Annotated in this window: 90 protein-coding genes and 1 pseudogene; 45 read left to right on the forward strand and 46 right to left on the reverse strand. The window is 67.6% G+C overall.

Annotated features, from left to right (window positions below; all coding sequences use genetic code 11):
* The 3 genes from PMI02_RS10775 to PMI02_RS10785 form a co-directional block, all read right to left on the reverse strand.
* Positions 1 to 504 (reverse strand): histidine phosphatase family protein (locus tag PMI02_RS10775; RefSeq protein WP_007682472.1); only part of this gene is annotated, 504 nt, incomplete at its 3' end.
* 8 nt (positions 505 to 512) lie between these two features.
* Positions 513 to 1,325: a 3-deoxy-manno-octulosonate cytidylyltransferase gene (locus tag PMI02_RS10780; protein WP_238539051.1), complete on the reverse strand. Its 813-nt coding sequence runs from the start codon at positions 1,323 to 1,325 to the stop codon at positions 513 to 515.
* 34 nt (positions 1,326 to 1,359) lie between these two features.
* The gene (locus tag PMI02_RS10785; RefSeq protein ID WP_007682475.1) at positions 1,360 to 2,346 is read right to left on the reverse strand and encodes an SIS domain-containing protein; all 987 of its coding nucleotides are present in this window, start codon (positions 2,344 to 2,346) and stop codon (positions 1,360 to 1,362) included.
* A 214-nt stretch (positions 2,347 to 2,560) separates the two neighbouring features.
* On the opposite strand from PMI02_RS10785, the gene kdsA reads away from it, so the two are divergent.
* Positions 2,561 to 3,391 carry a 3-deoxy-8-phosphooctulonate synthase gene (gene kdsA, locus PMI02_RS10790; protein WP_007682476.1) on the forward strand — a complete coding sequence of 277 codons (831 nt, stop codon included), beginning with the start codon at positions 2,561 to 2,563 and terminating at the stop codon, positions 3,389 to 3,391.
* Here kdsA and PMI02_RS27510 read toward each other — a convergent pair.
* Positions 3,378 to 3,533: a hypothetical protein gene (locus PMI02_RS27510; protein ID WP_162130156.1), complete on the reverse strand. Its 156-nt coding sequence runs from the start codon at positions 3,531 to 3,533 to the stop codon at positions 3,378 to 3,380. The genes kdsA and PMI02_RS27510 overlap by 14 nt on opposite strands.
* Here PMI02_RS27510 and PMI02_RS10795 point away from each other — a divergent pair.
* Positions 3,532 to 4,581 carry a phytanoyl-CoA dioxygenase family protein gene (locus tag PMI02_RS10795; protein ID WP_007682477.1) on the forward strand — a complete coding sequence of 350 codons (1,050 nt, stop codon included), beginning with the start codon at positions 3,532 to 3,534 and terminating at the stop codon, positions 4,579 to 4,581. The genes PMI02_RS27510 and PMI02_RS10795 overlap by 2 nt on opposite strands.
* On the opposite strand, the pseudogene PMI02_RS10800 reads toward PMI02_RS10795, so the two are convergent.
* Positions 4,539 to 5,250: pseudogene (locus PMI02_RS10800) on the reverse strand (sugar phosphate nucleotidyltransferase); the annotation flags it as partial. The gene PMI02_RS10795 and the pseudogene PMI02_RS10800 sit on opposite strands and share 43 nt — an antisense overlap.
* Positions 5,251 to 5,367: 117 nt before the next feature.
* Here PMI02_RS10800 and PMI02_RS27955 point away from each other — a divergent pair.
* Positions 5,368 to 5,538, forward strand: coding sequence for a hypothetical protein (locus PMI02_RS27955; protein ID WP_238539052.1), 171 nt, complete (start codon positions 5,368 to 5,370; stop codon positions 5,536 to 5,538).
* 34 nt (positions 5,539 to 5,572) lie between these two features.
* Here the strand turns inward: PMI02_RS27955 and PMI02_RS10810 are convergent, their stop codons facing one another.
* Positions 5,573 to 5,896, reverse strand: coding sequence for a hypothetical protein (locus PMI02_RS10810; protein WP_007682481.1), 324 nt, complete (start codon positions 5,894 to 5,896; stop codon positions 5,573 to 5,575).
* Positions 5,897 to 5,945: 49 nt separating this feature from the next.
* On the reverse strand, positions 5,946 to 7,439 hold the full coding sequence (gene glpK / locus PMI02_RS10815; RefSeq protein WP_007682482.1) for a glycerol kinase GlpK: 1,494 nt from the start codon (positions 7,437 to 7,439) through the stop codon (positions 5,946 to 5,948).
* 162 nt (positions 7,440 to 7,601) lie between these two features.
* Here glpK and PMI02_RS10820 point away from each other — a divergent pair, with 162 nt between their 5' ends.
* The 6 genes from PMI02_RS10820 (at position 7,602) to PMI02_RS10845 (ending at position 16,129) form a co-directional block, all read left to right on the forward strand.
* A complete protein-coding gene (locus tag PMI02_RS10820) occupies positions 7,602 to 9,140 on the forward strand; it encodes a glycerol-3-phosphate dehydrogenase (RefSeq protein WP_007682483.1) in 1,539 nt (512 codons plus the stop codon).
* Positions 9,141 to 9,198: 58 nt separating this feature from the next.
* Positions 9,199 to 9,960: a FadR/GntR family transcriptional regulator gene (locus PMI02_RS10825; RefSeq protein ID WP_007682484.1), complete on the forward strand. Its 762-nt coding sequence runs from the start codon at positions 9,199 to 9,201 to the stop codon at positions 9,958 to 9,960.
* A 125-nt stretch (positions 9,961 to 10,085) separates the two neighbouring features.
* A complete protein-coding gene (locus PMI02_RS10830; RefSeq protein WP_007682485.1) occupies positions 10,086 to 13,499 on the forward strand; it encodes a response regulator in 3,414 nt (1,137 codons plus the stop codon).
* A 49-nt stretch (positions 13,500 to 13,548) separates the two neighbouring features.
* Positions 13,549 to 14,391: a protein-glutamate O-methyltransferase CheR gene (locus tag PMI02_RS10835; protein ID WP_007682486.1), complete on the forward strand. Its 843-nt coding sequence runs from the start codon at positions 13,549 to 13,551 to the stop codon at positions 14,389 to 14,391.
* A complete protein-coding gene (locus PMI02_RS10840; protein ID WP_007682487.1) occupies positions 14,388 to 14,963 on the forward strand; it encodes a chemotaxis protein CheB in 576 nt (191 codons plus the stop codon). The genes PMI02_RS10835 and PMI02_RS10840 overlap by 4 nt, the downstream gene beginning before the upstream one ends.
* 11 nt (positions 14,964 to 14,974) lie before the next feature.
* Positions 14,975 to 16,129, forward strand: coding sequence for a hybrid sensor histidine kinase/response regulator (locus tag PMI02_RS10845; protein WP_036503428.1), 1,155 nt, complete (start codon positions 14,975 to 14,977; stop codon positions 16,127 to 16,129).
* Positions 16,130 to 16,139: 10 nt separating this feature from the next.
* Here the strand turns inward: PMI02_RS10845 and PMI02_RS10850 are convergent, their stop codons facing one another.
* The 3 genes from PMI02_RS10850 to PMI02_RS10860 are packed head-to-tail and all read right to left on the reverse strand — an operon-like array spanning position 16,140 to position 18,273.
* On the reverse strand, positions 16,140 to 16,430 hold the full coding sequence (locus tag PMI02_RS10850; RefSeq protein WP_157222474.1) for a hypothetical protein: 291 nt from the start codon (positions 16,428 to 16,430) through the stop codon (positions 16,140 to 16,142).
* Positions 16,427 to 16,720: a DUF3325 domain-containing protein gene (locus tag PMI02_RS10855; RefSeq protein WP_007682493.1), complete on the reverse strand. Its 294-nt coding sequence runs from the start codon at positions 16,718 to 16,720 to the stop codon at positions 16,427 to 16,429. The genes PMI02_RS10850 and PMI02_RS10855 overlap by 4 nt, the downstream gene beginning before the upstream one ends.
* On the reverse strand, positions 16,717 to 18,273 hold the full coding sequence (locus PMI02_RS10860; protein ID WP_007682495.1) for a PepSY domain-containing protein: 1,557 nt from the start codon (positions 18,271 to 18,273) through the stop codon (positions 16,717 to 16,719). Before PMI02_RS10860 ends, PMI02_RS10855 begins: the two co-directional genes overlap by 4 nt.
* A gap of 402 nt (positions 18,274 to 18,675) precedes the next feature.
* Between PMI02_RS10860 and PMI02_RS10865 the strand changes: the two genes are divergently transcribed.
* Positions 18,676 to 19,908 carry a hypothetical protein gene (locus tag PMI02_RS10865; protein WP_007682497.1) on the forward strand — a complete coding sequence of 411 codons (1,233 nt, stop codon included), beginning with the start codon at positions 18,676 to 18,678 and terminating at the stop codon, positions 19,906 to 19,908.
* A gap of 18 nt (positions 19,909 to 19,926) precedes the next feature.
* Positions 19,927 to 21,063, forward strand: coding sequence for a glycosyltransferase family 4 protein (locus tag PMI02_RS10870; RefSeq protein ID WP_007682498.1), 1,137 nt, complete (start codon positions 19,927 to 19,929; stop codon positions 21,061 to 21,063).
* A 10-nt stretch (positions 21,064 to 21,073) separates the two neighbouring features.
* Here PMI02_RS10870 and PMI02_RS10875 read toward each other — a convergent pair whose 3' ends face one another.
* Positions 21,074 to 21,472, reverse strand: a complete 399-nt coding sequence (locus PMI02_RS10875) for a hypothetical protein (RefSeq protein ID WP_007682499.1) — start codon at positions 21,470 to 21,472, stop codon at positions 21,074 to 21,076.
* 252 nt (positions 21,473 to 21,724) lie between these two features.
* Here PMI02_RS10875 and PMI02_RS10880 point away from each other — a divergent pair, with 252 nt between their 5' ends.
* The 3 genes from PMI02_RS10880 to PMI02_RS10890 all read left to right on the forward strand — a co-directional run bounded on the left by PMI02_RS10880 (position 21,725) and on the right by PMI02_RS10890 (position 25,898).
* Positions 21,725 to 22,501 (forward strand): histidine phosphatase family protein, encoded by a 777-nt coding sequence (locus PMI02_RS10880; protein WP_007682500.1) that lies wholly within the window; start codon positions 21,725 to 21,727, stop codon positions 22,499 to 22,501.
* The gene (locus PMI02_RS10885) at positions 22,494 to 23,402 is read left to right on the forward strand and encodes an NAD(P)H-hydrate dehydratase (RefSeq protein WP_007682501.1); all 909 of its coding nucleotides are present in this window, start codon (positions 22,494 to 22,496) and stop codon (positions 23,400 to 23,402) included. Before PMI02_RS10880 ends, PMI02_RS10885 begins: the two co-directional genes overlap by 8 nt.
* A 99-nt stretch (positions 23,403 to 23,501) precedes the next feature.
* On the forward strand, positions 23,502 to 25,898 hold the full coding sequence (locus tag PMI02_RS10890; RefSeq protein ID WP_007682502.1) for a hypothetical protein: 2,397 nt from the start codon (positions 23,502 to 23,504) through the stop codon (positions 25,896 to 25,898).
* 2 nt (positions 25,899 to 25,900) lie between these two features.
* On the opposite strand, the gene PMI02_RS27060 is transcribed toward PMI02_RS10890, so the two are convergent.
* Positions 25,901 to 26,026, reverse strand: coding sequence for a DUF3175 domain-containing protein (locus PMI02_RS27060; protein ID WP_157222475.1), 126 nt, complete (start codon positions 26,024 to 26,026; stop codon positions 25,901 to 25,903).
* A 225-nt stretch (positions 26,027 to 26,251) separates the two neighbouring features.
* Between PMI02_RS27060 and PMI02_RS10895 the strand changes: the two genes are divergently transcribed.
* On the forward strand, positions 26,252 to 28,645 hold the full coding sequence (locus PMI02_RS10895) for a membrane-bound PQQ-dependent dehydrogenase, glucose/quinate/shikimate family (protein ID WP_007682503.1): 2,394 nt from the start codon (positions 26,252 to 26,254) through the stop codon (positions 28,643 to 28,645).
* An 89-nt stretch (positions 28,646 to 28,734) separates the two neighbouring features.
* Here the strand turns inward: PMI02_RS10895 and PMI02_RS10900 are convergent, their stop codons facing one another.
* The 7 genes from PMI02_RS10900 to PMI02_RS10930 all read right to left on the reverse strand — a co-directional run bounded on the left by PMI02_RS10900 (position 28,735) and on the right by PMI02_RS10930 (position 36,368).
* Positions 28,735 to 29,847 carry an alpha-hydroxy acid oxidase gene (locus PMI02_RS10900; protein ID WP_193372884.1) on the reverse strand — a complete coding sequence of 371 codons (1,113 nt, stop codon included), beginning with the start codon at positions 29,845 to 29,847 and terminating at the stop codon, positions 28,735 to 28,737.
* Positions 29,844 to 30,524, reverse strand: a complete 681-nt coding sequence (locus PMI02_RS10905; RefSeq protein ID WP_007682505.1) for a Fe2+-dependent dioxygenase — start codon at positions 30,522 to 30,524, stop codon at positions 29,844 to 29,846. Before PMI02_RS10905 ends, PMI02_RS10900 begins: the two co-directional genes overlap by 4 nt.
* Before the next feature lie 100 nt (positions 30,525 to 30,624).
* The gene (locus PMI02_RS10910; RefSeq protein ID WP_007682506.1) at positions 30,625 to 33,042 is read right to left on the reverse strand and encodes a TonB-dependent siderophore receptor; all 2,418 of its coding nucleotides are present in this window, start codon (positions 33,040 to 33,042) and stop codon (positions 30,625 to 30,627) included.
* A gap of 137 nt (positions 33,043 to 33,179) precedes the next feature.
* A complete protein-coding gene (locus PMI02_RS10915) occupies positions 33,180 to 34,175 on the reverse strand; it encodes an FAD:protein FMN transferase (protein WP_007682507.1) in 996 nt (331 codons plus the stop codon).
* 28 nt (positions 34,176 to 34,203) lie between these two features.
* Complete coding sequence (locus PMI02_RS10920; RefSeq protein ID WP_007682509.1) at positions 34,204 to 35,139, reverse strand: DUF4198 domain-containing protein; 936 nt, start codon at positions 35,137 to 35,139, stop codon at positions 34,204 to 34,206.
* Positions 35,140 to 35,187: 48 nt separating this feature from the next.
* A complete protein-coding gene (locus tag PMI02_RS10925; protein WP_007682511.1) occupies positions 35,188 to 35,676 on the reverse strand; it encodes a DUF2271 domain-containing protein in 489 nt (162 codons plus the stop codon).
* Between the two features lie 14 nt (positions 35,677 to 35,690).
* Positions 35,691 to 36,368: a PepSY-associated TM helix domain-containing protein gene (locus PMI02_RS10930; RefSeq protein ID WP_369751223.1), complete on the reverse strand. Its 678-nt coding sequence runs from the start codon at positions 36,366 to 36,368 to the stop codon at positions 35,691 to 35,693.
* 244 nt (positions 36,369 to 36,612) lie between these two features.
* Between PMI02_RS10930 and PMI02_RS10935 the strand changes: the two genes are divergently transcribed.
* Positions 36,613 to 37,368, forward strand: coding sequence for an energy transducer TonB (locus PMI02_RS10935; protein WP_238539054.1), 756 nt, complete (start codon positions 36,613 to 36,615; stop codon positions 37,366 to 37,368).
* Between the two features lie 99 nt (positions 37,369 to 37,467).
* Here PMI02_RS10935 and PMI02_RS10940 read toward each other — a convergent pair whose 3' ends face one another.
* Both PMI02_RS10940 and PMI02_RS10945 read right to left on the reverse strand, forming a co-directional pair.
* On the reverse strand, positions 37,468 to 37,851 hold the full coding sequence (locus PMI02_RS10940; RefSeq protein ID WP_007682514.1) for a response regulator: 384 nt from the start codon (positions 37,849 to 37,851) through the stop codon (positions 37,468 to 37,470).
* Between the two features lie 80 nt (positions 37,852 to 37,931).
* Positions 37,932 to 41,576: a PAS domain S-box protein gene (locus PMI02_RS10945; RefSeq protein WP_007682515.1), complete on the reverse strand. Its 3,645-nt coding sequence runs from the start codon at positions 41,574 to 41,576 to the stop codon at positions 37,932 to 37,934.
* Between the two features lie 239 nt (positions 41,577 to 41,815).
* On the opposite strand from PMI02_RS10945, the gene PMI02_RS10950 reads away from it, so the two are divergent.
* On the forward strand, positions 41,816 to 42,067 hold the full coding sequence (locus PMI02_RS10950) for a hypothetical protein (RefSeq protein WP_007682516.1): 252 nt from the start codon (positions 41,816 to 41,818) through the stop codon (positions 42,065 to 42,067).
* Positions 42,068 to 42,070: 3 nt separating this feature from the next.
* On the opposite strand, the gene PMI02_RS10955 is transcribed toward PMI02_RS10950, so the two are convergent.
* Entirely contained in the window at positions 42,071 to 43,267 is a 1,197-nt protein-coding gene (locus PMI02_RS10955; protein ID WP_007682517.1) for a GGDEF domain-containing protein, read from the reverse strand.
* 246 nt (positions 43,268 to 43,513) lie between these two features.
* On the opposite strand from PMI02_RS10955, the gene PMI02_RS10960 reads away from it, so the two are divergent.
* Complete coding sequence (locus PMI02_RS10960) at positions 43,514 to 44,578, forward strand: BON domain-containing protein (protein WP_007682518.1); 1,065 nt, start codon at positions 43,514 to 43,516, stop codon at positions 44,576 to 44,578.
* A gap of 89 nt (positions 44,579 to 44,667) precedes the next feature.
* On the opposite strand, the gene PMI02_RS10965 is transcribed toward PMI02_RS10960, so the two are convergent.
* Positions 44,668 to 45,591, reverse strand: coding sequence for a formylglycine-generating enzyme family protein (locus PMI02_RS10965; protein ID WP_036503441.1), 924 nt, complete (start codon positions 45,589 to 45,591; stop codon positions 44,668 to 44,670).
* Positions 45,592 to 45,799: 208 nt separating this feature from the next.
* On the opposite strand from PMI02_RS10965, the gene PMI02_RS10970 reads away from it, so the two are divergent.
* Together PMI02_RS10970 and PMI02_RS10975 are read left to right on the forward strand one after the other, a co-directional pair.
* The gene (locus PMI02_RS10970; protein ID WP_007682520.1) at positions 45,800 to 47,200 is read left to right on the forward strand and encodes a RimK family alpha-L-glutamate ligase; all 1,401 of its coding nucleotides are present in this window, start codon (positions 45,800 to 45,802) and stop codon (positions 47,198 to 47,200) included.
* Positions 47,197 to 47,985, forward strand: a complete 789-nt coding sequence (locus PMI02_RS10975) for a sulfite exporter TauE/SafE family protein (RefSeq protein ID WP_007682521.1) — start codon at positions 47,197 to 47,199, stop codon at positions 47,983 to 47,985. The genes PMI02_RS10970 and PMI02_RS10975 overlap by 4 nt, the downstream gene beginning before the upstream one ends.
* Before the next feature lies 1 nt (position 47,986).
* On the opposite strand, the gene PMI02_RS10980 is transcribed toward PMI02_RS10975, so the two are convergent.
* From PMI02_RS10980 to PMI02_RS10990, 3 genes are all read right to left on the reverse strand, one after another.
* Positions 47,987 to 49,099: an acyltransferase gene (locus PMI02_RS10980; protein ID WP_007682522.1), complete on the reverse strand. Its 1,113-nt coding sequence runs from the start codon at positions 49,097 to 49,099 to the stop codon at positions 47,987 to 47,989.
* Positions 49,100 to 49,210: 111 nt separating this feature from the next.
* The gene (locus PMI02_RS10985) at positions 49,211 to 49,951 is read right to left on the reverse strand and encodes an SDR family NAD(P)-dependent oxidoreductase (RefSeq protein ID WP_007682524.1); all 741 of its coding nucleotides are present in this window, start codon (positions 49,949 to 49,951) and stop codon (positions 49,211 to 49,213) included.
* Positions 49,944 to 51,470 carry a replicative DNA helicase gene (locus PMI02_RS10990; protein WP_007682526.1) on the reverse strand — a complete coding sequence of 509 codons (1,527 nt, stop codon included), beginning with the start codon at positions 51,468 to 51,470 and terminating at the stop codon, positions 49,944 to 49,946. The genes PMI02_RS10985 and PMI02_RS10990 overlap by 8 nt, the downstream gene beginning before the upstream one ends.
* Positions 51,471 to 51,653: 183 nt before the next feature.
* On the opposite strand from PMI02_RS10990, the gene PMI02_RS10995 reads away from it, so the two are divergent.
* Genes PMI02_RS10995 through PMI02_RS11005 form a run of 3 tightly spaced genes read left to right on the forward strand, consistent with a single transcriptional unit; the run spans position 51,654 to position 53,282 of the window.
* Positions 51,654 to 52,136, forward strand: coding sequence for a UPF0262 family protein (locus PMI02_RS10995; protein WP_007682528.1), 483 nt, complete (start codon positions 51,654 to 51,656; stop codon positions 52,134 to 52,136).
* 10 nt (positions 52,137 to 52,146) lie between these two features.
* Positions 52,147 to 52,860 carry a glycoside hydrolase family 25 protein gene (locus PMI02_RS11000; RefSeq protein ID WP_007682529.1) on the forward strand — a complete coding sequence of 238 codons (714 nt, stop codon included), beginning with the start codon at positions 52,147 to 52,149 and terminating at the stop codon, positions 52,858 to 52,860.
* A complete protein-coding gene (locus tag PMI02_RS11005) occupies positions 52,857 to 53,282 on the forward strand; it encodes a cytidine deaminase (protein ID WP_036503408.1) in 426 nt (141 codons plus the stop codon). Before PMI02_RS11000 ends, PMI02_RS11005 begins: the two co-directional genes overlap by 4 nt.
* Positions 53,283 to 53,428: 146 nt before the next feature.
* Here the strand turns inward: PMI02_RS11005 and PMI02_RS11010 are convergent, their stop codons facing one another.
* The 3 genes from PMI02_RS11010 to PMI02_RS11020 form a co-directional block, all read right to left on the reverse strand.
* Positions 53,429 to 54,571, reverse strand: a complete 1,143-nt coding sequence (locus PMI02_RS11010) for a M14-type cytosolic carboxypeptidase (RefSeq protein WP_007682531.1) — start codon at positions 54,569 to 54,571, stop codon at positions 53,429 to 53,431.
* Positions 54,568 to 55,197, reverse strand: coding sequence for a hypothetical protein (locus tag PMI02_RS11015; RefSeq protein ID WP_007682532.1), 630 nt, complete (start codon positions 55,195 to 55,197; stop codon positions 54,568 to 54,570). Before PMI02_RS11015 ends, PMI02_RS11010 begins: the two co-directional genes overlap by 4 nt.
* Positions 55,198 to 55,294: 97 nt before the next feature.
* Entirely contained in the window at positions 55,295 to 56,026 is a 732-nt protein-coding gene (locus tag PMI02_RS11020; protein ID WP_007682533.1) for a hypothetical protein, read from the reverse strand.
* Between the two features lie 228 nt (positions 56,027 to 56,254).
* Here PMI02_RS11020 and ykgO point away from each other — a divergent pair, with 228 nt between their 5' ends.
* The 6 genes from ykgO to PMI02_RS11050 all read left to right on the forward strand — a co-directional run bounded on the left by ykgO (position 56,255) and on the right by PMI02_RS11050 (position 61,346).
* Complete coding sequence (ykgO, locus tag PMI02_RS11025; RefSeq protein WP_004210176.1) at positions 56,255 to 56,380, forward strand: type B 50S ribosomal protein L36; 126 nt, start codon at positions 56,255 to 56,257, stop codon at positions 56,378 to 56,380.
* 95 nt (positions 56,381 to 56,475) lie between these two features.
* Positions 56,476 to 57,105, forward strand: a complete 630-nt coding sequence (locus tag PMI02_RS11030) for an HAD-IA family hydrolase (RefSeq protein ID WP_007682551.1) — start codon at positions 56,476 to 56,478, stop codon at positions 57,103 to 57,105.
* A 139-nt stretch (positions 57,106 to 57,244) separates the two neighbouring features.
* Entirely contained in the window at positions 57,245 to 58,687 is a 1,443-nt protein-coding gene (locus PMI02_RS11035; RefSeq protein WP_007682554.1) for a circularly permuted type 2 ATP-grasp protein, read from the forward strand.
* Positions 58,688 to 58,704: 17 nt separating this feature from the next.
* The gene (locus PMI02_RS11040; protein ID WP_007682556.1) at positions 58,705 to 59,652 is read left to right on the forward strand and encodes an alpha-E domain-containing protein; all 948 of its coding nucleotides are present in this window, start codon (positions 58,705 to 58,707) and stop codon (positions 59,650 to 59,652) included.
* Between the two features lie 8 nt (positions 59,653 to 59,660).
* On the forward strand, positions 59,661 to 60,524 hold the full coding sequence (locus PMI02_RS11045) for a transglutaminase family protein (protein ID WP_007682558.1): 864 nt from the start codon (positions 59,661 to 59,663) through the stop codon (positions 60,522 to 60,524).
* A gap of 57 nt (positions 60,525 to 60,581) precedes the next feature.
* Complete coding sequence (locus PMI02_RS11050) at positions 60,582 to 61,346, forward strand: proteasome-type protease (protein ID WP_007682560.1); 765 nt, start codon at positions 60,582 to 60,584, stop codon at positions 61,344 to 61,346.
* A gap of 57 nt (positions 61,347 to 61,403) precedes the next feature.
* Here PMI02_RS11050 and PMI02_RS11055 read toward each other — a convergent pair whose 3' ends face one another.
* The 3 genes from PMI02_RS11055 to PMI02_RS11065 form a co-directional block, all read right to left on the reverse strand.
* A complete protein-coding gene (locus PMI02_RS11055) occupies positions 61,404 to 63,869 on the reverse strand; it encodes a glycoside hydrolase family 3 protein (protein ID WP_007682562.1) in 2,466 nt (821 codons plus the stop codon).
* A 20-nt stretch (positions 63,870 to 63,889) separates the two neighbouring features.
* A complete protein-coding gene (locus PMI02_RS11060; protein ID WP_007682564.1) occupies positions 63,890 to 66,160 on the reverse strand; it encodes a beta-glucosidase in 2,271 nt (756 codons plus the stop codon).
* 132 nt (positions 66,161 to 66,292) lie between these two features.
* Entirely contained in the window at positions 66,293 to 68,764 is a 2,472-nt protein-coding gene (locus PMI02_RS11065) for a TonB-dependent receptor (protein ID WP_007682567.1), read from the reverse strand.
* Between the two features lie 150 nt (positions 68,765 to 68,914).
* Between PMI02_RS11065 and PMI02_RS11070 the strand changes: the two genes are divergently transcribed.
* From PMI02_RS11070 to PMI02_RS11090, 5 genes are all read left to right on the forward strand, one after another.
* A complete protein-coding gene (locus tag PMI02_RS11070; RefSeq protein ID WP_193372885.1) occupies positions 68,915 to 70,177 on the forward strand; it encodes an MFS transporter in 1,263 nt (420 codons plus the stop codon).
* On the forward strand, positions 70,174 to 71,193 hold the full coding sequence (locus PMI02_RS11075) for a LacI family DNA-binding transcriptional regulator (RefSeq protein ID WP_007682570.1): 1,020 nt from the start codon (positions 70,174 to 70,176) through the stop codon (positions 71,191 to 71,193). The genes PMI02_RS11070 and PMI02_RS11075 overlap by 4 nt, the downstream gene beginning before the upstream one ends.
* A gap of 168 nt (positions 71,194 to 71,361) precedes the next feature.
* Positions 71,362 to 71,925: a sigma-70 family RNA polymerase sigma factor gene (locus PMI02_RS11080; RefSeq protein WP_007682572.1), complete on the forward strand. Its 564-nt coding sequence runs from the start codon at positions 71,362 to 71,364 to the stop codon at positions 71,923 to 71,925.
* Positions 71,918 to 72,619, forward strand: coding sequence for an anti-sigma factor domain-containing protein (locus tag PMI02_RS11085; protein ID WP_007682574.1), 702 nt, complete (start codon positions 71,918 to 71,920; stop codon positions 72,617 to 72,619). The genes PMI02_RS11080 and PMI02_RS11085 overlap by 8 nt, the downstream gene beginning before the upstream one ends.
* Positions 72,620 to 72,703: 84 nt before the next feature.
* Complete coding sequence (locus tag PMI02_RS11090; protein WP_007682576.1) at positions 72,704 to 73,264, forward strand: fasciclin domain-containing protein; 561 nt, start codon at positions 72,704 to 72,706, stop codon at positions 73,262 to 73,264.
* A 117-nt stretch (positions 73,265 to 73,381) separates the two neighbouring features.
* On the opposite strand, the gene PMI02_RS11095 is transcribed toward PMI02_RS11090, so the two are convergent.
* The 7 genes from PMI02_RS11095 to PMI02_RS11125 all read right to left on the reverse strand — a co-directional run bounded on the left by PMI02_RS11095 (position 73,382) and on the right by PMI02_RS11125 (position 83,731).
* The gene (locus tag PMI02_RS11095; RefSeq protein ID WP_007682578.1) at positions 73,382 to 74,950 is read right to left on the reverse strand and encodes a serine hydrolase; all 1,569 of its coding nucleotides are present in this window, start codon (positions 74,948 to 74,950) and stop codon (positions 73,382 to 73,384) included.
* Entirely contained in the window at positions 74,950 to 76,047 is a 1,098-nt protein-coding gene (locus PMI02_RS11100; protein WP_007682580.1) for a hypothetical protein, read from the reverse strand. Before PMI02_RS11100 ends, PMI02_RS11095 begins: the two co-directional genes overlap by 1 nt.
* Before the next feature lies 1 nt (position 76,048).
* The gene (locus tag PMI02_RS11105; protein ID WP_007682582.1) at positions 76,049 to 77,101 is read right to left on the reverse strand and encodes a DUF1611 domain-containing protein; all 1,053 of its coding nucleotides are present in this window, start codon (positions 77,099 to 77,101) and stop codon (positions 76,049 to 76,051) included.
* Between the two features lie 3 nt (positions 77,102 to 77,104).
* Positions 77,105 to 79,336: a TonB-dependent receptor gene (locus PMI02_RS11110; RefSeq protein WP_007682584.1), complete on the reverse strand. Its 2,232-nt coding sequence runs from the start codon at positions 79,334 to 79,336 to the stop codon at positions 77,105 to 77,107.
* A 95-nt stretch (positions 79,337 to 79,431) separates the two neighbouring features.
* Complete coding sequence (locus PMI02_RS11115; RefSeq protein ID WP_007682586.1) at positions 79,432 to 80,703, reverse strand: peptide MFS transporter; 1,272 nt, start codon at positions 80,701 to 80,703, stop codon at positions 79,432 to 79,434.
* On the reverse strand, positions 80,700 to 81,692 hold the full coding sequence (locus tag PMI02_RS11120; protein WP_007682588.1) for a dipeptide epimerase: 993 nt from the start codon (positions 81,690 to 81,692) through the stop codon (positions 80,700 to 80,702). The genes PMI02_RS11115 and PMI02_RS11120 overlap by 4 nt, the downstream gene beginning before the upstream one ends.
* Positions 81,692 to 83,731 (reverse strand): serine hydrolase, encoded by a 2,040-nt coding sequence (locus tag PMI02_RS11125; protein ID WP_007682590.1) that lies wholly within the window; start codon positions 83,729 to 83,731, stop codon positions 81,692 to 81,694. Before PMI02_RS11125 ends, PMI02_RS11120 begins: the two co-directional genes overlap by 1 nt.
* Before the next feature lie 129 nt (positions 83,732 to 83,860).
* Here PMI02_RS11125 and PMI02_RS11130 point away from each other — a divergent pair, with 129 nt between their 5' ends.
* Positions 83,861 to 84,553, forward strand: a complete 693-nt coding sequence (locus PMI02_RS11130) for a helix-turn-helix domain-containing protein (RefSeq protein WP_007682592.1) — start codon at positions 83,861 to 83,863, stop codon at positions 84,551 to 84,553.
* Positions 84,550 to 85,785, forward strand: a complete 1,236-nt coding sequence (locus tag PMI02_RS11135) for a dipeptidase (protein WP_007682594.1) — start codon at positions 84,550 to 84,552, stop codon at positions 85,783 to 85,785. The genes PMI02_RS11130 and PMI02_RS11135 overlap by 4 nt, the downstream gene beginning before the upstream one ends.
* Before the next feature lie 26 nt (positions 85,786 to 85,811).
* On the opposite strand, the gene PMI02_RS11140 is transcribed toward PMI02_RS11135, so the two are convergent.
* Both PMI02_RS11140 and PMI02_RS11145 read right to left on the reverse strand, forming a co-directional pair.
* Positions 85,812 to 86,366 (reverse strand): hypothetical protein, encoded by a 555-nt coding sequence (locus tag PMI02_RS11140; protein ID WP_007682596.1) that lies wholly within the window; start codon positions 86,364 to 86,366, stop codon positions 85,812 to 85,814.
* Between the two features lie 192 nt (positions 86,367 to 86,558).
* Positions 86,559 to 86,738 (reverse strand): hypothetical protein, encoded by a 180-nt coding sequence (locus PMI02_RS11145; RefSeq protein WP_007682598.1) that lies wholly within the window; start codon positions 86,736 to 86,738, stop codon positions 86,559 to 86,561.
* Positions 86,739 to 86,909: 171 nt separating this feature from the next.
* On the opposite strand from PMI02_RS11145, the gene PMI02_RS11150 reads away from it, so the two are divergent.
* From PMI02_RS11150 to PMI02_RS11170, 5 genes are all read left to right on the forward strand, one after another.
* Entirely contained in the window at positions 86,910 to 87,419 is a 510-nt protein-coding gene (locus PMI02_RS11150; RefSeq protein ID WP_007682600.1) for a hemerythrin domain-containing protein, read from the forward strand.
* 10 nt (positions 87,420 to 87,429) lie between these two features.
* Positions 87,430 to 87,609, forward strand: a complete 180-nt coding sequence (locus PMI02_RS11155) for a hypothetical protein (RefSeq protein ID WP_007682603.1) — start codon at positions 87,430 to 87,432, stop codon at positions 87,607 to 87,609.
* A gap of 107 nt (positions 87,610 to 87,716) precedes the next feature.
* Positions 87,717 to 87,980, forward strand: a complete 264-nt coding sequence (locus PMI02_RS11160) for a DksA/TraR family C4-type zinc finger protein (RefSeq protein ID WP_007682604.1) — start codon at positions 87,717 to 87,719, stop codon at positions 87,978 to 87,980.
* 34 nt (positions 87,981 to 88,014) lie between these two features.
* A complete protein-coding gene (locus tag PMI02_RS11165; protein ID WP_007682607.1) occupies positions 88,015 to 88,614 on the forward strand; it encodes an alpha-ketoglutarate-dependent dioxygenase AlkB in 600 nt (199 codons plus the stop codon).
* Positions 88,602 to 89,399, forward strand: a complete 798-nt coding sequence (locus tag PMI02_RS11170) for a transporter (protein ID WP_007682609.1) — start codon at positions 88,602 to 88,604, stop codon at positions 89,397 to 89,399. Before PMI02_RS11165 ends, PMI02_RS11170 begins: the two co-directional genes overlap by 13 nt.
* Before the next feature lie 42 nt (positions 89,400 to 89,441).
* Here the strand turns inward: PMI02_RS11170 and PMI02_RS11175 are convergent, their stop codons facing one another.
* Both PMI02_RS11175 and PMI02_RS11180 read right to left on the reverse strand, forming a co-directional pair.
* Positions 89,442 to 91,139 carry a thiamine pyrophosphate-binding protein gene (locus tag PMI02_RS11175; RefSeq protein ID WP_007682611.1) on the reverse strand — a complete coding sequence of 566 codons (1,698 nt, stop codon included), beginning with the start codon at positions 91,137 to 91,139 and terminating at the stop codon, positions 89,442 to 89,444.
* Between the two features lie 60 nt (positions 91,140 to 91,199).
* Complete coding sequence (locus tag PMI02_RS11180) at positions 91,200 to 93,032, reverse strand: glycoside hydrolase family 15 protein (protein ID WP_007682613.1); 1,833 nt, start codon at positions 93,030 to 93,032, stop codon at positions 91,200 to 91,202.
* Positions 93,033 to 93,313: 281 nt separating this feature from the next.
* Between PMI02_RS11180 and PMI02_RS11185 the strand changes: the two genes are divergently transcribed.
* Positions 93,314 to 94,444 (forward strand): Gfo/Idh/MocA family protein, encoded by a 1,131-nt coding sequence (locus tag PMI02_RS11185; protein ID WP_007682614.1) that lies wholly within the window; start codon positions 93,314 to 93,316, stop codon positions 94,442 to 94,444.
* 140 nt (positions 94,445 to 94,584) lie between these two features.
* Here the strand turns inward: PMI02_RS11185 and PMI02_RS11190 are convergent, their stop codons facing one another.
* Both PMI02_RS11190 and PMI02_RS11195 read right to left on the reverse strand, forming a co-directional pair.
* Positions 94,585 to 96,030 carry a L,D-transpeptidase family protein gene (locus PMI02_RS11190; protein ID WP_007682616.1) on the reverse strand — a complete coding sequence of 482 codons (1,446 nt, stop codon included), beginning with the start codon at positions 96,028 to 96,030 and terminating at the stop codon, positions 94,585 to 94,587.
* 61 nt (positions 96,031 to 96,091) lie between these two features.
* Positions 96,092 to 96,757, reverse strand: a complete 666-nt coding sequence (locus tag PMI02_RS11195; RefSeq protein WP_007682618.1) for a murein L,D-transpeptidase catalytic domain family protein — start codon at positions 96,755 to 96,757, stop codon at positions 96,092 to 96,094.
* A 467-nt stretch (positions 96,758 to 97,224) separates the two neighbouring features.
* On the opposite strand from PMI02_RS11195, the gene PMI02_RS11200 reads away from it, so the two are divergent.
* From PMI02_RS11200 to PMI02_RS11210, 3 genes are read left to right on the forward strand one after another with little or no spacing between them, the layout of a single operon-like run.
* Complete coding sequence (locus tag PMI02_RS11200) at positions 97,225 to 98,115, forward strand: hypothetical protein (protein ID WP_007682620.1); 891 nt, start codon at positions 97,225 to 97,227, stop codon at positions 98,113 to 98,115.
* A gap of 2 nt (positions 98,116 to 98,117) precedes the next feature.
* On the forward strand, positions 98,118 to 98,555 hold the full coding sequence (locus tag PMI02_RS11205; RefSeq protein ID WP_007682622.1) for a DoxX family protein: 438 nt from the start codon (positions 98,118 to 98,120) through the stop codon (positions 98,553 to 98,555).
* Complete coding sequence (locus PMI02_RS11210; protein WP_007682623.1) at positions 98,548 to 99,909, forward strand: alginate export family protein; 1,362 nt, start codon at positions 98,548 to 98,550, stop codon at positions 99,907 to 99,909. Before PMI02_RS11205 ends, PMI02_RS11210 begins: the two co-directional genes overlap by 8 nt.
* A gap of 269 nt (positions 99,910 to 100,178) precedes the next feature.
* Here PMI02_RS11210 and PMI02_RS11215 read toward each other — a convergent pair.
* Positions 100,179 to 101,303, reverse strand: a 1,125-nt coding sequence (locus PMI02_RS11215) for an efflux transporter outer membrane subunit (RefSeq protein ID WP_007682624.1), incomplete at its 5' end; no start/stop codon positions are given.

Consider the following 101,303-nt stretch of genomic DNA (forward strand, 5'->3'; position numbering starts at 1 on the left):
GGCGCCTGCCGTGAGCGCGGGCTCGCACACTAGCGCGAATCGCGCTGCGCCGTTGCTGGTGACGACCAGAGTCGGCCCTGCCTCTTCCGCTTCGAACAGGTCGCGCCAGGCCGCCTTGCGCGCGTCGGCCTCGACGGTCCAGCCGGGCGGCGGCTCGGCGCGCGTATCCCATGCCGCGAGCGCCTCCGTACCGATCCGGGCAAGCACGGCGTCTTCGGCCTGGTCCTCGTCAGGGCCATGGTCGATCTCGCGCAGCCAGTCGCAGGATTGCGGGGCGGGAGCATCGGACTGCCGGTCGAGGACCGCTTGCGCCGTCGCCCGGGTGCGTGCCAGCGGCGACACGAGGACACGCGAGAAGTGCAGGCGCTCGGCCGCGAAATGGGCGCCAAGCGCGCGGCCCTGCGCCACGCCCGCTGCCGTCAGCGGCAGGTCGGTGCGGGCACCGATGCGACGCGGCGGCTCTCCGGGCTCGAAGGTGTTGCCATGGCGGACAATGACGAACATGCGCTCGCTCAAGCCGGGAAGGGGTCGCCGAGGCGCGCGATGGCCGCCTCGGCGAGGGCGATGTCAGCCGGCGTGTCGATGCCCGAAAGGGCATGTTCGGGCGCTTCGACTTCGACCGTGGCGATGGTCCGGCCGTTCTCCAGGAAGCGCAGTTGCTCGAGCCCCTCCAGCCGCTCACATGGCGTCGGCGGGGCCGATGCGAACCATTCCAGCGCCGCCATCCGGTAGCCGTAAAGGCCAAGGTGCTGCCAGACAGGAGAAGTAGGGCCAGCAGCGCGCAGTGCCGCCTCGTCGCGCATCGCGGGCAGGATAGTCTTTGAAAACCAAAGCGCGCGTCCCTGCCCGTCGCGCACGCAGGTGGTGCCGCTGAACGGCACCGACTGCTTGTGCTCCCGCAGCCGGTCGAGGCGCTGCCAGTCAAGCCGGTATACGGGCGTTGCCACGTCGGCCGTCCCGCCGCGCAGGGTGGCTATCAGGTCGGCGACCACGGTCGGCGCGATGAACGGTGCATCACCCTGCAGATTGATCACGAGCGCGGGGGGGCGGGGCCGCTGCAGGGCCGCGGCGCAGGCGCGTGCCGAGCCGGAATCGATTTCCGCCGCCGTCTCCGCGACATCGACACCGAGGTCGCGGGCATGTGCGGCGATACGCGGATCGTCTGTCGCCACCACGACGGCGCACCCGCCCGCCAGCCGCGCCGCCCCGCGCCCCACCGCGACTACACGCTCGAGCAGCGTGCGGCCAGCGATCGACAACAGCGGCTTGCCCGGCAACCGGGTCGAGCCGAACCGCGCCGGGATGACGATCAGGTCCGTCGGCAAGTTTGGACTGGAAGTCGCCACGAGCGTAGGAATATCAGGCAACGCCCGCCTTGACGATGTCGTGCATGTGCACGATCCCCGAAAGCCTGTCTCCGTCCACGACGAACAGCACCGAAACGGCGTTCTCGTTCATGACTCGCAGTGCATCAGTGGCAAGCGTATCGCCGGTGACCGTGACCGGGCTTGGCGACATGTGCAGGCCGATGTTGTCCTTGAGGTCGTGGACCGCGATGCAGCGCCTCAGGTCGCCGTCGGTGAAGGCCCCTACCAGACGGTCGTCCTCGTCGACCACCGCCGTACAGCCATAGCGCTTGCGGCTCATCTCGATCGTCGCGCTGGTCAGCGAGGCGTCGCGCCCCACTCGGGGAACGGATTCGCCCGTGCCCATGAGGTCCTGGATCGTGCAGAGCCGCGCACCCAGGTTTCCACCCGGATGGAAGGCGTGGAAATCGGACGATGTGAAGCCGCGCGCCTCGATCAGAGCGACTGCCAGCGCATCGCCCAACACGAGTTGTAGCGTCGTCGACGAGGTCGGCGCCAGCTCGTTGGGGCAAGCCTCGCGGACCGAGGGCATAGTCAGGCAGATGTCGGCGGCGCGCCCGGCGGTGCTGTCCGCGCGCGCCGTGGCGACGATCAGCTTCACACCGAAGTTGCGGCAATAATGAAGGATATCACCCAGTTCGGTGGTCTCGCCCGACCAGGTGATCGCCAGGACCACGTCGTCCTGCGTGATCACGCCCATGTCGCCATGGCTGGCCTCGCCCGGGTGCAGATAAAGCGCCGAGGTGCCGGTGGAACGCATGGTCGCCGCGATCTTGCGGGCAATATGGCCGCTCTTGCCCATGCCAGTGACAATCACGCGGCCCGGCGTAGCGGAAAGGATCTGGATCGCCTGCTCGACCGCACGCGCTAGGTCCGGCATCTGCAAAGCCGCCCGCAGCGCTTCAAGCGCCCTCAGTTCGATATCCAGCGTCTTCAACGCAGAAGAGGCATGCTGCGGCTGGAAAGCTTCAATCTTCATCGTACCCTGAACTTTATATGTATATTCAAGTAATTGTCGACTGCAGCAAGCCCAGAGCGTATTTGAATTCGCATGGGATTGCCAGCCGTTCGATTCCCCGCCAAAGGAGCCCTGCCGCAAAAACAGGGCTGTCCGCCGTACTCAAGTGACAGCGGTTGATCCAGTGGTTTCAAAATTTTAAGGCGCGTCTCTGGCGCGGCGAGGCAGGCATACCATGATATTTTGCGAACGGGAAATCGGTGCGGGCTCCCCGCTATTCATGATCGCCGGCCCCTGCGTCATCGAAAGCGAGCAGATGACCCTGACCGTGGCGAACACGCTTGCCGGGGTGGCGGAGCGACTTGGCCTGCTGCTGATCTTCAAGAGCTCGTTCGACAAGGCCAATCGCAGCTCGGACCGCTCGTTCCGTGGCCCCGGCATGGACGAAGGGCTGCGCATCCTCGAAAAGGTGCGCGCCGAGACCGGCCTGCCCGTCCTGACCGACGTGCATGAAGCCGGCCAGGTCGCTGCCGTGGCGCAGGCAGTGGACGTGCTGCAGACCCCCGCCTTCCTCGCACGGCAGACCGACTTCATCGCGGCGGTGGCTGCTTCGGGCAAGCCGGTCAACATCAAGAAGGCCCAGTTCATGGCGCCGGCCGACATGGCGCAGGTCGTCGCCAAGGCGCGCAACGCCGCCGAGGCTGCCGGACATAATCCGGATGCGTTTCTACTGAGCGACCGGGGAACGTCGTTCGGCTACAACAACCTGGTGTCCGACATGCGCGGCCTGGCGATCATGGCCCGGACCGGCTGCCCCGTGGTGTTCGATGCCACCCATTCGGTGCAGCTGCCCGGCGGCCTGGGAGAAAGCTCGGGCGGACAGCGCGAATTCGTGCCGTTGCTGGCGCGCGCGGCGGTGGCGGCGGGCGTCTCCGGCCTGTTCATGGAAACGCACCCGGATCCGGACACGGCCCTGTCGGATGGCCCCAACGCGCTGCCGCTGGATCAGTTCGAGCCGCTCCTTGCCCGGCTGCAGGCCATAGACGCGGTGGTCAAAACGCCCTGACATCGTCGCGCCGCCGCGTCGGACTGGCGAAAAACCCTGCATTGCCAGTTGCATCCGGTGTCAACTTGTCAGAAATGCCGGCGATGGCCTCCCCTGGGAAAACAACTACGAACCCGCGAATCCGGATCGCGAAAGTGTTCATGGCTCCTCTCTGGGCTCTGCAACTGGCCACTTCGGCCAAGAGCTTCCTCGACAATCCGATCCTGGGGTCGCCGCGTTTCAACGCGGCCGGCCTGCATGTCGGCCGTGTGAAGCTTGCCGCTGCGCTGTGTAGCTGGCGTCGGCGCCGGCTTGCGGGCAAGGTCCGGCCCGACTGGCGCGAGGCGTTCGACCGCGACGGCTTCGTCGCTATCCGCGACGTCGTTTCGCCTGCCGAATTTCCCGCCCTGCGCGCGGCCATCCTGGCCTACCAGGGGCCGGCGCGAGAGATGCGGCAAGGCGATGCGATAACCCGCAGGCTTGCCATCGACCCTGGGATGCTCGGCGCGATCGAACCCTTACGCGCGCTGCTTGCGCGCGAGGACTTGGCCGCCCTGTTCCACTACGTCGCCAGCTTCCGCACGACCCCGCTGCACTACATCCAGACCATCGTTAGCCACGATGGCGGCGAACACGGCGCCGATCCGCAGGAGACGCTTCATGCCGACAGCTTCCATTCCTCGCTGAAGGCATGGCTTTTCCTCAATCCCGTGGGCGCGGAGGAGGGGCCGTTCACCTACGTACCCGGCTCGCACCGCTTCACGCCCGAGCGGCTGGAATGGGAACGCCGACGTAGCCTGTCCGACCCGCATGCGATCGACCGCCTTTCGGCCCGCGGTTCTCCGCGCGTATCTACGCAGGACCTCGCCGCCATGAAGCTGGCCCCGCCCGAGGCCCTGGCGGTGCCAGGCAACACTCTGGTGGTGGCGGACACGCTCGGCTTCCACGCACGCGGCGCCTCGCTGCGGCCTGGCGAACGCGTGGAGATATGGTCCTACGCGCGCCGCAACCCGTTCCTTCCATGGCTAGGCGGCGACCTGTTCAGCCTGCCGGGCATCGCCGAGCGACGCGTCAACTGGCTGTGGGCAGTTCGCGACCGCCTCGAGGCGCGGATCGGTCAGCCTTGGCGTCCGGCGGGGACGCGCACGGCCTCAGCAGACGGCGAAACTCACTCGCCTTCCGCTAGGATGCCTCGAAGGTTGCGCCCGTAATCCGACTTGCCGAGCCCGGCGATCGCGCATTCCATTCCGGCGGCATCGATGAAGCCCTGACGCAAGGCGATTTCCTCGGGACTGGCGATTTTGAAGCCTTGACGCTTTTCCAGGATGCGCACGTATTCTCCGGCATCGAGAAGGCTGTCTGGCGTGCCGGTGTCCAGCCAGGCATAGCCGCGGCCCATGATCTCGACCGACAGTTCGCCGCACTCGAGGTAGACGCGGTTGACGTCGGTGATCTCAAGGTCGCCGCGCGGTGACGGCTTGAGGTTGGCAGCGATGTCCACCACCTGCTCGTCGTAGAAGTACAGGGGCGGTGACCGCCCAGTTGGACTGGGGTTTCTCCGGTTTTTCCTCGATCGACACGGCTTTCATGGTCTTGTCGAAGGCGACCACGCCGTAACGCTCCGGATCGGTGACGTGGTGGGCGAAGACGCTCGCACCGGTGCTCCGCGAAGCGGCGTTGGACAGCAATTCGGGCAGCCCGTGGCCATAATAGATGTTGTCACCCAGGATCAGCGCCGAGCTTTCTCCGGCGACGAAGTCCGCGCCGATCACGTAGGCCTGAGCAAGGCCGTCCGGGCTGGGCTGTACGGCATATTCAAAGCTCATTCCCCACTGCGAGCCGTCGCCGAGCAGTGCCTGGAGCGACGGTGTGTCGCGCGGGCGCGCCGCCGTGCGCGCCGGTTTCCTGGTCAGCCCGCAAATGCTGGTTTTGGCTAGGCGGGTTACGTCAACGACGAGCAGCGTCGCCGCATCGAGGGCCCGACGGGCGCCACCTTGGTGTATGACCACTACCGTGCCGACGGCTATCAGGTCGGTGGCGGTGTCGAGAACATGCTCTTTCAGGGCCGCGCGCCGGTCTACCTGAACGCCCAGTACGTCTATTCCAACTACCACGGCGGCTCCAACCGCCAGCGCGTGATGGGCGACGTCGGCATTCGCTTCAAGTAAGCCGGAGCAGGCAGCGTTTACGCTCCTGCGATGTTCAGGCCCGCGCCTTATCAGCGCGGGCCTGATCGCGTCGGCGCGAGGCGATCCACGCTGTCGTGCACGTCGCTCCCACTGGGCCCAGCCAATCGATCCATTGGTCCAGCTTCGTCCAGACCCTCAGGTCCAGCGGGCCCCACCAGGGCATGTTAGCGCGCAGGCCGGCGCCGTAGAGTTCGATCCAGCGGTATTCCGCCTGCGCCACCTCGCGGCCGATGAAATAGGCGGACGCCAGCGCCGCGCCCGCCCACCAGTTACGCGTGGCCAAACCCACTGCCGCCTGCAGGAGCAAGGCGACGACGATGTGTTCTATGTAGATCATGGGCGTGCAACGTATCACGGATGCGCCGGATGCGCCGGTGATGCGGTTCTCAGTCGTGCCTGAGCGCGGCCTTCAATGCGCGCCGCCACCCTTCGAGCAATCCCTCGCGCACCTCGGCGTCCATCGCTGGCAGGTAGCGCCGGCTGTGCGAGCGCGTCGCCGCGATGGCCTCGAAGTCCGGCCAGATGCCGACCGCGAGCCCCGCGAGGAAGGCCGCGCCCAGCGCCGTCGTCTCAAGGTGCTCGGGCCGCTCGACCGGCAGCTGCAGGATGTCGGCGAGAAACTGGCAGAGCCACTCGTTCGCTGCCATGCCGCCGTCGATACAGACCGCGGACGGGGTGCTGCCGCCGTCGGCGACCATCGCCTCGATCAGGTCGAGCGTCTGGTAGGCGACTGCCTCCAGCGCCGCGCGGGCGAGGTGGGCGGGCTCGGTGTCAAAGGTGAGGCCGGTGATCGTGCCGCGCGCCTCGGGGTCCCAGTGCGGCGCGCCGAGGCCCACGAAGGCCGGGACCATGTAGACGCCGTGGTTGCCATCGATCCGCGTCGCCATGTCGTTGGTCTGGCTGGCGTGGGTGATGATGCCGATGCCGTCGCGCAGCCACTTGATCGCGGCGCCCGCGGCGAAGATCGAGCCCTCCAGCGCATAGGTCATGCGCCCGTCGATGCGGTAGGCGGGTGTCGTGAGCAATCCGTTTTCGGAGGCGACCGCCTCTTCGCCGGTGTTGAGCAGGATGAAGCAGCCGGTGCCGTAAGTGGACTTGACCGTGCCCGGCGCGAAGCAGGCCTGCCCGAACAGCGCGGCCTGCTGGTCGCCGGCGATCCCCGCGACGGTGATCTCCGCGCCAAACAGGTCGGGGGTGGTGGCGCCGAAGACGTGGCTGCTGTCGTGGACCTCAGGCAACATCGCCATCGGCACGCGCAGGAGATCGCACAGTTCCCGGTCCCACTGCTGCGCGTGGATGTCGTAAAGCAGGGTGCGGCCCGCGTTGGTGACGTCGGTGGCATGGACCCTGCCACCGGTCAGCCGCCAGAGCAGGAAGCTGTCGATGGTGCCGAATGCCAGTTCGCCGCGTATCGCCCGCTCGCGGGCGCCGTCCACCTCGTCGAGGATCCAGGCGAGCTTGGTGCCCGAGAAATAGGGATCGAGCAGCAGGCCGGTTCGCGCCCGTACCAGCGGCTCGTGCCCAGCCTCGCGCAGCGCGGCGCAGGTCTTCGCGGTGCGGCGGTCCTGCCAGACGATCGCGCGGTGGATCGGCTCGCCAGTGGCCCTGTCCCACACGACCACGGTTTCGCGCTGGTTGGTGATGCCGATCGCGGCCAGGTCGGACGCGCCGAGGCCAGCTTTTTCGACAGCGTGCTTCACCGTGGCGACGACGTCGCGCCAGATGTCCTCGGGGTCGTGCTCCACCCACCCGTCGCGAGGGTAATGCTGCGTGAACTCGCGCTGGGCAGTGGCGACCGGCGCGCCCTTGGCATCGAAGACGATGCTGCGGGTGGAGGTCGTGCCCTGGTCTATGGCGAGGACATGCAAAGCTGCTGGCACTCTCGTCTCTCCCGTCCGTTCGACCTTGCGTTCCGGGTCGATGGCCTTTGGTGGTCAGTTGACTCGGACATCGTGATTGATGCTGGTAAGGCCAATCTCCTAGCCATATAGAGCGGCAGGTCAATCAGTGGCCGATCCGCAGTTAAAGCAAAAGGATGATCGATGTCCGATCCCGCGACCTCCGCATCCGCCGATCCCTCGGACGGCAGCGTCTATGATCTCCTCGTCGTCGGCGGCGGGATCAACGGCGCGGGCATCGCGCGCGATGCTGCGGGACGCGGGCTGTCGGTCCTGCTGGTCGAGAAGGAGGATCTTGCCTCGCACACCTCGTCGGCCAGCACCAAGCTGATCCACGGGGGCCTGCGCTATCTCGAATACGGCGAGTTCCGCCTGGTGCGCGAAGCGCTGATCGAGCGCGAGCGCCTGCTCGGCATGGCGCCGCACATCATCTGGCCGCTGTCGTTCGTGTTGCCACAGGTCAACAGCCCGCGCCCCGCCTGGCTCGTGCGCCTCGGCCTGTTCCTCTACGACCATCTCGGCGGCCGCAAGATCCTGCCCGCCACGCGCACGATCGCGCGGCTGGACAAGGACCTCAAGGGCAACGGGCTCAAGTCGGGCGCGATGAAGGCGTTCGTCTATTCAGACTGCTGGGTCGAGGACAGCCGCCTCGTCGCGCTCAACGCCATGGACGCCGCCGCGCGCGGCGCGCAGGTCCGCACCCGCACCCGCCTCGTCTCGGCCGAGCGCGCAGGCGGCGAGTGGACCGCGACGATTGCCGACGAGAACGGCAGCCGCGAGGTGCGCGCGCGCATCCTCGTCAACGCGGCGGGGCCGTGGGTGGCCGACGTCATCGGCCGCGTGCCCGACGCGCGCAGCGACCGGGGCGTGCGGCTCATCAAGGGCAGCCACATCGTCCTGCCCCGTCTCTATGAGGGCGACCACGCCTTCCTGCTCCAGAACCCCGACAAGCGCGTGGTCTTCGCGATCCCCTACCAGGGCGAATATACGCTGGTGGGCACCACCGACGAGGCTTGGGACGAGGCGCCCGGCGCCGCCGCCATCTCGCCAGAGGAAACGCGCTACCTGCTGGAAACCGTGGGCCGCTACTTCACGAAGCCGGTGGGCGAGGGTGATCTCGTGTGGAGCTATGCCGGCATCCGCCCCCTTTACGACGACCGCGCCAGCAGCGCCTCGGCGGTGACGCGCGACTATGTGCTCGACCTCGACGCCGAGGACGGTGCCGCGCCGATGCTCAACATCTTCGGCGGCAAGATCACCACCTACCGCAAGCTCGCCGAGCACGCGCTGGAGAAGCTGGCGCCGTTCACGCCCTCCGCAACCGGGGCGTGGACCTCAGGCGCGGTTCTGCCGGGGGGTGACATACCCGACGCCGACTTCGAGCGCTTCGTCGCAAAGCTGATCACCACCCACCCGGCGATGCCTGCAAAGTATCTGCGCCGCCTTGCCCGGGCTTACGGCACGCGGACCTCGTTCATCCTTGGTAGGGCGACCGACCCCGCCGGCCTCGGCCGCCATTTCGGCGGCGACCTTTTCCAGGCCGAGGTCGACTACCTTGCCGCCAGCGAATGGGCCCGCAGCGGGCGCGACGTGCTGTTCCGCCGCTCGAAGCTGGGCCTTCACCTCGGCGCCGACGTCGAGGCCGCGCTGGACGCCTATCTGGCCGGCAGAGCCTCGCGCTGATATGGGTAAACTGGTAAGATGACTTGTCGTCCACATCCATGGAAGGGATGAAACGGGCATGGCGGACCGCCTGAGGCTTTACCAGCGCGTAGCGCAGGACATCGGGGCCGGCATCCGGAACGGGAACTACCCCGCAGGCAGCCGCCTGCCGGCGGAACGCGACCTGGCCGAGCGGTTCAAGGTCAGCCGGCCGACCATACGGGAGGCGATGATCGCGCTGGAAATCCGCTGTCTCGTCGAAGTGCGGCACGGCTCGGGCGTCTACGTCGCAGCGAACCAGCCGCCGGATCGGCCGCCCACGGAACTCAACGTCGGCGCCTTCGAACTGGTCGAGGCGCGGCTGATGTTCGAGGGTGAGGCCGCCGCGCTCGCCGCCACCGTGATGAGCGACGAGGGCGTCGCGCATCTCGGCGGTATCTTACAACGCATGGAGGGGTGCGACCCCGACTCCCCCGAGAAGCTTGCGCTGGACCGGCAGTTCCACATGGCGATCGCCGAGGGCACGCAGAGCACGCTCGTCGCGCAGGCGATCGAGCATCTGTGGGATCTGCGCGAGCAGTCGCCGCTGTGCCGCCACATGTTCGAGCAGGCCCGCCGCCTTGGCATCAATCCGCGCCCGGACGAGCATCGGCAGGTCTACGAGGCGCTCAAGGCGCGCGATCCCGAACAGGCGCGCTTGGCCATGCGCGCACACCTTATGCGGGTGTCGGAAGACCTGCTGGCCGTCACCGAGCTCGAACTCATCGAAAAGGCGAGGCGCGAGATCGGCGAGAAGCGCCGCCGTATCGGCTCTGCGCCGGCGGCGAAGCCCTCCGCCTGACCGCCGAGCTTCGCTGAAGGACATCGTTCGACCGGACATGGTGGCAACCTCTCCGGAATGCCTTGATCTCCGCTCGAATCCACCGCAAGCGGTGCCTTCCCACGTGCTCCCATCCTGGCAGGCCAATGCAAGTCAATTCCAGTCGCGCCGCTCCCCATTCCCAGCGGAGCTTTGACCTACGTCCGCTGTTCGGCCTTCTCGTGGCGGTGCTGTTCTTCATCGCCAGCGGCACGGTCGCCTACCTGAACGTGCGGACCCTGCGCGACGATTCGGCGAGGATCTTCCACTCGCACGAGGTCATCGTGGCGATGGACGAGTTGCTTTCGGCCGTACAGGATGCCGAGACCGGCCAGCGCGGCTTTCTGCTGACGGGCAAGGATAAGTACCTCGAGCCCTACAGCGCCGCGATCGCCGCCGTCGATGCGCGCTTCGACGCGATCGCGACGCTGACGCGCGACAATTCCGCGCAGCAGGGCCGACTCGCACCGCTGCGCCACCACATCGACGCCAAGCTGGCCGAACTGCGTGAGACCATCGACACCCGCCGCAATACCGGCGCCGCCGCCGCGCTCGCCATCGTCGACACCGATCGTGGCAAGATCGAGATGGACGAACTGCGCTCGCAGCTGAGCGTGATGAAACAGGAGGAAGCGCGGCTGCGGGTCGAGCGGCAGGTCGAGATGGAGGCCGCCTATCAGTCCGCCTGGGTCAGCGGCGTGCTTTCGTGCTTCCTCGGCATCGTTCTGACGCTGGTGATCGGCCTGTTGGTCCGCCGCTCGGCCAAGGCTACCGAGGAGCGGCAGTGGCTGCAGTCCGGGCAAGTCGACCTCGGCGCGGCGATGCTGGGTGACCAGCCGCTCGATCCGCTGGGCGAGAGCGTGCTGGCCTTCCTGGTGCGCTTCGTGGGGGCGCAGGCCGGTGCGATCTTCGCGTCCGACGGCGGCCATTACCGCCGCATCGCCTCCTATGGCGTGCCTGCCGACGCCGAGATCGTCGAGCGCTTCTCGCTGCGCCAGGGGCTGCTCGGCCAGGTCGCGGCAGACGGCAATCCGGTGCTGCTCGCGGACATTCCCGACGGCTACCTCAAGATCGGCTCGACTTTCGGCAGCGACAAGCCGCGTCACCTTATCATCGCCCCCGTCTTCGCGGACCAGACCGTGCAGGGCGTGATCGAGCTGGGCTTCCTTCAGCCGGTGAACCCGCAGACGCTGACGTTCCTTTCCGAGATTTCAGCCTCGGTCGGCGTCGCCCTGCGCTCGGCGCGTTACCGTGCGCAGTTGCAGCACCACGCCGAGGAACTGCAGGTCCAGAGCGAGGAACTGCGCGTCTCCAACGAGGAACTCGAGGAGCAGGGCCGCGCGCTCAAGGAATCGCAGGCCAATCTCGAACAGCAGCAGGTGGAGCTGGAACAGACGAACTCGCAGCTCGAGGAACAGGCGCAGCTGCTGGAAAACCAGCGCGACGACCTCTCCCGCTCGAACGCGGCGGTGGAACTGAAGGCGCGCGAGCTGGAGCAGTCCAGCCGCTACAAGTCCGACTTCCTCGCCAACATGAGCCACGAGCTGCGCACCCCGCTCAACTCGCTGCTGATCCTTTCCAAGCTGCTGGGAGACAACCGGGGCGAGAACCTGACCGGCGAGCAGATCCAGTACGCGCGCACCATCGAGTCCGCCGGCAACGACCTGCTGGCACTCATCAACGACATCCTCGACCTCTCGAAGATCGAGGCCGGGCACCTTCAGGTTCGGCCTGAGTCCTTCCTCGTCGAGCGCATGGCGAGCGACCTGCGGCAAGTGTTCCAGCCCATCGCCACCAGCCGCAACCTCGAATTCGCCATAGCCATCGACCCGGATTGCGCAGGGTCGATCGAGACCGACCGCCAGCGGCTCGAGCAGATCCTAAAGAACCTGCTGTCGAACGCCTTCAAGTTCACCGAGACCGGCACCGTCAGCCTCGCCATTGAGCCGGACGGGGCGGACCGCCTGCTGATCTCGGTCACCGACACCGGCATCGGCATTCCGGAAGAGCAGCAGGCGGCGATCTTCGAAGCCTTCCGCCAGGCCGACGGCACTGTCAGCCGCAAGTACGGCGGCACCGGCCTCGGCCTCTCGATCTCGCGCGAACTGGCGCGGCTGCTGGGCGGCTCGATCAGCCTGACGAGTGTTGCGGGGCAAGGCAGCCGCTTCACCATGTCGCTGCCGGTGACCTACCATCCCGGCGACGTCGCCGAGCGTCCGGAACCGGCACCAATGGCCGCCATGCCGGCCCCCGCCCCGGCTGCTGTTTCCGCCCGTCCTGCGGCGCCAGTGCTCCGTCAGGTCGAGGACGACCGCGACGCACTCAGCTCGGCCCAGCGGGTGCTGCTGGTGGTGGAGGACGACGCCGTCTTTGCCGGCATCGTACGAGACATCTCTCGCGAGATGGGCTTCCAGTGCCTCGTCACCGGCACCGCGGAGGAGGCGCTGCAGTTGGCGCGCACCTACAAGCCGCACGCGGTGGTGCTCGACGTCGGCCTGCCCGACCAGTCCGGCCTCGCCCTGCTCGACCGCCTCAAGCGCGACGTCGGGACGCGGCACATCCCGGTCCACGTCGTCTCGGGCAGCGACCATACGCAGACCGCGCTGGCGCTGGGCGCCATCGGCTACCTCATCAAGCCGGTGAAGCGCGATGAACTGGCGGGCGTGCTCGAGGCGCTGGCTTCCAAGCTGGCATCCTCCAGCCGCCGCGTCCTCATCGTCGAGGACGACGACGTGCAGCGCGACGCGGTGGGCCGCCTGCTCGCCTCAGGCGACGTCGAGACGGTGGGCGTGGCGAATGCCGCAGAGTGCCTGGAAGCGCTCAAGACGCAGACCTTCGACTGCATGGTGCTCGATCTCAACCTGCCCGACGCCAGCGGGTTCAGCCTGCTGGAGATGCTGTCCAAGGAGAACGCCTATTCGTTCCCGCCGGTCATCGTCTACACCGGCCACGACCTCACGCCCGAGGACGAGCAGCGCCTCCGCCGCTATTCGGATTCCATCATCATCAAGGGCGCCCGCTCGCCAGAACGCCTGCTCGACGAGGTGTCGCTGTTCCTGCACCAGGTGGTGACCGAGCTTCCGGCCGAGCAGCAGACGATGATCCGTGCCGCTCGCAACCGCGACGCCATCCTCGAAGGCCGCCGCATTCTCGTGGTGGAGGACGACGTACGCAACGTCTTCTCGCTCACCAACATCCTCGAGCCGCAGGGCGCGCTGGTGGAGATCGCCCGCAACGGCCAGGAAGCGCTCGACGCGCTTGAGACCGCAGCCGGAGACGAGGGCAAGCGGATCGACCTCGTGCTGATGGACGTGATGATGCCGGTGATGGACGGCCTCACCGCCACGCGCATCATCCGGCAGGACCCGCGCTGGGCCAAGCTGCCGGTCATCACTCTCACCGCAAAGGCCATGCCCGACGACCAGGAGCGCTGCATCGAGGCGGGCGCCAACGACTACATGGCCAAGCCGCTGGACGTGGACAAGCTGCTCAGCCTCGTCCGCGTCTGGATGCCGCGCTGAGGTCTCCGTGGTCCTGGGAACAAACTTCTTGGGCGGGGGCTCCTGACGCATGAACGACGGCGGCATGGACAGCGAGAAGATCGAGGACATCGAAATCCGGCTCCTGCTGGAGGCGCTCTACCGGCGGTATCACTACGATTTCCGCAACTACGCGCAGGCCTCGATCAAGCGCCGGCTCCGGCAGGCGCGCGAGCGGCAGGGGATCAAGACCTTCTCCGCCCTGCAGGACCGGATTCTCCACGATCCCGCCGTGGCCGCGCGAGTGGTGCGCTTCCTGACCGTGCAGGTCAGCGATTTCTTCCGCGATCCCAGCTACTTCAAGGCGATCCGCGAGAAGGTGGTGCCTCACCTCAAGACCTATCCCTCGCTCAAGATCTGGATTGCCGGGTGCAGCGCGGGGGAGGAACTGCACTCCTTTGCGATTCTGTTCCGCGAGGAAGGGCTGGAAGACCGCACGCTGTTCTACGCCACCGACATCAACCAGGAGGCGCTCGACGCGGCGGCGCGCGGCATCTACCCGCTCGACCGGATCGCCGCCTTCACCGAGAACTACCGGTTGGCGGGCGGCAAGGCCTCGCTCTCGGACTACTACACGACCGGCTACGGCGGCGCAGTGTTCGACAAGACCCTGCGCGAGCGGGTGGTGTTCTCGGACCACAGCCTCGTCACCGACGCGGTGTTCTCCGAGATGCAGCTGATCTCGTGCCGCAACGTCATGATCTACTTCGACAAGCCGCTGCAGGACCGCGCGGTCGGCCTGTTCCGGGATTCGTTGGCGCGCGGCGGGTTCCTCGGCCTCGGCTCGAAGGAGAGCCTGCGCTTTTCCGAGCATGCGGAGGCCTTCTCGGAATTCGTGCGCGAGGAGAAGATCTACCAGAGGCGCAAGGTTTGAGCGCGGCCGAGCACCGGGCCGTGGCGATCGGCGCGTCGGCCGGCGCGATCCAGGCGCTGCTGCAGATCCTGCCTGCGCTGCCGGAGGATTACGCCCTGCCGGTGCTGGTGGTCGTCCATGTTCCGCCCGGGCGGCGCAGCGAACTGACCACGCTGTTCGCGGCCAAATGCCGGGTGCACGTGTGCGAAGGCGAGGACAAGCAGCCGATCGAGCCCGGCACCGTCACGTTCGCGCCGCCCGACTATCACATGCTGGTCGAGCCGGGTGGGACGATCTCGCTCTCGGCGGACGAGCCGGTGTACTTTTCCCGGCCCTCGATTGACGTGCTGTTCGAAAGCGCCGCGGACGCCTATGGTCCCGGCCTCGTCGGCGTGGTGCTGACGGGAGCCAACGAAGACGGGGCGCGGGGCCTGCGGGCCGTGGCGGAGGCGGGAGGCGTAACACTCGTGCAGGATCCGGCGACCGCATATGCGCGCGCCATGCCGCAGGCGGCGGTTGCGGCGTGCCGCAAGGCGACTGTGCTTGCGCTGGGCGGCATCGTCGAGGCCTTGCTCGCGGCGGGCACGCGGTGATGGTTCCGGCAATGGCGATCCCCGAAACTGCGGCGGATGGCCCGGTCCATGTCCTGCTGGTCGACGACCTGCCCGCGAACCTGCTTGCGCTGGAAGCACTGTTGCGGCGCGACGATCTTGTCGTGCTCAAGGCCGCCTCGGGCGAGGAGGCGCTGGAGATGCTGCTGCGCCACGACGTCGCGTTGGCGCTGCTCGACGTGCAGATGCCAGGCATGGACGGTTTCGAACTGGCCGAACTGATGCGCGGGAACGAGCGCACACGCCATGTCCCGATCATCTTCGTCACCGCCGGCAGCTCCGACAGCCAGCGCCGGTTCCGCGGCTACGAGGCGGGCGCGGTGGACTTCATCAACAAGCCTATCGAGCCGCACGTCCTGCGCAGCAAGGCCGACGTCTTCTTCGACCTCTACCGCCAGCGCCGCCAGATCGCCGCCCAGCGCGACGAGCTTGCCGCCGCGACGAAGATTCTGCGCGACGCGGACCGCGCCAAGGACCAGTTCCTTGCCGTGCTGGCCCACGAACTGCGCAATCCAGTTGCCGCGCTGATGAGCGGGCTCGACCTGCTGGGCCGCCCGCGCGCGCCCGAACAGGCCGACGAAATCCGCGCGCAGATGGAGCGCATGCTGTTCCACCTCGCCCGGCTGGTCGAGGACCTGCTCGACGTGTCACGGATCAGTGAGGGCAAGGTCTCGCTCAAGACCGGCAAGGTCGCGCTCAAGGATATCCTGCTCTCCGCGATCGAGGGTAGCCGGCACAACATGGACGCCGCCGGACACACGCTATCCGTAGACATGCCAGAGGATGCGGTGTGGCTGGAGGCGGACTATACGCGGCTGGCGCAGGTCGTCGCAAACCTGCTCAACAACGCCGCCAAGTACACGCCGGCGGGCGGCAGGATCGAACTGGCCGCGCACCGCGACGGGGCCATGGTCGAGATCCGCGTCGCGGACAACGGCGTCGGCATCCCGCCGCCGATGCAGGCGCAGATCTTCGAGATATTCACCCAGGTCGAGGATCACCGCTCCCGCGCGCAGGGAGGGCTAGGCATCGGCCTCGCGCTCGTGCGGCGCCTTGTGGCGCTTCACGGCGGCTCCATCGCGGTCGCGAGCGAGGGAGCAGGTAAGGGCAGCACTTTCACGGTGCGCCTGCCGCTCCTGGCGTTCTAGCGGGAGCCGGTCACTGTGCTCCGAGGAGCAGGACGACCATGCCGCAGGCCGCTCCGATCAGGGCCAGCCATACCCATGCCTTCATCACGCTGCGGGCGTGGAAGACCGCCATCGCCGCGACCGTGAACACGGCGAAGCTCGAGATAGTCGCTCCGGTCGCGGCCTCGACGGGGTCGACGCCGAACTGGATCAGGAGGACAGACAGCGCGGCCGTGAGCAGCGCGGTCAGCGCATAGGCGCCTAGGGTTCCCGCGAGCACGCGTGAGGCGAGCGACCAGCGTTCCATGGCGGGCGCTCTCATGGCTTTGCTTTCAGGCGCTGGATGCGCTCGCGGTTGGTGTTGGCCGTGACGGCGGCGAGGGCGGAGACCGTCAGCCAGCCGCACCAGGCCAGCGTCCCGTAGGCCCAGCCGAGCCCGCTCCCGCACGCGAAGAAGGCGAGAGCCAGCAGCGCAAACCCGCCTCGCCGCATCTTGCGCGTCGTTGCGGCAGGCAGCTTGCGACGCAGCCAGTCCTGCTGGTGTCGGCCCATGGCCATCAACAGCAGGCCGAAGCCCGCCAGGCACAGCGCCAGTGTGAAGACGTGGATCATGCGAAGGCCTCGCTGGATTCCCGCGATTTGCGGCGAGGGGCCGGCTGTGCGCGCCGGGTGAGGACGCGCCAGGAGGCGAAGGCGAAGACGGCAGCGAGTGCCAGCATGGTAAGGTCGAAGACGACGAACAGGGTGTCGCCATTCACCAGGCTCGCGATCAGGCCGCGCGATGTCGTCAGCGCGTTGACCACGGGCACCAGCGCGAACAGAACGGCGCAGGAGGCCAGTCCTTCGATCCAGGCCCTGCGCGCCGGGCGCGCCATGCCCCAGGCGAGCAGGCCGCCCCAGACGATGAACAGCCAGTTGATCTCCCAGTCGGCACGGTGCTCCAGTTGAAGCGGTAGCAGCCGGTTGGCGAGGAAGTAGGCGGCGATGCCCGCCGGCGTGCCGGCGATCACGCCGACGTTGAGGCGTTCGGCGAGCCAGAAGCCGAAGTGCGGGCGTGCAGGGTCCGGCAGGCGCGCCCGGCGCTTGACCGTCCACAGCACGAGGCCGGTCGCCACCATCACCGTCCCGAACACGCCCGACATGAAGTAGAGCGCCCGCAGCTCCCAGCCGGAGAAGCGCCCGGCGTGGAGGTCGATCATCGTGCTCTGGGTGAGCGTGGCGGCACCGGGTATGGGCGGGACCGCCAGTAATTGTCCGGTCACCGGGCTGATATTGACCGGGCCGCGCGGTCCGCCGAAGGCATCGACCTGCGGGTAGATCGCGAGCGTGGCGCCCGCGTCGCCGGGGTTGTTCACAGTGACGAAGCTGGCGCGGAATCCCGGCCGGGCTTCGGCGGCGCGGGCGAAAAGGTCTTTCAGCGGCATCATCGGCGCGGGATCGCCGGTCACGCTGGCCTCGGGCCCGGTGGGGAAGGCGGCGGCATAGTACGCCTCCTGCGAGGGGAAGCTCGCGCTGATCGCCCATGGCATCAGCGTGAACAGCAACGTGACGAGTCCGGTGTATGTGATCATCGTCAGGAACGGCAGCGCCAGCACGGCAGTGACGTTATGCGCGTCGAGCCAGGAGCGCTGGCCCTTGCCGAAACGCAGCATGAAGAAGTCGGCGAAAATCTTCTTGTGCGTCACCACGCCCGAGACGATCGCCACCAGCATCGCGAGCGCGGCGATACTGACGAGGTAGCGAGCCCACATCACCGGCATGTAATGCAGGTCGAAGTGCATGCGGTAGAGGAAGAAGCCGCCCCTGGTGTCGCGCGGCTCCACCTGGGCACCGGTGCGCGAATCGAGCAGCACCTCCGCCCCGTCGCCGCGCCGGTCGCCGGGCTTGGCCCACGAAACCGTGAACGCATCTCCGCCGCGGCCGTCCGGTAACGACAGCGTCCAGGAGCCGGCACCCGCACCTCTTTCCCGCAACACGGCATCGGCCGCGTCCAGCGCCCGCGGAGTGACGGCTCCCGTAGCGATCTCGGGCCGCATCCAGCGCGAAATTTCCTGCTGGTAGTATGCGCTCGTCCCGAACAGGAAGATCACGAACAGCACCCAGCCCGGCAGCAGCCCGGTCCAGGTATGCAACCAGGCCATGGATTGGCGGAACGTCGATTTCATGCGCCGCCTCCAGGGCACACGCATGCCGTGCGCCCAGCTGCGATGGTGCGCGAATCCTCTTGCGCGCATATGCATAGCGATCTCATTCCTCGCTAATGACAATCATCCGCATCAGTTGCCAGAGTTTTGATGCGTTCCGGCAGGCAGTTTTTTCATTCCGCTGCACAGCCTCATCCTGCAGGCCGAGCGGGCCGGGCGGCGAGGCATCGCCCCCGGATCGGGGCTGGTTGAATTAGGAACGGATCGGCGTGCCGGGCATTCTTCCCTGGTCGCGATACCGTCAGGCGCGTGGTGGAGGCGGACCGGCGCGCTATTGTTGCAGGGTTGGCCAAGGGATGAAATGCGCCGGCAATCCGATGGCACTAGCCGTCGCAGGGCCGGGGGTTTTGAAGGGAGTAGGCCGTGTTTCAGCAATCGTTCGAACCGCGCTTCGATCCGGGAGCGCCGCAGAAGGTCTGCTTTTTCTTCAACGCGCAACTGCATCATGTCTTCCACGCCATGCCGCTTGCGGTGGAAATGTCCCACGACCTCCGTTTCGCGATCGACGTGGTCGCCATGACCGAGGACCATATAGCGCTCGCGCAGGATATTGCCCGGCGGCATAACGCCGGGCCCATGAACTTCGTGCGCGTTAGCGGTCCGTTATTGTCCGGGATCACGCGGCTGACCGGCGGAGCGACCCCGCCCAAACTTCCCGCGCTCGCCGCCGCGCGCCGCCTGCTGGCGGGCTACGACGCGATCGTCGTGCCCGAGCGGACCTCGCTGCTGCTGCGTTTCGCGGGGCTGCACGCCTCGACCTTCATCCATACCTGTCACGGAGCCGGCGACCGCGCGGTGGGATACGACCGGCGCATCCGCCAGTTCGACTTCGTCCTGCTCGCCGGTGAAAAGCAGCGCCGCCGCATGCTGGACAAGCGCCTGATCCGTGAAGGTCACTATGCGGTTGTCGGCTATGGCAAGTTCGACCTCACCGAAAATCGCCTGCCGGACCGCCTGTTCGCGCAGGAGCGGCCCACCGTCCTCTACAATCCGCACTTCTCGAAACGGCTGTCCTCGTGGCACGGCATGGGTCTCGACGTGATCCGGCAGTTCGCGGCGGACGACCGCTTCAACCTGATCGTGGCCCCGCACATCCGCCTCTACGACAACCGCCGTCGCCGCGCCGCGATGGAGCGCGACCTGGCCGAGTTCGCGGGGCTGGGGCACATCCACATCGACCTCGGCAGCCCGGCGAGCGTCGACATGCGCTATCCCAAGGCGGCATCGATCTATCTCGGCGACGTCAGTAGCCAGGTCTACGAGTTCGTGGTCCGGCCGCGCCCGTGCCTCTTTCTCGACAGCCACGATGCCGACTGGCGCGGCGATCCCGACTATCGCCACTGGACCTACGGTCCGGTCTACCGCAGCAGCGAGGGGATCGTCGACAAGGTCGCCGATGCCATGACGACGCACGGCAGCTACCTGCCGGCGCAACGCGAGGGCATAACCGAGACGTTCGATTGCGAGACGAGCCGCTCGTCCGAACGGGCGGCGCGGGCGGTGGCCGATTTTCTCGCGCATCGCCGGACCTCGCTCCCCGCGAGCACTCGGACGAGAGCCCGCAACCCGCGCCGGCATGTCCTGGCGCATGAGTGATGAGGCGAGACGCCGGGCATGAGTGAAAATGTTGCGCGCATCTGGGTGGTCGCGCGTGTCCATGGGCCGGACGAAGGCGGTGTGCAGACCTATGTCGCGCAAGTAGCGCAGGCCTATGCGCGCATTGGGCTGCTGGTTACCGTCTTCGCCAAGTCCTCGGCCGGCCCGCGCCGGGAGGCGGAGGGGAACGTCACACTGGTCGATGTCGGGCCGACGTCGCAGCTGCGGGTCTACATGCGGCTTGCGCGCGCCATGGCGCGCGCCTGGTTGGCGGGAGAGCGGCCCGAGGCGATCCACGCCTGCACGTGGCGCGCGGCGATCCCGGCGCTGCCTTTTCCTCGCCCGCTGATCGTGACCGTTCACGGCCGCGAAGTCGGCCGGCCCTCGGGACGCGCCTTCAGGCTAATGCGCGCCGTTCTTTCGCGCGCGGCGCGCGTGGTCGCGGTAAGCGATGCGACGCGCACGCTGATGCTCGAACGTGTACCGGCGCTGGCCGGTCGCTGCGTCGCCGCATGGAACGGCGTCATCGTTCCGCCTGGGCGGCTGGTCGAGACCGGCAATCCCATCCCGCGCGTCATCACCGTCTGCCGGCTGGTCCCGCGCAAGAATGTGCCGGCGGCGGTGCGCGCGGTGTCCCAGTGCCTCGCGCAGGGTGCCGTGCTCGACTACGCCGTGATCGGGCGCGGCAACGATGAACCGGCGGTGCGCAGCGCGGTAGAAGCCCACGCGGGCCCCGGCATCACGATGACGGGCTACGTGAGCGACGAGGAACTCGCCGATCGGTATCGCACCGCCGACTTGTTCCTCCACCCCCAGATCGCGCTGGAGGATGGGGCTGAGATGGAAGGCTTCGGGCTCAGCGTGGCGGATGCGATGGCGCAGGGCATCCCCTGCATCGTCGGGCGCGATGGCGGGCCGGGCGAACTGGTGCGCGACGGTATCGACGGGCTGGTCGTGGACGGCCATTCCCCTGCGGCGATCGCGGAAGCGGTCCACCTGCTCGTTGCCGATACATCCTATCGCCGCCGCCTGGGCGAAAGCGCGCGGTGCTTCGCGCTTGAGAATTTCTCGTGGGACAGGCATTGCCGTCTGGCGCTGGAAGGGCTGACGGATCGGGCCGAACCGACGATGGAGCAGGCGTCCGCCAAGGCCTGAGCAAGCCAGGCTACGCTTGCGTCCCCACCGGCGCGCTCATCACCATAGCCATCATGATCCGTGTCGAGCGGATCGCGCTGTCAAGGACGCTGGCCGGCCCGGCGCCGCAATCGATGCAGTCGCGGCGCGGCATCGAACCGTCGATGAGGCCGATCAGCATCGCCTCGTCGCGGGTGAGGTTGCGCCCGGTGCCGGTGGCGATCGGGCGGCGCAGCGCGCTTTCGCACAGGGCCATGAAGCTGTCGAAAGTGGGCACGAGCATTTCCCAGTGCCGGGTCGAGAGCAGCCGGAAAAGCCGCGCCTGCGACGGCAGGCCCCGGTCGCGCGCGGCTCGCCAGCGGCGCGCCGCGGCAGTGACGACGGCGTCGGCGCGCGGTCGCAGGGCTGCGGGGGCTATCGGGCTGTGCATCATCGCGGCGTCCTCTTTGGAAGCGGGGAGATCACCGCCGACGGGATCGCGAGGGACCCGGACTGCCGCTGCGCCATCTGGCGTAATCTCCTTCCATCATCCCCCGGGAAAGGTCGATACCGTAACTGCGAACGATTCTCAACAACGGAAATTGGACTGGGCCGTTAAATTTATGCAACAGCTTGCGGCATTGTCCCCACGTCCCGGCCGCCGGTGCAGGAACTTCCGGCGTGATCGCCGGATTACCAAGGCATGGAACACTCTGAACCAAAGCCTCACTCGCGCTGGCCCAGCGTTATCTGGCTGATCCGCCACGGCCAGAGCGCTGGTAACGTCGCGCGGGATGAAGCGCACGAAGGCGGCCTCCACCGCATCGCGCTCGACCACCGCGACGTCGACGTGCAGCTCTCGGCGCTCGGGATGGATCAGGCGCGCGCGCTTGGCCACTGGTTCGCGAGGGGGGAGGAGGGGCATCGGCCCGAGGTCATCCTATCCAGCCCCTACGTCCGCGCGGTGCAGACCACCGAGCTGTTCCGCGAGGCGGGCGGCTGCCCGGCGGACCTCGGCATCTGCATCGACGAGCGTTTGCGCGAGAAGGAGTTCGGCATCCTCGATGGGTTGACCACGCTCGGCATCCGCGACCTCCAGCCCGATCAGGCGGAGTTCCGCCGGCTGCTGGGCAAGTTCTACCACCGCCCGCCCGGCGGGGAGAGCTGGGTCGACGTGATCTTCCGCCTGCGCGCGCTGCTTGACACGGTGTCGCTCCACTATGCCGGCAAACGGGTCATGATCGTGGCGCACCAGGTCGTCGTGCTCTGCATGCGCTACGTGCTGGAGCAGATGACCGAAGCGCAGATCCTCGGCATCGACGCGGAGGGTGACGTCGCCAACTGCGCAGTCACGCAGTACCGCTTCGACCCCGAGGCCGGCCGCATGGCGCTGGAGCGCTACAACGTCGTCGCACCGATGGAGCGCGACGGCACTCCCTCCACGCAGGAGCCGGACCAGATGGTCGCGGCGCGTGGCTGACGGCGACGCCTTGCCGGATGCAACGCTGCTCGATGCGGCATGGGTCCGGGCGAATCCGCTGCCGCAGCCGCAGGGGGAGGTCGACAAGAATGCGCGGGGGCGCGTGCTCGTGGTAGGCGGCTGCCTCGACGTGCCGGGCGGCGTGCGGCTGACCGCCGAGGCCGCGCTGCGGGCGGGTGCCGGCAAGGTACGCATCGCCACCGTCGCGCCCGCTGCCGTCGCCATCGGCGTACTGATCCCGGAAGCGGCCGTCCTCGCGCTGCCAGTGAACGAGGAAGGCGAGATCGATGCGGCTCAGGCCCTGCTCGCCGCACATATCTCCCACTGCGATGCGGTGGTGGTCGGCCCGGCGATGTCGTGCCGGGACCAGGCATCGCTGCTGGTGGGCGCTCTGCTCGCACAGGCGGACTGGACCGGCGGGCTGATCATTGATGCTGCGGCGCTGATGGCGCTTGCGCCCCACGCCGAGGCCCTTTGCGCGCGCGCCGCGCCTGCAGTGCTGACGCCGCACATCGGGGAAATGGCCGCGATGCTCGGACGCGACGCCGAGGTCATCGCCCGCGACCGTCCCGGCGCGGTCCGCGAGGCGGCGCGGCGCTACGGCGCGGTGGTCGTGCTCAAAGGAGGAGCGAGCCTCATCGCCGACACCTCCGGCGCGCTGTTCGCCTACGGAGAGGGCAACGTCGGGCTCGCCACCGGTGGCTCGGGCGACGTTCTCGCCGGGATCGCGGCAGCCTTGCTGGCGCGCGGATGTGCGCCGCTGGAGGCGACGCTCTGGGCGGTGTGGCTCCACGGCGAGGCCGGGCGGCGCTGTGCCGAGACGATCGGGCCGCTGGGCTTCCTCGCCAGCGAACTGCTCGGCCTGATCCCCCAGGCGATGCGCTCGGCCGGAGGCGAATGAGCGCAAGGTTGTGCGCGGGCCCCCGATGCCGCTAAGAGAGCGGCGGGGGCGCAGTGTCAGGACAAACGACGGGAATTCAGCTTCTTGCCGACCCAATCGATGAAAAACCGCGCTTTTCCGGCCCTCTCGCTCGCGCTGTTGGCAGGGGCGACCTGCGCCGCCCCCAATGCATTGGCCGATCCTCCGCCGTTCGAGCTGACCGGCCCGGACCTCAGGATCGAGGTTACGCGCGGCGACAAGACGTTGCCGATTGCCAAGGTGCCGAGCCTCGCGGCGGGAGATAAGGTCGTCGTCCACGGCGCCTTCGCCGAGGACCAGGGCGCGAAGTTCGTGCTGGTCTCGGCCTTCCTGCGCGGCGCGACGAACCCGCCGCCGAAGGACTGGCTCGCCACGGCGGAAACGTGGAAGTCCAAGGAGAAGGACAAGGCGCTCACCCTGACCGTGCCCAAGGGCGCGCGGCAATTGGTGCTGCTGCTGGTGCCCGACACCGGCGGCGCCGAGGGCGTGCTGGTCGATGCGGTGCGGGGCAAGCCGGGCGAATTCGTGCGCGCCAGCCAGGACCTCAACCAGGCCTCGCTCGACCATTCGCGCCTCGTCGCCTTCATGGCCGCGATCCGGGCGCAGGGTGACGCCGGACCCGAATACCTGCGCACCGTCGCGCCCGTGCTGGCACGCAGCCTTTCAGTGAAACTGCAGGAGGATTGCCTGACCAAGGTGATCGACCAGCAGGCTTCGTGCCTCGTCCAGAACCGCGAGGCGCTGGTGCTGAACGACGTCCATTCCAGCTCGATCGCCGATACCTTGACCGGTACGCCCACGGACCTTGCCCTGCAGTTGAGCGCCACGCGCGAGGGCGGGGCGGGCTACTACAGCGCCTATATCGGCGTGGCGCGGGATATCGCGCGCATCTTCGGGGCGTTCAACAACCCCTCTTTCAACTATCTGCCGACGCTGACCGTCCGCAACGACGAGACGATGTCGTTGCTGCTCAATGCAGCGCCCTCGTTCCAGAAGCCCAAATCGGTGATGGTCGCCGCGCTGCCGGCGGTCGAGGCGGACATTCCGCCGCAGTTGCGCAGCCTGGCGAAGGGGCCGATCTGCGCTGCGGTGCCGGGCGCGGTGCTGCCGGTGGAAGGCGCGCCGCTGGTGTTCTCAACCCAGTTCGCGCACGCGGTGCAGGTCAGGCTCACTGCCGCTTCGGGCGAGGTGCTGGAAATCGCCGCCATGCCGCGCGCCGACAAGGGCGGCTATGTCCTCGGCGCCGAGAACCTGCCCGCCGCGTTCACCGGCACGGTCCGCGCGCATCTGCACGGCCAATGGGGCTTCGCGCCGTTCGAGGGGCCGGACTTCACGCTTCAGCGCCCCGGCGGCGACGGTTGGAAAGCGGCGGAGGGACCGGACGGCCTGATCGTCGGTCGCGAGAACGAGGTCATGCTCGAAGGCTCGGCCCCGGCCTGCGTCGAGGACGTGACCCTGCGGCAGGGCGGCGCCGCCACCCCGCTCAAGTGGACGGTACGAGAGGGCAACCGCATCGCCGTCACCGTGCCGCTGGAACGCGCGCGGCCGGGCGAGATGCGCCTCGAGGTGCGCTACCAGGGCGTCAAGGACCCCGCCGCCGTGACGCTGACCGCCCGGGCCGAGGCGAGCCGGCTCGATGGGCTGGAACTCCACGCCGGCGATACGCAGGGCGTTCTGTCGGGGCAGCGGCTCGATCAGGTGCGCGCGGTCATGGTCGGCGACGTCGAGTTCCAGCCGGACGGCCTCACCCGCGAAGGCGCGGCGGATCGGCTGCGGCTGGTCGCGCAAGGGACGGGCCGCGCGCCCGCCGAGGGGGCCCCGGCCAAGGCCACCGTCAGGCTCGAGGACGGGCGCAGCCTGCCGCTCCAGGCCCGCATCGCCTCGCCGCGCCCGCAGGTTTCGCTGCTCAACCGCACTGTCAACCCGGCGCCTGTCGCCAAGGGTGCAAGGACTCTGGATCTCGGCGATGCCGGCGATCTGCTACCCGACACCGGCGAGATGGTGTTCTCGGTGAAGGCGGGCCCCGGCACCCGCTTCGCTGCCTCCGACGTGATCGAGATCGCGCCTGCCGAGGGCGATGCGGTGGCAAAGCTGAGCGCGGGCAAGGGCCTCACGCTGGAGAGCGCGGAGGTTCTCGTGGCCCGGCTCAAGGGCGCGGATATTCCGCCCGGAACCTTTGGGCCCCTGCGTTTCCGGCTGGTCCACGGCGACACGCCAGGCAATTGGCAGCCGCTCGCCACTTTGGCCCGGCTGCCCGGCGTCGAGGACGTGGCCTGCGCCGAGGCGGAATGCACGGTGACGGCGCGCAGCCTATTCCTCGTCGATGCCATCGGTGCCGATGCCGGCTTCACCAAGGCCGCTACCGTGCCGCCGGGTTATACCGGGGGGGCATTCAAGGCTCCGCGGCCCCCGGACGGGGTGCTTCACTTGCGCCTGCGCGATGCGCCCAAGGCCCCGGTGACACTGCCGGTCGGATAGGTTCAGCCCTTAACCGGCTTGCCGAACGCATTGCGCAACTCGTCCTTCGCGTCCTTGATCACCTTGCGCTGGCGCTTGTCCAGATCGTCGCCCGCGCGATCCTCGTCGGGTCTTGTCCTCGAAGACATGCGGCTCGAGGTCGAGGGGGATCACTATGCTCGCCCCCGCCTTGAGACCATTTTGTTTGGGCGGTCATGGCATGAGCCTCCTGCAGTTCGGGTTTCCCGCCAGCTCCGATCACGGAACGGCGTTCCCATTGATCCTCCAGCATAATTACACCGGACTGCAGGAACTTTGGCCGATTTCGGCACTTACACGAGGCGCAAGCCCCCGATTATTGCCGGAGTGTAAAAATGGATCGTCCCTTCCCGGACCGCAGATCGCGCCCACTATCGCCGTTGATATTGGGAGTGGTCATCGGGATCATCGGGTTGGTGCTGACGATCGGCGGGGCGTGGCTCGCGCTGCTGGGAGGCTCGGCCTACTACGTGCTGGCGGGGCTGGCGATGGTCGCCTCGGGCGCGCTTCTTTTCCGCCGCCGCATGCTGGGCGGCTGGATCTATATCGGCGTCTTCGTCCTCACCGTGCTCTGGGCGCTGGCCGAGGCCGGCACGAACAACTGGGCGCTGGTGCCGCGCGTGATCGCGCCGCTGGTCCTGCTGGTGGCGGTGCTGCTGGTCATGCCGACGCTGTCCGTCCATCCCCATCGCTGGAGGCTGGGCCTCGGCGCGAGCGGGGGAGCGCTGGCGCTCACCGTGGTCGCCGCGCTGGTCTTCGCGCAGATGGCGGAGACGAAGCCCGCCTTCGACCTTCCCGCGCTTGGCGCCGAGATGGGCGATCCTTCGCTCGCCGCCGCCGGAGACGACTGGCCCGCATACGGCGGCAGCGACAGCGCACGGCGCTTCTCTCCGCTCGGCCAGATCACGCCGGAGAACGTCAAGAACCTCAAGCGCGCCTGGCTCATCCACACCGGCGACATGCCCTCCGACCCCAAGATCGCCAAGACCTACGGCGGCGAAAACACGCCGCTCAAGGTCGGTGACATGCTCTACGTCTGCTCGCCCAAGAACATCGTGCTGGCCCTCGATCCGGCGACCGGCAAGCAGCGCTGGAAGTTCGACCCCAAGGTCTCGGACGAGGCGATCCCCTATACCGCCGCCTGCCGCGGGGTAAGCTACTATGCCGTCCCGGACGCACCGGCCGACCAGCCCTGCGCCAGGCGCCTGATCTACGGCACGCTCGACGCGCGCCTCTTCGCGCTCGACGCCCGCACCGGGCAGCGCTGCACGAGCTTCGGCGCCAACGGCGAGGTCGACACCAAGATCGGCATGGGCAACACCCCCGCCGGCTACGTTTCGATCAATTCGCCGCCGACGATCGTGAAGGGCGTGGTCGTGACCGGGCACCAGGTGCTCGACGGGCAGGACCGCTGGGCGCCCTCGGGCGTGATCCGCGGCTACGATGCCGTCACCGGCAAGCTGCGCTGGGCCTGGGACATGATGCACCCGGACTGGAACGGCTATCCGCCGACCGGCCAGACCTGGGCGCGCGGCACCCCCAACATGTGGACCATCGCCAGCGGCGACGAGCAGCTCGGCCTCGTCTACCTGCCGATGGGCAACGCGGCGGCGGACTACTATTCCAGCCTGCGCCGCCCCGAGGAGAAGAACTTCGCCACCTCGCTGGTCGCGCTCGACGTGACCACCGGCAAGCCGCGCTGGAAGTTCCAGGCCGTGCGCAACGACGTGTGGGACTACGACTTCGGCGCGCAGGCCAGCCTTGTCGACTATCGCGGCACCCCGGCGCTGGTGCTGCCTTCCAAGCAGGGCGACATCTATGTGCTCGACCGCAGGACCGGCCGTCCGCTGACCCCGGTGGGCGAGATCAAGGCCCCCGGCGGCGGCGTCGAGCCCGAGCAGCGCGCGCAGACCCAGCGCGTGTCGCTGTGGCACACGCTGCGCAAGCCCACGCTCACCGAGCGTGACATGTGGGGCATGTCGCCGATCGACCAGATGGTCTGCCGCATCCAGTTCAGGAAGGCGAGCTACAAGGGCTTCTTCACCCCGCCCGAGAGCGACCGCCGCTCGATCGAGTACCCCGGCTACAACGGCGGCACCGATTGGGGCGGCGTGGCGATCGACCCGCGCCGCGGGGTGATCGTCGCCAACTACAACGACATGCCCAACTACGTCCGCCTGGTCCCCCGCGCCGAGGCCAACAAGAAGGGCTGGGCCCCGCGCGACCAGGCCCGCGGCAATATCGGCGGCGCCGAGGGCGCGGGCGATCCTCAGGCCCACACGCCCTATGCCATCGACGTCAACGCCGGCTGGCGCCTGCCGCTCACGGGAATGCTGTGCAAGCAGCCCCCCTACGGCGGCATCCGCGCCATCGACATGGCGAGCGGCAAGACGATCTGGGACCGCCCGCTCGGCTCGGCCCGCACGAACGGACCCTTCGGCATCCCCTCGATGCTGCCGTTCGAGATCGGCACGCCCAACAATGGCGGCTCGGTGGTGACGGCGGGCGGGGTGATCTTCGTTGCCGCGACGACCGACAACCTGATCCGCGCCATCGACCTCAAGACCGGCAAGATGCTGTGGAGCGACGTGCTCCCGGCGGGCGGGCAGGCGACGCCGATGGTCTATGCGGTGAACGGGAAGCAGTACCTGGTGATCGCGCCGGGCGGGCACCACTTCATGGAGACGCCGATCGGCGACGAGGTGATCGCCTACGCTCTGCCCGGCTGACGAGTTCCGGCAAACGGCAAACGGGGGGCCTTGCATCCGCAAGGCCCCCCTCTTTCGTTTTAGCGGGAAGGCTTCCGCGGCCGCTCGCGTCAGCCGCCCAGCGCGACGAGCCTATCCGGGGTGAGCATGGCCACCGAGGGGCAGCCCAGCTGGGCCATCGCGGCTTCCAGTTCGGTGCGCATCAGGTGGATCATGTGCGCCACCCCTGGCATCCCGGCGACCGCGAGCGCATGGAGCTGCGGGCGGCCGACGAGCACCGCCGCCGCGCCGAGCGCCAGCGCCTTTACCACGTCGGTGCCCTGCCTGACGCCGCCGTCGAGCAGCAGCGGCACACGCCCTTGCGTTGCTTCGGCTACCGACTGGATCAGTTCAATCGCGCTGGGCAGGCCGTCGAGGACCCGGCCGCCGTGGTTGGAGACGATGAGGCCGTCCGCGCCCTCGTCCACTGTGCGGCGGGCGTCTTCTCCCAGGACCAGCCCCTTGACGAGGATCGGCAGCGTGGTGACGCCGCGCAGCCAGGCGAGGTCGGCCCATTTGGGTGCGGCGTCGGTCAGGGGAGTGCCGAGCAGGATGCGCCCGCCCGGAACAGAAACTTGGCGCGGGCGGGGCATTCCGGCGAGGTTCACCGCGTCCACGCCCGGAGGCAGCGTCATGCCCGCAGGCTTGAGCGCGGCGTCGATTGTCAGGACGATCGCCTCGTAGCCCGCCGCCTCGGCGCGGCGGACGAGTTGCAGGCTGTGTTCGCGCTCGGGCTGCAGGTAGAGCTGGAACCACAGCGGCGCGGCCGGGCGCTCCAGTTCGCGGCCTAGGGAATGCGCGGCGGCGGCGATATCCTCGATCGTGACGCTGGCGAGCGTGCTGACGACCATGCCGGTGTCCAACGCCGTGGCAGCGCGCACTGCCGCCAGTTCGCCGTCGGGATGCGCGAGGCGCTGGTAGGCGATCGGCGCGAGCAGGATCGGCGAGGCGTGGCTGCGGCCCAGCAGCTCGATCCGGGTGCCGCCATCGAGGTCCGCCATTGCGCGGGGCAGCAGGCCGATGCGGTCGAAGGCGGCCCGGTTCTCGTAGAGCGTGATCTCGCGGCCGGCGCCTTCCTGGATGTGGCGCCACGCCTCGGGGGTGAGGTGCTGCGCCGCCCGCAGCTCGTAGTCGGCAAGGCTGCGCAGGTCCTCCGGAATGGCGGAGAGGGGCGGATGGCTCACGTCGCCGACCACTGTCGCAGGAGGTTGTGGTAGACCTGCGTCAGCGAGTCCACCGAGGCATGGTCGGGGTGGTCGGTGGCGACCGCCTGAATGGCGCCGTCCAGTTCGAACATCAGCCGCCGCTTCTCGGGCGACGCGACGAAGCTCTGGGTCCAGAAGAACGAGACGAAGCGCGTTCCTTTCGTCACCGGCATGACGCGGTGAAGGCTGGAGCCGGGATAGACGATCAGGTGACCCGCGGGCAGCTTGATCGAATGGGCGCCGAACATGTCCTCGATCACCAGTTCGCCGCCCTCGTATTCCTCGGGATCGCTGAGGAACAGGGTGCTCGAGACGTCGGAGCGGAGGTGCTCGCCGGTGCCGGGGATCGGGAAGATCGCGTTGTCGACGTGGTTGCCGTAGTGGCCGCGCCCGTCATAGCGGCTGAAGCGCGGCTGGAGCACCTTTGCGGGCAGGGCGGCGGCGATGAACAGCGGCGTCTTGGCGAGCCGGTCGAGCACGCGGTCTGCAAGTTGCTTCGCCAGCGGGTGATCGAGCGGGAGCTGCTCGTTTTCCTTGACGCGGGCGGCGCGGTGGCCGGCGGTGGCGCGCCCGTCCGTCCAGTCGGCGCCTTCGAGCGCGGCGCGGATCTCGCGCACTTCGGAAGCGTCGAAAAGTTCGGGAATTTCGATGACCATACGGTCTCTCTCGCCCAATATCGGGGCGGTGACAATGATCGGGATCAAAGGAAAACCCGGCGGACGCACTCGGTGAGCGCCCGCCGGGTCCCCTTCAGTATTACATCTTCGCGGTCAGGGTCAGGACCGCCGAGCGGGCATCGCCCGGGGTGGCCCAGCCGTTGTTGCGGATGCGCGTGAAGTACAGCTTGTCGCCGATGTTCTTGACGTTGAGCTGCGCAGAGAGGTTGGGCGAGAACTCATACGCCAGGTAGCCCTGGTGGATGAGGAAGTCGTCCGACTTGACCGCTCCTGCCGTCGGCGTCGCGGCCGACAGCAGGAAGCTGCCCTGATAGGTGAAGCCGTAGCCGACCGTCAGGCCGAACGGCAGGCGGTAGGTGGTGAACAGGCTGCCCGAGTGCTTGGGGGTCTGCGGCAGGTACTGGTCGCCGCCCGGGTTCGGATTGGCGGGGGTGTTGGTGCAGGTGCCGGTACCGGGATTGGCAAGGCAGTTGTCCGAGACCGACTGCAGCAGCTTGGCCTTGAGGTAGGTGTAGTTCGCGGTGATCGTCCATGCCGAAGTGATCGCGCCCGAAGCACCGAGCGCAATGCCGTCCACGCGCGACTTGCCGTCGAGCTGCTGGTTCGGAACGGTGGGATCGCCCGAGACGACCGCGTACTTGTCACGCTCGTTGCGGAAGCCCGATGCCGTCAGCAGGAGGCCGCCGTCGAACAGTTCGCCCTTCACGCCGATCTCGTAGTTCTTCGCCGATTCCGGGCTGATGTTGCAGGTCGTGTTGACGACGCCGGGCGTGTCGGCCGTGCACGAACCGTTGACCGAGTTCTTCGACGGCGTCTTGGAGTTACCGTAGGCGGCGTAGATGCTGACTGCCTCGATCGGCTTGTAGTTCAGGCCGACGCGGTACGAGAACAGCGTGTCCGAGTTCCTGGCTCGGATCCCAGGCGTGACCTGGCCCTGGGTCACCGTGGCGGTGGTGGTGGCAGCGATGGTGTCGGTGCGCGAAGTGCCGCTGTTGCGCTCGAGGCGCGCGCCGCCGCTCAGCTCGAATTTGCCGAGCTTCATCGTATCGAACAGGTAGCCCGCGACGTTGGTCTGCTCACCGATGGTATGGCCGGTGCGGATAAAGTTGACCGGGCCGGTGTAGACATTGCTGCCGTAGGTGAAGGCAGAGGTCGCCGGGCCGACGACCACGTCGTTCGGGTTGTCGATGTTGATGAGCGGCAGGCGGGTGAAGGCAGCAGTGCCGTCGGCGTTGCGCAGCACGTTGCCGTTGTAGAGGTCGTACTTCTCCCAGGTCGCGGCGACGCCGACGTTGACGGTGTGCTCGATCGCGCCGGTGTTGAACACGGCGTTGACGTCGAACTGGTCGAACATCAGCTGGTTGCGAGTATCGCGCGTAGTGCCACGCGGACCGGTCGGATAGTAGTAGCCGGCGGGGACGCGCACGTTGTTGGGCGCGGCGGTGGTGCCGATGTTCACTGTGCAGGCGCCGCCCGTCGGCGTCAGGCCGCTGGCGAGGCAGTAGGTTCCCTGCGGCGGGTTGACCTGCGTGAGCTGGCGCGAATCCTGCCAGCGGGCGAGGTTGCGGACCGAGACGGTGTCGCTGAAGTCATGCTCGAAGATCGCGGTGAGCGCGTCGACGTTGATCTTCTGCTTATCGACGTTGCGATAGCCGAAGTAGTCGCTGCGATCGACACCGGGGACGCGGGCGCCGGCGTAGTACGGCACGCCGTACTGCGGGATGTTATCGTCTTCCTGGTGGTTGTACTGCAGCGTCAGACGGGTCGGGCTGTCGATGCCGATGGTGACCGACGGGGCGACGCCCCAGCGCTTGTAGTCCTCGACATCGCGGCCCGGGACGTCGTTGCGGTGCCACATCGCGTTGAGGCGGAAGGCGACGAGGTCGTTGACGCGCTTGTTGAGGTCGACGGTGGCGCGGTAGTAGTTGTCGGTGCCGATGCCGCCGGTCGCCAGGTAGGCGTCGTCGGCCTTCGGCCGCTTGGTGACGATGTTGATGTTGCCGCCCGTCGACCCGGCGCCCGAGATGACCGAGTTCGCGCCGTTGGTCACTTCGACCTGGTCGAGGTTGTAGGAGTCGGTGCGGGTGATCTGCGCGCTGTCGCGCACACCGTCGATGGTGATGTCGTTGCTGGCGCTGTAGCCGCGGAAGGTGATGTTGTCGCCGGGACCGGTGCCGCCCTCACCGGCGCCGAAGGTGATGCCCGGCACGGTCGAGAGCACGTCGCGCAGGGTGAGCAAATTCTGCTGCTCGATCACTTCATTGGTGAGGACCGTGATCGTCTGCGGCGTATCGCGGACGGTACGCGTGCGCTTGGGCGATTCCAGCTTGCGGCCGGGCTCTTCGGTGATCGCGGTGTCGGACACGGTGACGCCGCCGAGGCTGCGTTCCGCGCCTTCCGCCTGCTGCGCATGGGCGACGGGCGCGAAGGCCGGCGCGATGCAGGACAGCGCAAGGAACGTGCGGCGGGCAGCCGCCTTGGAAGGCTTGAGTGACATGTTTTCCCCCTGATGTGGTCGCACTTGACGAGGGGCTGATATTGAGAGTCACTCTCATTATCAAGGCATGAAATTAAAAAATGTTCGCCTGCTATTTACGTACGGATCGCGACTCGCGGTAAAGTCACACTGACGGCTCAGAGAGCGGCGGCGCCGCCCGTTTCGGCAGGTGCAAGCAGAGCGCCAAGGGCAGGGCTGATCCATTCGGCGAGCGAGTCGCCGGCGCGCGCAAGCATGCGCACCGCGAGCCGTTCGCGGACTGCCAAGGTCTGTGCGGCTGCGGGAGCATGGACACTCAGCGCCGTCGCCCAGGCGTCCGCCAGCATGGCTGAGGCGTGGATCACGCTGACCGAGGCCGCGTGTTCGACGGCCGATCCGCCGCGCGGGTCGATGGTGTGCCGCCCGCGTACGTAGTCGCCCGAGGTGGCGACGGCGAGCTGATGGAGCGCCACGCGCAGGGGCGCAATGCCGGCGGCAGGGGTCTCGAGGTCGACCCACCAGGGATCGCCATCAGGCCTGAGGCCTAAGCCGACCAATTCGCCGCCGATCTCGACCAGCGCATGATGACACCCGCATTCGCGCAGGAGCAGGGCGAGGGCGTCCACCGCAAAGCCTTTGGCGATGCCGGAGAGGTCGAGGTGAAGACCGCCGGGTTGGCGCAGCCGCCGTGCGGCACGGTCGTAAGCGAGCCTTTGGAAACCGGAAACGGCCCGCGCGGCCGAGATCTCGGTGGGCCGAGGTGCGCGCGCGGCCTGCACGGGCCCATGGCCCCAGACGTTGACGAGCGCGCCGATTGCCGGATCGAAGGCGCCCGCGGAGCGTTCCGCCACGTCGAGCGCCGCCGCCATTACCAGTGCGAAGTCGGCGGGCAGGGGCAGCCACTCGCCCGCCAGAGCGCGGTTGAAGCAGCCGAGGAGCGAGCCCTCGCGCCAGTGGCTCATCTGCGCGAGGATCGCCTCGAGTCGCGCCTCGATCGCGGCCACCATGGCGGCGCGGTCGAAGCCGGGGGGCGCGGCGAGCTTGACGCACCAGGTCGTGCCCATGGTCTCGCCGCCCATCTCCGCGATCGGGGCGTCCTGCCGCCAGGTGGCGAAGCAGGACGGATCAATCGCGAGCGGGACGGCGAAACGCATGGGGTCTGTAGTCAGCCGGAGGCGCGGATCAGGGCGCGACGACTTCGAGCGTGCTCGTGAACGTCATGCGGCGGGTGGCCGCGCGCTTGTCGATGGGCTTGGCGTCCTCGGCGCTGGCGCTCATCCAGTACATGCCGGCGACCGGCCACTTGATCTTCAGCACGCCGTCGGCGCCGGTGATCAGTTCCTGCGCGTCCTCGGCCTCGCGGTACTTCTTGCCGCCGGGGATGAGGGTGACCTTGACGCCCGCGGCCGGCTTGCCATCGATGAGGAAGCGGAAGCTGGCTTCTTCGTCGGATACCAGCGCGTCGGGGTGGGTGATCGGATCGAATTCGAGGCCCTTGCCGGTCGTGGCCAGCTTCGTCGGCGCGTCGGCCGAGACGTAGACCGCGTAAGTCGACAGCGTCTCGCTCAGCTTGATGTCGGTCGCATCGGCCGGGATGTCGGCGACGGTCGCGACCATCCGCATGGGCTGGCCACCGGGGCCACCGGGACCACCGGGGCCGCCCATGGGGGCGCCGGCCGGACGAGCACCCGCGCCGGGAGCACCACCAGGAGCGCCGCCGGGCGCGCCCGGAGCGCCGGCCGGGCGGCCGCGTCCGCCGACGCGCCACTGCTCGGCGCCGACCTTGAAGGTGCCGCCGATCGAGGAGCGCTGCATGCCGATCTTCCAGGTGCCCGGCTTGTTGATCGCGACGTCGAAAGTACCGCGGTACTTGCCCTTGGACGGGTTCTCGATCTTGGCTTCGGTGCCGTCGGGTGCCCAGACGCTGACCTGCGCCGGGTCCATGGGCTGGTGGTCGGGGTAGAACAGGTCGTTCGAAACGGCCGCGTCCACGGTGACGTACTCGCTGGTGCCGGCCAGCGTCGTGGTCGAGGGCAGCAGCCACATGCGGTGGGCAAGGGCAGGCGTGGCGAGCGCGGAGGACGCGGCGGCGATCATCATGATAGTGCGAAAGCGCATGGAAATTCCCCTGTTGGTAAGCGGATGGTCAGCCTGTCGGCGACCGGATCAGCGGATGGTGATGGTGCCCAGCTCAGTCTTGCCCGATGCCGAGCCGCCCTTGGCCGGGACCGAGAACGGCACCGAGACCAGCTCGCGTCCCCCCGTCTCGCGCGCGGCCTCGACCTTGAGGACGTACTGGCCGGCGGGAAGGTTGGCGGGGATCGGCACGGTGTAGCTGCCCGGCGCGCGGGTCGCGCCGCTGAGGCCGTCGGCGGGCATCTTCATCGTGTTGCCGCCCTTGCGCCACCAGGAGCGCAGGTCCGCCAGCCACTTGGTGCCGGGCTCGCGGCCGGCCTTCTTGACGTCGTACCACACGAAGATCGTTCGCGGCGCGCCACCGGCGACGGGCTCGATCCAGCCCGCAACGTAGGGCTTGTGGTATTCAGCCACCTTGATCTGCGGGATGGTGATGGTCACCGAGGCGGCAAGCGCAGGGCTGGCGACGACGGCGCCGGCGAGCAGGGGCAGTGCGGGCAGAAGGAGGTTTCGGGTCATCACGGGCTTTCTCGTCAGTGGATGAACAGGAGCGCCAGCAGCAGCGGCGCGATGAGGCTGAGGCCGACCAGCGGCCAGGTCATTGGCCGGTGCCGTGCGTGGAGCTGGAGGAGGAGCAGGCCAGTCAGCGTGAACAGCACGCAGGCGACGGCGAAGAGATCGATGAACCAGAACCAGGCATCGCCGGTGTTGCGGCCCTTGTGGAGGTCGTTCAGGTAGGAAATCCAGCCGCGGTCGGTCACTTCGGCGGCGACGGCGCCGCTCGCGCGGTCGATGCTGACCCAGGCGTCGCGCCCGGGGCCAGGCATGGCGACGTAGACTTCGTCGTCGGCGGACCAGTCTGCGGGGCGGCCCGAGGGATCGAGGGGCACGACGGCGGCAACGGCCTTGGAAACCTCGGCGGGCAGCGGGTCGGCGGCGTCACCCGGTGCATGCAGCTTGCCGAGCAGGGCGGGCGGCAACTGGCCCGCGCTCTTGGTCACCACCGGCTCGGCGCCGATCGAGGTCGCGTGGTTGAGCGTGATGCCGGTCACCGAGAACAGGAACATCGCCGCCAGCGAGATCGCCGCACTCGCCCAGTGCCAGGTGTGCAGCTGCTTCAGCCAGAAGGCGCGGGCCTTCTTGTTCTTCTTCGCCGCGGGTTTGGCCGGCTTGGGCCTGGCCACGGGCGGGCCCGCCGAATTGCCCGTCACCCGCTGGTCACCGGGGCGTTGTTCAAGGGCATCGGCAGCTTCCAACGTGTCGTTTCCTTCGTCATTCAGGGAAGACGGCGCCGGCGAACGCCCGGTCGATTTTGCGCCGCCCGGAAAGGGTGTGCCCTCTGGACGAGCCGGTGCTTAGTGTATATGCAAATCACTCGCAATAGTGGTTGGCAGGAGATTACAATTGGCGACACTCGCGGTTCCCACAGTGGATGAGTTCGCCCATATTCCGGCCTTGGCAACAGGTTTGGACCCGTCATACGAAAGCGCCGGGGGGCCATATGAGGGACTGCGCGAATCGCCCAGGATCGGCGGCGGTTCCTACGAACGCGCGGTGTACCAGCCGTCGAAGAATGCGCGCCCGATGGCGCTGCTGGCGTCGGCGGGGGCGATCCTGGCGATCGTCGCGGCGATGGCTACGCTCAACATCGTGGCGATGCACAAGGAGCGGGCGCGGCTGACGACGGTCGACATCCGCGAACTGGACGTGACGCCGCCGCCCCCGCCCGAGCAGACCAAGCTGGATACGCCCGAAGCGGCGAAGACGCAGACGGTCGCGCCCAAGCCGATGATCGAGCTGCCTTCAGCGGGCCCGGTGCAGGTCATGGTCGACGCGCCGCCGCCGCCGGCCCCGCCGACCGTGACGAGCGAGGGCACCAAGACGGCCGCAGCGCCCGCCGCCGCGCCTGCCTCCACCACGCTCGAAGGCGGCGACCTTTCGAGCAAGGTGCTGTTCGCCAAGCCGCCGACCTACCCGACCGAGGCGCGCCGCGCGCGAGAGCAGGGCACGGTGAAGCTGCTGGTGCTGATCGGGACCGACGGCAAGGTCTCGGACATCAAGGTAGCCGGCAGCAGTGGCAGCGACCGCCTCGACCGCGCCGCGCTGCAGGCGGTGAAGCGCTGGCGCTGGCAGCCGACCATGAGCGGCGGCACCGCCATGGTGGTGCGCGGCTACGTGACGATCCCGTTCGTGCTGATGGCTTCGGCCTGAGAGCACGGGAGGCCGAAGGGCGTCACGCAGCCCTGAACCTCGATCGCCTTGGCGGGATTTGCGCAGTGCGTCGTCGATCCTGATGGATCTGACCGGCGCTCAGGCCCGGTCTTCCAGCGAGGCATGCAGTACCCGCATCGCCTGTTCGAGCTGCGCCGAGCTGTAGGGCTTGTCGAGCAGAACGGTGGGCCGGTGACCGGTGGCCGCGTCGTAGCCGCCGCTGGCGATGGCGTGGGGGATGGCGCGTGCGGAGACTTCGGCGATGATCGGGTCCGCCTTTTCGCCGCCGAGGTTGAGATCGATCACGGCGACGTCGTAAGCCTCGTTCCGGGCACCGTCGAGCGCGGCCGACAGCGTGGCATAAGGGCCGACGACCGTGCAGCCGAGGTCGTCGAGCATTTCTTCCAGAAGCATCGAGACGAGGAATTCATCCTCTGCCACGAGAACCCTTAGCCCCTTGAAGTTGGATATTTGCTCAGACATCGTCGGGCCTTTAATGATGCGCGCGGCATCGAAGTGTGTTTGGGAACTATTGGCAGTCGTCCGCCCCCGCTGCAAGACCCTCAATTGCCGATGATTTCGCGGATCCGCCCGGCGAGCACGTCCATGGCGAACGGCTTGGTAATCATCGCCATGCCGGGCTCGAGGAAGCCCGAGGCCATCGCCGCGTTCTCCGCGTAGCCGGTCATGAACAGCACCTTGAGGTCGGGGCGCGAGGCGCGGCCGCCGTCAGCGACCTGGCGGCCGTTGAGGCCGGGAAGACCGATGTCTGTGACGAGCAGGTCGATGCGCCGGCCGGACTGCAGGACCGCGAGGCCGGAGGGGCCGTCCGAAGCCTCGATCGCGGTGTAGCCCAGTTCGTCGAGCACCTCCAGGATCAGCCCGCGCACGACGGGTTCGTCCTCCACCACCAGCACCACTTCGCCGTCCTGCGCGGACGGCGGCGCGTCGCGGTGCGCGTCCTCGTCGAGCAGCCCCTCGGCGCCATGGTGGCGGGGGAGGTAGAGCTTGATCGTGGTGCCCTTGGCTTCCTCGGAATAGATGCGCGCGTAGCCTTCAGACTGGCGCGCGAAGCCGTAAATCATCGACAGGCCGAGGCCGGTGCCCTGCCCGATCGGCTTGGTCGTGAAGAACGGCTCGAAGGCGCGGGCGGCGGTCTCGCGGCTCATGCCAACGCCGGTGTCGGTGATGGCGATGCACACGTATTGCCCCGGCTTCACGTCGCGCTGGAGCGAGGCGTAGTGGCCGTCGAGGTGGGCGTTGCAGGTCTCGATCGTCAGCTTTCCGCCCCTCGGCATGGCGTCACGGGCGTTGATGACGAGGTTGAGGATCGCGCTTTCGAGCTGGTTGGGATCGCAGCGGGTCTGCCACAACCCGCCCGCCAGCACGAATTCCAGTTCGATATGCTCGCCCAGCGTGCGGCGCAGCATGTCCTCCATCGAGGCGATGAGCGGGTTTGTCCGCACCGGCCGGGGGTCGAGCGGCTGGCGGCGCGAGAAGGCGAGCAGCCGGTGGGTCAGCGCTGCGGCACGCTCGGCCGAGGTGCGCGCGCCGGCCAGCCAGCGGTCGAGGTCCTGGGTCCGGCCCTGCGCAAGCCGGTTGTGCATGACGTCGAGGCTGCCGGTGATGCCCTGCAGCAGGTTGTTGAAATCGTGGGCGATGCCGCCGGTCAGCTGGCCGACCGCCTCCATCTTCTGCGACTGGCGCAGCGCGTCCTCGACCGCGCGCTGGTCGGTAATGTCGCGGCCGACGGCGTGGATACGGCGCTCGTCCGGCACGGCGGTCCAGGCGAGCAGGCGGTAGTCGCCTTCCTTGGTGCGGTAGCGGTTCTCGAAGGCGATCGTGCGCACGCCGGCGGACAGCTTGGCGACTTCGGTGGCGGTCTGCTCGCGGTCGTCGGGGTGGACGAAGGCGGCGATGCGGCGGCCCAGCATCTCGCCCTCGTGCCAGCCGAGCAGGCGTTCGGCGGAGGGATTCACGGCCGTGATCAGCCCGGTGAAGTCGCAGACCAGCATGAGGTCGCGGCTGATCGTCCAGAGGCGGTCGCGGTCCTGCGCATAGGCGGCCTCGGCCTGCTTCTGCGCCTCGATTTCCGTATTGGTGCCGACCCATGCGGTGATGGCGCCGCGCGCGTCGGCCAGCGGCAGCGCGCGCGAGAGGTGCCAGCGGTAGGTGCCCTCGGCGTCGCGGAGGCGGAATTCGGTGTCGAACACCTCTCCGCTGGCGAGCGAGTCCTTCCAGCGGCCGAGCACGGCGGCGCGGTCGTCCGGGTGCAGGAGCCGGGTCCAGCCGGCGCCGTCGAGAGTGCCGCGCGGCTCGCCGGAATAGGCGTAGACACGGTCGTTGAACCAGTCGAGCCCGCCGTCGGCGCGGGCGGTCCAGACCTGCGTCGGCATGTTCTGCGCCAGGGCGCTGAACTGCGCCTCGCTGGTCTCCAGCGCGAGCTGGGTGCGGCGGCGGTCGGTGACGTCCTGCACCACGCCGACCATCCGCACCGGCCGGCGTTCCGCGTCCAGCTCGAAGTCGGCCTTGCGCGAGACGATGCGCTCCTCACCGTTGTCGGCGCGGCGGATGCGGTACTCGACGTCGAGCGGGGTGGCGGCGTCGTGGCGCCGGGCGATGTTGGAGATCGTCGCGCGGTCCTCGGGGACGACGAGGTTCTCGAAGATTTCCGGAGGGACCGGGCCGCGCTGCTCGACGCCGAAGATGCGGCAGAATTCGTCGGTGCCGCTGATTGTGTTGCGGGCGATGTCCACCGAGAACAGGCCGACCCCGCCCGCCACCTGCGCCCGGCGCAGCTGGTCCTCGCTGAGGCGCAGCGCGGTCTGCGCCTCGTGCTCGTGCGTGCGGTCGCGCATGAGCTTGACGAAACCGATGGGCGTGCTGGCGGCACCCCGCAGCGGGGTCATCTCGCTCAGGCCCCAGAACCGCTCGCCCGACTTGCGAAGGTGCCAGCGCGCGTCGTGGGCGCGGCCCGTCTCCATCGCCTCGCGGCGCTTGGCCGCGGGGCGGCCGGCGGCGCGGTCCTCCGGCGTGAAGAACACCGCCATCGGTTGGCCGAGCATTTCCGCCTCGGTCCAGCCCAGCATCGCCGCCGCGCCCGCGTTCCAGAGGGTGACGTGGCCGCCGAGGTCCGTCGCGACGATGCCGTAGTCGACCGCGCCGTCGAGGATCTGGCGGTTGTACTCCTCGCGCTCGCGCAGCAGCACTTCGGCGCTGGCGCGCTGGATGTGCGCCCAGGAGCGCTCGGTCACTTCGCGGATGACGCCAAGTTCGTAGTCGGTCCAGGAGTGCGGCGCCCGGTCGTGGATCGCCATCAGCGCGGTGAGGCGGCCCTGCTTGACCAGCGGCACGCAGATGGTCGCGGCGATGCCGATGTCCTGGAAGGTCTTCGCTTCCTCGGGCGGCAGTTCCGCCGCGTTGTCGTTGACGATGAGCGGGCGCCCGGCGTTCAGTTCGCGCACCGCCAGCGCCCCGAAGTCGGCAAGGCTGTAGTGCCCGACGATCGAGGGCGAGCCGGGCGCGTGCCAGTTGCCGTGGATGGTGAAACCGTCCCCGTCGTCGTCCATGTCGGCATAGGCGCAGTTGCTGAGGCCAAGGTGCTCGGCGGTGAGGCGGGTGGTGATCGCCAGGATCTGGTCCGCGCCCCGGCAGTCGGCGATGGCGCGGCCGAGTTCATCGAGGAACCGCAGGCGGGCCTCGCTTTCCTGCAGGGCTTCGGCGGCAAGCCGGGCCTGGGTGGTCTCGATCACCACGGCGATGACCCCGGCGGGCTTGCCGTCGTCGCCGGGCACGGGTGAATAGTCTAGGTTCATCCAGACCCGTTCGGGCCGGCCGTCGCGGTAGAGGGTGAGGACGTGGTCGCGGTAGCTCAGCGTCTTGCCGGCGAGGCCCACGCGCATGACGTTGTCGTTGAATTCGGCGACTTCGTCCCAGCCATCGCGCACGTTCGAGCCCAGCAGGCGCCCGTCGCGCGCTCCGGCGAATTTCGCATAGGCGTCGTTGTAGAGCATGACGCCCTCGTCGCCCCAGAGCAGCACCAGCGGGACGGGAGAGGGCAGCATCATGCCCACGGTATGGCGCAGGCTGAGAGGCCACTGCCCGATCGGACCGACCGGGGTCGACGCCCAGTCGTACTCGGCGATGCGGCGTGCGAGTTCGCCACCGAGTCCCATGAACCCGTCGCCGATCTCATTCCTGCGCGTCATTGCCCCTCAGCTTCCCTTCGCGCGCGATCGACGGAGCTTCCGTGCATGCGTCACGCGGGAACACATCACGCAGGCATCGGTTCCCGGTCAACACCTTATCGCCCGCTATCCAACCATCGCCGCCCCGCAACGGGACGTCCGATCGCAGGCGGCACGATGCAACCTGATGCCTCCGGCGCGCGTAGGCGGAAGATGGATCATTGCCGTCGCCCCAGGGCGCGGAGGAAAGGACGAGGAACATGTCGGGCGGAGGCGAATACGAACCCCAGGATTCGCGCAAGGTCGTCGGCACCGCTGGCGATCCGGGCAAATCGTGGCGCGAGCAGGAGGATGCCCGTGCCGGGCGCGGCGAATACGAGCCGCGCGACCAGCGCAACGTGACCGGCCAACCCGCCGAAGAGGACGACCGTTGGCGCAAGGACGAAGCCGAGCCGCCCAAGGCAGGCGGCGAGCCGTCGAAGGGATCGCGCGAGGCTGTCGGCCCCACCTGACTGTCAGCCGTTAGCGGCCATCGGGAAGAACGCGAGTTCGCCGGGAGCGGAGGAAGCGACGGGCCGCAGGCTGGCTCGGTTGCGCCCCTCGCTCTTGGCGTCGTAAAGGCTGCGGTCGGCCCGCAGGTGGGCGTCGGGCCATCCTTCAATCCCGCCGCGCAGCGCGGCACAGCCGATGCTGAGGGTGCCCGAGTTCTCTGGCCCCATGCGGTTTGCAAAGCCCGAGCAGAGGCCGTGCGCGAGGTCGAGCGCGCGGGCTTCGTCGAAACGGGGAAGCACGACGGCGAACTCGTCCCCGCCGAACCGGCCGATGATCGCGGCGGCGGGACTGCGCAGCTTCAGGTACTTGGCAAGCGCGACCAGCAGGCGGTCGCCTTCCTGGTGCCCGAAGCGGTCGTTGACGGACTTGAAATGGTCGACGTCGATCAGCAGCAGGGCGCCGCAGTCCTGCGGCTGATCGTCCGCGTACAACGCCTTGAGACGTTCCTCGAAGCCGCGCCGGTTGAGCAGGCCAGTCAGCGGATCGCTCTCGGCAAGGCGGGTGACCCGGTCCTCGCGGCGGCGGCGCAGGGCTCCCGCGATCGACATGGCAAGCGCCACCGCGACGAGCACGCCTTCGAACAGGGAGACCACGATCATCGTCCCGGCATAGCTGGAGAGGCTGACGAACGCGCCGGGCACGAAGGCGCAGAGAGCCTTGAGGGTGTAGAAGCTGCCGTGGAACAGGAAGGTGTACGCCAGCATCCGGGTCTCGGACCCGCCGGACCCGGACGCGGGCGGCAGCACGCTCGCAGCCTTGAGCGAAAGCACGGCGACGAAGCCGGCATTGAACAGCGACATGAGCTGGTCACGGTCGCCCAGCGCGGCGTCCAGCCCGGCGTACCCCATGAGGGCGCAGCACAGCACCGGCGTGAGGAACCAGGCGCGGGAAATCCTGCGGCCGGAAAACGAGGCGGCGCCGTGAAGGAACGCGAGATGGGCAAGGGGCACCATCGAATTGGAGATCCACACGCCGACGAGGAAGGAACCCCCCTGTCGCAGCGGCGCCAATGAGGAGCCGACGACGATCGACAGGAAGCCCAGCGCGAAGCTCAGCAGGAAGCGCTCGCCAAGGGTCCGCCACTCAATGAAAAGGAACGCCGCCGCGACGAATGCGATGGCATTCGTCATCAGCAGCATGGTTTGCGCGTCAGCCGCCATGAAATCCCGGAATCCCGACAATCGATGGGGCTATGTACCGCATTATCCTAAACAAAAGGTGCACCTTGACGCCCGGCCAGCTCAATCCGGAAATCGGCGTTGCGACGGACGCCATTCCCGGTGCGCCGGACAGTGGATCACTTGGGCGCAGTCGGCCGTTTCAGTGGCATCGTGCCGAGGGAGAGGGGTCGCAACCCGTCATGCCCGATCGGCGCGCACATAGAACCTAGACCAAGGAGAGCATCCATGAATCGACGTGACCCCAATGCCGGCAGCCGCCAGGCCGGTGGCTATCGCAGCGACGACAGCTCATGGGATTCGCCCCGTCAGGCCAACCAGTGGCAGGGAGACGTCAACCGCCAGACCGGCTCCGGCTGGGAAAACGACGAGAACGAGCGGACCGACCATTTCGGTCAGGGCCGTCAGTCCGAAGGCCGCTACATCGGTGACCTCCACGGCGAGAATGAAAGCGCCAGGCTGCGCCAGGACGATGCGGCGCGCGATCGTGGTTACCGTGGACGTGATCGCGGCGGCTTCGGTCAGCGCGGCTACAACGAACCCGTCTACGGCGACAGCGGCTATGGCCGCGGCGGCTCTGTAGAGCGGGGCTACCGCTTCTCGGGCTCGCAGGGTTCGCGCGGCGCCGAGTATCCGGCGCGCTCGTTCGACGCCAGCGGCGGCAGCGACTTCGGCAGCTTCACCAGCGAGGACTACGGCGGCCGTGATTCCTCCGCGCGCGAAAGCGCGGGCCTGAGCGGCGGCCTACACCCCAGCAACTCCTACCGCCCGAGCTACGGCCCCGGCAGTTGGTCGCGCGGCCGCGACGCGGACGAGGACCGCAGCTGGCGCGAATACGGCGAGCGCCGCGGCTTCCTGCAGCGCGCGGGGGACGAGGTCGCCAGCTGGTTCGGCGATGACGACGCCGCCCGCCGGCGCGAGGCCGACCACCGCGGACGCGGTCCCTCGGACTACACCCGCTCCGACGAGCGCATCCGCGAGGATATCAACGATGCCCTGACGCACGACTGGCGCGTCGATGCCAGCCATGTCCGGGTGCAGGTCAAGGACGGTGAAGTCACGCTCGAAGGCACGGTCGACAGCCGGCAGGACAAGCGCCGCGCGGAAGACGTGGCCGACGGCGTCAGCGGTGTCCGCCACGTGCAGAACAACCTCCGCCTCGCCAGCACCTCGAGCGACCGCACCACCGGCCGTTCGGGTCTGACGGTAGGGACGAGCACGCCCGGATATTCGCACACCGCGACCAGTGCGTCCTCCGCCGCCGCCAAGGACACCTCCGGCAGGGGTTCATGACCGCTTAGGTGCAGTCTATGTCGGGTTCGGGTTTCAGCCGTGATCCGGCGTGGAAGGGGAGCCTGTGGGCTCCCCTTTTTCGTGCAAAATCAGACGTTTCGTGTCACGCAGCGGAAGCCTATGTGGGTGGTGGAGGTGTCGATCATCTCCGGATGCCGCGCTGCGGGTCGATAGCGCTGGCAGTAGTTCGCCGCACACAGGTGCGACCCTCCCTTGATGACCTTGCGCCCGATCCGCACCCCCGGTTGCGCCGGGTCGAAGCTGTCTTTGAGCTTGGCGCCGCGCGGGTTGCTCAACGCGCAGCAACCGCCGGATGGCTTTGAAATTGCAGGCTTTTCGCTCCACCAGTCGCGCGTCCATTCCCAGGTATTGCCGATCATGTCGACGAGCCCGTAGCCGTTCGCCAGGTACGTCCCGACCGGCGAAGTCCGCTCCCACCCGTCGAGCATCTGGTTGGCGAACGGGAACAATCCCTGCCAGTAGTTCGCCATCATCACCCCACCCGGCGCCAATTCGTCCCCCCAGGCATAATCTCTGCCCTCAAGCCCTCCCCGAGCGGCATATTCGAATTCCGCTTCGGTCGGCAGGTCTTTGCCCGCCCACTTCGCGTAAGCCTCAGCATCGGCGTAGGCGACCTGCACGACAGGGTGCTCCCAGAGCCCCAGGCTTTCGATATCGCTGCCCACGCCCAGGGGCTGGCGCCAATAAGCACCGAACGTGAAATTCCACCAGTTTCCGGGGTTTGTGGTGTCCACCGGTGCCGTAGTCTTGCCGAAAACAAGCGATCCGGCGCGGTCCATGCCGGCCAGCATGCCGGGATAATCCTTGGGATCGGGCGCGACCTCGGCGACGGTGGTGTGGCCGGTAGCCTCGACGAAGGCCGCGAACTGGCGGTTGGTCACCGGGGTCCGGTCCATCCGGAAGGCATCGACCGAGACGCGGCGCAAGGGGGCTTCCTCGGGGTAGAACGTCTCCGAACCCATGGTGAAGGTGCCCGCCGGGATAACGACCATGTCGTCCATTTCGGCCGGTTTGGCGCTATCGCGTCCGATGTCGATGCTCTCCATGCGATAAGGCCTTTCCTGCCTCGGGTTTGGCCTCTACCTAGAGCGCACGGCGGGGCAGGACAACCGCCGCGGACGGCACGCAACCAAGCGTCGCCAGAGAATTTTATCGCCGGGAAAAGTCTACCGCGCCAGCGGAGACCGTACTCTTCGCCAGATGTCAGTGACTTACCGGGGGCTTATCGCGTTGCGCGGCTGGATACTCTTTCAGCATGAACTCGACCCGGCGATCCCGGAAGTGCCCGAGGTGTTCCGCTTCCAGGAGGCGGCCGGTGCGCTCGGGATAGAGCTGCACGTCTTCCAGCCGCACCGCTTCGAGATGGTGGTCGGCACCGGCAGCGACTGGGCGATGAAGTACCAGGGCGTACCCGTGGAGCGCCCGGACTTCGTGATCTGCCGCACTGGCGCGGAGACCGATTACTTCACGCTCGCCCTGCTGCGCCACATCGAGCGGCGCGGTGTCCGGCTCGTCAACGGGCCCGAAACGATCGAGACCGTGTCCGACAAGCTGCACACGCTCCAGACGCTCAACCGCGCGGGTCTGCCGATCCCGCGCACGATCCTGGGCACGTTCCCGATCGACGTCGACCTCGTCGAGCGTGAGCTAGGCTTCCCGGTGATCGTCAAGACGCTGAAAGGCACGCGCGGCGCCGGTGTCCTGAAATGCGAGGACCGCAGCCAGTTCGAGGATCTCGCCGGCCTTCTCGAAAGCGCCGAGGCCAAGGCCGACTTCATTCTCCAGCACTACGTGCGCGCCAGCCACGGCCGCGACGTGCGCGTGCTGGTGGTCGGCGGCCGGGTGGTCGCGGCGATGGAGCGGCGCTCGCTCACCGGCGGGTTCAAGTCCAACGTCTCGCTGGGCGGCGTCGGCGTTGCCTACAACCCGCCGCAGGAGATGGCCGAACTGGCGGTGCAGGCCGCCGACGTGCTCGAACTCGACATCACCGGCATCGACATCCTCTTCGACGAGGATGGTTACCGCATCTGCGAGGCCAATTCCGCGCCCGGCTTCCAGGGGCTAGAGCGTGCGACGGGCATGGACGTGCCGACCTCGATCCTCGAATGGGTGGTCGCCACGCAAGACGCCGTGCGCGAACGCGCGCCGCTCCCGGCCGAAAGCACGGCGCTTGCCGACATGGTGTTCGGCGGCCGTTCGGGCCTGCGCTCGCTGACCGATCGCAACACCGAGTTTCGCCGCTTCGCCAGTGCCGTGGGCCTGCGCATGATCGCCGCAGGCATCGGCGCGCTCGTGCAGGCGAGTTTCCCGCCGGTGCTGGTCGACCGCCGCAGCCCTACCGGCGTGGGCCTGCGCAGCCTGTTCGAAGGACGCATGGCGTCGGAACTCGCCGACCTCGACGACCGCGCGCAGGAGCGCACCCTGCTGGTGGTGCTGACGGTGGCGCTCTGGGCCGCGGTGCTTCCGTGGCTGGCTGGCGCGGAAGCGATCGTGGGCGGCGTGCTCTCCATTCTGGCGCTCAGTTTCCCTGTGCTGTTCCTGCTGACCGCGCCCGCAGGCAGGTTCGGCAAGGTGCGGCGACGCAAGGGAGGCGGCGCATGATCGACTTTTCGGCAATCCCCTGGGCCGAACTGGCGCCGTTCATCGTCGCGGGTTTCCTCGCGCAACTGGTCGACAGTGCGCTTGGCATGGCCTTCGGGGTCATCGCCAATTCGCTGCTCGTGGTGCTGGGGCTCCCGCCCGCGATGGCGTCATCGGTCACGCATGCGGTGGAAAGCTTTACCAGCGGAGTTTCGGGCATCTCCCATGCCCTGCAGCGCAACGTGGACTGGCCGCTGTTCGCGCGGCTGGTGATTCCCGGCATCGCCGGCGGGCTGGCCGGGGTCTGGGCGCTGACGCACCTACACCTGGGGTTCGTGCGGCCGGTAGTGCTGGTCTACCTGGCGGCAGTGGGCATCTACCTGATCTGGAGCGGGGCGCGGCGGGCGCAGGCCTACCGGCGCATGCGCATGGTCGGGCCGCTGGGGCTGGTCGCGGGCTTCCTCGATTCGTTCGGCGGCGCCTGGGGACCGGTCACCACCGGCAGTCTGATCGCGCAGGGGATGACCCCCCGCATGGCAGTCGGCACCGTCAACGCGGCCGAGTTCTTCATCAGCGTCACGGTGCTTTCAGCCTTCATCGGCACCCTGGGGGTCCAGTTCTTCGCTATTGCCGCCAGTGGGCTCCTGGTCGGCGGCGTGATCGCTGCGCCCATCGGCGCGCTGGTGACGCGGCGCGCCAGCCCCCAGAACCTGACGCAATGGATCGGCGGCGTCATGGTCCTGCTCGCACTGTGGGGGCTGGTGTCGCTGACCTTCGCTCCGGTGCCGCTGCTGCCCCGGATGTGACCTAGCGAGCGGCCTCCGGGACCGGTCGCGTCAGCCGCCCGCCGCTCAGCACCTTGGCCGCGCCGGGTGCGACCTTCAGGAGCAGCTGCGCAAGCGCCACCACCGCGCCCAGGATCAGGAACGGCTGCGCGAGCAGATATAGCGGATAGAGCGGCGATCCCAGCTTGCCGGTGAGCTTGCCGATCAGCGGCCCGAACAGCCACAGCAGTATGAGGTGCGCGCAGAAGTAAAAGAACATGTACGGCTCGACCCGCTGGAGGACCGCAGACGCGCGGGTTCCCGCGATGGTCCAAGTCAGGCGCCACACGGCGAGCGAGGCGGCGATGCGCACCGTGAGGTCCAGCGCGGCCTCGCGCAGGGTGTCAAACGGGCGGACGTCACCCACCGTGACGTACAGGTGGATTGGCATCAGCACGAGGAACGGCAGCGCCGCCAGCCACAGGGGTCGCTCCACGGCACGGTCGGCAAGGTTGGTGCGGCGCGCGATGATGCCGATGGTGAAGAACATCAGGATCGAGGCGCGCAGGATCACTGGCGGTCCGATGCCGAAGATGTGGGACAACCCGGAGGCGACCGCGACGGCGGCGAGCGCCCGCGTCGGCAGCCTCACCAGGAGCGGGGCGAGTACCATGCACAGGAACAGGTCGCGCAGGAACGGCATCTGCACGTTGATGTCGGGGGGATGGGTGAGGATCAGCACTTCCTCGAACACCCAGCGCACCGATTGCGGCATGGGCGCCGCGAGGCCAAGTTGCCACGCCGCGCCCGAGACGAGCACGATCGCCAGCAGGTTCCACAGCACCATGGGCAGCAGAATCGTGCGAGCCTTGCGGCCAATGTGGCTGCGCCAGTCGCGCGTGCGGCTCGATCTGGCGACCAGCCAGCCCGAGATCAGCCCCAAGAGCGGCACTGCGCTGCGGCCGAACACTTCCATCAGTATCCAGCGCAGGACTTCCTGCGGCGTGCCCCGCGCCAGTTCGAGGCTGTATCCGTCGAGACCCGTCCATGCGTGGACGTAGACGACCCCGGCGATGCAGACGACACGAGCGATTCTGATGGCATCGGACCGGCGCCTTGCTCGGTCTTCCGGGCTTTCGCTTATCGTTTCAGGCAAGCAGCGTCCTGCTCATCGTGGTCCCTCGTCCGGTATTTATCCTTGGCAGAACCCGTAAGGGCGGCTGCGGTTGCGTCCATCGGTGGGCGACGGAAGGCTTCGCTTCCCCGCTCAGGCGTTGAGGCCGCCGTTGACACTGATGACCTGTCCGGTGATCCGCCGCGCACCCTCGCCGCACAGGAACAGGGCGAGCGGCGCGATGTCCTCCGCGCGCGGCAGGCCGAGCCCGGCGCGGGTCGCCGCCTTGGCCATGCGTTCCGAGCCCATCCGCTTCGCGCTGTCGCTGCCCTCGACGTAGCTGGGCGAGATGACGTGGGTGCGGATGCCGTCGCGCGCGGCCTCCACCGCGAAGTTGCGGATGAAGCCGATCGTCCCCGCCCGCGCCGCGCCGATCAGCGTCTGGCGCGGCGCGGCGTAGATACCTGCGTCCGATACGAAAGCGATCAGCGTGCCGCCGTGCTGGGAGAGGAATGGATAGGCAGCGTGGGCAAGACGCTCGATCCAGCCCACCGATACATTCAGGAAATCGCCGAAGACCTCGGGCGATGTGTCGGGGAGCAGGCCCGTGATGCCATGCGGCCCGGTGGCGGTGCAGTCCACCACCGCATCGATCCGGCCGTACTGCTCGGCGACCTCGGCCACCAGCACCTCGGCCGCGTCGTCTTCCCACAGGTCAGCCACGAAGCCGTCGACCGGGCCGAGGTCCGCCATGTCGGTCACCGCGCGCTGCAGCTTGTCCGGATCGCGGCCGTGGAGGGCGACCGTCCAGCCCTCGGCCAGCGCGCCGCGCGCTATGGCGCTGCCGATCGACCCGGAGCCGCCGGCAATCAGGAGGACTTTCCGCTCAGTCACTCTCGAACGCGGAGCGCATGTCGTCGGGGGCGAGGTCGGAGAACTTGGTGATGCGCGCCTCGAAGCGCAGGCGGACCTTGCCGGTGGCGCCGTGGCGCTGCTTGGCGATGATGAGTTCGGACAGGCCGGTGACCTCCTCCATCTTCTGGCGCCAGGTTTCCCACTTGTCCTTGACGTCGGGGCCGTCCGTATCGCTGGGATATTTCGGCTCGGTCGCCTTCACGTAATAGTCTTCGCGGTAGACGAACCAGACCATGTCCGCGTCCTGCTCGATCGAGCCCGACTCGCGAAGGTCGGAGAGCATCGGGCGCTTGTCCTCGCGCTGCTCCACCGCACGCGAGAGCTGCGAGAGCGCGATCACCGGGACGCTCAGTTCCTTCGCCAAGGTCTTGAGGCCGCGCGAGATTTCCGAAATTTCGTTCACGCGGTTGTCCGTGGCGCGGCCCGAGCCGGTCAGGAGCTGCAAGTAGTCGATCACGACGAGGCCGATGTTGTGACGGCGCTTGAGGCGGCGTGCACGGGTGCGAAGGCCAGCGATCGTCAGGCCCGGCGTGTCGTCGATGTAAAGCGGCAGTTCGGCGAGGCGCTGGCTGGCGAAGGACAGCTGCTGGAAATCCTCGCGGCTGATCTTGCCCATGCGCAGCGCTTCGGAACTGATGTTGGACTGCTCAGCCAGGATACGCGTGGCTAGCTGGTCCGCGCTCATTTCGAGGCTGAAGAAGGCAACCGGGGCCCCTACCGACTTCTCCGGCGCCATGCCGTCGCGCTCGGTGTCGTCGACGTAGCGCTGGGCGGTGTTGAAGGCGATGTTGGTGACGAGCGAGGTCTTGCCCATGCCCGGACGACCCGCAAGGATGATGAGGTCGGAATCGTGCAGGCCGCCGATCTTCTGGTTGACCGAGGTCAGGCCCGTGGTCTTGCCCGAGATGTGGCCGCCCGAATTGAACGCTTTCTCGATTGCCATGATGGCGGTGCGGGTTGCGACGCCGAAGCTCTGCGCTTCGCTCTGCGTCGCCGCGCCTTCGGCCACCTTGTAGAGCGCGGCTTCGGCGCGTTCGATCTGCTCCTGCGGCTCCACCGATTCGGAGGTGTCCATCGCGCTTTCAACGAGGTTGCGGCCCACGGTGATGAGTTCGCGCAGCAGGGCCAGATCGTAGATCTGATCCGCCAGCTCGCGCGGGGCGAGCAGGCCCTGGCCGTCCGCCGTCAGCCGGGCGAGGTACGCGACGCCGCCCAGCGCCTTCAGCGCCTCGTCCGCCTCGAAATAGGGGCGCAGCGTGACAGGGGTGACCACCGCCTTGCGGTCGAGCAGCTGGAGAATGCGCTCGTAGATGCGGGTGTGGACGGGCTCGAAGAAGTGCTGGGGGCCGAGCTGGGTTTGCAGTTCCTCGATCACCCGGTTGTCGATGAGCACGGCGCCGAGGAACGCGGCTTCCGCCTCGACGTTCGCGGGCAGTGTGCGCACGGCAGGGCTTTGGGCGCCGTCATCGGCGCGGACGAGAACATTTTGCTGGGCCATAAGCGCCGCACAATGCTCCGCGGCGGCGAATCGGACAAGCGGGGCAGGACGCGATTTTAATCCACAAGCTGTGGAAGGAGCGGGTGTGAGCGGCGGCGCCAAATCTGCCCATGGCAGATTTTCAACGAGTCTCCGAACCCCACTTGCCCGCTTATGCCGCAACCGCGTAAAGGCTCATCGATCATGCCGGACCCGCGCATCTCCCACATCGAACTCGACGATGCGACCATTCTGTGGCGCAACGCGGATATCGAGCAGGAGCGGCGCATCGCCATCTTCGACCTGATCGAGGATAACGTGTTCCGCCCGGTTCGCACGGCCGATGCCGGGCACGAGGGCCCGTACCGCCTGCGCCTGTCGGTCCGCGACGGCCGCCTTTCGCTGGAAATATCTGGCGAGGACGGCGCCGCGCTGGAGACGCTGGTGCTGGGCCTGGCCCGGTTCCGGCGGCCGATCCGCGAGTACTTCGCGATCTGCGAAAGCTATTACCAGGCGATTCGCAAGGCCACCGCCCAAGAGATCGAGACCATCGACATGGCCCGGCGCGGTGTTCACAACGAGGCGGCCGAGATGCTGCTGGAGCGCCTGGAGGGCAAGATCGAGACCGACCACCCCACCGCGCGCCGGCTGTTCACGCTCATCTGCGTCCTTCACATTCGCGGCTGAGGGCAGGACAATGGCAGCGCGAAAGGGCGGGAAAGCCGCGCGAGCCAACTGGCGCCTGCGCGCGCTCGGCGCATTGCTGCTGGCGGCTATCCTGGGCGGCGCCTGGGGGTGGTGGCACCTGCGTCACTGGCTGCCGGAGCGCGCCACCTATGCCGTCCAGGGCGTCGAGATCGGGGCGGACGACGGCGAGATCAGCTGGAAGTCGCTGAAAGCCGTCGGCGCCGATTTCGCCTATGTCGATGCCAGCGCCAGTGCCTTTGCGCGCGATCCGCGCTTCGTCGAGAATTTCGAAGCCGCGCGGGCCGCCGGAATGGAAGTCGGGGCGCTCCATCGGTACGATCCTTGCCAGCCGGCCGGAACCCAAGCTGCCAATTTCGTGACCACCGTGCCGCGCGACGCGCGCTTGCTGCCCCCGGCGGTCGAGCTCGACATGCTGGCCGACGGCTGCCCCGTGAAAGTGAGCGACGCTCGCGTCGAGAGTGAGCTGATGACGTTCCTCAACCAGGTCGAGACGCACACCGGCAAGGCGGTGATCCTCAAGGTGAGCCCGGCGTTCCAGGCGCGCTACACCATCGCTCACAAGCTCGACCGCAACCTGTGGCTGGTGCGCGACCGCTTCGAGCCTGCCTATGCAGGCCGCCCGTGGACGCTGTGGACCGCCAACGCCGACCTTGCCAACGAGATTGCGCAAGGGGGGCTCCGCTGGGTAGTGATGCAACCATGAGCGATACTCGAGACACCCTCATGGCCGCCGCCCGCGCGGCCGCGGCCACCGCCTACGCCCCCTATTCGCGCTTCCATGTAGGCGCCGCGCTGCTGATGGCGGACGGCTCGGTCGTCACCGGCGCCAACGTCGAAAACGCCAGCTACGGCCTGTCACTTTGCGCCGAGACGGTCGCGGTGGCGAAGATCCTCTCCGGTGACCGGCTTGCGGTGGAGGCCGTTGCGGTCACCGGCGGTGCGCCGGGCGAGCCGGGGCAGGGCGCGCGCGTCACCCCGTGCGGCCGCTGCCGTCAAGTCCTCAACGAGATCGCCCAGGTGGGCGGCACCGACCCGGTGATCTGGTGCGACGGCGCCGAAGGGGTCTTGGAACTGCGCCTGTCGAAGCTGCTGCCGCATGCCTTCGGGCCGGCGAACCTGCTCTGAACGAAACGTCGTCGCAAACTTGATCCGGCACCGCCGGCAAGGCTTAGGCTGGAAGCTCGCTTGCGGGTATGGCTGTCGGCAGCTTTCGCCTCAGGAGTACCCAGCGGTCCCAGCTTTCGCTGGGCCGACGGGCTGCTGCAGTGTCCTTACGCCCTCTCGCGCTCCACCAGCCATTCCAGCAGTGCACCCATGCAGTCGCGGCCGAGCTGTGCGGAGCGTTCCGGGCTCCAGCCCTGGCGCTTGTCGGCGGCGGGGTTGTGGTCCTTGAACGGCATTTCCAGCGTCATCGACACCGCGCCGAAGCGCTCGGCCAATTGGTTCGTCGACATGGTCAGGTTACCCTTGCCCGGGCGGGTGAGAGGGTAGCCGAGCTTGGTCTGGAAATCCGGCGTGCGTCGTTCCAGCAGCGCCGCGAAGCGATTGTAGCCGGCCAGCTGCTCATCCTTGAGCGAGGGGATGCCCTCGAACCCGGCGAGGAAGACTGCAGGGATCGCCTCGTCGCCGTGGACATCCATCGCGAAGTCGACGCCGCTGGCGTCCATGGCGCCGCGCAGCGCGACCACTTCCGGCGATTTCTCCGGCGTCGGCGTGTCCCACTCGCGGTTGAGGTTCACGCCGGCGGCGTTCGTGCGCAGGTGTCCGCGCCGCGAGCCGTCGGGATTGGCGTTGGGCACGACGTGGAAGCGGCAGCGCTTGCGCAGTTCACGGCCCACGGAATCGGCAGGGTCGGCCAGCACGTCGAGCGCGCCTTCCATCCACCATTCGGCCATCGTCTCGCCCGGGTGCTGGCGACCGTAGAGCCACACCTGCACCGCGCCCGCACCCATCTCCAGACAGTCGATCGGCTGCCCGTCCAGGCTGAGTCCGAGCGACCGGTGGGCCACGCCCTCCGCTCCCGCCACATCGGCGACGAGGTCGTGATGACGCTCCATCGAATAAGGAGCGAAGTAGGCGAACCAGGCAAGGTCGCCCGCGGGCTGGTAGCTGATCGTCAGCGTGCCGCCCTCCACGGCCTCATCGTAACGGGTGGCGGCGCGGCCCCAGAACTGCCGGTCCTCCGAAACCACGGCGTCATAATTGGGCCAGCCTCCCGGATAGGCCGAGGCGCCCAGCCCGGTGATACGCAATGTCACCTCGCGCCCGGCGGCGCCGCTGACGCGGAAGTGGAACCATTGGAAGAAGTCCGACTCGTGGTCCTTGCGGATCGCGAGGCTGGCTTCGGCGCCGTTGGTGGAAAGGACTTCGATGTTGCCGGCGTCGAACGCGGCGCTGATCTGGATATCGGTCATTTCACCTGAATAGTTTCGCCCGACTGTCCCGGGAAGCCCTTGAACAGCGCCTCGGCCACTTTTGCCGAACCGAGCGGAGCCTGGGCCAGCGGCGAATCCGCGCGCACCACGAACGCGGCGCGACCTTCCCACAGGGCGGTAGCCGTGGCGGGGGCCGTGCGCTCGCGGATGGCGACGAAGATGCGGGTGGCGACCTGGTCCTTCGGGGCGCCCGAGAGGTCGATGCCCAGCCCTACGCCCACACCACCACCGTAATATCCGCCTGTGGAGCCGCCGACACCCACCGAAACCGGGTTACCCGTTCGGTCGGGTTTGTAAGTCTGCCGTTCGAGGGTGAGAAGCGCGATCTGGGCACTGGGCGCGGCGCCGGGCATCGGCTCGCTGTAGCCGTAGCGCGCCAGTTCCTGCGCCACAGCGCCGGCATAAGTGCGGAATTCCAGCGAATCGGTCTGCCCCGGCGCGGGCTCGACACTGATCGTGCCGCGTCCGAGAGGAGACGTGTCGGGGACGTGGAACCGCGTGACTTCCACCGGGCCGATCGGTGCGACGCAGCCCGACAGCGCCAGCGCGCCGATGACCGCCAGAGCGCCGGCGAGCCGCCGCGCGGGGTTTGTGCGCTCGATCATCGCCATCATTCCTCTGCCGCCTTTATGGATTGATCCTAGTTTTGCTCGCTTTGCCAAGGGTATGCAAGCGATTGGGGCTTTGAGGACCAGTGAACTCTCATCCCGCTCCCACGGGCGCGATCACGTCGGCCTTGGGGAAGTTGTCGAACAGCGCGCCGGCCAGCTTGGTGGCGATCAGTCCGTCGCTCCATTTGTCGTCGCCTTCGCGCGTCGCGATCGTGGCGTAGCCTTCCCAGAGCACCTTGCCACTGTCCTTGTCGAGGATGCGCGCGTCGAGGCGGGTGGAGACGAGCGCCGAGCGAGGCTTGGTCATGTCGATGTTGATGCCAAGGCCATAGGATTGGCCGTAAGTGCCGACTTCCATGGCCGCGGTCCCACTCACGGGGCTGCGTTTTTCCTCTGCCGGCGAGAGCACCTGGCGCGAAATCTTCAGCTTGGTGATTTGGGGCTGCGGCACGTCAGGATGGAGGGTGTCGTATCCCGCGCCGACCAGCGCATCGACGATGGCAGCCTCGAAGGTACGGCGCATGCTGGCCTCGACCCAGGGACCGTCGCCCGATTCGGATTCGACTGAAACGGGGCCCTTTCCGAGTTCGGCGGCAGCGGCGGGGTCGGCGGATACGAAGCGGCTGACCTCAACCCGGCCTTCCCGCGAATCGCCGGAGCGGGAATTCACGCGCGGCGAATCGAGCATCGAGCCTCGGCCCCAGCCTCCGCCGCGTTCCCATCCGGAGCCCCGCTGGGGTCCCCACTGGGCCTGCGCCGCCGGGGCAGCGAACAGCATGGCAGCGATGCCTGCGGCTATCGCCGCGCTCTTGAGCTTTTCCATGTTGGGTATCGTTTTTGTCCGAATTCGGTGGGGTCGCGCCCGTTATGCTGTTATGCGCGCACCAAGTTGCCCGCGGATGAACAAGGTAGATAAGCCTTGTGAAACCAACTGCAACGCCGCCGTAAGGGTGCAGCCCGCTTGACTTTGAGCGCGGCGGCCACTAACGGCGCCACTTCGAATTTCCGGCGGTCGGTAACCGCCACAGACACGACACGGACGAGACAGACCATGAAGATTCGCAACAGCCTCAAGTCGCTCAAGGGCCGTCACCGGGACAACCGCGTGATCCGTCGTCGCGGCCGCACTTACGTGATCAACAAGACCAACCGCCGCTTCAAGGCCCGCCAGGGCTGATTCGGCTCGCCTTGCCGGCCTTACCGGGCTGGCAGACAAGGCGACCGTTTCGCGTCGAAGTGCATGAGGCCCCCGCCAACCGCGGGGGTCTTGTCATGTCCGTCTTTCCCGATTTCGCTCCTGTCGAGGCCGTGGTCTTCGATGTCGGCCGCGTGCTGGTCGAGTGGGACATGCGCGCGCTGTTCGGGTCGCTGATAGCGGATTCCGCGGAACTCGATTGGTTCCTCGCCAACGTCGTCACCGAGGCGTGGCACTTCGAGCACGATGCCGGCCGCGACCTCGACGAGATGGTCGCGGCGCGCAAAGCCGAGTATCCCGGACACGACCGCCTGCTCGACGCCTACGCCATCCGCTTTTGCGAGACGATCCCGGGCAATGTGCCCGGTAGCCACGAGATCGTGCGCGAACTGGCCGAACGCGCCATTCCGCTGTTCGCCATCACCAACTTCGCCAGCGCCTTCTGGCGCGACTACCGCAGCGGTGAGCCGCTGTTCGACCTGTTCGGCGACATCGTCGTCTCGGGGGACGAGAAGATCGTCAAGCCCGACGCGCGCATCTTTGACCTTGCCGCAGCGCGGTTCGGTCATAAACCCGCCGCGATGCTGTTCATCGACGACAACGCCGCGAACATCGCCGCGGCGCGGGCACTGGGCTGGCAGGTGCATCATTTCCGCGATGCCGATGGCCTGCGGGCAGATCTCGCCCGGCGCGGGCTGCTCCCGTAGCGTTTCCACCTCGCAATTGATGATCGAAACGATCCGATTAGCGTGAATTCCAGCGTCGTTAATTTTTCTTCGCAGGTGCAGCGAGAGTCCTTGGCAAGTGCTGTTTCCTGTTGCATCACTTGTGCAACAGGGAGTCACAATGTCGGCTGAAACCGGGACGAATTTCGACGAGATGCTCAATGCGGACGGGTCCGTTCGTCCCGCCTACGCCGAATTTCGCCAGTGGTTCGACAGTCAGGACAAAGGCTGGCTGAGAAGACAGGACGCCGAGGCCGAGCGTTTCTTCCGCCGGATCGGAATTACCTTCAATGTCTACGGCGACGATGCTGCCGAAGAACGCCTGATTCCGTTCGACATGATCCCCCGCATCATCACCGCACGCGAATGGCGCAAGTTGACGCGCGGGATCGAGCAGCGGGTGCGGGCATTGAACGCCTTCCTCCAGGACCTCTACCACCGCCAGGAGATTATCCGCTCCGGCCGCTTGCCGATAGAGGCGCTGCGCAACAACGAGGCGTTCCTCTCGCAGATGATCGGGTTCACGCCGCCGGGCGGGGTCTATACCCATATCGTCGGCATCGACCTCGTGCGCACCGGCCCCGACGACTTCATGGTGCTCGAAGACAACGCCCGCACGCCCTCCGGCGTCTCGTACATGCTCGAGAACCGCGAGACGATGATGGCGATGTTCCCAGAGCTCTTCACCAAAATCCCGGTTCGCCCTGTCTCCGACTATCCGCGCCGCCTTGCCCGAAGCTTGCAGGCCTGCGCGCCGCCGGCCTTCAAGGGCGAGGGTGGCAGTCGTCCTGTCGTGGCGGTGCTGACGCCCGGCATCTTCAACTCCGCCTATTTCGAGCACGCCTTCCTCGCCGACCAGATGGGCGCCGAGCTGGTGGAGGGCAACGATCTGCGCGTGGTGGACGGGCGGGTCTGCATGCGCACCACCACCGGCTACAAGGCGATCGACGTGATCTATCGCCGCGTGGACGACGACTATCTCGATCCGCTCAGCTTCAACCCGAACTCGCAGCTGGGCATCGCCGGCATATTTGACGTCTACCGCTCGGGCGGGATCACCATCGCCAATGCGCCCGGCACCGGCATCGCCGACGACAAGGCGATCTACAGCTACATGCCCGAGATCGTCCAGTTCTACACCGGCGAGAAGCCGATCCTCCAGAACGTGCCGACCTGGCGCTGCTCGGAGGCCGACTCGCTGGGCTACGTGCTCGACAATCTTGCCGATCTGGTGGTCAAGGAAGTCCATGGTTCGGGCGGCTACGGCATGCTGATCGGGCCGACCTCCTCGAAGAAGGAGATCGCCGACTTCGAGGTGAAGCTGCGCGCCAAGCCGTCCAACTACATCGCCCAGCCCACGCTCTCGCTCTCGACCGTGCCGATCTTCCAGAAGGAGGGGCTGGCGCCCCGCCACGTCGACCTCAGGCCCTTCGTGCTGGTTTCGCCCGACGGCATCGACATCACGCCTGGCGGACTCACCCGCGTGGCGCTCAAGAAAGGATCCCTCGTGGTCAACTCGTCGCAGGGCGGAGGCACCAAGGACAGCTGGGTGCTGGACGAGTGATGGGGGGCGCACAGTAAATGCTTGGACGTGCCGCCAATGGCGTATTCTGGATGTCCCGCTATCTCGAGCGGGCCGAGAACACCGCGCGCCTCATCGACGTGGGCTTTCACCTCGCGCTGACGCGGGGCAACCGCCAGTCCCAGGACGAGGAGTGGAAGTCGGTCCTCACCACCACCGGCCTGCTCGACGACTACTGCTCGAAGCATGTCGATTTCCACGGCACGCAGGTGTTCAACTACCTGCTGCGCGATCGCGACAATCCAGGTTCCGTGCTCAACATGGTCGAGAACGCGCGCACCAATGCCCGCGTCGTGCGCACCAGCCTGACCAACGCCGTGTGGGAAACCACCAACGAAGGCTGGATGCACCTGCGCGACCTGCTCGCGCGGCCGGTGCGGGAAACCAGCCTGGGTGAAGTGCTGACGCAGATCCGCCGCACCGGGACGCTGGTACGGGGCGCGATCGAAGGTACCATGCTGCGCAACGAGGTGTTCAACTTCTCGCGCATCGGCACTTTCATCGAGCGGGCGGACAACACCGCGCGTATCCTCGATGTGAAGTATTACGTGCTACTGCCCTCCGCCGCCTGGGTGGGATCCAGCCTCGACAACGTGCAGTGGGACACGCTGCTGCGCTCGGTCGCGGGCAACCGCGCTTATTCTTGGCTCAACGCCGGCTCGATGGACCCGCGCGGCATCGCCCGTTTCCTTATCCTGGACGGACAGTTCCCGCGCAGCCTGATCTTCTCTTACGAGAAGATCCGCAGCAACATGGCCGGCCTCGCCAAGGAATACGGGCACGAAGTTCCCTCGCATGAACTGCTGCGCAATGCGGGCGCCAGGCTGCATCAGATCACCATCGAGGAGATCTTCGAGGGCGGCCTGCACGAATTCCTGCAGGACTTCATCGGCAAGACCATCGAGATCGCCGGCAGCATCGCCGCCGATTACCGTTTCAGCGAGTAGGAGGGCGCGTGCTCCTCACCGTCAAGCATACCACCCGCTACGTCTTCGACGGCAAGGTCACCCACGGCCTTCAGCGCCTGCGCCTCAAGCCCAAGTCGACCCACGGACAGGAAGTGGTCGACTGGCGCATGGAGCTGACCGGCGCCCGGCAGGAAGCGGCCTACGATGACCAGCACTTCAACCATGTCGATCTGGTCTCGATCGTGCCGGGCGTGCCCGAAGTCGTCGTCACCTGCGAGGGGACGGTGCGCACGATCGACAACAATGGCATCACCGGGCCCCACACCGGGCTGATGCCGCTGTGGTGCTTCCTGCGGCCTACTCCGCTGACCCGGCCCGGCGCCAAGGTGCGCCAGATGCTCGCCTCGATCGAGGCCGACCGTTCGGACGTGCTGGGCTTCCTGCATGTCCTGTCCGGCCGGATCGCCGAGCAGGTCGAGTACGTCAGCGGCACCACCGACGCCCACACGACGGCCGAGCAGGCGCTCGCCGCCGGCAAGGGCGTGTGCCAGGACCATGCGCATATCTTCATCGCGGCGGGCCGGCTCATGGACGTGCCGATGCGCTACGTTGGCGGTTACCTGAGGATGGACGGCGGCGACGAGCAGGAGGCCGGGCATGGCTGGGCCGAGGCACACATCCCGGGCCTTGGCTGGGTCGGTTTCGACGTTTCGAATGCCATTTGCCCGGACGAACGGTATATCCGCGTAGCCACCGGTTGTGATTATGGCGAGGCGGCACCGGTTACAGGTATCGCGATCGGGGCTGGGGAAACCCGACTCGACGTTCATTTGTCGGTAGGTGAAAATAAGGTAGGAGCCCAGCAGCAGCAGTCCGCCTCGGGCGGGCAGCAGCAGGTACAAGGCGGCTGAAATGCCGCCGCGCCGTTATAGGCGCGCCACTGACGGGTTTGCTAAAGGCTTTTTTCGATGACGTATTGTGTTGGCATGATGCTGGACCGCGGGCTTGTCCTGATGAGCGACACCCGCACCAACTCGGGCGTCGACAACATCTCCACCTTCCGCAAGATGTATCACTGGGAGATCCCAGGCGAGCGCATCATCACTGTGATGACCGCCGGCAACCTTGCCACCACCCAGGGCGTCATCAGCCAGCTCGAGGAACGCAACAAGGCCCCGTCCGAGCGCCACAACTCGCTGCTCGAAGCGCCGACGATGTTCAAGGTCGCCTCGATCGTTGGCAACCTGCTGCAGGACACCATCCACGAACGCGCGACGGATAACGGCCAGAAGGCCGCCGCAGGCACCTTCAGCGCCTCGATGATAGTCGCCGGCCAGATCAAGGGCATGGAACCGCGCCTGTTCCTGATCTACCCCGAAGGCAACTTCATCGAGGCCAGCTTCGACACCCCGTTCTTCCAGATCGGCGAGACCAAGTACGGCCGCCCGATCCTCATTCGCGGCTACGAACGCGGCATGAGCTTCGAGAGCGCGATCAAGCTGATGACGGTCTCGTTCGACTCCACTCTCAAGGCGAACCTATCGGTCGGCCTGCCGCTCGACCTCCTGGTGATCGAGCGCGACCACTTCACGCCCCGCCACCAACGCCGCATCGATGCTTCCGACCCCTACTTCCGCTCGGTCTCGACTAGCTGGAGCGAGGCCCTGCGCAACGCGCTCGATGGACTGCCCGATTACCGCATGGACCCGGCGGTGAAGCAGGTGGTGGGCTAGGCGGACCCATTGGCCGGCCAAGCGACGTCCATATCGGGTCAAGGTCGCCTCAAGCGCTCATCCCTCATCGCCGCATTTGCTCATTGGGGTGGAGACGTAGTCCAGCTTCACGTCGGAAATGCTGATGTCGGCCGCGCCGGTCGACTGCAGGATGAGCGGTGCGGTGATGGCCTTCATATCCGCGCCGCGGGCGGCGAAGCATTGTAGCGGAATGACGATGCGTCCCCAGGTTCCGGGCTGGGCCGACGCAAGCAGGCCCGAGATGGGGACCGCCGCAACCTTGTCGCCGCTCTGCAGTCCTGCGGTGAACTTGCCGGCGGGCTTCGATTCGGTGCGATACTCCATCACGAGGCTGATCTCGCCATTGGTCTCGCGCGAAAGATCCAGCAGGCGCGGCGCGCTGAACGCGGCCTTGCCTCCCGCAGCGCTCCAGGTGAGGCGGCGTGCATCTTCCTGTGCGCGCCTGTCAACGCCCGCCTGGCGCACGCCCTCGGCGTCGATCGACCAGCCTGGAGGCGTCTGTCCCCGGCCGTAGAATACGCTGGGGTTAGCCTCCGCCATCCCGGCTGGCCGCGTCTCGTCGAGCGCGCCGACCTTGCCGGGGTGAGCATAGCTCAGACCGTAACCAAAAGGAAACAGGGGGTCATAGCCCGGATCGCGGCGGTTCAGCACATACTGGTCGGGGCGTTTGGGCCAGGAGAAACCGAGCTTGCCGCGGAAGTCGTGGCGCGGCTTTCCGTCCGCTCCCGCAAACAGCACGTCGGCGACGCCGCCGCCCTCGCTGCCCGGCAGGAAGGCGGCGACGAAGGCGTCGGAGGCGTTGAGTTCGGCGTTCACCCAGAGCGGGCGGCCCGACAGGAACACCGCGACGACCGGCACGCCCGTAGCCTTGAAGCGCTTCAGCATTTCGAGGTCGTGCTTGTCGCCGGGGCTGTATTCGAGATTGGTGATGTCGCCCTTGAATTCGGCATAGGGCTTCTCGCCGAAGACGACGATCGCAACGTCGGGCTTGGCGCTGAACTGGCCGTCAGGCGCGTACGTGGCCTTGCCGCCGCCGGCCTTGACGGTTTCCTCGATGCCCTTCCAGATCGACTGGGCGTTGGGGAAGGCGGAGTCGGGCACGTCGATGCCCTGCCAGGTGATCGACCAGCCGCCCGCCTGCTGGCTGATGCTGTTCGCTGCCTCGCCCGCGACAAGCACGTTGGCATTGGCCTTCAGCGGCAGCACCCCCTGGTTCTTGAGCAGCACCAGCGATTCCTGCACCGCGCGGCGGGCGATGGCCTTGTGCTCGGCCGATCCGAACACGTCGAACTTGCCGGCGAAGGGGCGCGAGGAGGGGCGGCCGCGATCGAACGTGCCCGTGCGCAGTTTCACGCGCAGGATGCGGCGCACGGCGTCGTCGAGGCGGGCGGCGGGAATGGTGCCCTCCTTCGCCTCGCGCAGGGTGTTGTCGTAGAGCTGCTTCCAATTCGGGCCTGAGTACATGAACATGTCGAGCCCGGCGTTGATCGCCTGCGGGCAGTCCTCGTTCGAGCAGCCCTTGACCTGGCCGTGGCTGTTCCAGTCACCCACCACGAAGCCGTCGAAGCCCATGCGCTCCTTCAGCACGCCGGTCAGGAGCGACTTGTTGCCGCTCATCTTCTCCCCGTTCCAGCTGGAGAAGCTGGCCATGACCGACTGCGTCCCCGCCTCGATCGCGGCCGGGTAGCCGCCGAGATGGACGTCGCGCAGGGTCTCCTCCGAGACGCGGGTGTCGCCCTGGTCGCGGCCGCCGGTGCCGCCGTCGCCGAGGAAGTGTTTGGTCGTCGCGATTAGGTGATCCGGGGCGAGGAAGTTCTTCGTGCCGACCTTGCCCTGGACGCCTTCGATCATCGCGCCGGCATAGTCTGCGGCGATCTGCGGTTCCTCGCCGTAGCTTTCGTAAGTGCGGCCCCATCGGTCGTCCTGCACCACCGCCAGCGTCGGCGCGAAGGTCCAGTCAAGACCCGCTGCGGCGGTCTCGAGCGCGGTGACGCGGCCGATCTCGCGGATGAGGTCGGGGTCGCGCGCGGCGCCGAGGCCGATGTTGTGCGGGAAGAGGGTGGCGCCAACGATGTTGTTGTTGCCGTGGACGGAATCGGTGCCCCAGATGATCGGGATCTTCGGCCCCTTGTCGGTCCGCTCCATCGAGGCATCGTAGAACTCGTCGGCCAGTTTCAGCCATTTTGCGGGCGAGGCATATTCATCGCCGTAGGGGCCGGAGTTGCCGCCGTTGAGGACGGACCCGATCTTCGTCGTGCGCATATCCGCCGGGTTGATCGAGCCGATGTCGACCTGGATGATCTGCCCGACCTTGTCCTCGATGGACATCGCCCGCAGCAGCGCGTCGATCCGCTTCTCCACCTTGGCGTCGCGCTGCGGCATCGCCTGCACCGCCGGCCAGACCGCCGGGTGCGCGGTCGATGCCGACTCTTGGGCGGAGAGGGGGGCGGTGAGCAGGCCGATGCACAGGGCCGAAAGCGAGATGCGGGAGAGGGCGGTCATGGCGCGTCCTTCTGTAGGCGTCAGGGCTTGAGCGTTTGCGGTTGCAGGGTGGCCGTGCCGCGCAGGGCACTATCGCCTGCGAAGTGGCCGACCGTAAGCGCGTATGTGCCGCCGTCGAGATGCCATTTGCGTGCCGCCTCGTCGAAGCGGGCGATGACGCGGGGGTCGACGGTCATCGACACGCGGCGGGTCTCTCCGGGCGAAAGGGTGAGCTTGTCGAACCCGGCGAGGCGATAGGCGGCGACGCCGGCGCTGCTCTTCGCCTCGACGTAGAGCTGCGGCGCGTCGGCGCCGGTGCGGGCGCCGGTGTTGGTCACGTCGAAGCTGACGGTGAGGGCAGGGCCGTCCTGTACCTTGAGATTGGCATAGGCGAACCTGGTGTAGGTGAGGCCATAACCGAACGGGAACAGCGGCTTGCGGCCGGTCTTCGCGTACCAGCGGTAGCCGATCTCCGCGCCTTCCGGGTAGTCGACCGAGAAAGGCGCCACGCCTCCGGTCATGCCGTAGTTGCCGGTGTCCCCGGCCGCGCGGCGGGCGTCGGCGGCGCGCAGTTCGGGCAGCCCGGCGGGCATCGAACGGGGGGCCTGCGAAGCACTGACCGGGAACGTGATCGGCAGCCTACCCGAGGGGTTGACGTCACCCAGCAGGACATTGGCGATCGCTTCGCCGCCCCTCTGTCCCGGATACCATGCCTCGACCAGCGCGGGCACCTTGGCGAGCCACGGCATCTCGACCGGGCCGCCCGTTTCGAGCACGACGATGGTCTTGCGATTGGCCGAGGCGACCGCGTCGATCATCGCGTCCTGGTTGTCGGGAAGGCGGATGGTCTCGGTGTCCTGCGCCTCGGTCTGCCACTGCCAGGCGAAGACGATGGCAATGTCCGCATCCTTCGCCGCCTGCGCGGCGGCCTTGGGATCGCTGCCGTCGACGTAAACGACCTCGGCCTGCGGGGCGAGCGCCTGGATCGCCTTCATCGGCGAGGAAGCGTGCCAGGTCATCCGCGCGAAGGACGCCGCAGCGCCCTTGGTCAGCGGGATTTCCACCGGAGCGCCGCCGACCGAGCGGACCTGTGACGAGCCGCCGCCCGAGAGCACGCCGACGTCGGCATGGGCACCGATCAGCACGATCCGCCGCGCGGTCCTGGCGAGGGGCAGCAGGTCGCCTTCGTTCTTGAGGAGGACGATGCCCTGCTCCGCCGCCTGCTGGGCGACATTAGCGTGGGCGGCATAGTCGATCTGGCGCACGGTATCGGGGACTGGATCGTCCATCAGCCCCGAGGCGATGACGCCGTGGAGAATGCGGGTCACCATGTCGTCGAGGCGCGCCATGGGGATGCGGCCCGCCTTGAATGCCTCTTCGAACGGCTGGGCGAAGTGGATGGCGTCGTCCAGCTCCTGCCCGGACTCCTGGTCGAGCCCGGCGAGCGCCGCTTTCTCCGCCGAGTGGACGGCGCCCCAGTCCGACATGACGAAGCCCTTGTAGCCCCAGTCTCTCTTGAGGACGCCGTTGAGCAGCCAGTCGTTCTCGCAGGCATAGTCGCCGTTGACCTTGTTGTAGGCGCACATGACGGAGGCCGGGTCGCCGATCTCGGTCGCGATCTCGAAGGCGAGGAGGTCGCTTTCGCGCAGCGCCGCCTTGTCGATCCGGGCATCGAGCACGGTGCGCCCGGTTTCCTGCGAATTGAGCGCGAAATGCTTGATGGTCGAGACGATGTGGTTGCTCTGGACGCCGCGGATGTGCTCGCCCGCCATCACGCCCGAGAGCAGCGGGTCTTCGCCCATGTACTCGAAATTGCGGCCGTTCCACGGGTCGCGCGTCAGGTTGACGCCGCCGGCCAGCAGCACGTTGAAGGTCTTGGCGCGCGCTTCCGCGCCGATCATCGCGCCGCCCGCGTAGGCGATGCGCGGGTCGAAGCTGGCGGCGGTCGCGAGGCTGGCGGGGAGTGCGGTGGCGGTGTCGCCCTTGCGCTGCTCGATCTGGTTGGCGACGCCGAGGCTGGCGTCGCTTTCGCGCAGGGTGGGGATGCCGAGGCGCGGGATGCCGGGAATGTGGCCGGCGGAGGGTGTCATCGCGATCGGCGTGACGGGTTTGGCCAGCGGCGGGAAGTAGCCATGGATGATCGCCAGCTTCTCTTCGGTCGTCATGGCCGCGACGAGTGCCCTCGCACGGTCCTGCGGCGAAAGAGCGCGGTTGCTGCCGGCGGTCGCGGCAGGCGGAGCAGGCTGGGCGAAGGCAGGCACGCTCGTCGCGGCGCTGAGCAGAAGGAAGGCGGCGAGGGCTCTGGGGGTCATGGGGATACTCGTCCGGGGCGCTGCGTCAGGCAGCGCGGATGGTGCGGGCGGCGGCGGGCCAGCGCGGCCCGCCGCCGCCCGGTATGACGCCCTGTCGACGGAGGAGCTGTCGGCAGGGCGTCACGGGAGGTATCAGAAGTTGGCCTTGGCGCGCACGCCCCAGGTGCGGGGCGGCTGCAGGTTGGACAGGAACACCGGATCGTAGCGCGGCGTGCCGAAGGCGCTAGCGTTGGTGCGGATCTTGCCGTTCTCGATGTTCTGGATGAACGCTTCGATCGAGTAGTTCTGGTCCGCCGAGGTGAAGCGCAGCGATGCGTCGGAACGGAAATACGCCTTCTGGCGGTCCCAGTCCGTGCCGTTTGTGCCGCGATCGGACATGTTGTCTGCCGGGTCGTTGACGTTCACGAACGGATTGGCATCGCCATTGAAGTAGCTGAGCCAGCTCTTCGTCTCGTAGTGGGTCGAGATGCGCGGCGTGATCGTCGCCCCGCTCGCCAGTTCGAACTCGTGCTCGTAGCTCGCCGTCGCCGAGAAGCGCGGCGCGTGGGCGAGCTCGTTGCCCTGGAGCTGCACGATCGAGGACGCTTTGCCGCCATCGTACAGACGGCCGTCGACGCTTTCGAGGTCGTCCAGCTTGGTCTTCTGGAGCGTGCCCGAGAACTGCAGGCGGTCGTTGTCGGTGAGGTTGGCGGTCAGTTCCGCTTCGAGGCCGTAAGCCTTCGCGCCCTTGGCGTTCTGGGTCACGATCTGGCTGCGGATGACGTTGCCGGCATCGTCGCGGAAGGTGACGGCCTGGTTGACCTGATAGCCCTTGAAGTCGCTGTAGTAGGCGGCGAGGTTCAGGGTCAGGCGGCGGTCGAACATCCGGGTCTTGAGGCCGACTTCGTAGTTGGTCAGCGTTTCCGGGTCGGTCAGGCCGGCATTGTCCTGGATGTTGCCCGACTTGAAGCCGGTGCTGATGCTGGCGTAGCCCAGCGTATCCTCGGCAAGGTCGGCGTCGACGCGGGCAAGGTAGGTGAGCTTGTCCCACTTGCCCTTCACGTCGTTGCTGGAGATCGAGTAGCCGGGCAGCAGGTTGACCAGTTCCTGCGCCGTCGCGTCGGGATAGGCGCCAAATATGCCGGACTGGCAAGCGCCGCCCGGCGCGAGGTCGGCCGGCGAGCAGCCGTCGCCCGAATAGGTCACGTTGCGGCCGCCGATGTCCTCCTTCTTGTCGGAAGTGTAGCGCAGGCCGCCGGTGACGCGCAGGGCGTCGGTCACGTGCCACACGGCCTGACCGAAGACGGCCCGGCTGTCGATCTGGCGATTGGCCTGGATGAAGCTGCCCGCCCAGCTGAAGGTGCCGTCGCGGTAGCCGTTGCGCTGGTCGATGTCGAAGCGGATGCGGTTCTTCTCGTGGCTGTAGTAGGCGCCAAGGATCCAGTCGATCGCCTGCTCGCCGGTCGACTTGAGCTGCAGTTCGTGGCTCTGGAAATCATAGCGCGAGGACAGCGTGCGGTTCTCGCCGAAAGCGCCGAGCGGCAGGTCGTTGCCGTTCGCATCCACTTGGCCGGTCGGCGGCAGGGCACCGGCGTCCGCGTCGGTCTGGGTCGAGCCGCCGATGCGCGACCAGCCGGCGATGTAGCCCAGCTGGATGCCGTCGGTCAGGTCGTAGTTCATCGAACTGCGCACCGCGACCGAGTAGCGGTCGGTGTCCGCTGCGGTGTCGCTCAGCGTGGACCAGCGCTTCGTGCCGGCGCGCGGGGTCTGCAGCAGGCCGATCACCGGCGCGCCGGTGTCCCAGAAGCCTTCGGCCGAGAGGTTCCAGCTGAACTTGTCGCTGGGCTGCCACAGCAGCGAGCCGCGGACCGACTGCTGGTCGGCGGCGTAGTACTTCTTGCCGGTGGTGACGAAGGCGGACTTGTTGATGCCGGCGATGTCGGGGGCGGGCTGGAAGTCGGCATAGCCGTCGTGACGGTCGGTCACGAAGGCGACGCGCGCGGCCAGGGTGTCGGTGATCGGGATGTTGATTGCGCCGCGCACGCCGAGGCGGTCGTAGTTGCCGCCGGTCACTTCGACGGTGCCCTCGAACTCGCCGAGCTTGGGCTTGGCGGAGATCAGGCTGAGCGCGCCGACCGTGGCGTTGCGGCCGAACAGCGTGCCCTGCGGCCCGCGCAGCACCTCAACGCGCTCCATGTCGTACATGAGCACCGAAGCGCCCTGCGAGCGCGGCGAGTAGATGCCATCGACGTAGATCGCGACCTCGGGGTCGGCGACTTCGGTATAGGCGCTGTCGTTGCCGATGCCGCGCAGGGTCAGCAGGACCGCCGACTGGTCACCCTGCTGGTTGAACTGCAGCGAGGGGACGTACTTGGCAAGGTCGGTGACGTCCTTGACCTGCTGCTTGTCAAGCTGGGCCTGGCCGAAGGCGGACACGGCGATCGGGGTCGACTGAAGGGTGGTTTCGCGGCGCGTGGCGGTGACGATGATGTCACCGTCGCTGGCCTGCGAAGGAGCCGTGGGCTGGACCGCGGCCGGAGTGGCAGCATCCTGCGCCAGTGCCGGCGTGATTGCACAGATTGCAGTCGCGAGCGCAGTGCTCGCGACAAGCGCGTACCTCATCATCATCTCTCTCCCTGGAAGCATTGAACCTGCTTTCGCCGCGACATACACCAGAGGTTGACATCGATGTCAATCCGGTTTCTGACATCGATGTCAAACATGACAAAGACACGCTTTCCCGCCATTGAACTGGGCGATAGGATGCCGCGAGACATGACTGCGCTGATGGCCGAAGCCGAGAATCCCCGTCCCGAATCGCATGACGAAAACGCTGCAAGCCGGCTTTTTCGGCTGTCGGTCGGCGTGTTCTTCATCGGGGGTTTCCTGACGTCGTCCGTCAGCCTGCTGGTGCCGCAGCTCAAGCTCATGCTGGCGTTGGACTATACCCAGGCGCTGCTGGTGCAGATGGCCTTTCACGCCAGCTACCTGCTGTTCGCGCTGCCGATAACCGCCTTCATCGTCGCCTCGGGCTACATGCGGGCGATCTCGGCAGGACTGGCGATCATGGCCGCCGGGTGCCTGTCGCTGGCGATAGCGCAGCACGCGTTGTCCTTTGCGCTGGTGCTGGGGGCGCTGCTGTTGCTCTCGGCGGGGCAGACGTTCCTGCAGATGGCGTCGAACACGGTCGTCACCGTCATCGGACCCTCGCGCGGCGCGGCACGGCGGCTGACGTTGCTGCAGGGGTTCAACTCGCTCGGCACGGTCGCCGGACCAATGATCAGCGCGCCGCTGCTGCTGGCGGGAAGGGACTCGCGGACAGCTTGGACTTTCACCGCCACGCTGCCATTTGCCGGGACCGCGGCGGTGACCGCCCTGCTCGCCTTCGCCTACTTCCGCCACCGCTCGCTGCTGGGCCGGGACGAGGACCGGGGGGGTACGCGCTTCGTCTCAACCGGTCAGATGTTCCGCATCTTCGCGCAGGTGAAGCGGCTGCGCTGGGGGACGGCGGCGATCTTTGTCTATGTCGGCGCGGAAGTGACCATCGGCGCGCTGCTGCCCAGCGTGCTGATGCTGCCGGACCGGCTCGGCGCGGGCCCCGTCGCGGCGGGACAGCTGGTGAGCCTTTACTGGGGAGGGGCGATGCTCGGCCGCTTCGCCGGAGCCTGGGCGATGACGCGGGTGAACGAGGCGCGCCTCCTAGCAGGCGCGGCGCTGGGCGCGGTCGCGCTGACGATCGGCGCCATCGTGCTGCCGGGAGGCGTGGCGGCCGGAGCGCTCATCGCGGTGGGCCTGTGCAATTCGATCATGTACCCGACGATCTACGCGCTTGCCTTCCCGGACGATGACCGCCAGGCCCCGATCGCCTCGATGTGGCTCTGCATGGCGGTAGTCGGCGGGGCCATCATACCGCTGGTGACGGGGACCGTCGCCGACGCCACCGCGCTGCTGCCCTCCCTGATGGTGCCGGCTGCGTGTTACCTGTTCATCGCCTGTTTCGCCTCGCTTTGTGCGCGGATCCCGGAGACCCGTTCATGAAGATGGTCACGATCAAGGACGTCGCCGCGCGCGCCGGTGTCTCCCCCAAGACCGTCTCGCGCGTCATCAACGGCGAGGATCACGTTCGCCCGGAAATCCGCGACGCGGTGCAGAAGGTGGTCGCCGAGTTGAACTACCGGCCCAATGCCTTCGCGCGCAGCCTGTCCAGCTCGCGTTCCTATCTGCTCGGCCTGTTCATCGACGACCCCGTCTCGGGCTACGCGGCCGATGTCCAGCACGGCGCCCTGTTGCGCTGCCGGGAGCGTAGCTATCACCTCGTGGTCGAGCCCGTGGAACTCCAGCGGCAGGGCTGGGAGGACCACGTTCGGGGCAGCATATCCAGCCTCCGCCTCGATGGTGCGATCATCGCGCCCCCCATCTGCGACGATGCCAGGTTGCTCGACCTCTTCGTGCAGATCGGCATACCCCACGTCCTGATCGCGCCCTCGACCGAGCCGAAAAACTCGGGCGCAGTGTGGATGGACGACCGCCGCGCGGCGCACGAGATGACCCAGCACCTGATAGCACAGGGCCACCGCAGGATCGGTTTTATCCAGGGACCGCTGAGTCACAGCGCCTCGGGCCGCCGGGAAGAGGGCTTTCGCGCCGCCATGGGCGAAGCTGGCGTCACCGTCGATGAAAGCGCGGTGCTGCGCGGCGACTTCACCTTCCGCTCGGGGCTGGAACTGGGCGAAACACTGCTCGACCTCCCCGATGCGCTGACGGCGATCTTCGCCAGCAACGACGACATGGCACTCGGCGTGCTCATCACCGCCATGAAGCGCGGCATCGCCGTGCCGGAGCAACTGTCGATCTCCGGGTTCGACGATGTCGCGACCTCGCGCGCGGCGTGGCCGCAGATCACCACGATCCGCCAACCCAAGGCTGAGATGGCGGCAGCGGCGGTCGACATATTGACCGATCCCGGGTTCCGTAAGCAGCGGGTGGGCCAGGCCCCTCGCCTGATGCTACCGCATGAACTGATCACGAGAGGCAGCACCGGCAAGGCGCCGTGACAGGTGCGTCGGATAATGAGCCGTCGGGGGGGTAGCCAACGCGAACGTCGCCCCGACGCCGGGGACCGTGAGCAGCGGATCGCTCGGGCGCCCACTCTATCTCCGCTCCGCCGTGTTAGTCGAATGTCTGCTGACATCTCCTGCAACCATCCCTAGGCTGATCCCCCGATGCAGGACACGCGGCCAACACAGCAAAGGGAGCGGCTATCGACCGCGCTGGCGGCGGTTGCAGACGGCGACCAGGCGGCGCTTCGCGAAGTCTACGATTCCACCTCGGCGAAGCTTTTCGGCGTATGCCTCCGTATCTGCCAGGATCGTGAAGCGGCCGAGGATGTGTTGCAACAGGTTTACGTAAAGATTTGGCATCGCGCAGGCCGGTTCGACGCGCAGCGGGCAAGCCCGATCACCTGGCTCTGCGCGATCGCGCGCAACACCGCCATCGACTGGCACCGGGCCAACATGGTGGCCCATCTTCCCGCCAGCGCGGCGGCTGCGGTCGCCGATCCCAGCCCCCTCGCGCCCGAAATGATCGAGGCGCAGCAGCAAAGCGCCCGCATTTTCGACTGCCTCGAAGAACTCGACGACCGCCCCCGCACCGCGATACGCTCCGCCTTCTACGACGGGCTGACCTACGCCCAGCTCGCCGATGCGATGACAGTTCCGCTGGGTACGCTCAAGAGCTGGGTGCGGCGCGGGTTGATCCAGTTGAGGGGGTGCCTGGGCGATGGCTGACCCGATGTCCGCCGAAGAGCGCGACGCCCTGGCAGGCGAACTTGCGCTTGGTGTTCTCGTAGGCGAGGAGCGGGCCGCCGCTATGCGGCTGCGCTTGTCCGATCCGGCCTTCGCAGCCGCGGTGAACGACTGGAACACGCGTTTCGAGCCGCTCTACGCGGGGTTCGCGGAGAGCCCGGCGCCCGCGCTGTGGCCGGCGATCCAGCGCCGTCTCGCGGCGCCCGATCACAGCCGCATCCGGCGGGCACTGAGGCTCTGGCGCATCGGCGCGGTCGCCAGCAGCGCACTGGCCGCTTCGCTGGCCACCGTCATCCTGCTTCGGCCCCCGCCGGCACCGGTTGAGATCGTGCGGCCGCCCGAGCAGGTCGCTGTCGCTCAGCTCGGGACCGAGGAAGCTCCGGCGCTTCTGGCGGTCAACTACGATCCCGCGGGCGGCGTCCTGCGGATCCGCGCAGTACGCCTGCCGGAAAGCCGCTTGGCGCCCGAACTCTGGGTGATCCCCGCGGACGGCGTGCCGCGGTCGCTCGGCCTCGTGGCGAGCGGGGGCAGCAGCACGGTCGCGATCTCCGCCGCCAACCGGGCCCTGCTGCAGGATGGCGTGACGCTGGCGATTACGCTCGAGCCTCGCGACGGCGCCCCTCATGACGCGCCGAGCAGTGCGCCGATCGCGGCAGGAAAAATTTCGGCGATCTGATGCTCCCGGTGCATCCGACGCAGGAAGCGCTTCGTAGCTTCGCTTGAATCCCGCAGTTCGGGATCGTCGGAGAAGGAAGCCCAGATGCGCAACTTCAAGAAGATTGGTATAATCGTCGCTGGCTCGGCACTGCTCGCCACCGGAGCCGTCGCGGCCGTGCAGCACTTGCCGATGGTGGGCGGAGCAGAGATGTATCCGACCAAGACCATCGTCGAAAACGCGATGAATTCGAAGGATCACACCACGCTCGTCGCCGCCGTGAAAGCCGCCGGGCTTGTGGAGACACTATCTGGACCGGGGCCTTTCACAGTCTTCGCGCCGACCAACGCCGCCTTTGCCAAGCTCCCCGCCGGCACTGTCGACACGCTCCTCAAGCCTGAAAACAAGGCGCAGCTGACCTCGATCCTGACGTACCACGTCGTGCCGGGCAAGATGAGCGCCGCGATGCTGGCCAAGAACGCGGGCATGCATAAGGGCAAGGCCATGCTCACAACCGTCCAGGGCGAGCAGTTGACCGTCACCAAGGGCCCCGGCGGTAGCTGGTGGGTCGTCGACGCCAAGGGCGGCAAGGCAAAAATCACCATTGCCGACGTCAATCAGTCGAACGGGGTGATCCATGTCATCGACGGCGTGTTGATGCCCTGACGCTGAATGGCCGGCGCGCTTCCCCCATGGGCGCGCCGAGCCGTGTCTGCCGGCGCCTCCATCCCCACCCTCCGGCGCCGGCAGGCACAACCGCTCCCGTGGCCCGCGGCATCACCCCTACGGTGCCGGGGTGAACAGCAGGTCTTGGTAGTCGAAGCTGAAGTCAGCGATCGGCGAAACCGGCTTGGCGGTGATCCGCGCGACCTTGCCGTCGGCATCGAGGCCGAAGGTGAGGTAGGCCGGCTCGATCCCCGCATCGTCGAACTTGGCGACGAAAGTGTCGTACTGGTAGTGGGTCAGCCGCCCTGTCATGCCCGGCGTCGTGGTGAAGTCCACTGTCAGGCCCTTTGCGTCCGATCCGACCTTCAGAGTGCCATACCACGGGTCGGTGTAGCTGCCCGCATAGCGGGCGCGGGGCAGCGAGGGGCCGATCTTCGCGGGCGCGGCCGCCTGCTGCTTCACCGTCGCTTCGGCCGCCGCAATGCGCGAGCGGCGATATTCGCCGAACTTCGAGGGCCAGTCCTGCCTGGGCAGCCCGAGGTAATGGTCGATCAGCTCGTACATCAGCCCGTAGCGGGGCTCGATCTCCTCGCTGTTGATGGTGATGGCGAAGCCGACGTCGCGCTCGGGGATCATCACGACGACGGTGGTGAAGCCGAACAGCCCGCCCGCGTGCCAGATGATCTTCGAGCCCTTGTAGTCGCGCACTTCCCAGCCCAGCGCATAGGCGTCGAAGCCCGGCGTAGCACCTTCGACCGGGGCGGGCATGGGGCTGATCGGCATTGGGGTGACCGGTGCCCACATCTCCCTGCTCGCGGCCTCGCTGAACAGGCGGCCCTTTCCTTCGGGCAAGGCGCCATGGGCCAGCTGGATCTGCAGCCAGCGCGCGAGGTCGGAGGCGCTGGCGGCGATCAGGCCGGCGGGCGCTCCCGCCTGGCCCAGCCGGTCACGCTCGTCGAGGAGCTTCATCGGCCCTGTCCCGCGCACCGCGCCGCCGTAGCGGGCATGGGGCTGCGCGCGGTCGGGGGTGGTAAGCTGCCGTTCCTTTTCGGCCGTGGCGTTGGGCAGGCCGGCAGGCGCGAAGACATGGTCGCGCATGTAACCCTCCCAGGACTGCCCGCTCACCTGCTCGATCAACGCGCCCGCCACCGTGTAGAGGATGTTGTCGTAGGCATAGCCGCTGCGGAAGCTGGTCGCGGGCTTGATGTAGCGCAGCCGCGCGATCGTCTCGGCGCGCGAAAGCTTGCCGCGCGGGACCATCAGCATGTCGCCCGCGCCGAGCCCCAGCCCGCTGCGGTGGACCAGCAGGTCGCGCACCGTGATCTCGCGCGTGACCCACGGATCGTACATCTGGAAGGTGGGCAAGTGGTCGATCACCTTGTCGTCCCAGCCGATCCTGCCGGCATCGACCAGCGTGGCGAGCGCGGCGGTGGTGAACGCCTTGCCGGTGGAGGCGATCATGAACAGCGTGTCGGCATCGACCTTTTCCGGCGCGCCCAGCTTGCGCACGCCGTAGCCTTTCGCGACCACGATCTTGCCCTGCTCGACGATGGCGACGGCCATGCCCGGGGTGCCCGAGGCCTCGCGCAACTGCTCGATCCGCGCGTCGAGGTCGGCGGGCGGGGCGGCCAGCGCGGGCGCGGCGAGGGCGAGGATGGGCAGGGCGAGCAGCGCGTGCAGTCTCATCAGGGCATCTCCGGAACAGGGAGGGGGCGGCGGCGCAGCAGCACCACCGCCAGCAGCGGTACGACGTAGATGGCGATCAGCGTCCAGGCGAGGACGCGGTAGCCCGAGGCGATCAGGCTCACGAGGCCGATGTGGTCGGCGATCAGCATGCAGGGCGCGAGCAGCAGCAGGGCGGCTCCGGCCCGGCGTGGGCGAGTCAGGGTGATGCCGGTGCGGGCGATACGCTCGTTGATTGCGTGGACCGCGCCGGTGCCGCTCTCCAGCAGGGCGGCGAAGATCATCGCCTGGAACAGGAGGTGGAACGCCGGGTGGCCGAGGCGCGAGAGAATGTAGTCCGAGGGCAGCACGGAGCCGGCGATCTCGGGCAGGAAGGCGGTCATTCCGGCGAAGAACAGCAGCGCAGGCGCCATCGCCAGCGGTCCGGCGAGCAGTCCCGCGGCGACGGCGTCGCGCCCGCTGCGGAAGTGGCGCGTCACGGGCAGGACGATGACGGCGCCGACGATGTTGTACCCGGCGTACGTTATCCCGCCGAGCGCCCAGTCGCCGCTCGGAGCCGGTGCGGCGGCGAAAGCGGCGGAAATGCGCTCTCCCATGGCCGACACCGAGAGGTATAGGAACGCGGCATAAGTGGCGTAGAGCAGCACCGAGACCCACAGGAACACCCGCTCGACCCCGGCATTGCCGAAGGCCACGCAGCCGACGATACCCAGCATCAGCGCGCAGGTTCCGAGCAATGCGGGCACGCCCAGGGTGGCCTCCGCGATCGCTCCCGCCGCCGCGCCGAACACGGCGAGGATGATGATCACGAACAGGCCGTAGGCGACCTCGAACAGGACCCAGCCCCGACCCAGCAGTGCCTTGAAGAAATGCCGGTAGTCGCGCGCGCCGATCGCGTGGGCGAAGCGGAAGGTCGCGGCGGCGACAAGCGACCAGATCGCCGTCGCCAGCACCATCGCCGCGAGCCCGCCCCAGGGTCCGGCGGGCAGGAAGAACTCCGCGATCTCGCGCCCGGTCGCGTAGCCGCCGCCGATGACCACCGCCTTGAACGCGAGGCCCGGCAGCAGCAGGCGGCGGAAGCGGTCGGCGGCGAGCCCCATTTCAGAGGCAGGCGTCGAGGAGTTGTTCGAACGCAGGCCCGCCCCGGATCGGATCGGCGGCAGGCAGGCCGAGGCGGGCGGCGGTCTCGGCGATGAACGCGTCGGCTTCCTCGTCCGTCATGCCGCCGGTGTTGAGGCTGATCCCGGCGCAGCGGATGGCGGGGTTGGTCAGCTTGCCCACCATGACCGTCTGCTCGATCACCGCTTCGATCGAGGGGACCGGATAATGCGCATGGCCCAGGATCGCGGTGCGGCCCGGCTGGTGGCAGACGACGAAGAGGTCCGGCTGGCTGCCGTGAAGCAGCGCCAGCGACACCGGCGCATAGGCGGGGTGGAACAGCGAGCCCTGGCCCTCGATCACGTCGAGATGATCGGGCGCCGCGTCGGGGCTGAGCAGTTCGGCGGCCCCGGCGGCGAAGTCGGCGACGACCGCGTCGATGGCGATGCCGGAACCGGCGATCATGATGCCGGTCTGGCCGCTGGCCCGGAAGGTCGCGTCGATACCGCGCGCGGCAAGGCCTCTCGCGATGGCGAGCGCGGTATACTTCTTGCCGAGCGCGCAGTCGGTGCCGACGGTCAGCAGCCGGCGACCGGAGCGCTTGTGCCCGCTGGCGATGGGCAGGCCAGGAGGCGGCACGCGCAGGTCGATCAGGCTGCGGCCAAGCCGCGTGGCGGTGTCCCGCAGCACCGGAATGTCGGCAAGGCGCGCGTGCATGCCCGCCACGATGTCGAGCCCCGCTTCGAGCGCTTCGACCAGCGCGGGTAGCCACGAGGGCGGGATGACGCCGCCCTGGTTGGCGACGCCGATGACCAGTGCCTTGGCTCCGCGCGCGGCGGCCTCGGCAGGGGTGAGGCGCGGCAGCCCGGTGGAAACCTGCGCGGCGGGCAGGGCATGTTCGCCGATGCAGCGATCGCCCGCCCAGTCCCGCAGGCCGAATGCGGTCTTGGCGAAGCCCGCCTCGACCGTGTCGCCGAGAAACAGCAGGTACGGCGCGGGCAGCGCATGGCCTCCCGCGCGCGGCCCCGTCGTATCCACTTCAGCCGCGAGTGACATGGCTCAGAACCCCGCTCCGAGCGTGACGCCGAAGGTGCGCGGCCGGATCACGCCGACACCCGCCGCCCCGTTCGGGAGGCCGCCGCTGTAGTCCGCGCTGGTGAGGCCCTGCACATCGGCAAGGTTCTTGGCATAGAGTTCGACCGAGAAGCGCCCGAAATCGACACCTGCGCGAAGGTCGATCACTTCGTAGCTCGGTATCGTGATCTGGCGGTCGAAGGTGGCGAGGTAGGCCGGGTTGTAGTTGCCGCTCTGCTTGCCGAGCAGGCGGATCGAGCCGCCCACGAAGGCGGTGGCGTCGCTGCCCACGGACCATTCGTAGTCGCCGTTGAGCGCGACGGTCCACTTGGGCACGAAGGGCAGGGCTTCGCCCTTGCGTCCGCCAACCGTGATCGGATCGGTGTCGTCGGAGAGGTGCGCGTCGGTATAGGCGCCGTTGAGCGAGACGGTAAGGCCTGCATCCGGGCGCATCGTCGCGGTGAATTCCACGCCGTCGCTCTTGGCCGAGCCGCCATTGGTGTTGACGCCGTAGTCGTTGACGACGGCGTAGAGCTGCACGTCCTTCCAGTCGATGTGGAAGGCGGCGACGTCGATCGCGAAGCTGCGGTCGGCGGTCTCGGCCTTCACGCCGATCTCGTAGCTGATGAGCGAGTCCGAATCGTAAGTGGAGGGCGTTCCCGGAGGCGCACCGGGCGGCAGCAGGTTGGGGCCGCCGGGCCGGAAGCCCTTGGCGGCGCGGGCGTAGATCGCGGTATGCTCATTGAGCTTGAACTTGGGCGCGACCGACCAGGTGAACACGTTCTCCGAGGATTTCGCCTCGAGTGCCTCAGGCGCCAGCAGGCCGGTGCCGCCCTGCGACGCGCTCTGCGAGTTGTGGCTGTAGCGGCCGCCGAAGGTCAGGTCGAACTGCTCGCCGAAGTGAAGCGTGCCGTTGGCGAAGCCCGCGAATTCCTCGTACTTCGAGCGCAGGAAGATGTCGGCGAGCAGCGGGAAGCCGGCGATCGGCGTCGTGGTGCCGTGGTCGTAGGCCTCCAGCACCTGCAGGATCGCGCCCTTCTCGTGCGTGTAGTAGCCGCCGACCATCCAGTCGAACATGCTCTCGCCGTTGGAAGAGAGGCGCAGTTCCTGCGTCACGCGCTCGACGTTGGTGTCCTGCGGCAGGCCGATGTCGCCGAACGCGGTGCCGGTCTCGGGATCGTAGAGGCCCAGCAGCGAGCCGTAGAGCACGGTGTTGTCGTCGCGCAGGTGCTGCTTGAGCGTGCTGTAGCTGGTCGACGAGAGCAGCTGCGCAAAGCCCAGGTCGGCGCTGATCGTGCCGTTGTACAGGCGGTAGGCGATGTTCGTGTACTCGGGGACGAACTGCGACTGGCTGAGGGTGCCGTAGAGCGGCTTCAGCGTCTGCGGGTCCGCGTCGACCAGGGTGGAGGCATCGGTGTTCAGGTTCTGGAGCACCGCCGTCAGCCGGACCGAGAACGCCTCGCTCGGCTTGAACTGCGCGGAGATGCGGCCGCCGTAACTCTTGCTGTCGTTGATGTTCTTCTGGACGTCCGAGCCGCCCGTGCCGATCGAATCGATGAAGCCGCCGTAGCTGCGGTAGAAGCCCGAGGCGCGGACGGCCAGGCTGTCCGACAGCGGCACGTTGACCAGCGCGGAGCCCATGTAGGATTCCTTGCCGCCCTTGGCCGTCTCGGCGCTGCCGCGCGCGCGCATCTCGAAACCGTCGGTGCTCGGCTCGTTGGTGACGAACTTGATCACGCCGCCCAGCGAGCTGGCGCCGTAGAGCGTGCCCTGAGGCCCGCGCAGAACCTCCAGGCGGGCGACGTCGAAAGTGTCCAGCTCGCCCGAGAGGATGCCCGAGTTGACGAGGCCGCTGGACGATCCGAACGGCGTCTCGTCGATATAGGTGGCGACCGTGGCGGAGACGCCGCCGGTGTTGATGCCGCGCAGCACCACGCGCGCTTCGCCCGGGTTGCTCTGCGAGACCTGCAGGCCGGGGATCAGCTTCAGGTAGTCCTGGAAGGTGATCGCCTGGTTGCGCTCCAGCGTGTCGCCGCTGACGACCGAGACCGACTGGGGAACGTCGAGCAGCGCCTGTTCGCGCTTCTGCGCCGTGACCACGATCTCCTCGGCGGGACGGGCGCCCTCGGGAGCATCGTCGTCCGCGCGGGCGTTGGTGGCGGCGAGCAGCGCAGCCATGCTGGCCGAGATCGACAAGGCGAGCCGGAATGTTCTCATTGGTGTGTCCCCCCTATGGAACTGTACGATCCTGACCACCCGGACGGCGCTGGATCGATCTTAATGTGAAAATTATTGTCTCAATCAGAAAAATGTCAATCGGATTCGCGCGCGGCGTGTCCGATCGTGCCTGCGTAGATGTCGATCAGCCGCAGTAGCAGCGCTGCGGTACCGGCGATCGCGGCGAGCAGCAGGAAGTAGGCGGAGTGCGTCATGCCGCTCCACAAGGTGCCGACGAGCCCGGCGAATAGGCTCCCGGCGAACGTCGCCAGATACCAGGCCGCGACGGTGGTGGCGCCCAGGCCCTCCGGCGCGAGGCGCGCGAAGAGGCCGAGGCCGGTGGGCAGGATGAACAGTTCGCCGAAGGTCAGGATCGCGAAGAACAGCGCCAGCCACAGCCAATGCGTGGGCGTGCCCGCCGCTTCCAGCGCCGCCAGCAGCAGGTAGGCCCCGGCGACCACCAGCGCGCCGAGCGCCATCTTGCGCGCGGGTCGCTCGATCCGTCCCGCCTCGGCGCGGCGGCGCCACCAGGCGAGCAGCGGCGGCGTCATCAGCATGACCAGCAGCGGGTTGAGCGACTGGAACCATGTCATCGGGATGGTGGCCGCCCCGGCGCGCCGGTCCACCCCCGCGTCCGCCCAAAGCGCGACGGTATTGCCTACCTGCTCGTAGGCGCCGCGAAACACCGTGACCGCCAGCGCCACGGCGACGAGCAGCAGCAGGGTATTGCGCGGGAAGCGGGCGCGCGGGGCGGCATGGCGCTCCACCGGCGGATGGCGCGCCTGATCGGGCAGGTGGCGCTGTCCCCACAGGTAGATCGCGAGGCCCGCGACCATGCCGATGCCCGCCGCGCCGAAACCCCAGTGCCAGCCGTAGACCTCGCCCAGCGTCCCGCAGATCAGCGGCGCTAGGAAGCCGCCGATGTTCACGCCGACGTAATAGACATTGTAGGCCCAGCCCACGCGCGGGTCGCCGGGTTCGTAGAGGTCGTCGATCTGGCTCGGCAGGCTCGGCAGGAACAGTCCGTTGCCCACCGCGATCGTGGCGAGCGCTACGTAGAACAGCGGCTCGAACGTCATCATGAAGTGACCGAGCGCCATGATCGAGCCGCCGATGACGATGGCCCGCCGCTTGCCGAGGAAGCGGTCGGCGATCACCCCGCCCAGGATCGGCGTGAAGTAGGCGCAGGCGGTGTAGGTGCCGTAGACCAGCGAGGCGTGGCCCTGTCCGAGCATGAGCTGCCGGGTCATGTAGTAGACCAGCAGCGCGCGCATTCCGTAGTAGGAGAACTGCTCCCACATGTTGGTGAGGAACAGGACCGTCAGACCCTTGGGCTGTCCGAACCAGGTGCCCCTGTCAGCCCTCATGCCGCGCCCGATCCCCAGACTTCAGGGCCCGAGAACAGCGTCCCGTCGGCGTAGACCACGGACGGCGCACGGTCCTGCGCCAGGAATGTCGGCCCGTCGAGGTCGACGAGATCGGCGATCTGTCCCAGCACGAAGCCCGGCGCGGTGGCGAGGCTGGTGCCGACCATGGTGCCGACCATCACGCCCAGCCCCAGGTCGCGCGCGGCGGCGGCCATCAGCAGTCCCTCGGTCAGCCCGCCGCACTTGTCGAGCTTGATGTTGACGACGTCGAAACGCCCTACCGCGCCGGGCACGTCCGCCAGCGAGACGAGGCTTTCGTCCCCTGCGATCGGCACCGCCGAGCGGAAGCCTTCCAGCTCCGCCTCGGCCCCGCGCGGCAGCGGCTGTTCGAGCAAGGCGACGCGGTGCTCGGCCAGCGCCGCCGCGAGGGCCTCGAGATCGGCGCGCGCGAAGCCCTGGTTGCCGTCGACGCCCAGCCAGACATCGGGCCGGGCGGCGCGGATCGCGGCGACGCGGGCGAGGTCGAGGTCCAGTTCCCCGGTCAGCTTGACCTTGATCGAGCGGGCTCCGCCATAGCTGATCGCCTTGGCCGCCATTACCTCCGGAGTGTCGGCCCCGATGGTGAAGGTGGTGACGATCGGCCGGGGCTCGGGCACTCCGGCGAGCGCCCAGACCGGCCTACCCGCGCGCGCTGCCTCCAGTTCCCACAGCGCTGCGTCCACTGCGTTGCGCGCGCCGCCGGGTGGCATGACCGCGCGCAGTTCTTCCCGGCTCACACCTGCCTCGATCGCGGGGCGCGCCGCCTCGATGGCGGCGCGCATGTTGGCGAGATCGTCGCCGAGGTAGTAGACGCCCGATGCCTCGCCGCGCCCCCGGTGGCCGCCGTGCTCGAGCGTTGCGACGAGTACGTCGGACGTCTCGAAGACGTAGCCGGAGATGCGGAACGGCTCGGCCAGTCGCAGCGTCTCGGTTTCGACCGTCAGGCGCATCAGTAGTTCACCGATAGCGCCAGAAGGTGGAAGGCCAGCGCCACGTAGAGCACCACGAGGGCCGAGAACAGCACCAGTGCGCTCCACAGCTTCGCGGGCCAGCGGCGGCCGTCGCGCCAGGTCAGCCAGGCGTTCCAGCCGGCGATGAGGACCGTGCCGAAGAACACCACGATGCCGGCCGCCTTCAGGCTCCACAGCATCCAGTCGTTGCCGCTGCTGAGCATGTCGAGGTCCGAGAACATCGCGATGACCAGCCCGGTCCAGCCGCCGATCGTCGCTAGTGTCAGCAGCGCCATCAGGCGCGTGGCGCGGTAGGCGGCGCGGGCGCGGCCCTCGACCTTGAGGGCTGCGGCGAAGCGCCAGCGGGTGAAGGCGGCGACCGGCCACGACAGGAAGGTCAGCAGCAGCACGGCAAGGCTGGCGTAGACGGCGGGCATGATCCACGCCGACGAGCGCGAGGCGGGAACGCGGTCGTACATGGTGAAGGGCGAGATCATGTCGAAGCTCCAGCGCACGACCTTGCCGTCCACCACCTGCGCGGCGAGGCGATCATGCCCGAAGCGGGCGCGCCAGACGAAGGGCGAGATTTCGTCCCACTTCTGCGGGGCGCCGCCCGGGCCATGGAGCGCGGGCACCAGCAGGCCGCCGTCCTCGTCCAGAGTCACTTCGGTCTGGCCGAACAGGTTGAGCACGTCGACGAAGTTCGAATGGCCGCGGCGGCTGGCGTCCCATAGGCCAGTCATCATCTTCGCGTGTTCGGCAGCGGTCTTCGCATCGACCCGGCCGTCGCGCGGGCCGGCGTTCGGGAAGTAGCGGTCGGCGAAGTCCTGGAACATCTGGCTGCGCACGAGATGGGCGCCGCCTTCCTTGCCGGCGCTGTTGAACGAGACGTAGAAGCCTACGCCCTCACGCATGAACAGGTGCAGCGAGGTGTGGAAGTTCTCGGTATCGCCCAGGTGCGCGATGACCTGGCGGCCGTTGATGTTGGTCTCGAAGAAGCCGAGTTCCATGCGGTTGAGCGGCGGGATCAGCGAGGCCGGGTTGACCTTGCCGAGCGGGCTGTCGTGCAACATCGCCGCCGTCTCGGGGCGCAGCACGCCCCGGCCGTTCTGGAGATGCGCGATCATGAACTTCGCCATGTCGAGCCCGGAGGCCGAGAGCGATCCGGCGGGGGCGGGGACGACCACCTCGAAGGCGTCGCCGGGCCGGGAGGCGCGCGGATAGCCGATCGCGGCGAGCGGGCGCAGGCCGGGCTGCAGCGGCTGGCGGAAGCTGGCGGTCTTCATGTCCAGCGGCTTGAAGATGCGCGCCTCGACATAGTCGTCGAACGGCATGCCCGACACGCGCTGGACCACGTAGCCGGCCAGCGTCGTCGCCCAGTTGGAATAGGCCGGGGTCGTGCCGGGATCGAAGATGCGCGTCGGCACCCAGCGCTTGAGGTAGACGTCGATCGGGATCGCGCCGTCCTGCCGGTAGGTGATGAGGTCCTTCATCGCCTCCTCGAACCCGGCGGTATGCGTCATGATCTGGCGCATCGTCACCGGCTTGCCATTGCGGGGTGGGATCTTGAAATCGAGGTAGGTGTTCACGTCGGCGTCGAGGTCGATCTTGCCGGCCTCGACCTGCTGCATCACCGCCGTCCATGTCACCAGCTTGGAGACCGAGCCGGGGCGGAACAGCGTCGTCGCGGGGTCCACCGGCTTGCGCCTCGCCATGTCGGCATAGCCGTAGCCGCGCGCGGCGATGACCTGGCCGTCCTTCACCACGGTCACCACGGCGCCTGCAAGGTCGTTGCTGTGCAGTGCGAAGGGCATGTAGCCGTCGAGCCAGCTATCGAGATCGGCGGCGGTCAGGTCACGGGCGCCGCTGGGCGCGCCGAGGGGCTTGGTCGGAGTCGCCACCGCGGGCGCCTGCTCTGCCGGCAACGGCGCGGTCGGCACCTGGGCCAGGGCCATGCCGCCGGCGGTGAGCAGCGCAGCTGCCGCTATGCCCTTGGACCGCCTCGAAAGTCGCCGCCAGAATGTTCCCGTGTTCCCCATTGCCCGTCCTTTCGCATCTCCCCTGTTGCACCCCGAGCAATGGGGCGATACTGTCGGGGAAAGGTGTTCTGATTAGGACGATGTTATCCTGATTGGAAAATTCGTCAATGGTGCTGAAAGGAATGCCGCGTGCCGACCTCGCCGCCGACTTTGGGAGCACTGCTGCGCGGCCTCCGCGCAAGGGAGGGCTGGACCCTCAAGGAGATGAGCCAGCGCAGCGGCATCCCCGTCTCCACGCTCTCCAAGATCGAGCATGACCGCCTGACGCTGACTTACGACAAGCTTCAGTCGCTCGGGCAGCGGCTGGGCCTGCGCATGGCCGAGCTGTTCGCCGAACCGGGCGAGGACACGGCCCAGCCCGTCACCGCGCGCCGCAGCCTCGGCGACCTCACGAGTTCGGTGCGGGTCGAGACGGCGAACTACGACTACTACTACCTGTGCACCGAACTGCGCCGGAAGCGGATGATCCCGGTGGTCACCAAGATCCGCGCGCGATCGGCCGAGCAGTTCGGCGAACTCGTGCGCCACTCGGGCGAAGAGTTTATCTACGTCCTGAGCGGTAGCATCGTGGTCGAGACCGAATTCTACGATCCGGTCACTCTGGAAGCCGGGCAGTCGCTCTACATCGATTCCAGCATGGGCCACGCCTACCTCGCCGCCGAAGGCTGCGAGGAGGCGGAAGTGCTCGGCGTCATGTCCAGCGCCGACGATACGCTGATGGAAGCGATGCTGCACATCCACGAGGAGCAGCGCCTGAACGCGGCGCCCGCCAACGAGGACACCCCGCCAGCCCCGCGCCGCCGCGCGAAAGGAGCCCGATGATCCGCCTGCCCGCTCTCGTCCTGCTTTCCGCCATCGTCGTCGCCACTCCCGCCATCGCCGCTGCACCGTCCCCCGACTACGCCGCGCGCGTCGCCAGGGTGCTGCGCGCCACGCCGCTGATCGACGGCCACAACGACTGGCCCGAAACCCTGCGCGAGAACGAGGGCGACAAGCGCTGGACGCTCGACCTAACCGACCTGTCCGCCACGCCCGGGCGCTACAACACCGACATCAATCGGCTGCGCAAGGGCATGGTCGGCGGGCAGTTCTGGTCGGTCTGGGTCTCACCCGAACTGCCGGGTGACGAGCAGGTGATCCAGACGCTCGAGCAGATCGACCTCGTGCGCTCGATCGTCGGGCGCTATCCGCACGCCTTCGTGCTTGCCCGTACCGCCGCCGACGTGCGGCGCGCCCATGCCTCGGGGCGCATCGCCTCGATGATCGGGGTCGAGGGCGGCGGACAGATCGACGGCAGTCTCTCGGTCCTGCGCACCTATGCGGCGCTGGGCGCGGGCTACCTGACGCTCACCCATTCGCGCACGATCGACTGGGCCGATTCCGCCACCGACGATCCCAAGCACGGCGGCCTCACCGAATTCGGCAAGCAGGTGGTGCGCGAACTCAATCGGCTGGGGATGCTGGTCGACCTTGCCCACGTGAGCGAAAGCGTGATGCGCGATGCGATCGCGGTGTCAAGCGCGCCGGTGATCTTCTCGCACTCGAGCGCGCGGGCGGTGAACGACCATCCGCGCAACGTATCCGACGACGTGCTGCGGCTGCTCAAGGCGAACGGCGGCGTGGTCATGGTGAACTATGCGACGCCCTATGTCTCGGACGCCTATCGACGCTGGGCGGCGGACTCGTCGGCGGAGAAGACGCGGCTGAATGCGCCCCCGTTCGGCGGGCTCGACATTGGCCAACCGGAGAAGGCCGCCGCAGATTATGCCGAATGGCTGAAGGCACACCCGGCGCCGCGCGTCACCCTCAGTGAGGTCGCCGACCACATCGAGCACATTGCCAAGGTTGCCGGCGTCGATCACGTCGGCATCGGCTCGGATTTCGACGGCGTGGGAGGCCAGCTGCCGGAGGGCCTTGCGGACGTGTCGACCTACCCCGCGCTGCTCGTCGAACTGATGCGCCGCGGCTGGAGCGACGCCGACGTGGCGAAGCTGGCGGGCGGCAATCTCCTGCGCGTCATGGAAGCGGCCGAGAAAGCCAGCAAGACGTCATGAGGCAGGCGGGATTGGACTTAACCGGTTCATGACTGCGCGTCGTTGTGCGGATCGGCGGAAGCGGGCCAGTCACCTCCCTCGAGAGGGTTGATATCGTCGAATTCGGAGCGGGAGATGGCCAGCGTCAGCAAGTCGCAGCCGAATGCGATCGTTCGCGCCGGCACGGCGCGGAGTTGCTCATCCAGGCCGGCCGCGGAGCTGCTAGCCACAACCACGTAGCTCACTTCGCCGGAGCGACATTCGATCAGCGCTTCGACCGCCTTGCCCAAGCGCGTGCCGTCGCCGAGAGCGACCGGCATCCCGGCGACGCCGGTGGCCGTGAACAGGGTCGGCGCCCGTGATTTCCGGCTTGCCTCCTGGGCGGATCGCCCCCCGTCTTCGTATGTGCGTTGTCGGCCCAGCCAGCGCCAGATGCCGACGACATTCACCAGCGTGAGAAATGCGTTCGAGGCGATGAGGTTGGTCTGTCCCGAAGTCAGTCCGACGAGCGTCCAGGCTATCGAGCCTACCGTGAAGATTACGAAGCCCCAGCCCGTCACGCGCGCCCCAAGGTTGGCCGCCGTCATCATCGCGGCGAGCATCGTCGCGATCGGCGCGATCCATCCGGGTATATCGGTCAGGGCCTAGTCCTTGTTTTCTGCGAAGCCAGCGGGCGGTATCCCCGCATAGGCCGGATCAACGAATATGGTTTTTGGAAAGCCGGGACTGCGCCACCAGCCCACTTTGACGCACCCCAGATGCAGCTACCCCCGCCGAAGCGGGGGTAGGCAGGATTACTTCTGGCCGGTGCCGGGCTCGGTCGTCTTCGGCGGCTTGCCGTCCTCGATGCGGCCCTCGTTGCGCAGGTCGCGGCCTTCCTGGGCCTTCTTCTGGCTTTCTGGCGACTTGCCGTGTTCGTTCAGTTCTTCCTTGACGAACCCGGCTGCTTCCTTGGCTTCACCCTTGATGCTCATGATCGTCTCCTGATGACGTCTGCCACTGCAGATCGTGACACCGGTACAGTGCGCGAAACGGGGTTTAGGTTCCGCCCCGGATGCAATTCGGAAATAAACGTCGGCGCGCATCCGTGCTTTCGGGAACGAGTTGCAGTCCAGCAACCTTTCTCCTCACAAAGGAGGACTTCCATGACAGAATCCTACACCGACGCGATTGCCCTGCTCAAGGCCGACCACCGCAAGGTCGAAGACCTGTTCGAAAAGTTCGAGGCTGCTTCCGCAAGCTCGAAGAAGAAATCCATTGCGCATGAAATCTGCACCGAGTTGAAAATCCATACGCTCATCGAGGAGGAGATCTTCTATCCCGCCTTCCGCGGCAGGATCGAGGACGACATGCTCGACGAAGCCTATGTCGAGCACGACGGGGCAAAGGTGCTGATCAACGACATCGAGGCCGGCTCGCCGGAAGACGATTTCTTCGATGCCAAGGTCAAGGTGCTCTCCGAAGAGATCAAGCATCACGTCCATGAGGAGGAGATGCAGTCGCAAGGCATGTTCGCGCAGTGCCGCAAAGTCGACGTCGATCTCGTCGCGCTGCGGGACCGGATGCTTGCGCGCAAGGAGGAACTGATGGCCCAGGCAAAGGCGTCGGGCCTGCCCAACGCAAAGCCCACCGCGGTCAACCTTATCGCCGTCTGAGGAGGATGAAATGCCAGGAAGCGATCCCGAAAATCCACGCGGCCCGCTCGGCGACGCGCGGCCCGATGCAACGAATCCCCACGTCCAGGACGAAAGCGGGCAAAAGCCCGAGAAGCTGGAGGATCGGCCGATGGTCGGTTCGGTGAAGCCAGAGGACTATCCGGAAGACGAGCGCGCCAAAGGCGCCTGAGCATGGCTCCCCGGGGCACGGCGTGTCCCGGGGAATTTCCGGATAGATTTGCTGCCCGATGATTTCGGTCACACAGCTCCTATCTAAAAGGCAGGAAGGAACTCACCATGGCGAACGGCTGGGCGCCTGACAGCGCCGTACAGGACCAGATCGAGGATAGCCTCAAGGATGCGGTCATCGCCGCGCGCTCCCGCATGCCGAAGGGAGAGGGCCTGGCCGACTGCGAGGAATGCGGCGAAACCATCCCCGAAGCCCGCCGCCGCGCCCTCCCCGGTGCGCGTACATGCGTCGCTTGCCAGTCGCTGCGCGACAAGCACATAGCCCACTCCGCCATCAACCGGCGCGGCAGCAAGGACAGCCAGCTGCGTTGATTGCGGCGCTCCTCCAGCCACCAGCAGGTTTCCCGTGAATGCCGCCCCCGACCTCTTCGGCGGCCTGCCCCATGACCCGCGTCGATCCCTGCCCGGCCTCGGCAGCCGGGAGGACGTGATTTCGCTCGGGCAGGAAGCCGAACTCATCGCCCGGATCGACGCGTGCGAGCTCACCCCTTTTCAGTTCCAGGGCTGGCTGGGGAAGCGTCTCACGTGCTCGTTCGGGTGGAGCTACGATTTCGACCTTGGCCAGTTCGAGCAAGTCGCAGCGCTGCCGGATTGGCTGCTGCCGATCCGCGATATCGCCGCGCAGGCCGCCGGATTGACGGCAAGCTGCCTCGAACAGGCGCTGCTGATCCGGTACGACCCAGGCGCGGGTATCGGCTGGCACAAGGATCGCCCGGTGTTCGAACACGTGGTAGGGCTGTCGCTCGGCCATGCGGCGACGCTGCGCTTTCGCCGTCGCCGCGAAGGCGGGTTCGACCGCTTTTCGCACGAGGCGCAGCCTCGGTCGATCTATCACATGGCCGCAGAGGCCAGGCATCAATGGGAGCACAGCATAGTGGAAATGACGGTTCCTCGTTGGTCGATCACGTTCCGCAGCCTGGCCGGGACGCCGCCGTGCGCATCCTGATCGCCGCCGTCCTCGGCGCCGCCCTGTTGCCCACCGTGGCCGTTGCCGAGGAGAGGGAATATTGCCCCGACCGCCCCGGTATCGCCACGCCGGCCTGCACGGTCCCGCAAGGCACATTTTCGGTGGAGGTGGGTGCGGGCGACTGGACGCTGGACCGCAACTCGGAAGAGCGGGAGGACATCTTCAACACCGCCGAACTGCTCGTCCGCTATGGCGTGGCGGAGCACGCCGAGGTTCAGCTCGGCTGGGCCGGCTTCGGCTGGTCGCGCACGCGCGACCGCGCAACGGGCGAAGTCGATCGGCGGCACGGGTCCGGGGACATCGCGCTGGCCCTGCGGCGCAACCTGATGAGCCCGGACGGCTCCGGCCTGTCGATCGCGGTCATGCCCTATGTGTCGCTACCCGTGGGCCGGCAGCCGATCGGCGAGGGCGACTGGGGCGCCGGACTGCGCGTGCCGCTGTCCTACGAGCTTTCCGACAAGTGGAGCCTCGTCACGACCACGCAGGTCGATGCCGCAGTCGACGAGGATGGCAACGGCCGCCACCTCGCTTTCAGCGAAGCGGTGGGAGCGTCGGTGAAAATCGGGGAGTCGGTGACGGCGACGGCCGAATACCAGATCACTGCCGACCACGATCCCCAGGGCCATGGCGTCGCGCACCTGTCCGGGCTGTCTGTGGGCTGGCAACTGGCCGATAATCTGCAGGTCGACGGCGGGGCAAACCTCGGGCTGGACCGCGATGCCCCTGACGCGGAAGTCTATTTCGGCATATCCCGGCGGTTCTGACCGTCCCCCGGCGGGGGACGGTCAACGGAATGCGCCGCGGCCCTAGTCGCGGCCGGTCAGGGCGTTGATGGCCTGCTTGATCTTGGAGATGCCGAAGCGCGCGGCCTGGCCGGGGTCGATGTGGGGCATCGTGGGGATCTCGTCCGGGTCGACCACCGCGTGAAGTATGGCCGGGCCGGGCTCCGCCAGCCACGCATCGACCGCAGCGGATAACTCGCCGGGCTTGCCGGCCTTGTAGCCCTTCGCGCCGCAGGCCCGGGCGAAGGCGGCAAAGTCAAGGTTGGGGAACGTCGAGCCGGGCGAGGGCGGCACGCCCGCTCCCTCCATCTCGAGATGGACGAGGCCCCAGCCGCTGTTGTCGTAGACGACGACCTTAACCGCGAGCTTGTGCTCCACCGCGGTCATGAACTCGCCCAGCAGCATGGTGAAGCCGCCGTCGCCGGCATGAAGAATTACCTGCCGTGAGCGGTCGAGCGCCTGTACGCCGTTGGCAATGCCCATCCCGGTGCCGACGGCCGCGTTGTTGCACGAGCCGGTGATCTGCTGGCGCCCGCTCTGGCGCAGCCAGTTGGCGGCCCACAGCGTGACTTCGCCGGTGTCGGTGACCCAGACTGCGTCGTCGGCAGCCTTGTCGCTGATCGTGCGGGCGACGGCCTGCGGGTGGAGGATATCGATGGAACGGCCGAGCGCGGCCTTCTCGTCGAGCATGGTGTCCCAGGCGGCGCGGTCCTTGTTCACCGCGTCGAGGAAGCTGGCGTCGCCGCGCTGGGGCAGGGCATCGAGCAGCATCTGCAGCGCCGGGCGGACCGAGCCGACGATGCCCAGTTCCACCGGCGTGCGGCGCCCCAGAGCGAAGGCCCGCTCATCGACCTGCACCACGCGGGTCTTGCCGGGCAGGAATTCCGAATAGGGATAGTCCGTCCCCAGCATGAGCATGAGGTCGGCCTTGGCCAGCGCATCGACGCCGGGTCGGCCACCGATAAGTCCGATGCCGCCGATCCAGCGCGGATCGTGGTAGGGCATGATGTCCTTGCCGCGATAGGTGTGGACCAGCGGTGCCTTCAGGCGGTCAGACAGCGCAGCGAGTTCGGCGGCGGCGCCTTGGCAGCCGAAGCCGCAGAGGACGGCGACGGTTTCCGCCTCCTCGATCATCTGTGCCAGCGCGGCGATGTCCTCGGGCGTCGGGGCGACGGGTGGGCGCGGGCGCAACGTGGCGATGCTTGGGACGGGGCCGCTCACCTTCGCCGAAAACACGTCCGGCGAGATCGAAATATGTGCGACGCCGCGCTCGCCGTAAGCCTGCGCGATGGCCTGATGGATCACAGCCGCCGCCTGGTCGGGCGAGGCGATGATCTCGCTGTAGACGCTGACGTCGTTGAACAGGGCAACGGGATCGTCCTCCTGCAGGTAGTCGATGCCGCGCTTGGCCGACGCGACGCCGCCGGAAATCGCGAGCACCGGAGCGTGGTCCTTGCGCGCTTCGTAGAGCCCGGCGACGAGGTGGTTGGCGCCCGGCCCGGTGGTCCCGCAGCAGACGCCGAGGCGGCCGGTGATCTTCGCCTGGCCTGCGGCGGCCAGCGCCGCGCCTTCTTCATGTCGCACGCCGATCCATCGCACCTTGTCCTGGCGCCGGATCGCATCGGTGAAGGGGTTGAGCGCATCCCCGACGACACCGAACACCTGGTGGGCGCCGAGTTGATCGAGCGTAGCGACGAGAAGTTCGGCGACAGTGAGGGACATGGCTTGGTCTCCTGCGGGGCAAAAGGGAAATTGGTGCAGCGAAGGAGCTGCCCTCCAACGTCACGGAGCCTGATCCAGCGCGGAAAGCGCGGCGATATGGGCCAGGTGGGTCAGGCCCTGAGGCAGGTTGCCGAGGAACGATCCCGAGCGGGGATCGACCATCTCAGGGTAGATGCCGACGCCTCGGTCGAGAGCGGCGGTAAGCTCGTCCAGCCGGTTTTGAGCGCCGCTTCGGTCGCCCATCAGCGCGCGGGCTTCCGCCATCCAGAACGAGCAGGCGAGGAAACAACCTTCCTCCTCGTCGGCGCCCGAGTAGCGGTAGTGCAGCGGGCCAGCGCCCAGTTCCCGGTCGATGGCATCGAGCGTCTTTTCCAACCGTTCAGCCCTGTCGAAGCCGAAGCGCACCGCAAGCGCGAGCGAGGCGTCGAGGCGGTCGCTGCCGGGGTGCATGACGAATGCCTGCTTCTCGTCGGACCAGCAGTTCGCTTCGATCCACGCGGCGATGCGGTCACGTTCCCGAAACCAGCGTTCGCGGCAGGTCGTGGGCAACTGGCCGCCGTCGGCGAGTTCCACCGCGCGGGCCAGCGCCTGCCAGCAACTGATCTTCGACATGGTGTAGTGTTCCTGCTGCTCCAGTTCCCAGATGCCCGCGTCCGGCGTGCGCCAGGCGTCGGCGCACTGGTCGGCAAGATGCGACAGCAGTTCAGCGCTCGCACTGTCGAGGATGTTGCCGCCCTTTACGAAGCAGGAGGCGGTTTCGAAGATGTCGCCGTATACCCCGTGCTGCACCTGGTCGGTTGCGGCGTTTCCGGTGACCACGGGCCGTGATCCGCGATAGCCGGGCATGTCCCAGCCTCGCACCTCGGGCACCGTCTCGCCGCCCAAAGTATAGCAGACCCGGAAGCCGCCCTCGCGAAGCTGTTCGAGCAGCCAGGTGAACGCCGCCTTCGCCTCGGCAACGGCCCCGGCGGTGAGAAAAGCCTTTATGGTGTAGCCCGCATCGCGCACCCAGGCGTAGCGGTAGTCGTAGTTCTTCGCCCCGCCGATGCGCTCGGGCAGGGAGGTCGTGGCGGCGGCTGCGATGGCGCCGGACGGCGAGTACAGCAGCAGCTTGAGGGCGAGGGCGGAGCGAATGAACTCCGATCGCGCCGCGCCCCGGTACGTGACGCCCCGCGCCCAGGTCCGCCACTCGTCGTCGGAGGTGTCGATACGGGCGTCGATCTCGTCGATCGAGGGAGCCACCAGCGGCTCGTCCCGGCCGGCGACGATCGCCGCGACCTGCCGCTCCCCGGCGGACACAGTGACGTGCCCGGTCACGCCTTCGTCGGCCCAGGTGCCGTGGACGCCGTCGGTGTGCAGGAACAGCCCGAGCACGCGCTCGACGTGGAACACGGTGTGCTCGCCGATGGTCGAGTGGTACGGATTGACAGTGTCTCCGCGGCGCCCCGGCTTCATCGTCAACTCGAAGCGCACGGTGCCTTCGAGGCCCTCGACCCGGCGCGCGAGTTCCGCCCAGGGCAGTCGTCCGGCGTGGCCGCTGTTCGCGGAATCGACGATGCGGGCGCGGCCGCCGGTAGTGGTGAATGTGGTCTCCAGCACGTTGCTGTCGGGCCGATAGACGCGTTCCACGGTAAACGGGACATCGGGCGTCAGCGCAAAGCAGCCGCCCTGGCCGGCATCGAGAAGGCGGTCGAACAGCGGGGGCGAATCCATGTTCGGCACGCACCACCAGTCGATCGAACCATCCGCGCCGGAAAGGGCGACTGAACGCCCTTCGCCCATCGCGCCGTAGTCTTCCAGCGCAAGATGACCGTCGATGCGCTCACCGGCGCGGGGTCGTTTCCGTGTGGGCCCGCTCAAAGGGAATGAGCCCGACCGGGCGCGGGCCTGCATGATGACGTGATCACATTCTTCTCCGACCGGCGTGGATGGGCGGCGACAGCGAGAAGCGGGCGGCCACATGCAGCGAGGAAGCGGGGGCCAGGGAAGGCGGCCGGCGCTCCGGTGCTTTCCCCTAGTTAAACAATATCTCGCCAAAAGGTTCACGCCCGCGCCGAATTGTTCGTCGCCGTGGGCTGATGGTGCCGGAGAATGATCGCGCCGGTGGAACCTTCGACGCCGCACTCCGGTTACCTCGAGCAAAACCCACACATTGAAAATCATGGAGATTGCGAATGAGCATCGCTTCGGCACTTGGCCTGGGCGGCAGGAAGGTGCGTTACGGCATCGTCGGCCTGGGCGACATATCGCAGGAAGCGCTTATGCCCGGCGTAAAGCACACCGGCAATTCGCAGATCACGGCGTTGGTCTCGAGCGACCGCGAGAAGCTGGGCGCGCTTGGTGAACGCTACGGCGTCGAGCATCGCTACGACTATGACGATTTCCCGAAGCTCATCGCCTCTGGCGAAATCGACGCCATCTACCTAGGCACGCCGAATTGGAGGCATGCGGAGTTCGCGATCCCCGCGCTGGAGGCGGGGATTCACGTCCTTTGCGAAAAGCCGCTGGAAGTCACGTCCGCCAAGTGCCGCGAGATGATCGCGGCGGCCGAGCGCGGCGGTGCGCTGCTGATGACCGCCTACCGCCTGCACTTCGAGCCCGCCAATCTCGACGCGATCCGCCGTATTCGCGCCGGCGAACTGGGCGACCTTGTCGCCTTCACCTCCTGCTTCGGGCAAATGCTCGACCCTGCCAATCACCGCGCGCTGCACGGGATCGAGGCGGGACCGCTCTTCGACATGGCGCCTTATCCGATCAACGCCATCCGCTTCCTGTTCGGTGCCGAGCCGCTGGAGGTCGTTTCCGCTCTGGGCATCCGCCATCCCGAAGCGGCACTTGGCGACCTTGACGATACCTTCGCCGTGACATTGCGCATGCCGGGAAACCGGCTCGCGCAGTTCACCGTGAGTTACGTCACCAACTCCGTAGACAGCCTCGTCATCGCGGGCACGAAGGGCTCGATCCACATGAGCCCGGCCTACGGCTACGGTCCGGGTCTCGAGCAGAACCGGACGATCGGCGAGAAGCAGGAGCATGAGACGTTCAAGGCGACCGACCAGTTCGGCGGCGAACTCCAGTACTTCTCGAAGTGCATCCTAGAAGGGCGCACCGTCGAACCGGACGGCGAGGAGGGGCTGGCGGACCTGCTGGTGATCGAGGCGATCGTCGAGGCGCTGCGCTTCGGCGGGCCGGTCAAGGTCGAGAGCCTCGCGCGCACCCGCCGCATCGATCCGGACGAGCAGGAGCAGCGCCTGCGTCCGGTCGACATTCCCGAGCCTGTGAACACGTCGGCCCCCGCGCGCTGATTCGCACGACAGTCCGCGTCGGATTGCGCCGTCAAAGGCGATATGAAAGGCTGGCGGCGCAGCGCGGTGGTCGCGACATGCGCGAAAGACGGATTTGAGACGAGGGCCCCGGACGCAGATGCCGCGTCCGGGGCTACGGCTTATGGCCCGACGTCGGAGCCCGAAGTCTTCAGGCGGTAGCCCTGAGCCGACGCAAACCCAAGAGCGGTGGCGACGCGGTCGTCCCAGCCGTAGGGATCGGAGCGGATGACGGGCTCGCCGTCCTCGCCGAGCACGACTGTCTGGTAAAGCAGTCGGACCGGAATCTCGCGCGGCAGCTTGACGAAGGTCTCCTTGCCGGTCGCCCGGGCGCGGTGCCATTCGTCCAGTACGCCTTCGTCCTTCGCCAGCATCTCGGCAAAGCCCAGTGCGTCCTCGACCCGCACGCAGCCGTGGCTGCGCTGGCGCTGGACTTCCTGGAACAGCTGCTTGGCGGGGGTGTCGTGCAGGTAGATCTGGTGTTCGTTCTGCATGTCGAACTTGACCAGGCCCAGCGAGTTCTTCGGGCCGGGCTGCTGGACGACCCAGCCGTCCTTCCACGCCATGTTGTTGCGGCGCAGATAGGCACTGCCCTTGCCCGCGATCTCCTTGTTCTGGATCGAGCGCGGCACCGTCCACGTCGGGTTGGCCACGAGCCGGTAGATCGGCGATCCGAGCTGCGGCGTCTCGTTCTCGGGCTTGCCGACGACGACCTTGCGGCTGTCGGCGACCTTGCCGTCGCGCCAGTAGAGCAGCCTTCCCGCCGCGACGTTGACGTCGATGCGCGTGGCTGCCGGATCGCGATCCAGCCAGCGCATGCGCTCCATCGCCACCGCCATCTCCCGCGCCCGGTCAGTGTCGGAGAGGTTGAGTATTTCCAGCGCATCGGCGCCGATGACGCCGTCCGGCTTGATCCCGTAGTCGGCCTGCATGCGCTGCACCGCCCGCACCATCGCCGGGTTGTAGCTGTTGCCTTGCGCGGCGGACCGGTCGAGGTAATCGGAGGCGACCAGCTGGCGCGCGATGGCGGGAATGCGCGCATCGGTAGCGCCGGGCTTCAGCGGCTCGGCCTTGGCGGGGATGGCGGAAGAGGGCGCTCCGCCCTGCTTGCGTAGCGCCAGATAGGCCTTGGACAGCGCGCGATAGCCATCGTCCTGCGGGGACAGCCCGTCGAGCCACTCCCCCACTTTCCCATCCGCCATCGCCGCACCAAGCCCATTAAGCAGGTTTGGATTGGGCCGCGCGACGGTATAGACATCGTACAACTTCGCTGGATCGGACGATCCGCGAGCCAGCGCCGAGGCATAGCGCAAGGCGCTCTGCGTCAGGGCGCGATCGCCTTCGGGATTGCCGGGCTGGCCGTCGACGGCGAACTGCACGCGGTCCAGGCCATGCGCGGCGCGCCGGTCGATGGCTTCACGCAAATGGCGCACCGCCCCATCGTTCCAGTGGATCTGGTCGATTGTGAACACCGCCTCGGTGCGCGCGGAATTGTCAGGCTTCGAATGGCATCCGGACACTGCGACCGTCAGGGCCAGCAACGAGCAAGCGATCACACTTCTATGCACACGGATCTCCTAGTAAGACCCGTATGATAACCTACGGATAACCCGCATGTTTCACGCCGCTTCAAGTGCGGGCGGCAAACACCATCCGGCCCTCGCCGAGGAAGCTGAACACGTCGCTCAGCTTGTTCTCGCCCACGGCGAAGCAGCCCTGGCTGCGACCGAGCTTGCCATGCGCGGCGATCATGTCGTCGTTCGCGTACCAGGCGCTGTGGATGACGATGGCGCGATCGAGCGCGTTGTTGTTCGTGGGATCGAGACCCATCAGACGCTGAGACCGGCCATGCTTGCCGGTGTAGTAGTCACCCGTCAGGAAGGCGCCTTCGCTGGAGGCGTTGGAGCCGAAGGCGTTCGAGAATCGCTCGAGGAAGCCGGTGTGTCCCGGGTCGGAGCCCGAGCCGTGCGCCACCAGCAACCGCGATGCCTTGCCATTCACCACGTCAAGGAAGTGCAGCCGGGGATCGGACGAGGGCGCGGTGAAGTCGACGATCGCCATCCGGTCCCTCGCCTTGACCGTCCCCGAGTGCTGTTCGAGCGCGGCGAGAGCCCTGCCCAGGAGCGCCGGGTCGACCGAAAAGCGCGCGGCGTCCAGCGCGGTCTGCGGCATGCCGGGGTCTGTGCGCGGCGCGGCCGGCACCGCCGTGGGACGAGCAGGATGCGACGATCCGAGGAACGGCTTGGTTGCCGGACGGGCAAGCGCAGCAAGAGCAACACCGGCGCCTGATATCATGACGGCGCGCCGGCTGTGTTGGGAGGAGAATGGAAGCATGACCACGATAATGGGCTCATGCGCTTGAAATTGAAGAGGTTTTTGGCGCTTTTGTTCGTGTACTTTTACACTTTAGCGATGAACTGAGCATGGTTTACGGCCAACGGTTTAAATCCGCCGGCTGTGCCGGGAACGAATTTGTCATCAGCTCAAGTTCGCAAGTCATTTGGTAGCTGACCGCCAGTGCCACGGCTGGACATACGAACGGATGGGTATCGCGGGACCATGCTGACGAGCACAAGGTGCAGCGTTATCAACGGCCTTACAAATTTCAACTTTTTCGAACGGCATGCCTCATTTTATCCGGCTTTCTGGAATGCCGGATGTAGGCAAAAACCGTTCCACCGGGGCGACGCGCCCTTCGCCAACTTGATACCCGACGGCCTTCCTCGGCCGGATTACGATCCTCTCGTCCAGGAGTTCATCGCATGAAACGCCTCACTTTCGTCCTCGCCGCTGCACTCGCCGCCGGCTCCGTCACCGCGCCCGGCTTCGCGGCTCCGGCAGTGGCGTCGGACTATTCCGTCGGCCCGCAGTACGATACCACCCACGTCTACGTGCCGCAGGACCAATTCGACACGTTCGTCGCCAGCTTCGTCGCGACCTTCGGCGGCAAGACCAGCAAGCAGGGCGAGTTCCAGGTCACGCCGACCAAGAGCCTGACCAAGTCGCAGCTGGTGCTGACGCCTGTCGGCACCGTCTCGGTGTTCGGCTTCAAGACGCCGATCCCCTACCCGTTCGGCGATGAGCGCACCGGCTACCTCGTGAGCGACATGGACGCGGCGGTCGCTTCGGCGGTGAAGCATGGCGCGGTGCGGCGGCTGACGACTTTCCCCGACCCGATCGGGCGCGATTCCGTGGTGCAGTGGCCCGGCGGCGTGAACATGCAGCTCTACTGGCACACCGCCAAGCCGGACTACGCACCGCTCGCCAAGGTGCCGGAAAATCGCGTCTATCTCACCCCTGACGCAGCAGGCGCCTTCCTCAAGAGCTGGACCGGCTTCGCCCGTGCCAAGGTCGTCGCCGACGACAAGGCGGCGCGGGGCGACGAGATCGGACAGCCCGGCAAGACCATCCGCCGCGTCTCGCTTTCCAGCGGCTACGGCAGCATGGTGGTCTTCGTTTCCGACGGGCAGCTGCCCTGGCCCTATGGCCGCGACATGACCGGCTACGGCGTCGATGACCTTGCGGCGACGCTCGCCAAGGCTTCGGCGGCGGGCGTGGAAACATTGGTCGCGCCGGTTTCGGTGGGCGCGCGCCAGACTGCCATCGTGCGCTTCCCCGGCGGCTACGTCGCCGAAATCCATCAGGCCCAGTGACCATGCGCGCTGATCAATCCTCCGCAACCCCCGCGTTCGTTGCGGGGGTCCTGGACTTCCCTCCGACGGTGTTCGCCGCCCGGCTCCTGCTGGTGAGCGCCTATCTCGTCGGCGCTTTCGCCAAGCTGTCCGACTGGCCGGGCGCGGTGGCGGAGCAGGCGCATTTCGGCCTTGCGCCGTCTGCGCTGTGGGCGGGCTTGACCATCGCGGTCGAACTCGTCGGACCGGCGTTGATCCTCTCCGGGAGGCTGGTCTGGCTGGGTGCCGGGATGCTAGGCGTGTTCACGTTCCTCGCCGCGATCCTCGCCAACGCGTTCTGGGCCATGCCCGCAGGCCCCGAGCGTTTCGGCGCCACCAATGCCTTCTTCGAGCACATGGGCCTCGTCGGTGCGTTCGTGCTGGTGGCCGTCCTGGCACGCCGGAGCGGGCGGCGTGCGTAGGATTGCCGCGCTTGCCCTGCTCCTGACGGCTACCGCGCCGGGCATTGCCCAAGCGGCACCAAAGGAGGCATGGCAGGCACCTACGCTGACGATCACCCGCTACGACGAGGACTGGTCGGACCTTGCCGACGCGGAGAAGCGGGACCACCACTGGACCGGCCCGTTCAAGTACGTCCCCCTCGGCGGCGACGCCTGGGTCTCGACCGGGATCGAACTGCGCGCCCGGACCGAAAGCTACGAGAACAACCTCTGGGGCAGCGCCGATGCGCCCGACGACGCCTACCTCTGGCTCCGCGCCATGCCTTATGTCGATCTCCACGTCGGAAAGATGCGCGCCTTCGTCCAGCCCATCGTCGCGACCTCGCTCGGCGTGGCGCCCTCTGCCAGCCCGATCGACGAGACTGGCGCCGACCTGCTCCAGGGCTTCGTCGAAGCCGAGCTTGGCCCGGTGACCCTGCGTGGCGGGCGGCAGATGCTCTCGCTCGGCACCGAGCGGCTGGTGGGCACGCGCTACGGGCCCAACGTGCCGCTGGCCTTCGACGGGGTTCGTGCCGATGTGGCTGTGAGAGGCGCGAAGGTCAGCCTGCTGGCGGCTCGCCCGGTCCAGCCCAGCACCGGCAGCTTCGACGACCGCACCTCATCCTCCAAGGCGTTGTGGGGTGTGTATGCGACCACGCCCGGCCTCGATCTCTATTATCTCGGCTACAGCAACGAGCGAGCGGAGTGGGGCGCGAGCAGCGGCAAGGAAACACGGCACAGCCTCGGCGCGCGGTGGCATGGCAATCGCGACGACTGGCACTGGAACGTCGAGGGCGTCTACCAGTTCGGCCACTTCGCGGGCCAGACGATCTCCGCCTGGACGCTGGGCACGGAGCTGGGCCGCTCCTTCCCCGACGTGCCGCTCCAGCCCGACCTGACCGTGCGCTTCAACGTCGTCAGCGGTGACGGTGACCCCTCCGACAACCACCTCCGCACGTTCAACGCGCTGTTTCCCAAGGGCAAGTACTTCGGCGAACTGTCGCCGGTGGGGCCCTACAACCTCGTCAACCTGCACCCTGCGCTGGGCCTGCAACTCACCCCGACCGTTTCCGCTGGCCTCGCCGCCGCCGCGTTCTGGCGCTATTCGCGAGGTGACGGCGTCTACGACATTCCCGGCAACCTCGTCCGCGCGGCTGGTGACAGCCGGGCCCGGTTCATTGGCTCGGAGGTCGAGGCCACACTCGCCTGGCAGGCCACCGCTGAACTCGAACTCTCCGCCTCGCTCTCCGCGTTCCGGCCGGGCGCCTTCATCCGCGAGACCGGCTCGGCGGAGACGATCCACATGCTCGGCCTCGAAAGCAATTTCCGGTTCTGAGCCGCCGCTTCAGAGGCGGCTGCGCATGCGGAGGAAGTACGAGCGGCCGGAGAACTGGCGGCGATGGCCTGCGCATTGCGGGACCGGCTCGGGTTCCCCATGGATGCGCCGGCCGAGATGTCATGGTCCGGCAGCGTGTTCGCCCAGGGGCCGCTAGTGCGAGGCGGGTTCCTCGCGGCGCTGTCCGACCGGGCGTTCATTTCGTGGAACCGCGTTTCGAGCCGGGCCACGATGCGGCGCTATATGCCCGCAAGCTGGCGCGCGACTGATCAGCCTCCCACGAGTTCGCGCGGCTCCCAGCCGCCGCCCAAGGCCCGGAACGAGGCGATCGTCGCCTGCGCCGCGCCGACCTGCGCCCGGATGCGGGCATCGCGGGTGGAGAGCAGGCGGCTGTCGGCGTCGAGCACTTCGATCAGACTGACCACGCCGCCGTTGTAGGCCGCGAACGAGGCTTCGCGCGCGCGCGCCAGCGAGGTTTCGCCGCCCGCCAGTATCTCCTGTTGCCGCCCGCGATTGGCGACTGCCGAGAAGGCGTCCTCCACGTCCTGCGTGGCGCGCAGGATCGACAGGCGATAGGCGGCCAGCGCCTCCGCGTTGCCGCCCTTTGCGGCCGAAACCTCCGCGTCGATGCGGCCGAAGTCGAACAGCCGCCAGCGCAGCCCTGCCGCGCCCTGCGCCTGGAGCGCATTGCCGGTGAACAGGCCCGAAGTCACCGTCGTCGCTGTGCCGAGCAGGCCGGACAGCGAGAGTTTGGGGTAATACTCGGCCAGCGCGGCGCCGATCCGGGCGTTGCTGGCGGCCAGCCGGCGCTCGGCGACGATCACGTCGGGACGCCGCCGCAGCAGGTCCGCGGGGGTGACGCCGTCGTCGAGCGCAGGACCGGCCGGGATCGGTTTTACCGCCGCCATCTCCGCGCGGCAGGTGCCGGGCACCGTGCCGAGCAGCACGTCGAGCGCGTTCATCGCCTGGTCCAGCGCGTTCGAAAGCTCGGGCAGGGTCGCCTCGACCTGCGAGAGCGCGCCTTCGGCCTGCCGCACCTGAAGTTCGGCGGCGACGCCCTTGCTGTACTGGAGGCGCACGGTGTCGAGCAGGCGGCGCTGCGTGTCGACCTGTCCCTGCGCCACCGCCAGCCGCGCCTGCAGGCCGCGGATCGTGACGTATGTGTTCGCCGTTTCCGCCGCGACGATAAGGCGGGCGGCATACGTCGCGGCAAGCGCACCTTGGTAATCCGCGAGGGCCGCCTCGCGCTGTCGGCGAAGGCCGCCGAACAGGTCGATCTCCCAGCTCGCACCAAGATTGGCTTCGTAGAGTTCGCCGTCGCGGTCGTAGCGCGGCTGGGCGCCAGCGATCCGGCCCAGCGGCGTCTCGTTCGACTGGCGGGCGGCGCCTGCCTG

The sequence above is a fragment of the Novosphingobium sp. AP12 genome, assembly GCF_000281975.1.
Lineage (GTDB): Bacteria > Pseudomonadota > Alphaproteobacteria > Sphingomonadales > Sphingomonadaceae > Novosphingobium.

Excerpts from the sequence above, each read along its gene's own strand:
- PMI02_RS10875 (WP_007682499.1), bottom strand. The coding sequence starts at position 21,472 with ATGCACAGCCCGATAGCCCCCGCAGCCCTGCGACCGCGCGCCGACGCC.
- PMI02_RS10845 (WP_036503428.1), top strand. The coding sequence starts at position 14,975 with ATGGCGATCCCCGAAACTGCGGCGGATGGCCCGGTCCATGTCCTGCTG.
- PMI02_RS11065 (WP_007682567.1), bottom strand. The coding sequence starts at position 68,764 with ATGATGAGGTACGCGCTTGTCGCGAGCACTGCGCTCGCGACTGCAATC.
- ykgO (WP_004210176.1), top strand. The coding sequence starts at position 56,255 with ATGAAGATTCGCAACAGCCTCAAGTCGCTCAAGGGCCGTCACCGGGAC.
- PMI02_RS11180 (WP_007682613.1), bottom strand. The coding sequence starts at position 93,032 with ATGCAGGCCCGCGCCCGGTCGGGCTCATTCCCTTTGAGCGGGCCCACA.
- PMI02_RS10785 (WP_007682475.1), bottom strand. The coding sequence starts at position 2,346 with ATGAAGATTGAAGCTTTCCAGCCGCAGCATGCCTCTTCTGCGTTGAAG.
- PMI02_RS27510 (WP_162130156.1), bottom strand. The coding sequence starts at position 3,533 with ATGAACACTTTCGCGATCCGGATTCGCGGGTTCGTAGTTGTTTTCCCA.
- PMI02_RS11015 (WP_007682532.1), bottom strand. The coding sequence starts at position 55,197 with ATGATCGAGCGCACAAACCCCGCGCGGCGGCTCGCCGGCGCTCTGGCG.
- PMI02_RS11035 (WP_007682554.1), top strand. The coding sequence starts at position 57,245 with ATGTCGGCTGAAACCGGGACGAATTTCGACGAGATGCTCAATGCGGAC.
- PMI02_RS10870 (WP_007682498.1), top strand. The coding sequence starts at position 19,927 with ATGAGTGAAAATGTTGCGCGCATCTGGGTGGTCGCGCGTGTCCATGGG.
- PMI02_RS10990 (WP_007682526.1), bottom strand. The coding sequence starts at position 51,470 with ATGGCCCAGCAAAATGTTCTCGTCCGCGCCGATGACGGCGCCCAAAGC.
- PMI02_RS10940 (WP_007682514.1), bottom strand. The coding sequence starts at position 37,851 with ATGTCTGAGCAAATATCCAACTTCAAGGGGCTAAGGGTTCTCGTGGCA.
- PMI02_RS10825 (WP_007682484.1), top strand. The coding sequence starts at position 9,199 with ATGGCGGACCGCCTGAGGCTTTACCAGCGCGTAGCGCAGGACATCGGG.
- PMI02_RS11140 (WP_007682596.1), bottom strand. The coding sequence starts at position 86,366 with ATGCTCGCCGCGATGATGACGGCGGCCAACCTTGGGGCGCGCGTGACG.
- PMI02_RS10975 (WP_007682521.1), top strand. The coding sequence starts at position 47,197 with ATGATCGACTTTTCGGCAATCCCCTGGGCCGAACTGGCGCCGTTCATC.
- PMI02_RS11125 (WP_007682590.1), bottom strand. The coding sequence starts at position 83,731 with ATGGGGAACACGGGAACATTCTGGCGGCGACTTTCGAGGCGGTCCAAG.
- PMI02_RS10835 (WP_007682486.1), top strand. The coding sequence starts at position 13,549 with ATGAACGACGGCGGCATGGACAGCGAGAAGATCGAGGACATCGAAATC.
- PMI02_RS11010 (WP_007682531.1), bottom strand. The coding sequence starts at position 54,571 with ATGACCGATATCCAGATCAGCGCCGCGTTCGACGCCGGCAACATCGAA.
- PMI02_RS10965 (WP_036503441.1), bottom strand. The coding sequence starts at position 45,591 with ATGGTCGTTATCCCGGCGGGCACCTTCACCATGGGTTCGGAGACGTTC.
- PMI02_RS11115 (WP_007682586.1), bottom strand. The coding sequence starts at position 80,703 with ATGAGGGCTGACAGGGGCACCTGGTTCGGACAGCCCAAGGGTCTGACG.
- PMI02_RS11030 (WP_007682551.1), top strand. The coding sequence starts at position 56,476 with ATGTCCGTCTTTCCCGATTTCGCTCCTGTCGAGGCCGTGGTCTTCGAT.
- kdsA (WP_007682476.1), top strand. The coding sequence starts at position 2,561 with ATGATATTTTGCGAACGGGAAATCGGTGCGGGCTCCCCGCTATTCATG.
- PMI02_RS11050 (WP_007682560.1), top strand. The coding sequence starts at position 60,582 with ATGACGTATTGTGTTGGCATGATGCTGGACCGCGGGCTTGTCCTGATG.
- PMI02_RS11005 (WP_036503408.1), top strand. The coding sequence starts at position 52,857 with ATGAGCGATACTCGAGACACCCTCATGGCCGCCGCCCGCGCGGCCGCG.
- PMI02_RS10925 (WP_007682511.1), bottom strand. The coding sequence starts at position 35,676 with ATGACCCGAAACCTCCTTCTGCCCGCACTGCCCCTGCTCGCCGGCGCC.
- PMI02_RS11110 (WP_007682584.1), bottom strand. The coding sequence starts at position 79,336 with ATGAGAACATTCCGGCTCGCCTTGTCGATCTCGGCCAGCATGGCTGCG.
- PMI02_RS11070 (WP_193372885.1), top strand. The coding sequence starts at position 68,915 with ATGACTGCGCTGATGGCCGAAGCCGAGAATCCCCGTCCCGAATCGCAT.
- PMI02_RS10920 (WP_007682509.1), bottom strand. The coding sequence starts at position 35,139 with ATGCGCTTTCGCACTATCATGATGATCGCCGCCGCGTCCTCCGCGCTC.
- PMI02_RS10810 (WP_007682481.1), bottom strand. The coding sequence starts at position 5,896 with ATGATCTACATAGAACACATCGTCGTCGCCTTGCTCCTGCAGGCGGCA.
- PMI02_RS11105 (WP_007682582.1), bottom strand. The coding sequence starts at position 77,101 with ATGTCACTCGCGGCTGAAGTGGATACGACGGGGCCGCGCGCGGGAGGC.
- PMI02_RS10915 (WP_007682507.1), bottom strand. The coding sequence starts at position 34,175 with ATGCGTTTCGCCGTCCCGCTCGCGATTGATCCGTCCTGCTTCGCCACC.
- PMI02_RS11080 (WP_007682572.1), top strand. The coding sequence starts at position 71,362 with ATGCAGGACACGCGGCCAACACAGCAAAGGGAGCGGCTATCGACCGCG.
- PMI02_RS10795 (WP_007682477.1), top strand. The coding sequence starts at position 3,532 with ATGGCTCCTCTCTGGGCTCTGCAACTGGCCACTTCGGCCAAGAGCTTC.
- PMI02_RS11095 (WP_007682578.1), bottom strand. The coding sequence starts at position 74,950 with ATGAGACTGCACGCGCTGCTCGCCCTGCCCATCCTCGCCCTCGCCGCG.
- PMI02_RS11000 (WP_007682529.1), top strand. The coding sequence starts at position 52,147 with ATGGCAGCGCGAAAGGGCGGGAAAGCCGCGCGAGCCAACTGGCGCCTG.
- PMI02_RS10950 (WP_007682516.1), top strand. The coding sequence starts at position 41,816 with ATGTCGGGCGGAGGCGAATACGAACCCCAGGATTCGCGCAAGGTCGTC.
- PMI02_RS11100 (WP_007682580.1), bottom strand. The coding sequence starts at position 76,047 with ATGGGGCTCGCCGCCGACCGCTTCCGCCGCCTGCTGCTGCCGGGCCTC.
- PMI02_RS10855 (WP_007682493.1), bottom strand. The coding sequence starts at position 16,720 with ATGATCCACGTCTTCACACTGGCGCTGTGCCTGGCGGGCTTCGGCCTG.
- PMI02_RS10830 (WP_007682485.1), top strand. The coding sequence starts at position 10,086 with ATGCAAGTCAATTCCAGTCGCGCCGCTCCCCATTCCCAGCGGAGCTTT.
- PMI02_RS10880 (WP_007682500.1), top strand. The coding sequence starts at position 21,725 with ATGGAACACTCTGAACCAAAGCCTCACTCGCGCTGGCCCAGCGTTATC.
- PMI02_RS10850 (WP_157222474.1), bottom strand. The coding sequence starts at position 16,430 with ATGAGAGCGCCCGCCATGGAACGCTGGTCGCTCGCCTCACGCGTGCTC.
- PMI02_RS11195 (WP_007682618.1), bottom strand. The coding sequence starts at position 96,757 with ATGATATCAGGCGCCGGTGTTGCTCTTGCTGCGCTTGCCCGTCCGGCA.
- PMI02_RS11150 (WP_007682600.1), top strand. The coding sequence starts at position 86,910 with ATGACAGAATCCTACACCGACGCGATTGCCCTGCTCAAGGCCGACCAC.
- PMI02_RS10910 (WP_007682506.1), bottom strand. The coding sequence starts at position 33,042 with ATGTCACTCAAGCCTTCCAAGGCGGCTGCCCGCCGCACGTTCCTTGCG.
- PMI02_RS10970 (WP_007682520.1), top strand. The coding sequence starts at position 45,800 with ATGTCAGTGACTTACCGGGGGCTTATCGCGTTGCGCGGCTGGATACTC.
- PMI02_RS11120 (WP_007682588.1), bottom strand. The coding sequence starts at position 81,692 with ATGCGCCTGACGGTCGAAACCGAGACGCTGCGACTGGCCGAGCCGTTC.
- PMI02_RS10945 (WP_007682515.1), bottom strand. The coding sequence starts at position 41,576 with ATGACGCGCAGGAATGAGATCGGCGACGGGTTCATGGGACTCGGTGGC.
- PMI02_RS11185 (WP_007682614.1), top strand. The coding sequence starts at position 93,314 with ATGAGCATCGCTTCGGCACTTGGCCTGGGCGGCAGGAAGGTGCGTTAC.
- PMI02_RS10860 (WP_007682495.1), bottom strand. The coding sequence starts at position 18,273 with ATGAAATCGACGTTCCGCCAATCCATGGCCTGGTTGCATACCTGGACC.
- PMI02_RS11075 (WP_007682570.1), top strand. The coding sequence starts at position 70,174 with ATGAAGATGGTCACGATCAAGGACGTCGCCGCGCGCGCCGGTGTCTCC.
- PMI02_RS11055 (WP_007682562.1), bottom strand. The coding sequence starts at position 63,869 with ATGACCGCCCTCTCCCGCATCTCGCTTTCGGCCCTGTGCATCGGCCTG.
- PMI02_RS11020 (WP_007682533.1), bottom strand. The coding sequence starts at position 56,026 with ATGGAAAAGCTCAAGAGCGCGGCGATAGCCGCAGGCATCGCTGCCATG.
- PMI02_RS11200 (WP_007682620.1), top strand. The coding sequence starts at position 97,225 with ATGAAACGCCTCACTTTCGTCCTCGCCGCTGCACTCGCCGCCGGCTCC.
- PMI02_RS11160 (WP_007682604.1), top strand. The coding sequence starts at position 87,717 with ATGGCGAACGGCTGGGCGCCTGACAGCGCCGTACAGGACCAGATCGAG.
- PMI02_RS11175 (WP_007682611.1), bottom strand. The coding sequence starts at position 91,139 with ATGTCCCTCACTGTCGCCGAACTTCTCGTCGCTACGCTCGATCAACTC.
- PMI02_RS27060 (WP_157222475.1), bottom strand. The coding sequence starts at position 26,026 with ATGTCTTCGAGGACAAGACCCGACGAGGATCGCGCGGGCGACGATCTG.
- PMI02_RS11085 (WP_007682574.1), top strand. The coding sequence starts at position 71,918 with ATGGCTGACCCGATGTCCGCCGAAGAGCGCGACGCCCTGGCAGGCGAA.
- PMI02_RS10995 (WP_007682528.1), top strand. The coding sequence starts at position 51,654 with ATGCCGGACCCGCGCATCTCCCACATCGAACTCGACGATGCGACCATT.
- PMI02_RS11060 (WP_007682564.1), bottom strand. The coding sequence starts at position 66,160 with ATGACCCCCAGAGCCCTCGCCGCCTTCCTTCTGCTCAGCGCCGCGACG.
- PMI02_RS11090 (WP_007682576.1), top strand. The coding sequence starts at position 72,704 with ATGCGCAACTTCAAGAAGATTGGTATAATCGTCGCTGGCTCGGCACTG.
- PMI02_RS11145 (WP_007682598.1), bottom strand. The coding sequence starts at position 86,738 with ATGAGCATCAAGGGTGAAGCCAAGGAAGCAGCCGGGTTCGTCAAGGAA.
- PMI02_RS10905 (WP_007682505.1), bottom strand. The coding sequence starts at position 30,524 with ATGGTCATCGAAATTCCCGAACTTTTCGACGCTTCCGAAGTGCGCGAG.
- PMI02_RS10895 (WP_007682503.1), top strand. The coding sequence starts at position 26,252 with ATGGATCGTCCCTTCCCGGACCGCAGATCGCGCCCACTATCGCCGTTG.
- PMI02_RS11155 (WP_007682603.1), top strand. The coding sequence starts at position 87,430 with ATGCCAGGAAGCGATCCCGAAAATCCACGCGGCCCGCTCGGCGACGCG.
- PMI02_RS10820 (WP_007682483.1), top strand. The coding sequence starts at position 7,602 with ATGTCCGATCCCGCGACCTCCGCATCCGCCGATCCCTCGGACGGCAGC.
- PMI02_RS11135 (WP_007682594.1), top strand. The coding sequence starts at position 84,550 with ATGATCCGCCTGCCCGCTCTCGTCCTGCTTTCCGCCATCGTCGTCGCC.
- PMI02_RS10890 (WP_007682502.1), top strand. The coding sequence starts at position 23,502 with ATGAAAAACCGCGCTTTTCCGGCCCTCTCGCTCGCGCTGTTGGCAGGG.
- PMI02_RS11205 (WP_007682622.1), top strand. The coding sequence starts at position 98,118 with ATGCGCGCTGATCAATCCTCCGCAACCCCCGCGTTCGTTGCGGGGGTC.
- PMI02_RS10955 (WP_007682517.1), bottom strand. The coding sequence starts at position 43,267 with ATGGCGGCTGACGCGCAAACCATGCTGCTGATGACGAATGCCATCGCA.
- PMI02_RS11040 (WP_007682556.1), top strand. The coding sequence starts at position 58,705 with ATGCTTGGACGTGCCGCCAATGGCGTATTCTGGATGTCCCGCTATCTC.
- PMI02_RS10960 (WP_007682518.1), top strand. The coding sequence starts at position 43,514 with ATGAATCGACGTGACCCCAATGCCGGCAGCCGCCAGGCCGGTGGCTAT.